This is a genomic window from Sphingobacterium sp. UBA5670 (assembly GCF_002420705.1).
In the GTDB taxonomy this organism is placed as follows: Bacteria; Bacteroidota; Bacteroidia; order Sphingobacteriales; family Sphingobacteriaceae; genus Sphingobacterium.
Window position 1 is genome coordinate 69013 of the sequence record NZ_DIIM01000021.1, and the last position, 98548, is coordinate 167560.

Annotated in this window: 84 protein-coding genes and 1 riboswitch; of the genes, 38 read left to right on the forward strand and 46 right to left on the reverse strand. The window is 39.2% G+C overall.

The annotated features are described in order from the left end of the window. Positions 1-52 precede the first annotated feature (52 nt). Positions 53-2503, reverse strand: a complete 2451-nt coding sequence (locus B3C94_RS18250; RefSeq protein ID WP_293906320.1) for a TonB-dependent receptor — start codon at positions 2501-2503, stop codon at positions 53-55. Positions 2504-2855: 352 nt separating this feature from the next. On the opposite strand from B3C94_RS18250, the gene B3C94_RS18255 reads away from it, so the two are divergent. From B3C94_RS18255 to B3C94_RS18270, 4 genes are all read left to right on the forward strand, one after another. Beyond that, a complete protein-coding gene (locus B3C94_RS18255) occupies positions 2856-4865 on the forward strand; it encodes an FUSC family protein (RefSeq protein ID WP_293906323.1) in 2010 nt (669 codons plus the stop codon). Positions 4866-5050: 185 nt separating this feature from the next. Next, positions 5051-5163: riboswitch (SAM riboswitch) on the forward strand. A gap of 255 nt (positions 5164-5418) precedes the next feature. Further along, positions 5419-6729 carry an O-acetylhomoserine aminocarboxypropyltransferase/cysteine synthase family protein gene (locus tag B3C94_RS18260; protein WP_293906325.1) on the forward strand — a complete coding sequence of 437 codons (1311 nt, stop codon included), beginning with the start codon at positions 5419-5421 and terminating at the stop codon, positions 6727-6729. Positions 6730-6761: 32 nt separating this feature from the next. Next, the gene (locus B3C94_RS18265; protein WP_293906327.1) at positions 6762-7805 is read left to right on the forward strand and encodes a homoserine O-acetyltransferase family protein; all 1044 of its coding nucleotides are present in this window, start codon (positions 6762-6764) and stop codon (positions 7803-7805) included. A 37-nt stretch (positions 7806-7842) separates the two neighbouring features. After that, complete coding sequence (locus tag B3C94_RS18270; protein WP_293906329.1) at positions 7843-9024, forward strand: homoserine dehydrogenase; 1182 nt, start codon at positions 7843-7845, stop codon at positions 9022-9024. A gap of 64 nt (positions 9025-9088) precedes the next feature. Here B3C94_RS18270 and B3C94_RS18275 read toward each other — a convergent pair whose 3' ends face one another. Next, positions 9089-11419, reverse strand: a complete 2331-nt coding sequence (locus B3C94_RS18275; protein ID WP_293906331.1) for a GH92 family glycosyl hydrolase — start codon at positions 11417-11419, stop codon at positions 9089-9091. A 354-nt stretch (positions 11420-11773) separates the two neighbouring features. On the opposite strand from B3C94_RS18275, the gene B3C94_RS18280 reads away from it, so the two are divergent. Next, complete coding sequence (locus tag B3C94_RS18280; RefSeq protein ID WP_293906333.1) at positions 11774-13105, forward strand: hypothetical protein; 1332 nt, start codon at positions 11774-11776, stop codon at positions 13103-13105. Between the two features lie 64 nt (positions 13106-13169). Here B3C94_RS18280 and B3C94_RS18285 read toward each other — a convergent pair whose 3' ends face one another. After that, positions 13170-13907: a GntR family transcriptional regulator gene (locus B3C94_RS18285; RefSeq protein WP_293906336.1), complete on the reverse strand. Its 738-nt coding sequence runs from the start codon at positions 13905-13907 to the stop codon at positions 13170-13172. 90 nt (positions 13908-13997) lie between these two features. Here B3C94_RS18285 and B3C94_RS18290 point away from each other — a divergent pair, with 90 nt between their 5' ends. The 3 genes from B3C94_RS18290 to B3C94_RS18300 are packed head-to-tail and all read left to right on the forward strand — an operon-like array spanning position 13998 to position 18472. Next, positions 13998-15335: a sugar porter family MFS transporter gene (locus B3C94_RS18290; RefSeq protein WP_293906338.1), complete on the forward strand. Its 1338-nt coding sequence runs from the start codon at positions 13998-14000 to the stop codon at positions 15333-15335. 54 nt (positions 15336-15389) lie between these two features. Beyond that, positions 15390-17144, forward strand: coding sequence for a class I mannose-6-phosphate isomerase (locus tag B3C94_RS18295; RefSeq protein WP_293906340.1), 1755 nt, complete (start codon positions 15390-15392; stop codon positions 17142-17144). A 29-nt stretch (positions 17145-17173) separates the two neighbouring features. Next, positions 17174-18472: an amylo-alpha-1,6-glucosidase gene (locus B3C94_RS18300; protein ID WP_293906343.1), complete on the forward strand. Its 1299-nt coding sequence runs from the start codon at positions 17174-17176 to the stop codon at positions 18470-18472. 264 nt (positions 18473-18736) lie between these two features. On the opposite strand, the gene B3C94_RS18305 is transcribed toward B3C94_RS18300, so the two are convergent. The 5 genes from B3C94_RS18305 to B3C94_RS18325 form a co-directional block, all read right to left on the reverse strand. Then, a complete protein-coding gene (locus tag B3C94_RS18305; RefSeq protein WP_293906345.1) occupies positions 18737-20149 on the reverse strand; it encodes a c-type cytochrome domain-containing protein in 1413 nt (470 codons plus the stop codon). Beyond that, entirely contained in the window at positions 20146-21018 is an 873-nt protein-coding gene (locus B3C94_RS18310) for a sugar phosphate isomerase/epimerase family protein (protein WP_293906348.1), read from the reverse strand. The genes B3C94_RS18305 and B3C94_RS18310 overlap by 4 nt, the downstream gene beginning before the upstream one ends. A gap of 3 nt (positions 21019-21021) precedes the next feature. Next, the gene (locus B3C94_RS18315) at positions 21022-22521 is read right to left on the reverse strand and encodes a DUF1501 domain-containing protein (RefSeq protein WP_120332768.1); all 1500 of its coding nucleotides are present in this window, start codon (positions 22519-22521) and stop codon (positions 21022-21024) included. Positions 22522-22696: 175 nt separating this feature from the next. Continuing rightward, positions 22697-25453 (reverse strand): DUF1553 domain-containing protein, encoded by a 2757-nt coding sequence (locus tag B3C94_RS18320; protein ID WP_293906352.1) that lies wholly within the window; start codon positions 25451-25453, stop codon positions 22697-22699. A 519-nt stretch (positions 25454-25972) separates the two neighbouring features. Beyond that, a complete protein-coding gene (locus B3C94_RS18325; RefSeq protein ID WP_293906354.1) occupies positions 25973-26608 on the reverse strand; it encodes an NAD(P)H-dependent oxidoreductase in 636 nt (211 codons plus the stop codon). A 339-nt stretch (positions 26609-26947) separates the two neighbouring features. On the opposite strand from B3C94_RS18325, the gene map reads away from it, so the two are divergent. Then, entirely contained in the window at positions 26948-27709 is a 762-nt protein-coding gene (gene map, locus B3C94_RS18330; RefSeq protein WP_293906356.1) for a type I methionyl aminopeptidase, read from the forward strand. A 697-nt stretch (positions 27710-28406) separates the two neighbouring features. After that, positions 28407-29186 carry an alpha/beta fold hydrolase gene (locus B3C94_RS18335; protein ID WP_293906358.1) on the forward strand — a complete coding sequence of 260 codons (780 nt, stop codon included), beginning with the start codon at positions 28407-28409 and terminating at the stop codon, positions 29184-29186. Positions 29187-29262: 76 nt separating this feature from the next. Here B3C94_RS18335 and B3C94_RS18340 read toward each other — a convergent pair whose 3' ends face one another. From B3C94_RS18340 to B3C94_RS18365, 6 genes are all read right to left on the reverse strand, one after another. Continuing rightward, entirely contained in the window at positions 29263-30561 is a 1299-nt protein-coding gene (locus B3C94_RS18340) for a cryptochrome/photolyase family protein (RefSeq protein ID WP_293906361.1), read from the reverse strand. 158 nt (positions 30562-30719) lie between these two features. Beyond that, positions 30720-31775 (reverse strand): NAD(P)-dependent alcohol dehydrogenase, encoded by a 1056-nt coding sequence (locus tag B3C94_RS18345; RefSeq protein WP_293906363.1) that lies wholly within the window; start codon positions 31773-31775, stop codon positions 30720-30722. A 488-nt stretch (positions 31776-32263) separates the two neighbouring features. Continuing rightward, a complete protein-coding gene (locus B3C94_RS18350) occupies positions 32264-32557 on the reverse strand; it encodes a hypothetical protein (protein WP_293906365.1) in 294 nt (97 codons plus the stop codon). A gap of 154 nt (positions 32558-32711) precedes the next feature. Beyond that, positions 32712-33299 (reverse strand): TetR/AcrR family transcriptional regulator, encoded by a 588-nt coding sequence (locus B3C94_RS18355; protein WP_293906367.1) that lies wholly within the window; start codon positions 33297-33299, stop codon positions 32712-32714. A gap of 32 nt (positions 33300-33331) precedes the next feature. Beyond that, positions 33332-33901 carry a DUF6624 domain-containing protein gene (locus B3C94_RS18360; protein WP_293906370.1) on the reverse strand — a complete coding sequence of 190 codons (570 nt, stop codon included), beginning with the start codon at positions 33899-33901 and terminating at the stop codon, positions 33332-33334. Positions 33902-34044: 143 nt separating this feature from the next. Then, positions 34045-34848 carry an AraC family ligand binding domain-containing protein gene (locus tag B3C94_RS18365; RefSeq protein WP_293906372.1) on the reverse strand — a complete coding sequence of 268 codons (804 nt, stop codon included), beginning with the start codon at positions 34846-34848 and terminating at the stop codon, positions 34045-34047. Positions 34849-34920: 72 nt separating this feature from the next. On the opposite strand from B3C94_RS18365, the gene B3C94_RS18370 reads away from it, so the two are divergent. Both B3C94_RS18370 and B3C94_RS18375 read left to right on the forward strand, forming a co-directional pair. Continuing rightward, positions 34921-35979, forward strand: a complete 1059-nt coding sequence (locus tag B3C94_RS18370; RefSeq protein WP_293906374.1) for an SDR family oxidoreductase — start codon at positions 34921-34923, stop codon at positions 35977-35979. A gap of 128 nt (positions 35980-36107) precedes the next feature. Further along, entirely contained in the window at positions 36108-36791 is a 684-nt protein-coding gene (locus B3C94_RS18375) for a dihydrodipicolinate reductase C-terminal domain-containing protein (RefSeq protein WP_293906376.1), read from the forward strand. Between the two features lie 75 nt (positions 36792-36866). Here the strand turns inward: B3C94_RS18375 and B3C94_RS18380 are convergent, their stop codons facing one another. Both B3C94_RS18380 and B3C94_RS18385 read right to left on the reverse strand, forming a co-directional pair. Beyond that, positions 36867-37994, reverse strand: coding sequence for an acyltransferase family protein (locus tag B3C94_RS18380; protein WP_293906378.1), 1128 nt, complete (start codon positions 37992-37994; stop codon positions 36867-36869). Between the two features lie 105 nt (positions 37995-38099). Beyond that, positions 38100-38777, reverse strand: a complete 678-nt coding sequence (locus tag B3C94_RS18385) for a hypothetical protein (RefSeq protein WP_293906380.1) — start codon at positions 38775-38777, stop codon at positions 38100-38102. A 303-nt stretch (positions 38778-39080) separates the two neighbouring features. On the opposite strand from B3C94_RS18385, the gene B3C94_RS18390 reads away from it, so the two are divergent. Further along, a complete protein-coding gene (locus tag B3C94_RS18390) occupies positions 39081-40280 on the forward strand; it encodes a transglutaminase-like domain-containing protein (protein ID WP_293906382.1) in 1200 nt (399 codons plus the stop codon). 48 nt (positions 40281-40328) lie between these two features. Continuing rightward, complete coding sequence (locus B3C94_RS18395) at positions 40329-40781, forward strand: DUF1569 domain-containing protein (protein ID WP_293906384.1); 453 nt, start codon at positions 40329-40331, stop codon at positions 40779-40781. Positions 40782-40846: 65 nt separating this feature from the next. Here B3C94_RS18395 and B3C94_RS18400 read toward each other — a convergent pair whose 3' ends face one another. Continuing rightward, the gene (locus tag B3C94_RS18400; RefSeq protein ID WP_293906386.1) at positions 40847-41293 is read right to left on the reverse strand and encodes a GNAT family N-acetyltransferase; all 447 of its coding nucleotides are present in this window, start codon (positions 41291-41293) and stop codon (positions 40847-40849) included. Positions 41294-41540: 247 nt separating this feature from the next. Between B3C94_RS18400 and B3C94_RS18405 the strand changes: the two genes are divergently transcribed. Further along, positions 41541-41903: a hypothetical protein gene (locus tag B3C94_RS18405; protein WP_293906389.1), complete on the forward strand. Its 363-nt coding sequence runs from the start codon at positions 41541-41543 to the stop codon at positions 41901-41903. A gap of 292 nt (positions 41904-42195) precedes the next feature. On the opposite strand, the gene B3C94_RS18410 is transcribed toward B3C94_RS18405, so the two are convergent. After that, entirely contained in the window at positions 42196-42414 is a 219-nt protein-coding gene (locus B3C94_RS18410; RefSeq protein ID WP_293906391.1) for a hypothetical protein, read from the reverse strand. A 272-nt stretch (positions 42415-42686) separates the two neighbouring features. On the opposite strand from B3C94_RS18410, the gene B3C94_RS18415 reads away from it, so the two are divergent. Beyond that, on the forward strand, positions 42687-42887 hold the full coding sequence (locus tag B3C94_RS18415; RefSeq protein ID WP_293906393.1) for a YqaE/Pmp3 family membrane protein: 201 nt from the start codon (positions 42687-42689) through the stop codon (positions 42885-42887). Between the two features lie 34 nt (positions 42888-42921). Here B3C94_RS18415 and B3C94_RS18420 read toward each other — a convergent pair whose 3' ends face one another. Both B3C94_RS18420 and B3C94_RS18425 read right to left on the reverse strand, forming a co-directional pair. Then, positions 42922-43707 carry an alpha/beta fold hydrolase gene (locus tag B3C94_RS18420; protein WP_293906395.1) on the reverse strand — a complete coding sequence of 262 codons (786 nt, stop codon included), beginning with the start codon at positions 43705-43707 and terminating at the stop codon, positions 42922-42924. A gap of 41 nt (positions 43708-43748) precedes the next feature. Further along, the gene (locus B3C94_RS18425) at positions 43749-44183 is read right to left on the reverse strand and encodes an SRPBCC domain-containing protein (protein WP_293906397.1); all 435 of its coding nucleotides are present in this window, start codon (positions 44181-44183) and stop codon (positions 43749-43751) included. A 304-nt stretch (positions 44184-44487) separates the two neighbouring features. On the opposite strand from B3C94_RS18425, the gene B3C94_RS18430 reads away from it, so the two are divergent. After that, positions 44488-44934 (forward strand): hypothetical protein, encoded by a 447-nt coding sequence (locus B3C94_RS18430; protein WP_293906399.1) that lies wholly within the window; start codon positions 44488-44490, stop codon positions 44932-44934. Positions 44935-45039: 105 nt separating this feature from the next. On the opposite strand, the gene B3C94_RS18435 is transcribed toward B3C94_RS18430, so the two are convergent. The 4 genes from B3C94_RS18435 to arsC all read right to left on the reverse strand — a co-directional run bounded on the left by B3C94_RS18435 (position 45040) and on the right by arsC (position 48143). Continuing rightward, positions 45040-45480: a hypothetical protein gene (locus B3C94_RS18435; protein ID WP_293906401.1), complete on the reverse strand. Its 441-nt coding sequence runs from the start codon at positions 45478-45480 to the stop codon at positions 45040-45042. A gap of 59 nt (positions 45481-45539) precedes the next feature. Beyond that, complete coding sequence (locus tag B3C94_RS18440; RefSeq protein ID WP_293906403.1) at positions 45540-46760, reverse strand: DUF1266 domain-containing protein; 1221 nt, start codon at positions 46758-46760, stop codon at positions 45540-45542. A 32-nt stretch (positions 46761-46792) separates the two neighbouring features. Beyond that, positions 46793-47440: a hypothetical protein gene (locus B3C94_RS18445; RefSeq protein ID WP_293906405.1), complete on the reverse strand. Its 648-nt coding sequence runs from the start codon at positions 47438-47440 to the stop codon at positions 46793-46795. A gap of 319 nt (positions 47441-47759) precedes the next feature. Continuing rightward, a complete protein-coding gene (arsC, locus tag B3C94_RS18450) occupies positions 47760-48143 on the reverse strand; it encodes an arsenate reductase (glutaredoxin) (protein ID WP_293906407.1) in 384 nt (127 codons plus the stop codon). Positions 48144-48291: 148 nt separating this feature from the next. On the opposite strand from arsC, the gene B3C94_RS18455 reads away from it, so the two are divergent. Beyond that, positions 48292-49200 (forward strand): helix-turn-helix domain-containing protein, encoded by a 909-nt coding sequence (locus tag B3C94_RS18455; protein ID WP_293906409.1) that lies wholly within the window; start codon positions 48292-48294, stop codon positions 49198-49200. Between the two features lie 82 nt (positions 49201-49282). Then, positions 49283-50284 carry an aldo/keto reductase gene (locus tag B3C94_RS18460; RefSeq protein ID WP_293906411.1) on the forward strand — a complete coding sequence of 334 codons (1002 nt, stop codon included), beginning with the start codon at positions 49283-49285 and terminating at the stop codon, positions 50282-50284. A gap of 94 nt (positions 50285-50378) precedes the next feature. Here B3C94_RS18460 and B3C94_RS18465 read toward each other — a convergent pair whose 3' ends face one another. From B3C94_RS18465 to B3C94_RS18505, 9 genes are all read right to left on the reverse strand, one after another. Further along, entirely contained in the window at positions 50379-52118 is a 1740-nt protein-coding gene (locus B3C94_RS18465) for a HAMP domain-containing sensor histidine kinase (RefSeq protein WP_293906413.1), read from the reverse strand. A 24-nt stretch (positions 52119-52142) separates the two neighbouring features. Continuing rightward, complete coding sequence (locus B3C94_RS18470; RefSeq protein WP_293906415.1) at positions 52143-53264, reverse strand: sensor protein KdpD; 1122 nt, start codon at positions 53262-53264, stop codon at positions 52143-52145. A 63-nt stretch (positions 53265-53327) separates the two neighbouring features. After that, on the reverse strand, positions 53328-54413 hold the full coding sequence (locus tag B3C94_RS18475; RefSeq protein ID WP_293906417.1) for a porin: 1086 nt from the start codon (positions 54411-54413) through the stop codon (positions 53328-53330). Between the two features lie 47 nt (positions 54414-54460). After that, the gene (locus tag B3C94_RS18480) at positions 54461-55027 is read right to left on the reverse strand and encodes a K(+)-transporting ATPase subunit C (RefSeq protein ID WP_293906419.1); all 567 of its coding nucleotides are present in this window, start codon (positions 55025-55027) and stop codon (positions 54461-54463) included. Between the two features lie 25 nt (positions 55028-55052). Then, positions 55053-57062: a potassium-transporting ATPase subunit KdpB gene (gene kdpB / locus B3C94_RS18485; RefSeq protein WP_293906421.1), complete on the reverse strand. Its 2010-nt coding sequence runs from the start codon at positions 57060-57062 to the stop codon at positions 55053-55055. Positions 57063-57087: 25 nt separating this feature from the next. Beyond that, complete coding sequence (kdpA, locus tag B3C94_RS18490; protein ID WP_293906423.1) at positions 57088-58773, reverse strand: potassium-transporting ATPase subunit KdpA; 1686 nt, start codon at positions 58771-58773, stop codon at positions 57088-57090. 131 nt (positions 58774-58904) lie between these two features. Next, positions 58905-58982 carry a potassium-transporting ATPase subunit F gene (locus B3C94_RS18495; protein WP_209575115.1) on the reverse strand — a complete coding sequence of 26 codons (78 nt, stop codon included), beginning with the start codon at positions 58980-58982 and terminating at the stop codon, positions 58905-58907. Further along, the gene (locus B3C94_RS18500) at positions 58983-59360 is read right to left on the reverse strand and encodes a DUF7674 family protein (protein WP_293906425.1); all 378 of its coding nucleotides are present in this window, start codon (positions 59358-59360) and stop codon (positions 58983-58985) included. It abuts the gene before it with no gap. 27 nt (positions 59361-59387) lie between these two features. Then, positions 59388-59510: a hypothetical protein gene (locus tag B3C94_RS18505; protein WP_293906427.1), complete on the reverse strand. Its 123-nt coding sequence runs from the start codon at positions 59508-59510 to the stop codon at positions 59388-59390. Between the two features lie 600 nt (positions 59511-60110). Here B3C94_RS18505 and B3C94_RS18510 point away from each other — a divergent pair. Next, a complete protein-coding gene (locus B3C94_RS18510; RefSeq protein ID WP_293906429.1) occupies positions 60111-60842 on the forward strand; it encodes a 3-keto-disaccharide hydrolase in 732 nt (243 codons plus the stop codon). Between the two features lie 74 nt (positions 60843-60916). On the opposite strand, the gene B3C94_RS18515 is transcribed toward B3C94_RS18510, so the two are convergent. The 4 genes from B3C94_RS18515 to B3C94_RS18530 all read right to left on the reverse strand — a co-directional run bounded on the left by B3C94_RS18515 (position 60917) and on the right by B3C94_RS18530 (position 63062). After that, entirely contained in the window at positions 60917-61387 is a 471-nt protein-coding gene (locus B3C94_RS18515; RefSeq protein ID WP_293906431.1) for a hypothetical protein, read from the reverse strand. A gap of 160 nt (positions 61388-61547) precedes the next feature. Beyond that, on the reverse strand, positions 61548-61865 hold the full coding sequence (locus B3C94_RS18520; RefSeq protein WP_293906433.1) for a DMT family transporter: 318 nt from the start codon (positions 61863-61865) through the stop codon (positions 61548-61550). 79 nt (positions 61866-61944) lie between these two features. After that, complete coding sequence (locus tag B3C94_RS18525) at positions 61945-62502, reverse strand: Crp/Fnr family transcriptional regulator (protein WP_293906436.1); 558 nt, start codon at positions 62500-62502, stop codon at positions 61945-61947. A gap of 17 nt (positions 62503-62519) precedes the next feature. Beyond that, entirely contained in the window at positions 62520-63062 is a 543-nt protein-coding gene (locus B3C94_RS18530) for a DUF4269 domain-containing protein (RefSeq protein WP_293906439.1), read from the reverse strand. A 69-nt stretch (positions 63063-63131) separates the two neighbouring features. Here B3C94_RS18530 and B3C94_RS18535 point away from each other — a divergent pair, with 69 nt between their 5' ends. The 3 genes from B3C94_RS18535 to B3C94_RS18545 all read left to right on the forward strand — a co-directional run bounded on the left by B3C94_RS18535 (position 63132) and on the right by B3C94_RS18545 (position 67835). Continuing rightward, complete coding sequence (locus B3C94_RS18535) at positions 63132-63386, forward strand: hypothetical protein (RefSeq protein ID WP_293906441.1); 255 nt, start codon at positions 63132-63134, stop codon at positions 63384-63386. Between the two features lie 166 nt (positions 63387-63552). Beyond that, entirely contained in the window at positions 63553-66819 is a 3267-nt protein-coding gene (locus B3C94_RS18540) for a TonB-dependent receptor (protein ID WP_293906444.1), read from the forward strand. 71 nt (positions 66820-66890) lie between these two features. After that, the gene (locus B3C94_RS18545; RefSeq protein WP_293906446.1) at positions 66891-67835 is read left to right on the forward strand and encodes an MBL fold metallo-hydrolase; all 945 of its coding nucleotides are present in this window, start codon (positions 66891-66893) and stop codon (positions 67833-67835) included. A gap of 48 nt (positions 67836-67883) precedes the next feature. On the opposite strand, the gene B3C94_RS18550 is transcribed toward B3C94_RS18545, so the two are convergent. Further along, complete coding sequence (locus tag B3C94_RS18550; protein WP_293906448.1) at positions 67884-68483, reverse strand: nitroreductase family protein; 600 nt, start codon at positions 68481-68483, stop codon at positions 67884-67886. Positions 68484-68577: 94 nt separating this feature from the next. Between B3C94_RS18550 and B3C94_RS18555 the strand changes: the two genes are divergently transcribed. Then, entirely contained in the window at positions 68578-68922 is a 345-nt protein-coding gene (locus B3C94_RS18555; protein WP_293906450.1) for a winged helix-turn-helix transcriptional regulator, read from the forward strand. Between the two features lie 206 nt (positions 68923-69128). On the opposite strand, the gene B3C94_RS18560 is transcribed toward B3C94_RS18555, so the two are convergent. Next, complete coding sequence (locus tag B3C94_RS18560) at positions 69129-70037, reverse strand: NAD(P)/FAD-dependent oxidoreductase (RefSeq protein ID WP_293906452.1); 909 nt, start codon at positions 70035-70037, stop codon at positions 69129-69131. Between the two features lie 10 nt (positions 70038-70047). Next, positions 70048-70656: a class I SAM-dependent methyltransferase gene (locus B3C94_RS18565; RefSeq protein ID WP_293906454.1), complete on the reverse strand. Its 609-nt coding sequence runs from the start codon at positions 70654-70656 to the stop codon at positions 70048-70050. Positions 70657-70924: 268 nt separating this feature from the next. Here B3C94_RS18565 and B3C94_RS18570 point away from each other — a divergent pair, with 268 nt between their 5' ends. Beyond that, complete coding sequence (locus B3C94_RS18570) at positions 70925-71587, forward strand: DUF1349 domain-containing protein (protein ID WP_293906457.1); 663 nt, start codon at positions 70925-70927, stop codon at positions 71585-71587. Between the two features lie 44 nt (positions 71588-71631). Here B3C94_RS18570 and B3C94_RS18575 read toward each other — a convergent pair whose 3' ends face one another. From B3C94_RS18575 to B3C94_RS18590, 4 genes are all read right to left on the reverse strand, one after another. Then, positions 71632-72417 carry a response regulator transcription factor gene (locus tag B3C94_RS18575; protein ID WP_293906459.1) on the reverse strand — a complete coding sequence of 262 codons (786 nt, stop codon included), beginning with the start codon at positions 72415-72417 and terminating at the stop codon, positions 71632-71634. A gap of 30 nt (positions 72418-72447) precedes the next feature. Continuing rightward, positions 72448-75003: a BamA/TamA family outer membrane protein gene (locus tag B3C94_RS18580; protein ID WP_293906461.1), complete on the reverse strand. Its 2556-nt coding sequence runs from the start codon at positions 75001-75003 to the stop codon at positions 72448-72450. Positions 75004-75196: 193 nt separating this feature from the next. Then, on the reverse strand, positions 75197-75580 hold the full coding sequence (locus tag B3C94_RS18585; RefSeq protein ID WP_293906463.1) for a GNAT family N-acetyltransferase: 384 nt from the start codon (positions 75578-75580) through the stop codon (positions 75197-75199). Positions 75581-75607: 27 nt separating this feature from the next. Then, entirely contained in the window at positions 75608-76057 is a 450-nt protein-coding gene (locus tag B3C94_RS18590; RefSeq protein WP_293906465.1) for a DUF1572 family protein, read from the reverse strand. Positions 76058-76582: 525 nt separating this feature from the next. On the opposite strand from B3C94_RS18590, the gene B3C94_RS18595 reads away from it, so the two are divergent. The 13 genes from B3C94_RS18595 (at position 76583) to B3C94_RS18655 (ending at position 95382) form a co-directional block, all read left to right on the forward strand. After that, the gene (locus B3C94_RS18595; protein ID WP_293906467.1) at positions 76583-77896 is read left to right on the forward strand and encodes an ATP-binding protein; all 1314 of its coding nucleotides are present in this window, start codon (positions 76583-76585) and stop codon (positions 77894-77896) included. Positions 77897-77988: 92 nt separating this feature from the next. After that, a complete protein-coding gene (locus tag B3C94_RS18600; RefSeq protein WP_293906469.1) occupies positions 77989-78588 on the forward strand; it encodes a TetR/AcrR family transcriptional regulator in 600 nt (199 codons plus the stop codon). A gap of 79 nt (positions 78589-78667) precedes the next feature. Next, on the forward strand, positions 78668-79870 hold the full coding sequence (locus tag B3C94_RS18605) for an efflux RND transporter periplasmic adaptor subunit (protein ID WP_293906471.1): 1203 nt from the start codon (positions 78668-78670) through the stop codon (positions 79868-79870). A gap of 13 nt (positions 79871-79883) precedes the next feature. Then, positions 79884-83072: an efflux RND transporter permease subunit gene (locus tag B3C94_RS18610; RefSeq protein ID WP_293906473.1), complete on the forward strand. Its 3189-nt coding sequence runs from the start codon at positions 79884-79886 to the stop codon at positions 83070-83072. A 6-nt stretch (positions 83073-83078) separates the two neighbouring features. Further along, positions 83079-84524 (forward strand): efflux transporter outer membrane subunit, encoded by a 1446-nt coding sequence (locus B3C94_RS18615; RefSeq protein WP_293906475.1) that lies wholly within the window; start codon positions 83079-83081, stop codon positions 84522-84524. Positions 84525-84811: 287 nt separating this feature from the next. Then, positions 84812-85294 carry a DUF4822 domain-containing protein gene (locus tag B3C94_RS18620; RefSeq protein WP_293906477.1) on the forward strand — a complete coding sequence of 161 codons (483 nt, stop codon included), beginning with the start codon at positions 84812-84814 and terminating at the stop codon, positions 85292-85294. Positions 85295-85678: 384 nt separating this feature from the next. After that, the gene (locus B3C94_RS18625; RefSeq protein WP_293906479.1) at positions 85679-86782 is read left to right on the forward strand and encodes a sensor histidine kinase; all 1104 of its coding nucleotides are present in this window, start codon (positions 85679-85681) and stop codon (positions 86780-86782) included. Further along, positions 86782-87543, forward strand: coding sequence for a LytR/AlgR family response regulator transcription factor (locus B3C94_RS18630; protein ID WP_120332713.1), 762 nt, complete (start codon positions 86782-86784; stop codon positions 87541-87543). The genes B3C94_RS18625 and B3C94_RS18630 overlap by 1 nt, the downstream gene beginning before the upstream one ends. A gap of 242 nt (positions 87544-87785) precedes the next feature. Continuing rightward, positions 87786-88904, forward strand: coding sequence for an efflux RND transporter periplasmic adaptor subunit (locus tag B3C94_RS18635; RefSeq protein WP_293906483.1), 1119 nt, complete (start codon positions 87786-87788; stop codon positions 88902-88904). A gap of 117 nt (positions 88905-89021) precedes the next feature. Next, positions 89022-92183, forward strand: a complete 3162-nt coding sequence (locus tag B3C94_RS18640; RefSeq protein ID WP_293906485.1) for an efflux RND transporter permease subunit — start codon at positions 89022-89024, stop codon at positions 92181-92183. 1 nt (position 92184) lies between these two features. Continuing rightward, positions 92185-93621 (forward strand): efflux transporter outer membrane subunit, encoded by a 1437-nt coding sequence (locus tag B3C94_RS18645; protein ID WP_293906487.1) that lies wholly within the window; start codon positions 92185-92187, stop codon positions 93619-93621. A gap of 291 nt (positions 93622-93912) precedes the next feature. Further along, positions 93913-94782, forward strand: coding sequence for a DMT family transporter (locus tag B3C94_RS18650; RefSeq protein WP_293906489.1), 870 nt, complete (start codon positions 93913-93915; stop codon positions 94780-94782). A 234-nt stretch (positions 94783-95016) separates the two neighbouring features. Continuing rightward, complete coding sequence (locus tag B3C94_RS18655; protein WP_293906492.1) at positions 95017-95382, forward strand: VOC family protein; 366 nt, start codon at positions 95017-95019, stop codon at positions 95380-95382. A gap of 72 nt (positions 95383-95454) precedes the next feature. Here the strand turns inward: B3C94_RS18655 and B3C94_RS18660 are convergent, their stop codons facing one another. Then, on the reverse strand, positions 95455-96681 hold the full coding sequence (locus B3C94_RS18660; RefSeq protein WP_293906495.1) for a DEAD/DEAH box helicase: 1227 nt from the start codon (positions 96679-96681) through the stop codon (positions 95455-95457). A 201-nt stretch (positions 96682-96882) separates the two neighbouring features. Next, positions 96883-98070, reverse strand: a complete 1188-nt coding sequence (gene nhaA / locus B3C94_RS18665) for a Na+/H+ antiporter NhaA (RefSeq protein ID WP_293906497.1) — start codon at positions 98068-98070, stop codon at positions 96883-96885. Between the last annotated feature and the right edge of the window lie 478 nt (positions 98071-98548).

A 98548-nucleotide genomic window follows, 5' to 3' on the forward strand; every position in this document is an offset into this window, starting at 1 on the left:
ATGCTCTTTCTGTTTTTTATACCATTTTATAGCGCTTTTCCAGTAATTTACCTTATTTTTTTAAGCGACTATCTTCGTCATTGTTACCTGCCTTCTTATTGACAGATTTAATATTCATATTGCCAAAACGATAAGAGATGGACAATCGCACAACCCGACTATCATAGCCATTCCGTATACGATAGTATCCATCTTCCTGATAACTTGACAACCTGCGCTGACCTCTCGTATTCAATATGTCATTCACAGCCAGCTTGACATTCATTTTTTTGTCGAGAAATGTTTTTCCTGCGCCGAGATCAATCCCATAGTAAGATTGGAAACTTAGCACACCATAAACCGCCGGAGAGAAATAGTTAGCCGCTAGCTCCACATTCGTTGTTTCTCCAATTCGGATATCATGAGTGGAACTCACTTGGAAGGACAGCTTTTCCAATTGGCGCTGTGCCCCTGAACGCTCATCAAAACTAAATTTATTGTAAAAAGCAGTAGCATTGTTCGAAATACTCCACCATTTAAACGGCTTGACCGGTATATTGACGTTCATGTTATAATAATCAAAATAAGTCAGGTTTCTATCTGTCTGTGCTATAGCTTTCGTTTCTGGATTACTTTCTATGACTTGGGTAATCGCATCGTTAGTTCTCTTATAGCCCAAACTCAATAAGTAATGCTCTTTGAACGTATAATTTAATTCATAGGAATTGGTATATTGTGGGTTTAAATAGGGATTACCATATTGATAAGTATATTGATCTAGATAGTATATAAAAGGATTCAATGATCCATAATCCGGACGATCTATGCGTCTGCTATAACTCAAACCAAGCTTGTGGTCATCACTAATCTGTTGCTGTATAAATACCGTCGGAAAAAAATCAGTATAATTACGTTTAGTTTGCTGCCCCAAGGTGACCGAATTTCCTAATGAACCGGTATTTTCAACACGAAGTCCGGTTTGCACAGAAAGCTTGCCAAAAGACTTATTTAAACTAAAATAGGCTGCAGCAATATTTTCGTTATACAAAAACTGGTTACTTTGTCCATTATTCCGCACAAACTCCCCATTCTGATTTTGATCCTCGTAAACCAGATTATTGTCCGTTTTTACACGACTATATTTTAAACCCGCCTCAAGCTTAGTGGTTTTATCAAAAGGATGTACAAAATCGGTTTTAAAAACCAGAATTTTTGTCTTAGACAGCATATCATTCCGGAAAATATTTGGTAATTTAAATTCTTGCCAGTTGGCATCCAAAAAGCGGTTACTAACGGTACTATTATCATTATTTTTAGAATCTGAAAAATCGCCGTTGAATGTCAGCTCTGTTCCTAAGGTATCAAATGTCTTTTTATAATTGAGATTATAGGTTAGATAATGATACTTAAAATCTGACAAATTACTTCCAAGCACAATCGAATCAAGCTTTCCTTTTTGGGACGTGATCAGATTACTCCCCTCCCTTGTTGAATGACCATTGCTCACGTTACCATTGACTACAAAACCAATTACATCCTGTTTACCCAAGTTAAAATCTGCCGCAAATTTAAAATTATGGCCTCGATATAGGAACTTCGAATAAGAATCCGAATTGAAAAAGGTCGTCCCTGCTTTGGTTTCTACAGCTCTATCGATATCCAAATCATTAAAACCTAATGTATTTGCATAATTGTAGGAGGCAAATAAATTCGCCCAGTTGTTGCGATTGTTTATCTGAAAACCGCCATCAGCCTTTGTATATTTCCCCTGTCCTAAATTTAAATTTAAACTCACATTACTACCGAATTGTGTATTTTTCTTCGTCTTAATATTGATAATTCCGGCATTCCCAGCCGCATCATATTTAGCCGGCGGGTTTGTCAGTACTTCGATCGAAGCAATGGCATTGGATGAGGTATTTTCTAATAATCTTGATACTTCATCAGCCGAAAGATAGGTCGGTTTGCCATCGATCATTATAATCACATTGCTTTTTCCCCGTAAATTGATCTTTTTATTATCTAAAGTGACACCAGGAACCTTTTGCAAAAGTTCTAATGCGTTATTTCCTGTTGCCAAAATACTATTCTCGACGTTAAGGACAACTTTATCCAGCTGACTTTCGATCAATGGCTTCCTTCCAATAACTTGTGCTTCACTCAATACTTTACTTTCCATTTGTAAACGTATGGTATCTAGTATCTTGAAATCGCCAGTATTCAGCGTCATTTCACTGGAACGATACACGGCGTAACCGATCGAAGATACTTGCAGCATATACTTTCCCTCAGGTATCGCCAATAACTCGATCTCACCATTTTCCTTGGATAACGTTCCTTTTAACAAGACATCGGCAGGCTTACGAAACAATGAAATACTGGCAGCTCCAACGGGTTGGCTATCTTGTCCAACAACTACGGCACGTAATTTTCCGCCGGCTGATTGGGCATAAACAGTCCCCAAAAAAGAGAATAGAGACAACATAACAAATAATAGCAACAATTTAATTTTTTGTGGTTTCATAATGTATTTTCTTTACGCTATCAATTGGATAGTCAACTTTCATAATAATGACAACAAACCTCGTATATTCATTACACCTTGACCAGCAGTAATAGATAGATAGCCCTAATCGCTCGGTAGACCACCCAATAAAATCGGTAAACCACATTCCGCTTAGCGTATTCAAGTCATAAGCATTTTTATAAATATTAATCCGCTCAAAATGGATTATATGAAAAACACATTGAATCAAAATAAAAGTTCAAAAACAAAACAACAATCAAAACAAATAAAAGGTATATAAAGAATATTAAGGATAATATTTGTATTTTTGCACTGAAAATTAGTAAACTGATTGATGAGCTCGCTATCGTTGAAGAAAAGATTCCACCGTATTTATACCAAGATAATCCGTTTTATGGGTGGCGAACATAGTGGCGACGCCCTGCGTAATGTTTCCATCAGCATTTTGCCGAGCTTAGCCATCTATCTTTTAGGGGCGCATGCAGGTACGGCTATCGGTATTGGTGTCGGATCGTTATTAACGACACTCACAGATCCTCCCGGTAACCGAAAAGATAAGCTTTCGTCGGCTCTCGTTTGTATCCCTACCTTTTTTATTGCATCACTTTTTACGGCTCTTGTTTTTCCGTATCATTGGCCCCTGGTCATCTTACTTGGTGCAGCTGGCTTTGTCTGTACGTTGTATGGTATTTTTGGACCTCGCTATGCCGCTATAGGAAACATGACATTGATATTGATGAGTTTTGTGATCGGCATGGCTCCGCAGCATCCATTTGCTGTTAGCTTACAGATTACAGCAGGTTCTATCATCTACTACTTTTTTAGCCTTTTACAAGCGCATATACAGCCCTATCGTTCTTTAAAACATGCAATGGCTAATGGATTTCATGGATTATCTCAATTCCTCCTGATACGGTCTCAATCTTACGATCCCGATATTCCTTTGGATATTACCTACAGCCGCGTGGGAAAAATTCATGGACAAATCAGTGAGCAGCAGGAACAAATCAGATCACTTCTTTTTAGAGAAAAGAAGATCATCAGCCAACAATGGCACAAAAGCAACTATTGGCTCAGTCAAGTCTATGGGCTAATTGACCTGCATGAGTTAATTATTGCGCTTGATCACGATTATGATGCGATCCGCAAGAATCTAGCAGACTCGGGTAGTCTTCCTTTAATTCGTCACAGCATAAAATTATTAGCGTTAGAAATTGACAGCTTTTCGCAACCTACTAAGCGGTTTCGTTATCCACATCAATTATATCATAACAACATTAAAATCAGTGCAATCTTACTAGACTTAAAAAGGATTCAAGAGCAACAGACTGGTGCCGCAAAAAGTATATTGTCCTCGATCATCATCAATATTGAAGCGATTATTGAAGTCCTCCACCGGATTCAGATCGCTTTTTACCAAAATCAAGAAATACAGGATAAGATTGACACCAATGAATATCAACAATTTATCAATCGTCCATTACGGAATCTAACGGATATTAAGAATAGACTGCATCTCAATAATCCTCTTTTTCGATTCGCATTACGCATGGCTCTTCTGTTTGGAAGCGGAGCCTTGATCGGTGTTCTGTTTTTAGATTTTAAATATACCTACTGGATCCTGCTCACTATCGCGATTGTCGCCAGACCAGCCTTTTCAATGACGAAAACACGGAATATTGAGCGTATTGTTGGTACATTCTCAGGGATAATTGTCGGTATATTGTGCTTAATTTCCATTCATTCTCTTCCAGCTCTACTTCTAATAGCGGCTATTGGCCTTTTCGGTTTCTTTTTGTTCAACAGATCAAATTATATGGTCAGTGTTATTTTTATTACCTGGGGCATCGTGATCGCACTGAACTTATTTGAAGGCAATATCAATCTTATTTTGGGCAGTAGAATACTTTTCACCCTTATTGGTGCACTCTTAGCTATCGTTGGTTATTTTTTGATTCCAGTACGCCAAAGTACGGGGGTGGTTCAGTTGGCAAAAGAGGTATCACTTTACAATCATCACTATTTCCAGATCATTCATAACCGGCTTTTAGACGAGCGACAAAGCTCTTTCGATATACGACTGGCTCGAAAAAAAGCGCAAACTGCCATGGCCCTGTTTTCAGACGCTATCAATCAGATGAAAAAGGAACCCGAACAAAAGTGGATAGATTGGCCTCATATACACTATTTTCAGGCGCTCTCCTATCGGATTAATTCGCATCTGGTAGGGCTTTCGATATCGCTTAGTAAAAAGACAAATCATGATACCGTCCATGAAATTCACAGTAGAATTGATGCACTTAAGCCTCTTTTAACAGACTTAAATCAGATAGCAGAAAGCATCCATTTGAAAAAATAGTAAGATCCGACAAACCTACCTATACCAAATTTAGACGAGTTATATGCTGTGTTAATCAACATAGTGTTCAAAATTCTTTTAACTAAAAAATAGCATTTCTTTTGCTTTAATAAAAAAAGAGTTTATATTTGTGTCGTCTTCAAAAGAAGATTTCTAATCAACACCTCCCTTAATCAGCAGGTCTTGATTTATAAAGAAGTGGCGAGAGACTGGCTCAATGACCCACTGGCAACCTTCAATTTGTTTGAAAAGGTGCCAATTCCTGTCCAAAACAATATCGTTTTGGAGCATATAAATGACATAAGACAATGATTATTACATTACTGAAATCCATTAAAAATTCAGGTTCAACACAAGTGAACCGCACGATAAGCGAAAGTGTAACCCATCGTACAACTGTACCGATGCGAATGCGTATGCATATGCACTTCCATGCTTGTTAAAAATCATTTCCGTTTTCTTGGATAAAGATTTAACAGACCCTTCGAGGTGGTGTGTATGCTTCTCTTTTTATTTAGCAAATTCTTTTTGAACCCTTAAAATCTGATATATTATGTCTTCAAACAAAAATTTAAAATTCGAAACGCTTCAGGTTCACGCTGGCCAAGTTGCTGACCCTACTACGGGATCTAGAGCAGTTCCTATATATCAAACAACATCTTTTGTATTTGAAAATGCTGAACACGGTGCCAATTTATTTGCATTAAAGCAGTTCGGCAATATTTATACACGGATTATGAATCCTACTACGGATGTTTTCGAACAACGTATTGCAGCACTGGAAGGTGGAGTTGCAGCTGTTGCTGTTGCATCTGGACAGGCAGCACAGTTTATAGCATTAAATAATATCTTGGAAAGTGGTGACAATTTTGTTGTAGGATCCAACTTATACGGTGGCACATTCAACCAATTTAAAGTTTCCTTTAAACGTCTGGGCATCGAAGCTCGTTTTGCGACTGACGCCGATGCAGATAAAATTGAAGCGCTCATTGATGATAAAACAAAGGCAATCTATGTAGAAACAATTGGAAACCCGAGCTTCAATATTCCAGACTTTGAGAAAATTGCAGCAGTAGCCAAAAAATACGATTTACCATTAATCGTCGACAATACGTTTGGCGCGGGAGGTTATCTTTTTAAACCGCTAGAATACGGTGCTAATGTCGTTGTTGAATCGGCAACTAAATGGATTGGTGGTCATGGTACAAGCATTGGCGGTGTGATCGTTGATGGAGGTAACTATAACTGGGGTAATGGAAAATATCCACAATTTTCTGAGCCATCTGAAGGCTATCATGGACTAGTTTTCTCCGAAATTTTCGGTGAAAATGGACCGTTTGGAAATATTCAATTTGCCATTCGGGCACGTGTGGAAGGGCTTCGGGATTTCGGACCAGCGCTCTCCCCTTTCAATTCATTCTTATTATTACAAGGACTTGAAACCCTGTCTTTGCGGGTGCAACGCCATGTAGACAACACTTTAGAGGTAGCTAAATGGCTTGAGGCGCATCCACAGGTAGAAAAAGTAAACTATCCAGGCTTAAAAAGCTCTCCGAGCTTCGCTAATGCACAAAAATACCTTAAAAATGGCTATGGTGCAGTGCTTTCATTCCAGTTAAAAGGCGACGCGGCGCAAAAAGCAAACGATTTTATTGACAGCCTAGAACTAATCAGTCACTTAGCCAATGTTGGTGACACCAAGTCATTGATTATCCATCCAGCAGCGACTACTCACCAACAATTGAGTGATGAAGATCAAGCCAATGCTGGCGTGTTCAAAGGTTTATTACGCCTTTCTGTAGGAATAGAACATATTGATGATATCAAAGCTGATTTACAACAAGCTTTTGATAAAATTAAATAATCAGATTTTTTCGGCTTAAACTTAAACGTAAAATGAGTAAGCATATTTATCTGCACCCGGAGCCTTTTGTATTTGAAAATGGAAGAGAGCTTACTGATTTACAGATCAGTTATGAAACATTTGGCAAACCCAACGCAGATCGCAGTAATGTGATCTGGGTTTGCCATGCACTAACGGCCAATGCGGATGTAATGGATTGGTGGTCCGGTCTTTTTGGAACAGGTGAATTATTTGATTCAAACGATTATTATATTATCTGCGCCAATGTCATAGGATCAGCGTATAATAGCAGTAATCCGCTATCTGTTAACCCAGCTACTGGACAGCCTTACTACCTATCTTTTCCTGAATTTACAGTAAGGGATTTGGTCAACGCACATCAATTTCTTGCAGACCACCTGGATATCAAACAAATAGAGATCCTTATTGGGGGCTCATTGGGAGGTCAACAAGCATTGGAATGGGCCGTATCGCACAGTATAGCCATCAACCATCTCATCGTCGTTGGAACAAATGCCGTCCATTCACCATGGGGTATTGCATTCAATGAAAGTCAACGTCTTGCCATTACAACTGATCGAACCTTTTACGCCAATCACCCCGATGGAGGAGCTAAGGGATTAAAGGTTGCCCGCTCTCTGGCATTGTTATCCTACCGTAACTATACCACATATACCAACACGCAAAAGGAAGAGGATAACGAAAAGCTGGATCATTATAAAGCAGCATCCTATCAAAATTATCAGGGTGACAAATTGGTGAAACGCTATAATGCCTACAGCTACTATTACCTGACCAAGGCAATGGATAGCCATAATCTAGGTCGGGGAAGGCTTTCTATCGAATCTGCTTTAGCAAGTATCAATTGTCCGACTTTGGTGCTAAGCATCAATACAGATTTGTTGTTTCCCCCACAAGAGCAACAGTTCATCGCTCAACATGTCCCTAATGCCCATTATCAGGAGATCGAATCTACATATGGCCACGATGGTTTTTTGATCGAAACAAAAAAACTGACGGCAACCATTAGCAGCTTTCTAAGAGAACAAAAAGAGTACATCAACGAATTAGTGTAAGAGAATAAACAATATATAAGAGAATTTAAGAAGAGATATGAGTAATAAATTAACAATAGGGATGTTTGGATTTGGAGTTGTAGGCCAAGGTCTTTACGACATTATCAAAACCAAAAATCTTAATCTGGAAATCAAGAAATTTGTTATTAAAAATGGGGATAAAAAACGCTCACTGCCAGCAGATCTATTTTCCACAGACCCAGAGGCAATTTTAGGAGATCCAGAAATTAACACTGTTGTCGAACTAATAGATGACGCCGAAGCAGCATACCAACTAACTGTTCGTGCCTTGAAATCGGGAAAAAATGTGGTATCTGCCAATAAAAAAATGATTGCCAGCCATTTGGAAGAGCTGGTTGATCTCCAACATGAGTATGGCACAAGCCTATTGTATGAAGGTGCCGTTTGTGGAAGTATCCCCATTATACGGAATTTAGAAGAATACTATGATAATGAATTACTTCATTCTGTCAGCGGTATTTTTAATGGATCTTCAAACTATATCCTATCTAAAGTTTTCAATGAAAATCAGCAATATACAGATGCTTTAAAAAAAGCGCAAGAACTCGGTTTTGCAGAAACTGACCCGACCTTGGACGTGGGCGGATTTGATCCTAAATTTAAAGTGTGTATAGTTGCTTCACATGCCTATGGTATCTATGTTAAACCAGACGATGTCTTTAATATTGGTATTGACAAATTGGGGCAGCAAGACATTCGTTTTGCTAAAGAAAAGAACCTCAAAATTAAATTGATACCAACAGCAAAAGAGATCGACGGCAATAAAGTTGTACTTTACGTATTACCACGCCTAGTAGGCAAAGACAGCATGCTTTATAATGTAGAAAATGAGAACAATGGCGTATTGGTGAAAGCAGCCTTTGCAGACGAACAATTTTTCTATGGTAAAGGAGCCGGTGGCCACCCAACAGGTTCTGCTGTACTATCGGATATCGCTGCCCTGCGCTATGGATACCGTTATGAATATAAAAAACATTTAGAATCCAGCACATTAAATTATAGCCAAGATTATTTGATTAAGGTCTATTTGAGATATACAGATGATACGCTGATTGAAAAGTTAAATTTCAGTGAAATCACAGAACGATATTACGCACCAGATTTCAAATATGTCATAGGACATATTAATCTTCAACAAATTGCCGCTCATAAAGCGGATTTGGATCAAAAGGGCAATTTCATTGCTGAAATCGCGTAGGCAATCAACAAACCAACCTACCTTGAAAATAGCCCCGAATGGGGCTATTTTTTATTGCTTAAATTTAGTTGCCTTTCAACTTGAGATCTAAAATCCCACCTTCTACCAGGCGTTCAAAAGGAAGCTGCCAACCTCTCCACAGGCGCTTATTCAACCGAACCTGATCAACAATATAACTATTTGGCTGCTCCTTCTTTACCTGAATGATAAATTTATTTTTTCTTAATTTCTCCGGTAATTGTATCGTTATCCGATCGAAAAGTGGCGAGCCAATCTGAAGCGCGGGCTTCTCGGTGGTGAGACTTCGTACATCGAATAGGCCGATACTCGACAAGACATACCATGCTCCAAGCTGTCCTTGGTCTTCGTCTTGCCCGTAGCCATAGCCATGTATTGCATCATTACCATAAAACTCATTGCAAATTGCCCGTACCCATTTCTGACTTAAATCAGGTCTACAAGAAAAATAGAACAGCCAAGAGATATGCAGGTTCGGTTGATTACCATGATTATAAAGACTTTCAATCCCTGCGAAAGCGTCAATTTGTGTACCACCGCCAAACACATTCTTCTGCGACACCGTAAAAATACTATCCAACCGCTGATTGAACAGGTCCTTTCCAACCAGTTTAACCAATTCCTGTGGGACATGCGGAACATAGAAGGTATACTGCCAAGCATTTCCTTCTTGAAATCCACGCCATGGTTCATAAGGGTTAAAGTTTGAAATGAATCGTCCAGTACTATCCTTTGGTCGCATAAACTTCGTCGTGGTATCGTACAGATTGCGCCATCCATCGGATAATTCCTGAAATTTAATGTAGTCTTTTTGATGCCCCAATGATTTTGCAAATTGTGCGGCTGCACCGGCAGAAAAAGCATATTCCAAGGTATGTGAAGCACCAAAAGGAGATCCGTTCGTCATTAATTCGGGACTACCATGATCATCTTTTATATACGGAGAATAGCCCTTGCGAACGAAAACTCCCACATCTAACTTTCCCGCTCCAGGCAGGCGGTCCTTCGCTTCCAGTTCATTTTTGCGCACCGCATCATAAGCTAGGTTCACATCATAGCCACGAATACCCACATTATAGGCCGCTGCAATTGCCAAACCTGTAAAATTAGTTCCTACACCCGAAACGTATTTACTGTTGGCAATACCGTCTCCTAACCAACCTGCATCGCGATAGACCAACAATTGACTCTGAATCCAGTCGTTGTAATAGTCCGGATAAGCTATGGACCACAACTGAGTCAAGTTCCAAAATGCCCCCCAGATGGCATCGGTATTATAATGATGATGAATAGGTTGCCCTTGTTTATTGACGGCAATCTGCCCTACCGAGCCATCATTTTTGGGATATGCACCATTTACATCGCTTGCAAGCCCCCGGCCAAGTAAAGCATGATACAATCCAGTATAAAATTTTATGCGGTCGTCCGCTTTGCCCCCCTCTACCAAAATTCTTCCCAGCTCGCTATTCCAGGTTTGCAAGGCATTTTTCTTTGCCGTATCAAACGACATATCCTTTGCTTCTTTAATCAAATTCAGTTGCGCATTTTCCACAGAAGTATAAGACAAACCGGTCTTGACTTCGATAGATTCTCCTACCTGGGTATCAAATTTCAGGAACAAGCCAGCTCCCTTTCCTTTTATACGGCTATGTTGATCGAAAGTCGTAGAATCTCTAAATGTTCCAAAAGATTTAGGCTGTTTGTTTATCTCCGCGAAGAAAAACATTTTGACCGTAGCCCCCTGCTGATATTTTTGTACGTATACAGGATTGGTAACCACATATCCCCAGACGTGCTGTTTGTCATAGTTTACTTCAGCATCAACGACTGGGCCACTTTCTCCTATCATATGGCCAATATCGAAAATAAGGTTGGCTTCTTCCGTTTTTGGAAAGGTATACCGATGAAAACCCACGCGTTTGGTTGCAGTGAGCTCCGCAAGTATATTATAATCTTTTAACTTGACGCGGTAATAACCAGAAGTAGCAAACTCATCTTTCTTATCGAAAGCAGAACGATAGCCGCTTTGTGGACGATCAAGTTGACCAGGAGTTGTCTTCAATTTGCCCACGGACGGTGCAAATACCACTCCGCCTACTTGGAATTCGTGAAAATTAGCGAATCCTTCTATTGACCCATGCCTATCATCATACCCCACAGCTTCCCAGCCTGACTTGTTCCCATAGCTTCCATTTGTGCTCGGAGCGAGCTTAGCCATTCCAAAAGGTACTGCTGCTGGCGTATAAAAGAAATATCGGCTATGAACAGATCCAATATTAGGTTTTACAAAAACGGTCAAATCTGTTTTCTGCTGTGCAAAAACAGCCGCCGTACTAACAAATAAACTACAAAAATAATAAATGATACGCTTTACCATTGTTCTCAATTAGGTTCTACAGCAAACTTACAAAAAAATAGAGTATGTATAAACATAAGCTCCATTTTCTTACTCAATTTAAATACAAAAAAGGCCGAATCACAACACCTAAATTTGTAAAATTTTAAATACTAATCAAATAAAGCGTTATAAAAGCTTAAATACTGACATTTTTCCATAACTTTGATTGTACATACATAATAAAATATAACCAGTAAATAAATTCAAAAAAAATACACATCAGACGGCTGATCTTCGATCAAAACCGTGAAGTAGATGAAAATTAACCCTGAAATAGATACAAATTATTGACTGATACACTTGTCAAGCCTAATTAATTACAATAAAACCATAATGAAAAAAAACACCCCATTTTTTAGTCTAATACTTCTGTTACTCGGAACCCAACTATCAGCACAACAAACAAAACCTGACCGTATAGCTCAACTTAAGTTGGCAAAAAGCATTCTAACGGATCAAAACCTAAAATATGTGGACAGCCTTGCCCGAGAGGTCATCAAAGAAGGTTTCAATGCCGGAAGTGGCTACTCACAAATTTGGGCCAGGGATCTCAATACATTTATTGAAACAGCCTTGGAAGAGCGGTCCCAAGCGGACATTAGAGGAGCCATTTTAGTATTCTTTCAGATGCAACAGCCCAATGGTGAAATGGTAGACGGCTATGTCCTCAAGAAGGATTTTACCTGGCACGATGACAAACCTTATTATTCAGAAAATGCGCCCGGCCATGTTGGATTTAAAAATACAGTAGAAACAGACCAGGAAACGTCACTCATCCAACTGCTTGGTAAATATATCCGGAAAACAAAGGATTACAGTATCCTGGAGGAGTCTATCGGTGGAATTTCTGTCAAAGATCGTATCCAACTTATGTTGGATTATTTGAAAAAAGAACGGTTCAACCAAAATTATCAATTGCTTTGGGGTGCGATGACAGCAGATTGGGGAGACGTACAACCCAACGATAGTTTTGGTTGTGACTGGAATGAGCTCTCCAATGAGGCGATCGATATTTATGATAATGCGATGTTTATTATTGCATTGCAGACATTGATTGATATTCAGCCCAACTCTCCGAAGGTGACAGAATGGAAGGGATTAAAAAAGAGTCTCGAAACAAACAGTAGACGTCATTTATGGGATAAGAAAAAACAAAAATTCATCCCTCATATCTACCCTAAGACATCTCCTATCCCAAAAGGATTTGATGAAAATACGATTCATTATCATGGAGGCACCGCCATCGCTATAGAAGCCGGGTTACTTTCCGCTTCAGAAATAAAAACAGTCAATACGCAAATGCTGGAAAACGTGCGGTTATCTGGCATGCCAAGTATTGGATTGACCTTATACCCGACCTATCCGGTTGGATTTTTCATCGGCGGAATGGCTCAACCTTACCAATACCAAAATGGTGGTGATTGGACCTGGTTTGGCGGGCGGATGATCCAACAACTCGTTTTAAACGGCTTTTATCAAGAAGCCTATGCAGAACTTCAACCGATGATCGATCGGGTTGTGAAAAACAAAGGATTTTACGAATGGTATGGTCAAAATAACGTCCCTAGTGGATCAGGGAAATTCAAAGGTTCAGCAGGAGTGCTGAGTAAAGCAATAGCTCTCCTTGAAAGCTGGGCTGAAACTACCGTAGAAAAGAATCATTAAAAGAATAAATAAATTAGCTGTTCACTCATCCAATTGATCAATTTAAAAAGGATGAGTGAATTACTTAATAATCTCTTCTGCTTTCAACGGTATAGGTAAAACTTTCCGCGCGGTAGAACCCTAAATTATATTCAATTGGCTTTCCAGATTGGTCAAATACAAAGCGCTTGCGGGACAGAATAGGATCACCGATATTAATCTCCAATTTATCAGCTATAAATTTATTTGCAGCCATTGCATCCAGCTCTTCCTGAGAAAGATCTGCAACGACGTGATAATCTGCTTCTAAGATCTCATATAAAGGTCTCTTAAAATCTTCATCTCCGTTTAAACCTATACGCGGATGGAAGTAAGAGATAAAATAAACAAATGGATCATCTTTCTTTCCTCTCAAACGTTCTAGTTTTAATAGCTTCTGATCCTCATCTACATTAAAAAACTTCGAAACAGCTTTGTCCGGAACAACCCAGCTGACGTGAAGCTCAAAATTCTTCACCTCAATCCCACGGTTTTTCATCTCTTGTGAGAAACTTAACCAGTTCTTGGATTTTGAACTGAATTTAGAACTAGCCACCTTCGTTCCTATCCCCTTCTTTCTAATTAGCAGCTCCTCATATACCAGTTTATTGATCGCTAAACGCAAAGTAGAACGGGAAATTGCCAATCTTTTTGCTAATTCAATTTCATTGGGTAATAATTTCCCCTCTATATATTCAGGCTGCTTAATTAAATCGCGTAACAAATTCTCTGCTTGTATATGCAGCGGAACAGGACTTTTATGATCTATTTTTAAATTCATCATTTGGATTGCTTGTGCTAAAATAAGATTTTTTGCATAATTAAAAAAATAGATATATGTTTGTATGTATATACATATTAATATAAACCGTAGATGTCAAAGAGATTTATCATCATTTTATGTATCGTTTCACTTGGAGGACTCCTTTTCGGTTTCGATATGGCTGTAATTGCAGGTGCTTTGCCATTGGTGAAGCAATTTTTCGGACTATCTCCTGCTCAAGAGGGCGTTTTTGTCAGTTCAGCCTTGCTAGGCTGTATTGTTGGTGTATTTTTCACAGGACCATTAACAGATAAATATGGCCGAAAACCCGCCTTTATTACTGCGGCCCTGCTTTTTTTATTCTCAGCAATTGGCTGCGGATTCAGTTCTTCTTATAGCATATTAATTGCAAGTAGAAGCATTGGAGGCTTGGGTGTTGGAATAGCCTCAATCGTTGTGCCCTTATATCTCGCGGAAATATCGCCAAGCAAATTTAGAGGAAGGTCAGTCACCTGTTACCAGCTCGCTATTACATTCGGTATCCTATTTGCCTATATCAGCAATTATTTGATTCTCGAATATAGTTCCGCACAGCAAAATGAACTGTGGCGAAATATGTTTTTAGTTGGCGCAATACCGGCTTTATTGTTATGCATTGGAGTTTACTTTATTCCTGAAAGTCTGCGTTGGCTTTCTAAAAATGGACGAAACACTGAAGTTGCAGCAATCAGTGCCACATTAGGACTATCGGATATACAAGAGGTCAGCCATGTTTCCTCGAAAGGAAATTTACGTGATCTGTTCTCTCCTATTTATCGCAAAGCCTTTCTATTGGGCTTATTCCTCCCTTTATTTTCACAGCTCAGTGGAATCAACGCAATTGTTTATTATGGTCCGAGCATATTGCTTGAATCAGGTATTTCATTAAACAATTCCTATCATGCCCAGTTATTCTTTGGAGCCGCCAATGTGCTATTTACTTTCTTTGCCATCTGGAAGGTTGATAATTGGGGTAGACGTCCCTTATATCTTTTGGGAACTGTAGGTGCTACCGTAAGTTTGCTGGTTACTGGCTATCTTTTTAATCAAGGTCAAGTCAATAATATCGCATTGATTATCGCGATACTTTCATTTTTATTTTTCTTTGCTTTTTCCATTGGCCCACTAAAATTTGTCGTCGCAGCCGAAATCTTCCCTAATGCCATCCGGGCTCGTGCCATGGGTATCAGTATTATGGTGATGTGGATTTCCGATGCGATCGTGGGGCAACTAACGCCTATTCTTCTCGCTTCCTGGGGAGCCCGCTATACGTTCTGGTTGTTTGCATTTTTCTGTGCCATCGCTTTCCTTGTTGTACTTGGATTTCTTCCAGAAACGAAGGGCAAACCTTTGGAGGAGATCGAAAAATTCTGGATTGAAAAACACAACAAAAAATCAACAAACAAGTAAGCAAAAAGCTATTTATTCCAACATCATTCATTTGCAATAAAAAATTACATCAATATGTATTCTAATACTCAAACAAAACCTTTTCAGTACGAAATCGCGCCGACGTTTCCAGTTCAAGGATCCTTATCAAATTCTTACCAAGATCTTGTTGCACATCTCATTACACATAATATACATAGCATTGATGGTTTTGTAGGTGTTAACTGGGACACAATCATCCCCAACCTGAAGCAAGAATTTGAAAAACAGGGCATAGCCGCACGATTTATTGCGATGGATTCTGCCTTAAAATCGGAATCAGCCATCCAGGATATTGTCTCCCCCTACCTAGGCGGCAATGATCCATTGTTCGGAAAAAAAACCGGGATTCAGCTCATTGAATACTTTGATAACCAAAAGCTTGCGAACCTTCAAACCATACGAACAAACGCCGAATCAACACAAGGCGAGTATACCATCTTTTATGGTCCTGGAGCATCATTAGTTGATACGTCTAGTCAACTGATGTTTATTGACCTGCCTAAAAACGTGCTTATTCAACGCATGCGTAAGGGAGAAGCTTTAAACTTAGGCTGTTCAACACAAACCAATCAAAAGGAAACCTATAAGCGTTATTATTTTGTCGACTGGGAAATATTGAACCGACATAAAAGATCCATCTTGTCCCGTGTCGAAATTCTTGCCGATCAACAATCGTCCCACAGCTTACCATGGATTACGGGGAAGGATCTACGCGATACATTGCAAACCATGTCCCAAAATTACTTCCGCGTACGACCAACCTTTGAACCCGGAGTATGGGGTGGACAGTGGATGAAAGAGCACCTTACAGGCATCGATCAGGATGTCAAAAACTATGCGTGGTCCTTCGAAATGATTGTCCCCGAAAATGGTATTTTGCTCGAAGCAGATGGACATACGCTCGAAATTTCATTCGATCAGTTGATGTTTCAAGAAAGTGCCAATGTACTCGGTCATGCACAGCAACGTTTCGATGTTGAATTTCCAATACGCTTCAATTTCCTGGACACCTTTGATGGCGACAACCTATCCATTCAATGTCACCCCAGTCCAGCTTATGCAAAAGCAGAATTTGGAGAAAACTTCACACAGGACGAATCATACTATATCGTTGATAGAAAAGAGGACGCAAAAGTGTATCTAGGCTTTCAGCAAACAATTGATGCAGACAAATTTCGCTCAGCTTTAGAAGAGAGCTTCCATAGCGGAATAGCTATGGATATCGAGCAATATGTTCAAAAATTCGAATCCAAGAAACACCAGTTATATTTGATTCCACATGGTACCGTACATTCTTCCGGAGAGAATAATCTCGTACTCGAAATCAGTGCAACACCTTATAATTATACCTTTAAAATGTACGACTGGGTGCGTCCCGATTTAGATGGGAAACCACGTCCATTAAATATTGATAGAGCATTCGCTAACCTCAATTTTAGCCGGAAAGGTGATGTCGTAAAAAACACACTGCTATCTCAGCCAAGTGAAAAAGTCCTTGATGCGCAAACAACAAGAATACATTTGCCAACACATGAAGATCATTTCTACGATGTTTTTAGATACGAATTCGATCAGGATGTTTCGATTGAAACGCAAGGACAGTGTCATATCATGATGCTTGTCGAGGGCGAGGCAATTGAGCTGACGACAGCTAATGGCATGAAAAGGGTCTTCCATTATGCCGAGACTTTTGCCGTTCCTGCTGCTGCTGGGTCCTATACATTGCGTAATTTAGGAAACGGTAAGGCAAAAGTTATCCAATCTTTTGTCAAAGAATCCAAATGTTAATCAAACCATTATTATAAACAAACAGCACAATGAGAACTATATTTTTTGCATTATCTTCATCGCTCCTATTACTGTCCTGCCAAAACGCGGGCAGTAAAGCATCTACGAACAATTTACAAGACAGCATCCAAAAAGATAGCAGCTTCCATATTGTCAAAGATATGGCTAAGAACATCATCAAAAGCGGATTCAATGCTGGGGATGGATACAGTGAGGTATGGATTAGAGACTACAATACATTTATCACCTTAGCAACAAAAGTACATCCCCATGAACAGATCAAAGATCAATTGGCTTTGTTCTTTAAACTACAAGGTTCTGATGGTAATATTGCCGATGGTTTTGTCAAAAAGTCCAGCTTAAAAAATGGCGTATCGGACTATTACACAATCACCAGCACCTTGGCTCCTGATTATGCTGCACACAAAAACACCGTTGAAACAGACCAGGAGTCCTCTTTAATCCAAGCGGTACATAAATACATCGTTGCAACTAAAGACAAAGCTTTTCTCAATGAAAAAATTGGTGATGCAACTGTAAAGGATCGCATGGAACATGCTTTGCAATTTTTATTGGACAAACGTTATAATGATACTTATGGTTTAATTTGGGGCGCAACTACGGTTGATTGGGGCGACGTTCAACCCGAGCATGACTGGGGTGTACATCTAGATGAAAATTCGCATATTGCTTTAGACATCTACGACAATGCGATGTTTTTGATCGCCCTTGACAACTACATGGATCTACTTCCTGAGAAAAAAGAAAAATGGGGAAAAATCAGAGCTTCCATAGCAAGTAATACCATGAAACACCTTTGGGATGAAAAGAACCAAAAGTTTATTCCCCATATTTATATCAAAGGCTCTCCATTTGCAGCTGATTTTGATGAAAATCAAATCTATTATCATGGTGGAACAGCAATCGCTATTGAGGCTAATTTACTCAGCAAAGAGCAAATAAAAGTTTCATTGGATAAAATGATTAAAAATGTAAAAGACGCTGGTGCAGCAACAATTGGACTTACCGTGTATCCAACTTATCCGGCAGGTTCATTTAAAAACAAAGGCATGTATCCGTATGGTTACCAAAATGGTGGAGACTGGACCTGGTTCGGTGGGCGTATGATTCAGCAGCTCGTTAAAAATGGTTTTCAACGGGAAGCTTACGAGCAAATACAGCCGATGCTTGCCCGTGTTATCAAAAATAAAGGTTTTTATGAATGGTACACAAAAGATAACAAACCAGAGGGTTCAGGAACTTTTAGAGGTGAAGCAGGTGTGCTTTACGATGCCATCGAATTATTAGAAGGTGCTGGCAAGAAATAAAAAACAGCTTATCGTAATGCAAAAAGAGCAGCAGTCCAAATTCCTGCTGCTCTTTTATTTGAAATCGTCACCTTAGCATTCCTATTTTATATTACTCTAAAGCCTTTTTACATTCTCCTTTGTATACTCGCTTCCTATCTGCTAAAATATCCTGTTTATTTTTCCTTAAATTACTTGTCCATGTCACCCAATCGTTAAATTGTACAAGAGCATTCCATTTGGATCGCGGATTTTCATCGTGTGGCCAACAGGTCCAATAACAGCTCAAAACCTGATTGTATCGGTTTCAATAAAAGGCAAACTATAATTACCGGTATCTGCCTTAATCTTAGCATTCAACTGCTTTATCGCAGCGACTTCCTGATTTACCGTCTTATAGAGATAGACGTTCTTTAAACTCGGAAGCTCGTTCAGTTTTGATAAACCTTTTGATGTAACTTTTGTGCCTGTCAGATTCAAATACGTTAATTTTGACAGGCCTTTCAGCTGGTTCAATCCAGCATCGGAAATTTTTGTATTTTCCAGATGCAGACGGGAAAGAATGGGCATCGCCGAAAATGTTGAAAAAGCAGGATCTGTAACAGCCGTATTTCCTAATTTCAGCTGTACAATATTATCCTTAATGGCTAACAATTCCTGTAGGTCCTTATCATTAAATTGAGGATAATTAATCGCATTAACCAACACGAAGTTATTATCTTTTGCAACTTGGATGATCTTAATACCCTTAGCCTGCCAAGCATCAACTTTATCTTTTGGCAAAGCTGGTGCTGCTGGTAGATCAGCATACAATACAGCAGACTCCTCTTTTTCCCCTGTTTCCAATTTTTTCAACAAATGAGCTATTTCCTCCGTTTGTGGTATTTCATGCACTTTTTTATCAAAATTGGCTCCTTGATCAATCCACCAGGCAATCAGTTTTATCTGATCAGCGGTTATCGGTGTACGACCTTTAGGGGGCATACGTTTCTTATGTCCCTCGGGCAACACCAACCGGGCATATAATTCACTCTTTTTCGAATCATTTGAATTTAGTACTGTGCCGTTCTCTCCTCCTTTTAACAAATTCTCTTTTGTATCCAATGCCAGTCCCCCTTCCTGCTTTCTTTGCCCATGGCAGCTTTGACAACGCTGTTTTAGAATAGGTTGAATAATTCCCTTATAGGCTTCTGCTTCTTGCGCATTTTGAACGATAAGAACCTCCTCTTTAGCTTCCTCCGTTTTAAACAGCTTTTTAAGTGCTACTGGCATAGCTTCCACAAAGTAACCCTTTCCATGTGTCAGTGTTCCACCGTAGTGTCCAGTCACCCCAATTAAGAGTACCAGGATGAAAAAAAGCCAAAAGCGAAATGCACCAGGAGATTCCCTACGATAAAGAAACCAAAGCAATAAACTACTGATAGCCACGGCAATTCCCAGCCACTTGTGATAGCTCAGGACATCCTCCTCATAACCTCCATTTCGTGAAAGCAGATAACCCGATAAAGCAGCTACTATAGCGGCGATAGTCCCTAGGAATAAGGAGAGCTTAATAGCAGGCAAATACATATCTCCACCTTTAAACTGAGTCCTAATTGCCATAACAAAAGCCAACAATAATATGCCTATCGGTAGATGGACCAAAAGCGGGTGAAATCGTCCCGAAAAGCCCAATAATTCATCAAAGAAAACTATCATTCTTTATATCTGTCTTTGAGTAAATGCAACATATAAACATTGATTGACCATTGATCGGCCACCGGTTGTTGTGTAAATGGCAATGTGGGTAAATAACCCGCTGGACCAAACTCGGTTGTTATGGTCAATAACTTCACGCCATTTTCCTTGTGCTTAGCAACAACTTTATCCCACCAGGTCAAATGTTGTGCAACGATACTCTTCCATTCAGGAGCCGCGGGGTCATTGACTTGTGGTCCTTCGGGATGCCCAATTCGTGCATGAATGTGCTCCGTTCTGGAAAGCGCTTTTGTTACAGCCTCGGTCTGATCAGAAAGCATAGATTCGTGCACATTGCACCAATGCGAGATATCCAATGCAAGTTGTAAGGTCGGAATCTTCTCTAAAAATTCTTTTGTAACATGAGCTGCAAAACTAAATCTTCCGCGATGAGTCTCATGATAAACGGGGATGTGGTACTTATTTTTAGCCGCATCGGCAAGCTCAATCAATGTTTTATTCTGCTCAAAAGAGTAATAATCTTTACCTGTATGGCAATTGATATAATCGGGTTTCAGCTGTGCTGCTTCATCCAAATTACGCTTAAAACTTTGTTTATATTCCTCATAAGTTCCGCCCGATCCGCCTGAAAGCAGTCCTAAATTCAATCCATATTTATGTAATGCATCGATCATCTCCTTGCGCTCATTTGGACTACCAGGTAACCAGGATTCAACACCATCGTAACCTGCATTTTTCACCCGGAGACAGAATGTATCCCAGGAATCGTTATTTCCCCAATTGGTGCAATAATATTTAATGTGTAACTGCTGGGCAGTCATGGATAGAAAACTGCTCATAAATAAAATTAATACTAGAAGTTGTTTCATATTTTAAATTATAGCTTGAATAAGTTCACCCTCTACATCTGTCAATCTGAATGGTCTTCCTTGAAAATCGTATGTAAATTTCTCATGATCAAAACCCAAAAGATGGAGCATGGTCGCATGGACATCGTGTACAGAACTACGCCCTTCTACCCCAGCGAACCCGATATCATCGGTTTGACCGTAACTTATGCCATTACGAACTCCCCCGCCTGCCATCCAGATGGTATAGGCGTCTGTATGATGATCGCGTCCCAGGAATGGCATATCGCTGTTGTCCCTATTTTCTTGCATCGGCGTGCGTCCAAATTCCCCTCCCCACACGACTAGTGTTTCTTCCAGCAAACCACGTTGTTTTAGATCCATAATCAATGCGGTCATTGGTCGATCTATCTCCCGGCATTTATTTTTAAAGCCAAGATCAATCGAATCTGCGGGATTAGTACCGTGACTGTCCCAACCCCAATCAAATAACTGAACGAATCGTACCCCTTGTTCTACGAGTTTCCGAGCCAAAAGGCAATTATTGGCAAACGATTCTTTACCCGGCTCAGTTCCATACAATTCGTGAATATAAGCAGGTTCATTATTGATGTCCATCACTTCAGGCACTGCAACCTGCATCTTATAAGCCATCTCATATTGTGCAATCCGCGACAAGGTTTCTGGGTCTTTAAAGGTATCGTATTCTGTTTTGTTGACGTTATTTATGGCATCAATCAAATCACGCTTCATATCCCTTCCCATTCCTTCAGGATCGGCAATATACAATACGGGGTCACCCTTTGAACGACATTGAACGCCTTGGTATACCGATGGTAAAAATCCACTTCCCCAGACACTTTTTCCTGCATCCGGCGTTTTACCTCCCGATGTTAACACAACAAATCCGGGCAAATTGCTATTTTCAGATCCCAGACCATAAGTTACCCATGAACCAATGCTTGGCCGGCCGAGACGGGCACTTCCCGTATGCATAAACAATTGCGCTGGACCGTGATTGAACTGATCGGTATGCACGGCCTTCAGAAAACTCACTTCATCAACAACTTTACTAAAGTGAGGCAAATGATCTGATACCCAAGCCCCACTTGCTCCATACTGTTTAAAAGTAGCCTGTGGCCCCAACATTTTTGGAATCCCACGAATAAAGGCAAATTTCTTTCCTGCGAGCAAGGATTCCGGGCAAGGTTGATTATGTAATTTCTGCAATGCGGGCTTGTAATCAAATAACTCCAATTGTGATGGAGCTCCCGCCATATGCAGGTAAATGACACTTTTAGCCTTACCTGGAAAATGAGGAGGCTTGGGTACCAGCGGATTGAGTGCATTCAGATCCAACTTTTCTGCTGATTTTGACTGCCCCCATCCATTACAACTCGTCAACAAACTACCCAAAGCAATACCTCCAATACCGGCCACACAATCCTTTAGAAAATGTCTTCTTGTGACAGCCTGCAATTCAAATTGTTGCGCTTCTTTTATTAGCTTATTTAGATCTTTCATCTGACTATCATTATGTATGAACGGGCTGTGTCGCTAAATTTTTAGTCTGCAGCTTTAGCTCATTTCGGTTTATATTCTTATTATTTCATAGGCCTTATCCTTCTTAACAAAAGACTTCGTTTTCATACTAAAGCCCTTATCCAGAAGTTTCAATTCCTATTTATTATTTCATTATTTATGATTTCGTTAAAAACTCGTCCAGATTCAACACTGCATTGGCAACAAGCATGTAGGCAGCTTTTGAAGGCAGGACCTTTACATTGCTTTTTGCTAAATCTTCATTCAAAAATTTGGCTGCCGAATCAGGCTTTTTGTTGAAATCAATCAACGCTTTTTGATAAAGATGTTCCAGCTCTTTGAGTTTCTTTTCATCGGCATCCTTCAACATTGCACGCTTATAACCGATACGGATACCATTTCTAAGGTTTCCATTTCCCTCCTTTTCCATAATAGCCCCCAGATGTTTAGCTGCTTCGAGGTAAACAGGATCGTTTAATGTGGCGAGCGCTTGCAGCGGTGTATTGGTACGGATACGGTCGACCAAACAAACCTCCCTACTCGAAGCATCAAAAGAAACAAAGGAAGGGTAAGGACTCGTACGCTTTAAAAACGTATAGATGCCCCTTCGGTATTGATCTTCTCCAGCACTTTTCACCCAGGACTCACCGCTATATACAGTCATCCATACCCCATCCGGCTGGTATGGCATTACACTTGGTCCGTACATTTTATTGCTGAGCAATCCACTTAGGGCTAAAGCCTGATCACGAATCTGTTCGGCAGATAATCTAAAGCGAGGTCCCCTTGCCAAATAATAATTCTGTGGATCCTTTTCAAAATTGGAATTGTTCAAGCTAGAGGACTGCTTATAAGTTCCGGATAATACCATCTCGCGGATCAATTTTTTAACGCTCCACTTTTTGGTGTTCATCAGATCTAGGGCAAGATAGTCTAGTAATTCTCGGTGAATTGGCGGAATGCTCTGTGTGCCCATATCTCCTAATGGTTCAACTAGCCCCCGACCAAATAGTTGAGCCCATACGCGATTAACTAAAGTCCGCGCTGTCAACGGGTTTTCCTTACTGACAATCCACTGCGCAAAACCCAAACGATTACGTTGAGCCCCCTTAGGGAAACTATTCAGTGATGCCGGAACTGTAGGCTGCACTTCCGCATCTAGCGACAAGCGGTTACCACGTATAAATACATTGGTTTTACGATGCATGTCTTTGGGATTTTCAATCATGATTGGTACTCCCTCAGGTTGCATGTTGACCAACTGGAGAAAAGTCTTTTGAAAATTCATATTATCCAGTGACTTTTCTTGTGGAAAGTTCTCGCGAAATGCAAACCATTCAATCATGCAGATCGGCTGTCCATGAGTGACAGATGGATTCTTGAAAACCAGATATAAGTCATGTACACCACGAGTCGCACTTATGGGAGACTGAATCACCTGTCTTCCATTCGTACTCGGCAAATCAATAACGGCAAGTATTAGTCCGCTAGGTTTATCCAAGTGAATTTCCAATTTTCCACCTACCGCACCTGTCCAGAAATTCATGAAGAATTGCTGTTTATTATCCAGGTTTATTGCCCTTAATCGGGCCGATCCTCCAGTTCTCACCCCCAACCATTTCGTATCATAAAGCGCACCATCTACTATTTGGTCACTGTAATGCGCATGTACTTTGGGCTCAAGGGTGTGAAGGAATAGATCTGTTGATTTTACCAAGCTTGCATTTCCTGTCGTCGACAACCACCTCTTTATACTGTCAATTCGCTTTTCATCCTGTGCAGTATAAAAACGCAGTTTAGGATGATCGCCTTGGGTATCTTCATCTCTGGTGTTGTTAAAAAAAGCTAACGATTTATAATACTCTTCAAATTTAAACGGATCATAAGTATGACTATGACATTGCACACATTCAAAGGTCGTACTCAACCATACTTGATAAGTTGTATTTAAACGATCCAAAACCGCAGCCATTCGAAATTCCTCGCTATCGGTCCCGCCTTCATCATTATTCATGGTATTGCGATGGAAGGCGGTTGCGATAAGTTGATCCTTGGTTGGTTCCGGGAGCAAATCCCCAGCGAGCTGTTCTATCGTAAATTCATCATAAGGCATATCCTGGTTTAAGGCCTTGATGACCCAATCCCGATAAGTCCATATCGTGCGCGAACCATCCTTCTCGTAACCCTTCGTATCCGCATATCGCGCCATATCCAACCACCAACTCGCCCACTTTTCGCCATATTTCTGAGAAGCCAACAAACTATCTACCCGTAAGGTATAAGCATCATCGCGCTGATCTGCTTCAAAGGCTTGAATTTCTGCCAACGTGGGTGGGATACCAATTAGATCCAAATACACTCTCCGAAGCAACATTGCTTTATCCGCTTCATCTGCAAAGGATAATTTCTTCTCCTTCATCTTATCCAAAACAAAAAAATCAATCGTATTGTTCACCCCTTTAGGCTTAACACCAAATATACTGAGCAACGAAAAAGGTTTAGGTATCTCCGTTTCCTGAGGTGTTGTATATGCCCAATGCTCTCCCCACTTGGCTCCCTCATCGATCCATCTTTTGAGTATATCAATTTCATCGTCATTCAGTTTAGGGGCATTGTAAGGCATACGCAATTCAGGGTCATCGGAAATTAGTCTCTTTATCAGTTCACTGTGTTCGCCATCGCCACGAATAATTGCTGATTTGCCTGACTCGGCTTTGGCGAATGCCTCATTTTCAAAAAGAAAACTTAAGCCACCATTTTTCTTAACCCCACCATGGCATGTGATACAATGTTTATTCAAAATCGGTTTAACATCAGCGCTAAAATCAACTGGCTCTTTTTTTCCAAAAGTCAAAATGCTTGTACCAATAAGGACAAGCGCCAGTAATATTAGCACCAAAATCTTTTTTTTCATAGCCTTGGGATATATCTATTCTGTATTATTTTAGGTTTATGCACTCCTTCCAAAGAAAACAGTATTCATTTTCTTCGTTAGGAACGACCGAAACTAAGGGATAAAATCACCTATTCCGAATAGCATAAATTTAGGGAACAGCACTCAATTATACTAAAACTAGATTAACAGAAACATAAACAATATTACCATCGTTAGGCTAGGAAGTCGAGAAAATAGCCTCCAATATCGTTCAAAAAACTGCATACATTCTCCTAGAGCATCTTTTTTATCCTCCTCCAACCATCTGTGTCATAAAGTATAACAATTTCGATACTCATCCTCCTTTTTAATATTTTGGAGGCAAATAATTCCACATCGGAACAAAGACATTGCAAACAAAGATGAAAATACAAGTGAGGTAAAAGAGAATTGCAAGAAATATACCGGGAGGTATTATCTAATTATAAATGACTATTTAGCAAAAAAGCGTTCCAACCGAGTGTTGAAACGCCTTTTTTATTTATATGAATCTACAATTTATGCAAACTCAATCAAAAACTCCTCTTTTGGAAGTCTAAACTTTTTCAGCTTCAACAGCCAGTCTTGTTCTTCCATCCGATAGCCTAATGGAAGCATAACGGCACTCTTCAAACCCAGTTTATCCAAACCAAGCAGTTCATCCAATTCCACATTTGAAAAACCCTCCATTGGTGTGGCATCAATGCCCAATTCTGCTGCCTGTGCAATTGCCAAACCAAAAGCAATATAAGCTTGCTTGGCCGCATGCGCCGCTTGCTGTTCTTCAGTAAAACTTGCAAACTGTCCTTTTAATCTATTTTTATATTCGTCAGTTGTGTCTAACGGCAAGCCCCTCAACGTATTCATTTGGTCAAATGTATTGTCAATACGTTCATCAGTATATCTATCCCATGCTGCGAAGACCAATAAATGCGAACTATCAGCGACAATTTGTTGCCCCCAAGCCACTGGTACAATTTTTTCTTTTAATTCCTGATTCGTAATCACAATTACACGAAACTGTTGAAGTCCAGAAGAGCTGGGCGCCATACGTGCGGCTTCCAAAATCTTATTTAAATCTTCCTGAGCGACCTTTTTCGTAGGATCGTATTTTTTTGTGGCATAGCGCCATTCCAATGTGTCTAATAATGCCATTATTTTTTTATTTTAAATGTTCAATAGCAACCTATAAAGTTAAGTAAAGATACACAAAAAGTTACATGTCTAAACATCAAAATACAGGACGATAACAATAAAAAACAGGACAAAAAACAGCCTATTTTCTATTACCTATATTGGATTTTTGTGAGGAAAACAGCACGTATTTGCCGCTAATCGGAAGGAAATCTTTATTTTATTCAATTTTATTAAGACCTTTGTATGTGTTTAGATCTCATTAGAACAATAAGGTCTTCAACGATTTATTCCACAAAAAATAGAACTTAACAAAATCAAGAAAACAGAGCTTATTAGCTTCACGATAAAAAATCAACAATGTCAATAACAAACGAAACAGAGCTAACAGGTATACAAAAAGCGAGCGATGCTGTTGCTCAAACCTTAAAATCCATGATAGTACATGCTCGAGTGGGCATGTCAACTAAAGAGCTCGACGAATATGGGGCCGAAATATTAACGAGAATGGGTGCAAATTCTGCACCTGCCCTCACTTATGGTTTCCCTGGATACACCTGTATTAGTGTAAACAATGAATTTTGCCACGGTATCCCCACAGCAGAACGGATATTAAAAGAAGGCGATTTGATCAATATCGATGTATCTGCCGAACTTGATGGGTATTGGGCTGATAATGGCTGCTCCTTTGTTATAGGAAAGGATATACATCAACATGAAAAACTGGTAAAAGCATCCAAAGAAATTCTTCAAAAAGCAATCAGTCATATTCGAGGCGGTGTAAAGATAGCCGACATTGGGCATCTCATTGAGACAGAAGCGAAAAAAAGAGGTTATAAAGTTATCAAAAACCTTGGTGGGCATGGTGTAGGAAAAAGCCTCCACGAAGAACCTGATGAATTGCTTAACTACAAAAATCGCTTCGACCAACGTAGATTTCGAAAAAATACGGTTGTTGCCATTGAAACCTTTATTTCGACCACTTCCACCTATGCAACTGAAATCGAGGATGGCTGGACAATGGTTGGAGACAAAGGCGGTTTCATGGCACAACATGAACACACGATTCTTATTACAGAAGGCTACCCTGTCATATTAACTGAACAAAACGCTATTTTTTAAGCACTGATAACACGTATCAACAGGTCTTTTCGAAAAGTTTATAGAAGACAATCGAAAAGACCTCGTTTTCTAGAGACGGACTCCTAAATCCGCAACATCGGTCCAATCTTCGCTATCTCAGAAATAAAATCTGCAAAAAAAATTAAGGGGCCTCCCATAACGGGAAAACCCCCAAATAATATATTTTTATGGCTAAATAGTGCCACTCTCAAACAAGTCAACTTTTCAGAAGGATCGCTACAGCAGTAAAAGTAGATTATTCTTTTCAAGAAAAAAGTGATAAAAATCACTTTTAACAAAATTTTTATTCTTATTGTCAAAATTTTGCTTCCATTTCATTCCGATAAGCTGCCAAATGCATTTATTGTATCCTTAGCAGTTCCGAAAACAGCAAATATTACAAAAGCTCTATTCATATTTCCAAAAATATTCTTTTTGAATATTAATGACAATTAGTGCGCTATTAATCATCTACTTTATAAATTAAGTTTAAAACAAAATTAAGATGATATAGGGAGATGTAATACCAAAAATCACCAAATCCTACCATTTTGATAAGAGCGATAAGATGGAATTAAGTAGGAAGTTATGTAAATGTTTTACATAATTTCGATCAAAAAATCACCAACAAAAGCTAACTTCGCTGGATATATACGTCACAGACAGGTGATAAATTGCAATGATAAATAGCATGACATTGAAAGAATTACAACACAGCAAAATATATGGTGCAGATAACGGTGGCACTCCATTAATTGTCCTCCATGGGCTTTTTGGTATGGCAGACAACTGGGGATCCTTTGGTCGTAGTTTCGGAGAGAAAAGACAGGTACATTTACTCGATCTTCGTAATCACGGACGAAGTTTCCACAGTGAAGATATGTCGGTGGAAGTTATGGTAGACGATCTGCTGGCCTATATAACATCCATTGGAGCAGATAAAGTACTATTATTGGGTCATTCTTTAGGCGGAAAGGTAGCGATGCAATTTGCTATTGACCATCCAGAAAAGATTGAAAAACTGATCATCGCTGATATAGCCCCGAAAGCTTATCCTCCACATCATGAGGATATCTTCAAAGCGCTATCTGCTGTAGATATTACAACACTAGAAAACAGGAAAGATGTACAAGTAAAGATTGAAAACTATTTGAGTGATCCGGGTGTTATCCAATTTTTATTAAAAAATGTATATATCAGAGAAGATCGGAAATTAGACTGGCGCTTTAATCTGGATGTTTTAAAAAATAAATATACGGAGTTCATCACCGTCGGGGTAAAATCAGGGATATTCAACGGCCCCACATTATTTCTGCCAGGAGAGAAATCAAGATATATATTACCTGAAGATAAAATTAAGATCAGGGAGCAATTTCCAAATGCCGTATTTAAAACAATTCCTAATGCCGGTCACTGGGTTCAAGCCGAAAATCCACAGGCATTTGACGCATTCGTTGCTGAGTTTTTAGATCAATAAAAATGAGATACATTGAATGTCCACTCCTCTTTGTTGGTCCTTAAAACCTCTCGTACGGAGTAGACATTCAATACCATTATTTCAATGCCTTTGCGTAGGTCTTTATCGCACGATCACGGGCAATCTGATGGTCGACAATAGGCTCACAATAGGCTGAAGTGTCTAATTCAGGAACCCATTTTTTTATATATTCCTGATTTTTATCGAACTTCTCAGCCTGAAGCGTCGGATTAAAAACCCTAAAATACGGGGCTGCGTCACAACCACTACCGGCGGCCCATTGCCAGTTACCATTGTTGGCCGATAGATCATAATCATTTAGTTTTTGTGCAAAGTAGGTTTCTCCCCATCTCCAGTCGATCAACAGATGCTTACAAAGAAAACTAGCTACGACCATTCGTACACGATTGTGCATATAACCCGAAGCATTCAATTGGCGCATACCCGCATCTACCATAGGATATCCAGTCTCTCCATTGCACCACTGCTGGAATTCTACCTCATTGTTGCGCCATTGTATGGCATCGTATTGCTTCCTAAAGGACTCCCTAACAACATGCGGATAGTGATAGAGTATCTGCATAAAAAATTCACGCCACATCAATTCAGACAACCAAGTCAAATTGTGTTTTAAAGCAAAAGTAACGCATTGACGTACACTAATTGTTCCAAAACGAAGTGCAATTCCCAATTTAGTAGTACCCATTAATGCCGGATAATCACGAGTTGTATCATAATGGTCAATAATTGCAGCATTCAGCTTTGGTTCTTCAAAAATAAGGTCGGTCTCTAGAAAACCTAAGTTCTCCAAAGAAATAATCTGCTCATGGTTTTGCTGAAAGAAAAATTCCGTTGTGTATGTATAGGAAAGATGGTCCTCGGGACGTAATTTCTCCCGCCATTTTTTTGCGTAAGGTGTATAAACCGTATAGGGCGTTCCATCATTTTTTAAAATATCTCCTTTATCGAAAATAACCTGATCTTTCACAGCTTTGAAGGGAATTCCGATCGATTGGCAAAAATCAAAAATTTCTTTGTCCCGATGAATTGCTTTCGGTTCATAATCCCGATTACAATAGATTCCCTGCACGTCAAATTTCTCAACAAGCTCTCTGTAAATAGTGATAGGTTTACCAAAGAAAGTATTCAAAGTTGCACCACTTTTTTCTAAGGTCGCATTGATACCTGTTAGTGCTTGATGAATATAATGAACACGTCTGTCTTTCCTATCCTCCAGCAGCTTCAAAATATCTTCGTCAAATATGAATACGGGTAATACCGGATACCCCGAAGCGAGCGCACGCGCAAGTCCGGCATTATCATCCAAGCGTAGATCCCTTCGAAACCAAAATATATTAACTTTATCTTTTTCCATAAAAATGACGAATTTTTGCCTTCCCCCCTAGTTAACAACTTCAAAGGACAAAAAGATTAACAAAATAATTAATCGCAAATTAAGTATATAAAAACGCTGAACCATCAAAGGTACTAGAAATTCCCTTTGATGGTTCAGCGTTTAAGAATTTTATTAGGTTAGTTTTTCAAACTCGCCATGTCAATAACAAACCTGTATTTCACATCGCTTTTCAATAGTCTATCATAGGCATGATTGATATCCTGCATGTTAATCAGTTCTATGTCCGAGATAATATTGTGTTTACCACAAAAATCAAGCATCTCCTGTGTTTCTGCAATCCCGCCGATCATAGATCCTGAAAAACTCTTACGTGTTGGAATCAAACTGAAAGGAGCTACAGGCAGTGGGTGTTCAGGCGCACCAACAAGCGTCAGAGAGCCGTCTCGTTTCAATAAACTTAAATAAGCGTTGATATCATGCTGTGCCGAAACGCAGTCCAAAATGAAATGTAATGTGCCTGCATGCTCTTTCATTTGCTCAGCATCAGTTGACAAGATCACCTCGTCAGCCCCTAAACGTTTGGCGTCATCAACTTTGGAAGCAGACGTTGTAATTACGACCACATGAGCTCCCATTGCTTTCGCTATTTTGACTCCCATGTGTCCCAATCCGCCGATACCAACGATACCGACTTTTTTTCCTGGCCCCACGTTCCAATGCCTCAAAGGTGAATAAGTGGTAATACCAGCACATAATAAAGGCGCTGTTGCTGCAAGATCCAAATTTTCAGGAATGTGAAGTACAAAATCCTGGTCTACCACGACGCGTTCAGAATAACCACCAAATGTCTGTTTATTTAGATGCTTATCGTGACCATTATATGTTTGGATATTTCCATTTTCACAATATTGTTCCAAACCTTCCTTACAACTCTCGCATTCGCGACAACTATCGACCATACATCCCACGCCAGCTAAATCGCCTACTTTAAACTTAGTTACAGCTGATCCAACTTTAGTAATTCGCCCTACAATTTCATGACCGGGTACATTCGGATAAACGGTCCCGCCCCATTCGTTTCGCGCTGTATGTAAATCTGAATGACAAACTCCACAAAATAAGATATCAATCTCGACATCTTTCTCTGTTACTTCACGACGTTCAATATCCATTTGTTTTAGATCATTCGCCGGTGCGCTTGTTCCAAAAGCTCTAATTGAAAATGTACTCATACTTGATAAAATTGTTGTTTTCTGTTTTAAATAAATACATAAAATTCCCATCATACGACACAGATTCCATCCATACGATAAAATTAACCAATGGATGCAAAAAATGTTTTGAAGGAACTACATCAAAAGTAAAAAGTAACTTTCAGAATTATTTTGCTGCAGAGCTCAAAATAATATTACTTTACGGCTCATCAAGTAATGGATTACACAGCTGCACATCCGATAGTTTAACTCTTTCAAACCGGGCTAACTAATCCGTATCTTCTACCTGGACAAATTGCATGGCCAATCCTTGTTTCTGACATATATTCAAAATAGAAAATTCCAACCGGCTGCTAATCCGAAGAACAAGTAAAAATTGCTGATCATCTAGCAATAGGTCAATATTTTTTATCTCAGGGAAACTCTGATAAAGAAAATGATAAATCTCGCTGGCTTTCCACTTGAGTTTACGAGATAAAGAGTAGACAACTTTATACATAATTAGATTATTTCAAAATTTTAACGGCAATTTGTTGTAGGTGATGGCTCAAAAAACGCATCTGTTTCAGTTCCTCAAAGTCCCTGGCTAATCGGACCGTTTTATTTTCATTTTCCAATGCGAGCGCTAGGCTATCTAGCTTCTCTACATCACGGTGTAGTAATAAATAACAATCAATATCCGGATCCAGCAATCCGTTTATTTCAGAGCGGGTCGTTCCGTCAGTCTCCACCATGACCAAAACGCATCTTTCTGACGCAAAACTGTCTACCGACTTGCCTATTTTCGCATTTAACCCCATAGTTTATATCCTGTCTAGTGTCCCTATTAAAAAGAAATAGCTGATTAATATGGACATATTTTGTATTTTTGTCGAATTCTTTTTCAAAAAAAAGAACAATAAATATATACTCTTACTGTCCAAAACAATTCTTCTTCGTTACGCTGTCAAATTACTAGCGCAGTCCCCTGACACATATACTTGTCAGCCAAGAAAGTCTAGCTTCAAAATCTGGAAAACGGTCAAAAAGTAAAACTTCCTGCTCAAAGCAGCGCGATGTTGTCACCAACATCTCCGATAAGAACAGAACATCCTTTTCCTCCAAGGCCTGAATTTCTTCTTTCTGAATGGCCAGTTCAATCATTTCACGAATCAACTTAATCTCGTCATCCAACATGTAACGTGTCTTCGAAACCATCAAAGCCGGATCAGATTTCATATCTTCAAACGCGAGATGAAAACGTTTGGTAATTAAATTAATCTGGCGCAGTTTGGCTTGTAAAAAACCAACTAAATTATCCTCCAGAGAAGCGTCCCTATTATAAGTTGTGCTCGCGACCTGAAACACTTGCTGACATAGGTACTCCGCAATCGCGTCAAAGACGTCCATTTTACTGGTAAAATAATAGTAAAGTGTACTTCGTCCCTTTCCACAAGCTTTTGAAATATCTTGCATAGAAACCCTTGCGAATCCATACGTTTCAAACACTTTCATGGATGATAGGATAATTTCCTCTTTAATATTTTCCTGTTGACCTGTCATTACTCGACAAATCTACAAAAAATGTCGAAAAATCAACTTATCCAGCCAACTTTTTTTCGCCAATCGTTATATGTGCCATTTTCCTTATCTAGTAATGGAATTTGCTCCACATGTTCAATTTCACCTATTTCTATGTGGTTAAACGGTGGAAGGTCCATACACTTTCTCAATGCATTCAATGCACTTGTATCCTCCACGGGATAAATCTTCCCGCAACGGGTTAACTGTGTCCCATAGCGTTGCGGTTTGCTCCTGAAAAACTGAATTCTATCGTGCAAATAAGCAAAATTTGCCAAGTTGATGTCTGCGATATTATCAAGAAGCAACTCATAACAATCCTCCATAAAATCGGGCTCCCCGATCGCATGCTGCACAATCAACCATGCTGAATTACTAGCGACCTCGCCCACTTTTGAAATCGTTGGATAACCTATTTCGGCAATTATTTCACGTAGTCTTTTTGCATTCTGCCGATGAATTGCTTCCATCTCCGGATGATAGCCACCATGGAGCTCTCCCGTCCGCAATAACTTCTCTCGTATCGAGTCATCATCCTGACTCATCCTAATAATCTCGTCCGCAATATTTTTATATAACATCATTGTTTTCTAAAAAACTTTACAAAGCATATTACTCCCCAAAAATCGCATTAGTCTCCTTCAAACCATTGTATTCAAAACCTTTTTACCTAAACTTTCCATTGATTAGATCGGTTGCGACTTGAGCACTTTTATATGGAAATAAATCAAGTTTTATGTCTAATTTTCGTCAGGTGACTTACATCGGTCAGCCCAAATTCCACAGCAATCTCCTTTAAAGTCACTCTTCCTGCTGTTATTCTTTGACTTATCAATGTACGGCGATAGTTCTGAATATAGTTCCGCAGGGTAATTCCTGTCTGGCGTTTAAAGTAAATACCGAGATAATCGTTAGCGATATTAAAATGCTTTGCCATCACGTTTGACCGCAGACGATTAGGATCGTAAATATTCTTATGGATATAACAGAACATGGCTTGCAGATCACGGCTCCTAAAATTACTACTGCGCAATTCAGGCATATTCCGTTGCAAAATATGTACAATGCTGAATAATTGCAGCCAAATAAGTTCCTGATTTCCGGTCTGGGCTTTTTTCCATAGCACAAGTAGATCAAAGATCAGCTCAACCGCCGACTTATCTTCCCCAGCTAATTGAAACCCGGTCTGATGGGTTTCTCTACTTTTTATTAGATATTCCAGCTGTTGTATCGCAGTTCCAGAACCTGGCAGATTGTGACCAAGGTATGCATCGGTAAATTTAAGATAAACAAAATGTGTGTATTGTTCAATTTCAAAATAATGCTGATCGTCGGGACCGAGGAGAAAGATCATCCCGCCCTCGTAAGAATATGGATGTCCGTTAATGATATGTCGTCCTAAGCCCTCCCGAATAAAAATAAACTCATAATGATTATGATTATGTTCCGGATGCTTCCATTCAAGCATCTTAATTGATGAAATAAGTATAGGCTCAAATTGACGATAGCGTTTCATATCAGAAATATACATAATTATATTAGATTTTTACCTAATACCCGCTAGACTTCCAGCTAACTTTGTTCTTATAAAGAATAGATAAAAATGAAAACTAGAAAAAAAACAGCTTTAGTCGTTGGCGCCAATGGCGTCATTGGTAACAATCTAATCGAATACCTCGAAAAATCGGAGGATTGGGAAATCATAGGTATATCACGACGACCAAATATTGACCGGAAAAAAGTGCGTTTTATAGCCGTAGATTTACTGGATTTAGCAGACTGCATCAAAAAACTAGGTAACTTGAATACCGTCACCCACATTTACTATGTTGCTTACCAAGATAGATCTACCTGGGCAGAGTTGGTTGAGCCCAACATGAAAATGTTGATTCATGTTTTGACCGCGGTCGAACCAATTGCCCCCAATATTCAACATATCAGCCTCATGCAAGGTTACAAAGTATATGGTGCACATTTAGGTCCCTTTAAAACACCTGCTAAAGAATCAGACGCTGGCCATATGCCACCGGAATTCAATACCAGCCAACAGCAATACCTCGAACAGCTACAAAAAGGCAAGAAATGGACCTGGTCTTCAATACGTCCATCTGTTGTTGGTGGAACAGCTCCCAATAATCCGATGAATCTAGCGATGCTCATCGCTGTGTATGCATCTATATCAAAAGAACTCGGTATCCCACTTCGGTTTCCGGGAAAAATTGGCGCTTTTCAGACACTGATGGAAATGACTGATGCCACACTATTAGCGAAAGCAATGGTATGGGCTGCCACGAATCCGCAAGCTGCCAATCAAGCTTTTAACATTAACAATGGCGATCTCTTTCGATGGAAGGAACTCTGGCCTAAATTGGCCTCTTACTTCAAGATGGAAACTGCCGCTCCAATCCCGCTATCTCTTGCAACTATGATGGCGGATAAAGAACCTATATGGCAGAAATTACAAAAAGAGCATCAGTTAAGCTATAGCTATCAGGAGGTTTCGGCCTGGCCTTTTGGCGATTTTGTTTTTTCTTGGGATTATGATTTTTTTGCCGATGGTACAAAAGCCCGACGCCTCGGATTTCATGAATTTATGGATACCGAACAAATGTTCTATCAGCTTTTTGACGAAATGCGTGAAAAAAGAATAATTCCATACTAACAAAAATAAAATTTTACCGTCTATTTTTGTAACTTACTCGACTCAAGCACAACCTTTACTTCGTTAAAAATTCATCTGGTATCCATTTATAGTCAAAAGGATATCGGATAGTTGATAAAATAAACTATATGAATACAAAAAAAGCATTTGTAGTTGGATCAGGAAAACTGGCAAACGCTATACTGAAATCTGATTTCTCCATTCCCACAGTCGAACTTCTTCCGTGGCAATCATCCGGTACAACGACGTCTCCATCTATCGTTATACATGCTGGCTCGGGCCGTGAACTGAAAGATTGTCTTGAGTTTTGTGCTCGCACGGGCTCAGTGTTAATCGAACTGTCGACGGGGTTGGAGACCGAAAAGCTCGAGACAACCTTTCCGCTCATTATTTGTCCGAATACGTCCATACTGTTGTTAAAAACACTTTTTATGCTCCAGCAATTTGGCCATAACTTCAGGGACTATGAAATATCCATTATGGAGTCTCATCAATCCTCCAAAACGACTGAGCCAGGTACAGCCTATCATATTGCCAATTCCTTGCATGTTCCTCACGAGCGAGTAATCTCTATCCGGGATGCAAAAACGCAAGCCTATAAGATCAATATCCCTGTTGCCCACTTAGAAAAGCACGCCTATCATCAGATTGTAATCAAAGATCAAAATGATGAGATTAAGATTGAAACCAAGGTCCTCGGACATGATTCCTATTCAAGTGGCGTCAAAAAAATAATTGAAGCATGTATAAAGAACAAATTAGCCAATAAAAGGCACACAGTACTAGATTTAGTAGATATGGGACTGCTTTAACGTATTCTTCGAAAAAGAGTGATTACGAACGGTCTGTTAGATATCCTATTGGGCATACCACCTTTACTTCCCTTTTTATCTTAAAAACCGTTTGTACAGATATTTTCGTACAGGCATATCATATAATCTCAGACAGCAATATGCAAGAACAATAATGCCGATCACAACAGCTGCGGCACCAGGTAAAGATTCTTCGAAACTCAGGTTTTCATTCTTGACCCAGGCATAATACAAATAAATAAATGGATAATGTACCATGTACAACGGATAAGATAGATCGCCTAAAAATTTACAAAGCCAATTTGTGAAGCCACTGCTCCCCTTTCCCGAAGCCCCTAAAACGACTAGTAACGGGAACACCAGCACGCAGCACAGGGTATCATATATACCGTTCATCCAAAGATGCTCGGCACCACCAATGCGAGGCATTGCCAAAACTGGAACAAGAATCAAACTACAAATCCAAAATGCGCCCTTGATTTGCAAAGATTTGAATATTCGCGATAGAAATAAACCGGCCGTGAATGAAAATAAAAGACGAAGGGAGCCTGCTGTAAATTCAGTTCCTGTGAACGAAAATCCAGCACATATATCTCCCAAAGGTCCTAATATAGCAAATACAGCCAATCCTAACCCAAATAAAATAACGAGTCCAGCCAATGCTTTAGTCGAGAATCTACGAATAATCAATGCATATAAGATATTGCCGATGTATTCAAAAAACAAAGACCAGCTAGGTCCATTTAGCGGAAACATCTCCCCAAGTCCTCTCACTTCATGCCCGGGAAGTGCAGGAATTAACAAGGCATTCAATAAGGTTGCAATTGCCAAGGAAGAAAATGTTACCTCAGTCACATCCCAAACAGAGCAACCCTGAAAATAGAACATGATTGCTCCTATAATAGCGCCCATAACAACCATCGGATGCAGACGTATTATCCTACGTTTAATAAACTCCTTTGTTGTCATTGTCTTCCAACGATCATCATAAGCATACCCCACAACAAAACCTGAAAGCATAAAGAAAAAGTCAACCGCCAAATACCCATGATTAATACGCTGGTCCAAATGGCTTGTTGCAAAGGCTTCAAAAATGTGAAAGCATACGACAGTAATAGCAGCTACGCCACGTAGCCCGTCAAGTACAGCATAATGTGGTTTGGTATCTGCATAAGTGGAAGTTGATATTTGAGTACCGGACATAAAAATTGGACGATTTGATTGATTTTTTTACAAGGAAGTAAATATAAACAAATTCGTCCATGCAGCTTTGTAACAAGTTTGAATGTCACCAGTTTTCTGGATCAATTAGTGGATAAGAGAAATATAATCCGGTAAATAAACCTGCTCTTTCCGCATATCTTCGATATATAACTTATTATAAATTTCTAAACGGATATCAGTAATGTCTGTGGCTGTCGGATTGTCGTTTTCCTCCTCTCCGAATGAAAATATCTGCTCTTCTCTTCTATTTTTTTTAATCAAAAAATAATAAAAATCTTTATTTTCCCAAGCTTTTATACTATTTCCCGCATCGTCTGGAAGTTTCAACGCTTTATAGTTTTTCTGTAGATAATTATAAAGATCTTGGAAATCAACTCTATTTTTTGAGGTCTTCATGGCATACAGGTAAGCAAATTCACCGTTTTTATCTTCCCCCATAGTCAATGCTGGGAAAGGCACATCATTTAGCATCGCTAGCGTATCCTTTTCTTCGTTATAGGAAACAGTTGAGTAACGATAACCAAAATCTTTGACCGGCTTCAGTTTTCTAGTTCCCCAACCTGCAGTAGATTCGATGTAAAATGGGGTGGGCAAGCTCCCTTCTGAATGAAAAATGGCCAGCGTATCCTTTTTAAACATAGCTGTTCCAAAGGCTTCTTTCAACTCCTTTTTATTCATTTTTTTTACATCTGCGTGCAATAATTCTTTGCTTCGTTGTATTTTGGGCTCATAAAACTTGGACACATTAAATGTTTTATCCATTTTTTCAAGTATAACGTTATCCGGATTTTGCGACTGACAAGAATACAGAAGAATAGATAAAAGGACCGCATAGAATGCCTTTTGATTTAGAAAATGAAATGGTCTCATCGGAATTGTCATTCAAACTATTTTTTGGGGTTACGATCTATACTTCGGTGTAAAGATCTTCAAACTAAATTAAATTTGTATTCATTTGCAAATGAAATTGTGTTGGCCCCTACTTTTGCATATAAAAATCAATTTATCTAAGTTTGAAACAAAATCTAATAATTTATATAAATCCAGAATAAGCAAGCTTATATTATGTTCAAAAAAGTATCATCTTTAGTTGCCTGCTGTTTATTTACAGCCATTTTCCTCAAAGCAATAGCGCAAGATTTCAAGCTTTCCTCTTTACCAAACCAGTATCAAATGCCGGTCGAAAAAGCACTAAATGCAGCTGGTACAAATCGTAGCGAATTGGAAAAAGTACTACGGGAAATCCCTAAAGAAATGCGTGAAGGCGCAGCTTTTCTCATTGCATATATGCCTAAGAACGATTTAACGACCATCAAAAGTGAGCTTCTTATCCGTAATATCAAAAAGGCTTACCAGGCAAGATCAACGTTTTCCTGGGCAAAGGAGATTCCAGATTCCATTTTTCTAAATGAAGTATTGCCCTACCGCGTGTTTTCTGAGGATCTTGATGACTGGCGCAGTGATTTCTACGATCGTTTTTCGAAATATGTAGCGGACAGTAAAACAATAAAAGGTGCAATAACAGCCATCAATAAGAATATCAGAGATGAAGTCAAAGTGGATTACAATACTCAGCGAAAAAAAGCAGATCAAAATCCAGCTGAATCAATGAGTCAAGGGATGGCCTCTTGTACTGGATTATCGATTTTACTCATTGACGCATTGCGATCAGTAGGTATTCCGGCAAGGATCGCAGGTACACCAAATTGGCATGACAATCGTGGTAACCACAGCTGGGTGGAAGTATGGATCAATGGAAAATGGTATTTTACAGAATATTATCCAGACAAAGATCTAAACTACAGCTGGTTTTTGGCAGATGCGGGAAAAGCAGATCCAAATAGCCGAGAACACGCTATTTATGCAGCTTCTTATAAACCAGCTGCTACTTCATTCCCTGCGTGGAGTGAAACTGAGGTTTATGCAGATAATGTCTCGCAACGCTACATAGATCTATTCAATCAGCAATATAACCAACAATTGAATGATAAATCATACACTCGTTTGAACGTTACCATGTATCTCAGCAAGGATCAATGCCAACCTGAAGGCAGAACAAAATGTAATGTAGATATCTTCCAGGGAAATGATCAAATCGGCGGTGGTTCTACGGCAACAAAACTCCAGGATGCGAATGATCATTTAACATTTATTGTGAAAAAAAATCAGTCTTATACATTGAGATACAGCAATAAAAACGGACCCACAGAAAAACAAGTAAGTGTAAAAGATGAGCCCACAAATGTGATATTATATTACAACTAGTCGACAATCTAGACCCAAAAAATTAAAAAACCAATTAACAGCTAAATAATGAAAAATATTTTCGACAAAACAGTGAGTGATGAAGTGATAACACGGATTCAAAATCTTAATCCAGACAGCAGGGCCCAATGGGGTAAAATGACTGTCGATCAAATGCTGGCTCACTGCAATGTGACCTATGAATTAATCTATGATGATAAGCATCCTAAACCAACTGGATTAAAGAAACTGCTGCTAAAATGGTTTGTAAAAAATCTGGTTGTGAGCGAAAAACCTTATAAGAGAAATAATCCTACTGCTACCGAGTTTCTGGTAACATCAAGACGGGATTTTGAACTCGAACAAGGCAGATTGATAGCTTATATTCAAAAAACCCTGGAATTGGGCGAAAACTATTTTGATGGAAAGGAGTCTCATTCATTTGGAAGGCTCAAAAGCTGGGAATGGAACAACATGTTTTATAAACACCTCGATCATCATTTGACGCAATTTGCTGTATAGTTAGTCAATCTAAGCTATCAAAATGGATCGCAAGGAACAGAAATACCCTTGCGATCCATTTAAAATTATCTCCACCAATGGTAATAATTATGCATGCCGTCGTATTCAAACCCACATCTTGGATAAAGGGCATTACCTATAGCATTTATTTTCTCCGTTTCAAGCATCAGACCGCAGGCCTCGGTCTCTTCGCACCATAGTTTGCTGCGATCGATAAGTCGGACCGATAGCCCTCTGCTTCGGTGATCGGTGTGAACAAAAAGATCACTCAATAACCATTGCCGCTGCAATTTAGTGTAATGAAATAATTTATAAAGCTGAACAAAGCCAACAGCCTGTTCCCCCAGAGTAGCTAAAAAAATTTCTGATTCGCCATGTAGAAACCGTTCCTTCAAAAATTCCTTCGCCTTTTCGAGATCCGATTCCTGTCTGTAAAAAATTCGATAAAGATTGAATAGCGCAGCTGTTTGATCCAGGTCCTCAAGACTTGCTTTTCTAATGTTGTAATTCATCTTATTAAATATTTTGATTTATATCGCAAATGTATCCCAACTTCTTCTCATCGGTCTCATCCAGATTAAAGATGCGGCGTAGTCCAGTCTCCTGCAATAGAGGTTTCTATGCGTTTCCATATAACAGACGCATAAAATTCGAAAACAACATTCATCTCGTTAAAACAATCGTTCTCGAATTATAAATCCTTTAATACGAATTGTAAGTCTGGTCTAGTATCAATTGTATCTTGCGCTATCTTTAGGAATGAAAAGAAGAAAATCTGTAGCCAAAGGCAGTCAAATCTGTATCAACTATTATTTACCAAATTGGCGATCCATTATCATTGGTATCATTCTGATTATAATGGGAGGCTCGACATTTTTCATTGGCTATGATCCACATGATTCATTTAATGAGAATTTCAGCGCCATGACACTTGACTTTAGGGATGTATTTCGCTTTTTAATCTCTTTATTTATGTTACTGCTTCGCTTAGCTTTTATTATCGGGGGCTTCCTTCTTGTAAGAAGCAGCAAAAAGATCATCCGGGCCAGAACAGATAAAAAAGGATTGTATTTTAAACGGATTGAAAAAAAAATTGGAGTACGTGGGCTATGGCAGAGTTAGATCCACTGATATTTGTGCCTTATATACAGATCGTCAATATCCGCATTATTGAAAGTAATTGATATGGTCCAAGACTTGAGCTTGAAACAATTCAGGGTAAAGGAATATTGACAATGTTAAATGTGCTGAGTCGAAAAGAAAAAGAGCACATCTGTCAAACCGTAAGAGAGTTTGGTATTTAATGAATTTTTACCATACGCTTTCCTAACCTATTTTTAAAGAAGAAAGTTTACTAAAACCAGAAAGAATTGATTTCAGTAAACCTTCAATTTGTCTGTTTATGCCTATATTTTTAATCAATTTTTTCACCTAGCAAATGATCGACATATTCTCTGATCTCTTGAGGCAACATAAGATAAACCGAAGTTTTCAGGTTTTCTCTGTTTGGTTCTCCATCGATGAAAATATTCTTAAATCCTTCATTGAGCCATTTCCCCTCATCATCGAGATAGCCACGATATTTACTATCTAAATTCTCAATAATATTATTGTTTCCCATGTTTTCCGTCATTTATTCTATGTAAACTGCATCTAAAATATTCGACAGGGAAACATCAACATTGATGCCACTCCTAATTTAAATTTTAAAATTCATCTGCCTAATCTCATATTTTAAGTTTTCTTAACATTTACTTATCCCAGCAACCACCAAGCCATTAAACATTAAATACCAGAGCGTTATAATAAATAGTTTATTTTTTCCTAGTTCAATTATATATAGTTTTTACCAGCGAATGCTTTAATTTTGTATTTTAGTACATAATTCTAATAAACCGATTACTTATGATATTAATAGCGGTCCTACTTCCTTGGCTATCATTTTTTTTACGCGGTAAGATTTTTAGTGGCTTTCTTTGTTTGATTCTCCAGATAACTATACTGGGTTGGATACCCGCAGCCATATGGGCCGTCGCATCCCGTGTTGATGGAAAAAATGAACAGCGTATACGTAAAATGGAACGTAATATGCGCAATTACCGATAAGCTTTTAAGTGCTTTTTCGTTCGATTGATGAGCATTATTTAGATTCCAAAAATTGCTGTATTTCTTGCATTGTAAAATCAATCAGTTTGGTATTGACTTCACCATTAAAATCAGCCATCATATAATTTCCATGATTAGCAGGTAAAATAAGCAGTCTTGCATGAGGAATCTGCCGCTGCATATCGGCTAAATGGGTCGCCTTTACAACATCTTGATCCCCTCCTATCAGAAATACGGGGCAGGTCAAACTCTTTAAAGATTCTATGTCAAAATCTTCAAAGTTTATCATCCGTTGGCTGTCTTTTTCATACATATTTCTAAATTTCTCTGGATCCGGATTCAGTTTCATAAAATTCTCTTTGAGAAACGGCGGCATGTCCTGAATAGTTGAAGCTTCCATGCTTTCAAAAAAGCCATCCAAAAGTCCCTCTCTTTTCGTATTTCCTGATGCCGCAACTAGTTTTTCAACCTTATTGGGGTACATCGTCGCAAATTTCAAAACTGTTGTCGCACCATTGCTAAAACCGAAAAATGAGGCTTTTCCAATAGAAAGAAAATCCAGAATGGCCAAAATATCCTTGGCATCTTGTTCAAAGCTTTCAGCCGAAGTCCTATGCTCGGATCTTCCATGATTTTGCAGATCTATTAAAATCAATTGGTATCGGTCGTACAACCTTTTTACAGTCTCCTCAAAATCGGAAAAACCAGAAGAGCCACCACCATGAATCAATACTAAAGGCCTTCCAGTCCCAAATATTTCGTAATAAAGTTTTATTCCATTAGCCGGTGCATAGCCGCTTTTTGATTCTAACTCGCGCATAATTTATCATCTAAAGTCTTTCTGTCTGTAGCAACACGCCACTAATACGTTTTGTTTTCCATAAATTTTTTAAAATTTAACAAGACTCCATCGGTAAAAGATTGCTGAAGTTCCACCGGAGTAAACGCATCAGGTTCGAAAGTTTCCCTGATAATCGTATTGTTATCAATCGCCTGAAACTCAACAATGCACTTTCTGCCGCCACTGGTGCTTTCAATATACTCCATTGGAATAATCTCATCGAATACACCCATATAATCAAACCCCTCCCGATTACCTATTTGTTCCATCCTAAAATTAAACATTCCACCTTCCCTAAAATCGATACTAACGGCTGGACAGTGCCAGTCGTCAAATGGGATATTCCATTGCATAATTGCATCGGAATCGTTCCAATATGTCCAGACATCGGTGAGCTGCTTTTCAACTAAAATAACCGAGACTAACTTTTCTACAGGCTGATCCTTGTGGTTCATATGATATTTAGATAAGGATATTTTTGTATATCAACATTGGTTTAAAATCATATCCTCCAATATACAGAGATAAAAAAACCGGATTGAATTACACGACAATATTAATAAACTATAAAATAACTCTACTTGTCCTATGACAATAATTAACGCCAGACCAACGATATTTTTCATTAGATAGAAAAACTTCTCCCACGACCCAAATTACAAGGATAAAAGTCGACCATAACCCGATTAGGAAAAACACCGCAAAAGACTATGGTATATTTATTGCATGCAAATCATGAACATATAAAAACCGATTCAAATGAAAAAATTAGCATTTATAGTGATGAGTCTTTTTACTTTGACAGCTTGTAACAATGCTCCCAAGCACAACGAATCTGAGAAAGTAGCTGATCAAAGCAAGAAAGAGGAAACACCATCCATTGGAGGTAGCAAAGATGAGCATGGCTGTCTAGTTGCTGCGGGGCAGACCTGGAGCGAGATCAAGCAAGGATGTATCCAAGTTTTTAATGTTGGCCTACGCCTAAATCCGACAGAGAAAAAAGAAGGCGAAGCCGTCATTAGTGCTTTTGTTATTGTTAGCAATGATCAATCAAAACTTGAATTATTCTTACCTGATAATAAAAATACAATTATCTTGGATAAGGTTGAAAATGATATTTACCGGAAGGATAGCTATAAATATGATGCTAAAAAATCAGCGCTTTACAAGAATAATACGATCAAATATAAGGGAGACGTTGAGTAATCAGAAGAGAAGATCTAGCATCAGTCATATTGAGTAACACAATCAATCGCTGAATGAAAAGATAGCTTTTCTAACTGAACAAAATTCGCTTAGAAGAGCTATCTTTTATTGCACTATTGGTACAATTTGCACTTCATATGGGCCCGAATAATGATTTCCTATCATGCGATTTTCGTTTACAGTAATATGATATTGGCCAATATCTTTAAATCTATAAGTGAGTTCCCGACCAAAGGGTCCATCGGCAGAACCATCGGGCAGAAAAAGCTGGCTAATCCTTACATTAGCAGTATCCTTGGGTGTTCTTAGTTTGATAAGTACCGAATCCGCCTGATGGACTGAAATAAAGATAGTGTCCGTTTTACCTGATACCATATTCATTTTTTTTAACCTACCACCACCAAAAAAGGTAATATTTGAAGGTATTTCCTGTACCTTCTGTTTAGATTCATTTGCATTTTGTTGAGATGGCCTCTGGGGCGATTGACATGCTCCAAAAATAAAAATTGCCAACAAATTCATTATCAATAACGGTAATTTATTCATAACGTTTTATTTAGGATAACAAAAGTAATTAGACTACAGTTTTAGCTACCTTTCAATTTCTATACTTTTCCACAACTCAAATAGAACATAGGAATTCCCTCCTCATCTTTCTCGATTACATCCAATCCTTCGAAAAAGATATGGTCACCCAACTCTTTCTCGGAGACCTGCTCTTCAAGCTGATAGAGCAAATCCAAAGCCGTAAAATGCCGACCATTAGGCGATTTCAATCTGGCACACAATTCAACCTGATAATATCCATTATCTGCGTTGTTCTCAGAAAAGGCGTCTGCTTCATCGTCCAACAGATATTCATTTTCTTTCAGATCTTCCATGGTTCTAATCCAAACGAGGTAGCAGACTTCAATTTCCGATTGTTCAACAACAATTTGATTTGGACTCCATCGATTCCGATTTTCGAAAGTATCTTTTTGATACATATTAACTTCTTTTTCAAATTCTTCAATACTACGATATCGCATCCGTTGGAACCGCCAAGCCACATGTAAAAGTATTCCTGACCGATTTCCAAGCCGCCACTCCACATTATTCCAGGGGCTGCCTATTTTTTCCTTTAAATATCCGATGTACCGTTTCAAATAAGATTTTCCAATTTTGCTATTTAGGCCAACCTGATTTTCTCCTTCTAGAAAATGGTCAGAAAATAGCAACCAATCGCTAAAATGCTTTTTTGCATATAAGGACAGATTCTTTAAAATGGTTAAAGCTATGGGTTTTGAGAGATATCCAACGTCAGTTGCGGATGTCACAATATGACTTGTCACAGCTACAGTAAATGCATTTACCCCCGGTTTTGAAATATCCCATATAGCCGTATCAATGTGGCTGGATTTCCCGTCCAATGCGGTTCCTATTCTGTCTATCCCAAGCAATGTAAAATAGCTGCCCAAAACCTCTAGACAACTTTCCATATCCGTTATCGCAAAGTCCCTTTTTAACAATTTAATAAAATCACTTCGGAATTGATCAATTTTGGGATAATTTCCAAATTGATATAAGTGAATCGGATAATTTCCGTCATCGCCCGCACTTCCGAAAACAGTAAACCAATCCCCAAAAACAATGACTCTAAATGGAGCTCCAAGTGCATTGCCGAACTGCTCTTCATAGGGAATATCCCGGAGTATATTTCCATCCGTTACTAAACTCCCTTCGCCTTCTTTTTTTTTCTGTTCAGCTTGCAGCATCAATTCCTCTTTTGCCTCAGTGACACCTTCTCTCGCCGCATTCAATAGTTCTCTAAAAAATTTAAACATCATGCTATTTATATTATTTACTTCACTATGAGATATTATTTGCTATATTTTGCTACTAAAGCATAATCATAGGGAATTCGCATAGACAATTCTCGCGCCTGCCAAATATCTCCTTCGGAAGTCTGATAAAAATCATAGGCATTCTTCATGAAATTTTCACCATTTGGAGCCTCAACCCAATTTTTCTTCTCACGATTATAAAGTAAAATCATACAACTTACACAGCGATAATGACCATCTGTTTTCGGATTTTCAAAACAGGTTCCAACTTTAATATTAATTTTCTGATTGATAATAACGTCTGTCAATTTTCGAGCTGTAAGATGAATTAATGCGATTTGCGCATCCTCATGATCTGGATGTAACTTCGCTACAGTTAATTTTCCAAAATCTGCTTTTTTAACCTTTTCGATTTCTGAAGCCCTGAATTCTGGAGCTACATAATTGGTATCAACTGGATATAGGTCATCTGCCACGGAAACCACTTCGGTCGTTGCGGCTTGGGCTGCTGCCGAACCAAGAGTTCGCTGGTTATTTTCATAATTGTCCCAATCAGCTTTGTCATAAGTAACCCATTGCTGTATTTTATACAACAAAGTTTCTCGTTTATTGACTTTGATAAAAAACGCTGCGATTAAAAACGAAACCGCCAAAAGAAGAAGGATAAATAGTGCTTTTTTCAAACTAAAATATTTTAATAAAGTATTTAAATCTGTAAAATCGTGACGACATAGGTCACATTCTCAATTATTAACATAAAGCTGCACATAATAATTCAATCTGAAAATCCGAAATCCATATTAGGTCAAAACTTGACGATATTTGTAGCTCAATAATCAATATTTGAAAAAAATAATACAATCGTTAATTTCGAAGGCCTTTAGTGATTTAATTAAATACAACTTGTATGTCTAAGTTCTTAGGCCTCATATCACCACACGTTTTTAAAAAGGAAATTTCCTTCTAGGAAAATGAATACATTAAAATGAATGGTTTAGCAGATTATAATTTAGCCCCAATAAGTTCTACAACCTTTTCGATTGGTCGGCCAATTACTGCAACGTCATCCTTTACAACGATAGGGCGTTCGATCAAAATAGGATATTCCAGCAGCACATCGATCCATTGCTCATCCGTTAGTTCGAGGTTTCGGAATTTCTCTTGAAATACCGGTTCTCCTTTTCTGATGAGTTCCTTAGGTGTTAGCCCGAGCTGTCCCAATAACTCGACTAATTGCCCCTTGGTCGGAACGTCATTTAGGTATTCCTGTATTTCAAATTCAGTACGTTGTTGTTTTAACAGTTCCAGTACATTGCAGCTCTTGCTGCAATTTATATTATGGTAAATTTTGATCATGGTCGCAAGCTGTAAAATTATATGCGTCAAAAAATCGATTTTGAATATCTCCAAAAATAGCAACTAAATCATAAACGATTTGAATAAGTTAGCATTGTGATACTAAATTACGACCTTCGTTTGGAGAAACTGATGTGTTCTTGACGCAGGATTGCTTGTATTTTTTTATTTTAGTGGTATGAAGTCAGCCGAAAGTGTAACAGATTTTTACAAAAGACAACCAGGACTATCTCTTCCAGATAGGCCACTAAATAACACAGGAATTGGTCATTTCAATGTTTTTAGCAGAGAAACCTGTACCGTTGTATCTCCTTATAATCGTCGTGATTTTTATAAAACTTCTCTTATTATAGGAAGGGGAAAACTATATTACGCCGATAAATGGATACAAATCGATCGGCCAGCTATGTTATTTGCTAATCCAGTCGTCCCCTATGCTTGGGAGCCTGAATCGACCGAGCAGGCAGGTTGGTATTGTGTATTTACTGAAGAATTTATCCAACATAGTGAACGGATTGAAAGTCTAAAGGATTCTCCGCTTTTCAAGATAGGCAGCAACCCGATTTATTTTCCAGACGAAGCGCAGTTAGCAGAAATTTCAATTATCTTCCAGAAAATGATAACTGAAATGAACTCAAGCTATATCCATAAAGATGATATGTTGCGCAGCTACTTGCATCTTTTGATTCATGAAACGATGAAATCAAGCCCTGCGGCAAGTTTTGGATCTTACACCAATGCCTCGACGCGGGTATCAGGACTATTTCTTGAGCTGCTGGAACGACAATTCCCTATCAATACTCTTCAGCTCAGCCTACAGTTAAAAAGCCCTGCCGATTACGCACATGCACTCTCGGTACATATCAATCACCTCAACAGATCGGTAAAAGAAACAACCGGCAAAACGACCAGTATGCATATTGCAAATCGTGTGGCCCAGGAGGCCAGAGCTTTATTATTGCACACAAATTGGAATATATCGGATATTGCCTATAGCCTGGGATTTGAATATCCATCCTATTTCACCAATTTCTTTAAAAAGCAAACTGGAATGTCTCCAAACCAAGCTCGAAACAGTACTGTTTGAATTGTATAATAATCTGTTTGATTGTCTTAACTGTCTTCGTTTGGTCCATGCCTACATTTGTATTGAACAAAATGGAATCATTATGAAATATAGAAATCTTGGAACAACAAATGAAAAACTCTCTGCTATCGGACTAGGTTGTATGGGTATGAGCTTTGCCTACGGCCCTACTGACGAACAAGAGAGCATTGCCACATTGGAAAAGGCATTGGAGCTCGGTATCAATTTTTGGGATACCGCAGATATGTACGGTAACGGAGCCAATGAAGAACTTATTTCAAAAGTACTCGTTCCCAATCGCGACAAAATCTTTATAGCAACCAAATTCGGATTTCGTTTTAAAGACGAAATAGCAGGACCAAGTGGTACTGCAAGTACCTATTTCGATGGCTCGCCTGAATGGATAAAAGTAGCGGTGGAAAAAAGTCTGAAACGTCTTGGTATCGATACAATAGATCTCTATTATGCGCATCGCGTAGATCCCAATATACCTATTGAAGAAACCGTAGGTGCAATGGCCGAATTGGTAAAAGAAGGAAAAGTAAGATATCTTGGTTTAAGTGAAGCTTCACCAGTGTCCATCAGAAAAGCTAATGCTGTACATCCCATTGCGGCATTGCAGAGTGAGTATTCGCTCCTCACACGTGATGTAGAAAAGGAAATTTTACAAACGACACGCGAACTGGGCATTAGTTTAATCCCCTATGCTCCCCTGGCACGTGGATTATTTTCAAATTTCCTGAATTTAGAAAGCCTTGCTGCAGACGATTTTAGGAGAACCTTGCCACGTAATCAAGGTGAACATGCACTGAACAATGCGCAATTGGTCGCCGACTTCTCCTTATTAGCAAAAGATAAAAACTGTAGTCCTGTTCAACTCGCTTTAGCTTGGGTATTAGCGCAAGGAAATGATATCATCCCTATTCCAGGAACTAAAAAAAGAAAGTACCTCGAAGAAAATGCAGGTGCTCTCGAAGTCCAGTTATCCGATTCTGATCTAAAAAATATTAATGAAATACTCAATAAGTACCCGAATATTGGAGCACGCTACAGCGAGGGAGCCATGGCTTTAGTCAACCATTAATCTTTAGGAAATTATGAGTGGTGTTGTTTAATACCGCTCATAATTTCAACCTAACCGCAGCTTATGCTTGAAAAATAAGTAACCATTGGAGCCACTATTTTTCATTGGAGGCCACACTACGCAATGAAAAATAAAAAGAACTTCCAGCACCATAATCACTTTCGACACCAATTTCTCCACCTTGTGCTTCTATAAACTCTTTACTGATGCTTAGACCAAGACCGGTTCCTCCTTTCTTGGAGCCCGGAACACGGAAGTAACGTGCAAAAATTTTCTCCAGATATTTAGCTTCTATTCCTTGTCCATTGTCTTTTACAATAAATCTGGTTTTAAGGCCTATATTTTCAACTGCTATATGGATGACAGAATCTTCGTAAGAATATCGCACCGCATTGGAAAGGAAATTTGTCAATACCCACGCAGTTTTTTCGTTGTCAGCAATTATGCTCTTCACAGTAGGTGCTATCTCAATAGCAAAATGAATATTTTTTTGGTTGGCGGCAAATTGATTAGCCATGACGGCATATTCAATAATAGGCTGTATCTCTGTAGCATGTAAATTAATCTGAATAGAACCGCTTTCAACCTGTGTCATATTTAACAGTTCGCCTGTTATCTGAAGTAAACGGCTGGAATCATCCTTTATTCCATTTAAAAGCGTGAGCTGCTCGGTATTCAGGGGGCCTATCTGTTCATTTTCCAACAATTGAACTCCCATCTGAATCGCTGCAATAGGCGTCTTGAACTCGTGGGATACGGTACCGATAAAGTTCGTTTTTGCTAGATCGAGTTCCTTGAATGGGGTGATATTTTTTAGAATAACCACTTGACCGATCAACTTCGGTTCAAGTTCACCTGTCTGCAGAACATTGATATCGATAACATCCTTTTCGAAATAGCTTTCCCTATCGTCTGCATATATTTTAATAGCATTCTTTTCCCGATTTGCCGCAGGAACAAAGAGATCTTTAAAAATATCCCTGGCAAGATCATTTTCTTCTGAAACCGCTAACGCAGATCTTCCAAGAAGTTGATCTTTGTGCAGGTTTGTGATGCGAAGAGCCTCTTCGTTGACGAAAATAACCCTCCGGTCTTCGTCGAAACCAATAACAGGATCACGCATATTGTCCACAAGAGATTCTATTCGTTTTTTTTCCTTTAAAATTTTTTCAAGTTTACTTTCAGCATATTCCTCAAGCTTCTCTGCCATGGAATTAAATGAGGCAGCGAGTTCTGTGAATTCGCCACTGCTCTGCAAATCAATCCGTTCCTTATAATTCAGTCCGGCAATTTGCCGGATACTAGCCGTCAATCTTGCAATAGGATCAGCTATATTGGATGGCAGATTGACCAACAAAATAAAAGCGATAATAAAACAGAGTGCGCCGGCAAATGAAATGACCAAAATTGCATGTTCAGCAGTGTGATCCGCAAGAATACTCTTCCGTGAAATTGCCGTCATATTTTGCTCCATTAACAATGCAATATCCTTTCTGATGGAGGAGACAACAGTAACATCTAAAGGTTTATCTTTCAGTTGTAAAAAATGCTTCGCTATAGCATTCGTCGTTTGCTGTTCTCCCACTTCGGTAACATTTTTCCGTTGTTTGTCCAGATTGACTTCGAAGCTGGTAAAAGCAGTTTTTTCAACGGGGATTTCCTCCAATGCCAATAGCATGTTCTTTGCATACAGCAGCGTATTGTAATTCGCTGTCAGTATATTTGCGGTATCTTTTTTTAACCGGTTCACATACCAGCCACTCAAAGCAGCAAGCAAGAAGATCATGAGAAAAAGTGATCCCACACCAAAAGTAAGTTTCGTTTTTATTTTCATCTTATTCACAATTCGTCTTTATCATTAAGACAATATTATCAGATCAACGTCTTCAGTAGACAGCTGTGCCAAAAGTTTGCTAAAAATGTCTTGAGCCAGTAAAATCCTCAAAAGGGATAGCCGCGGTTTTCCGATACAAACTGTAGTGATCTTGCGGGTTTCACACAGGGCGATGATCTCCTTGGCTACGCTTCGGCTTTCTACTTTGATAATTTCTCCACCAAGTTCTGTTGCCAATTTAAAATTATTGATCAGGTGCCGTTGCTTGTTCAACGCAATCCGATCTCCACGCTCTTTTGGCAACTGTACATATAGCAAAAACCAGCTGCTATTGTAATATCCGGCCAATCGTGCAGTCTTTCGGATGACGTTTTTTGCTTTTATTTCATTGGAACTTATACAGGCCAAGAAACGCTCCTTTCGCACCCATCGTTGGGGTTGAACTTCGGTCTCTACTTTCCGCTGGACCTGGGAAGCTACTTCCTTCAGTGCCATTTCCCGCAATTGCAGAATATGCTCGCTTTTAAAGAAATTTTGAAGTGCCGCCTGAATTTTTGAAGCATCGTAGATCTTGCCCGCTTTTAGACGAACAATAAGTTCCTCGGCAGTAAGGTCAATATTAACAACTTCGTCTGCAGAATCAATAACGCTGTCGGGAACTCTTTCTTGCACTTCGATCCCTGTAATCGCTTTGACTTCCTCGTTTAAACTCTCGATATGCTGGATATTAACAGCACTGATTACGTTAATGCCCGCTTCGAGAATTTCTATGACATCCTGCCATCGTTTGGCATTTTTGCTACCTTCAATATTTGTATGCGCTAGCTCATCGATAATGACAACCTCTGGATGTGAATTCAAAACAGCATAAAGATCCAGTTCCTCCAACTGTTTGCCTTTGTAAAAAAGATGACGCCGAGCAATAATGGGAATACCATCAAGCAATTGATGTGTTTCCTTTCGATTATGGGTCTCAATATAGCCGATACGCACATCGATTCCACCCTGTAAAAGTGTATGTGCATCCTGTAGCATGCGATATGTCTTTCCGACACCAGCACTCATTCCAATATAAAGTTTGAATCGGCCTCGTTTCGATTTCCGGATCAGATCCAGAAAATGCTCAGCGCTTTTCCTTTCTTCCATTTTTAATACCTTTCATATTCAAAAGGTTCCTGCCGATCCAACACACGGCAGGAACGATTGTTTTTAAAAACTAACCGTAAGTGCAGTGACAGCTGTCACACTATTTTTAAGCAGCTTATTTGACCGATCAAGGAAAATAGCATCTTTATTCGTGAGGTTTCGCAACTCTGTACGCCAAAGTACATTCGGAAGAATAGCATAATCTGCATTTAAAGAGTAGCCAAATGTTTGAAAGCCCTGAGCCGTTCCAGTAGAAACGATAACACCATGTTTATCGTTGTAATATTCTCCTCTTGCTGTTAAGCTGAATCTTTCGGTCGTTGCATATCGTGCAATTAACACGGGCGTGTACCATACGTTGTACGTTGAGCTCCCTTTTGCTTTTTGTTCGGCTCCAATATCAAATCCGAATGTAATGCCTAGCTTTTCGTTCACTTGATAGATTGCATACAGATTATGGAAATAACGCATCTGTCTTACACTATCCGCTTTATCGCTGCCGATAAAAGAACCACTATTAATGGTCCATTTATCTGTCGGTTTATAGACCAATTGATGTCCAAATGCAGGCAAACTGCTGCCATCCAAACGTTGAATCCGCTGCCAACCGTTTAAAACAAGCCCACTTAAAAACAGTTTTCCCGAAGCGGATGTATAAGATATTTTTGCGCCAGTTTCGAAATAGGGAGAATTATCCGCAAAAATACTTCTCGTTACAGTCCAATTGTCCTTTCCTATAGCGCTTTCGAAGCCCAAATGGGAAGAAAATATTCCGGCATCGATCCATAAATTATGTTTTTTCGAGAGGCGAACACCGGCATTTGCTTCATAAATATTTTTTAAGACACCGGGTTCCGCACTGTAGTTGGCATTCATATATGTACCGACACCTAATGCAAGATTTGCACGGGTATTTGTCGTTTGGTACGTAGCTTTTAAAAGTGCCAAGTTTATGTTTACTTCATTCGTCCTGTTGTGACTATATACAAAGCCTGGGCGTATATTTCCAATTGGATTGTTAAAGTCCCGAAGGTAATATGCTTCAAGGTAACCACTTATCGCCAATTTGGTAATTTGAGTCGTATCTTGCTGTGCAAATAATTGTGTTGCCCCTGCGAGTAAACAGGCCAACATCGCTAGTTTTTTCATGTATATCGTTCTTGTAAAGTGTATGTCGATGACCCACCAGGTCAATTTTATTTTTCAACTGTCTTCTCCAAAGCAATATTTAGTTCAAGGACATTGATTTTGCGAGGTCCAAATATATTCCATAAAGGCGCCTGAACGTGAGCATCAACAAGCGAGTGTAAGCTATTTACCGATATACCTCTGGCTTTCGCAACACGATCAATTTGTATTTTTGCTGCTTCAACGGAGATATCGGGGTCCAAACCACTGCCACTGGCTGTCACCATGTCGACGGGTACCTGTGCACGTTGTATGGTCGGATTATGGACTAAAAATGTATCAATACGCGATTTCACTTCCGAAAGATACTCTCCATTAGAGGGACCTTTATTGCTTCCACCCGATCCTGCGGCATTATAATCAACTGCTGAAGGACGCGACCAGAAATAATCATCTCTCGAAAAAGCCTGGCCAATGTTCCTATAATACATTTGCCCATTATATTGTAGCATTTCCCCTTTTCCATGATTGGGCGCTATTTGCGCTATCGCCCACACAAGAGCTGGATATACAACTGAGAGCAGCAGCAATAAAATAATTGTAATTTTTATTGCCGGATATATATGTGTTTTCATCTTTGCTTATATTATTAAAAATGTATTAGATAAATAGTGAAACCAGTAGGTCTATAACCTTTATACCAATAAATGGAACGAGCACTCCACCAAGTCCAAAGACGAGTAGATTTCGCCGTAACAATGCGCTTGCACCTATAGGTTTGTATGCCACTCCCTTTAATGCCAAAGGAATCAGTAATGGGATAATAATTGCGTTGAAGATGACCGCTGAAAGTATGGCGCTTTGTGGACTACTGAGCTGCATAATATTTAAACCTTGAAGTGCCGGTATTGCTGCAATAAACAAGGCCGGAATAATAGCAAAATATTTGGCGACATCGTTTGCAATGCTGAACGTGGTCAGCGTACCCCGAGTCATCAACAATTGCTTACCTATCTCCACAACTTCAATCAATTTGGTTGGATCGTTGTCAAGATCGACCATGTTACCTGCCTCCTTTGCAGCTTGTGTACCACTATTCATCGCAACACCAACATCGGCTTGAGCAAGTGCTGGAGCATCGTTGGTACCATCCCCCATCATCGCGACCAATCGTCCGTCAAGCTGTTCTTTTTTTATGTAGTTCATCTTGTCTTCAGGCTTGGCCTCAGCAATGAAATCATCCACTCCAGCTTTTTCGGCAATATATTTGGCCGTCAAAGGATTATCTCCCGTCACCATGACAGTCTTGATACCCATTTTTCGCAATCTTTCAAAGCGTTCATGAATCCCGGGTTTTATCACATCCTGCAATTCTATGACACCGAGCACCTGTTCATTCTCTGCAACGACCAATGGGGTTCCACCATTTTGAGAGATAAGCTTTACGCGTTCATCTATTTCCTGAGGAAACAGATTTCCAGCCTTTACAATGATATTTCGAATAGCATCTGTTGCACCTTTACGAATACGTGTCTGTGCAAAGTCTATTCCCGAGCTACGGGTTTCGGCGGTAAACTTAATGAATGTAGGGTTTTCGACCTTATAGCTCGATGGGTTGACACCAGCTAATTCAACAATTGATTTTCCTTCAGGTGTTTCATCCGCCATGGAGCTCAATGTTGCTGCACGTACCATAGCTTCTTTCATGACGCCATCTGCGGGGTAAAAATTTGTCGCCTTACGATTTCCGATCGTAATGGTTCCAGTTTTATCAAGCAACAAGACGTCAATATCACCTGCCGTTTCAACTGCCTTGCCACTTTTTGTAATAACATTTGCACGAAGTGCACGATCCATTCCCGCGATACCAATTGCCGATAAAAGACCACCTATTGTTGTTGGAATCAGACAGACAAAAAGTGAAATAAACGAAGCAATAGTGATACCGACATTAGCATAATCCGCAAATGGTTTTAAGGTCACGGTTACGATGATAAACACAAGTGTAAAACCTGCAAGAAGGATCGTTAAAGCAATCTCATTCGGTGTTTTTTGTCGGCTTGCCCCTTCGACCAAAGCAATCATCTTATCCAAGAAGCTTTCGCCCGGTTCTGTCGTCACTTGTACAACAATTCGGTCTGATAAGACCTTTGTACCACCGGTAACCGAACTTTTATCTCCCCCAGCCTCTCGGATTACTGGTGCCGATTCCCCGGTTATTGCACTTTCATCAATGGTTGCCAATCCTTCAATAATCTCGCCATCCAATGGAATTACATCCCCAGCCTGACAGACAAAGACATCATTTTTTTTCAATTGGGCGGAAGAAACTATTCGGCCATCACGCAGGGTTGCGGGGGTTTCCTCCCGTGTTTTACGCAAGCTGTCTGCTTGCGCTTTACCTCGGGCTTCTGCAATTGCCTCAGCAAAATTGCCAAAGAGCAAGGTCAAAAATAGAATAACAAATACCGTAAAATTATAACCCAGTGTACCTTGTGATTTTTCTCCAGTCATTATCCATAGACAGACCACAGCCATAATCATTGTTCCGATTTCTACTGTAAACATCACTGGGTTACGGAACATTATTTTAGGATTCAGCTTCACGAAAGATTGCTTTAATGCTTGTTGTACAAGTTCTTTCTGAAACAATGTTTGTTGATTGCTCATTTTTAGAATTCTTTAATTTTATGTATTACATGGAAAAATATTCCGCAAGTGGACCCAAAGCCAGAGTTGGGAAGAAAGAGAGTGCTGCGATAATCGCAATCACGGCAAATACCATCAAACCGAATGTACTGGTATCTGTTTTTAGCGTCCCCTCTCCCTCAGGTATGAATTTCTTCTCGGCCAACAATCCCGCAATAGCTATAGGACCGATAATCGGTATAAATCGGCCGAGCATCAAGACGATACCCGTCGAGATATTCCACCAAATTGTATTGTCTCCAAGCCCTTCAAAGCCACTGCCATTGTTCGCTGCAGATGAGGTATATTCATATAATATTTCGCTAAAACCATGGAATCCGGGATTGTTTAATGTAGCAGCACCCTGGGCTGGAAATGCCGTAGCCAGTGCCGTACCGACAAGAATTAGAAAAGGATGGGCAAGGGCAACAATCATGGCGATTTTCATCTCCCGTGCCTCGACTTTCTTACCCATAAACTCTGGCGTACGCCCTACCATCAAGCCACTGATGAAAACAGCCAGTATAATAAAGATGAAGAAATTGAGTATGCCAGCTCCCACACCGCCATAAAAGGCATTTACCATCATGGCTATCAGCTCGTTCATTCCAGATAAGGGCATATAACTATCATGCATCGAATTGACTGAACCTGTCGAAATCATCGTTGTAACAATACTCCAAAACCCCGATGCCGCTGCACCAATACGTATTTCTTTTCCCTCCATAGCGCCCATCGACGTGTCAATCCCCATCTGCGCAATAGCCGGATTTCCAGCCATTTCCATTTTTATATTTGGGATTGCCAGAATGAGAAAACCAATGGTCATCACAGCAAACATCATCCATGAAAATTTACGTTTGCGAATAAAAAAGCCAAAGGCAAATATCATTGCCATCGGGATAATAAACTGGGCGATCATTTCCACCATGTTGGTCAAATAATTAGGATTCTCGAGTGGATGCGCACTGTTCGCGCCAAAGAAACCACCCCCATTTGTGCCCAGATGTTTAATTGGGACAAAGGCTGCTACTGGTCCCCGGCTTACCTGTACAGTATCTCCGGTCATTGTCACCATGCTGTCCTTACCTTCGAATGTCATAGGCATCCCTTGGAATACGAAAATGGTAGCAACCAACACAGAAAGAGGCAGTAAAATCCGTGTACATGATTTCACAAAGAAATCATAAAAATTACCCAATTGGGTTGTTGTTTTATCCCTAAAAGCTTTGAAAATAACCACTGCCGCAGCCATTCCAATCGCCGCTGTCACGAACTGAAGAAACATGAGCCAAATTTGTCCGAGGTAGCTCACTCCAGATTCCCCAGAATAGTGCTGAAGGTTACAGTTGACCAAAAAGGATATGCTGGTATTAAAAGCCAGATCAGCAGTCATTCCTGGATTCCCATCTGGATTTAAAGGTAGATGTCCCATATTCATCAGAATAGCCATGCTCAACAAAAACCAGACTAAATTGATTGTCAAAAGAGCAACGAGATGCTGTTTCCAGGTCATCTGGAGACTAGGGTTAATTCCTGTCACACGATAAAAAAGTCGTTCCAAGGGTTGAAATAATGGATCTAACCAGGTCCTTTCATTGCCATATACCTTAGCTATATATTTCCCAAGGGGAAATCCGAGTAGCAATGTTACGATGAACATCACTATGATTCCAAGAATCTCTGTATTCATTTCTTTAATTGATTTGTATAAAAAGTGTATCATTACCAATCGTTAACTAACCTCAAGCCCCTTTTTCCCATTTCATTGCAGGCTGCAGTGGCATTAGTATGCGTGACGATGTAGTATGAGCAATCTCGTTATTAGAATTTTTCAGGCTTTAGAAGTACGTAACAGATATATCCAAAAACCAGTAGTGCTACAATAAATAAAGCTGTCATTTACTTTGATATTAATAGATTATGTATTTGTTGTCCTTTACGGATCTCTAAAAAAGGCACGGGCAACCGAGCTTCGATTACTGTCCAGGTATGAACGGTACTGATGCGCTGAAGACCGCCTAAGGATCTTACAAAGAGGTTTTCCAAAATATATTTGACATAGTGGTTTCCACGGCCATAAATCGTTCCGAGAAACTCGATATGCTGACAGATTTTGTCTATGTTCCGCTCTGTACTCAAGTGTCGAAGATGATTGATAACAGCCTGCAGGGCACCTGCAAAATTGTGCTTCCGAAGCAAGAAATTAATCTCTGTTCGGATTTCCCTATAATGAAGGGCCATATACAAACCTGCCCTGTATTGATTTAATTTTTTCATGTTATGAATAGAACTATACTTCAAAATCTAACCGACATAGAGCTGAAAAATCATCGCGATAATCAACACCACTAATATGACCTTCGCTATGCGGTCTCCCGATATATTGTGAGGGGAACCTGTGCCCTTATTTTCTTCCTTCTCTTTCATATTTTCTCTTTCATATTTTCTCTTTCATATTTTCTCTTTTATATTTTCTCAAAAAAATCCACCATTTTATAGAATAACCAGAAACAAAAAATTCCAGTTATGAAGAGTATGATTGTCATTACCATTGTTAAATTTTATTATTGATTCGCGATTTCTTTTTTTAAATTTCCAGTACATACTAGTAGCTGTGATAATCAGTCCTTTGGAGGGCTCTTGCCACATACTTTTCTTTTTCGTTCTGTTTCCATTTTTATTGTCATTTGTCCCATTAGGCCAAACCCTGTTCCATTATGTTAAAAAAAAACATAAAACACTGTTAATCAAGTTAAATGAAAATATAGACAATAAAACAAAATTGGTTGATCCTATCATTTTGATAAGGTTATTTTATCAAAATGAGAATGATTATCCAGAAAGCTGAAGCGAAAGTTTGTGGAAAGATTCGAGAATGAAGATGAAAATAGGTGAGCTTGAGAAGGGCGGTAATGAGGAGCTTTGTGTAACAAATTTGCAAAGGAGCTTAATATTGTTGCCAAAAGTTCACATTAAAAATTATTTTAGGGATACTTAATTTAAAGAGACACTTATACAAATTTAACAATGATAAACTTAAACCTTTTCAAAAAAATTATCTTCTCAGTCTGTATGGGCTGTGTTTTACTCTCCTGTCAAAATGAAAAAAGCAGCCCCAATACATTGACGGAAGAAGAGCAAAGTAACGGCTGGCAACTTTTATTCGATGGCTCAACGCTCAATAATTGGCATACCTACAACAATAGTAAAAATGCACCGGCAGCCTGGGTTGTTAAAAATGGAACTATTTATTGCGATCCAAACAACGAAAGCCAGAAATATGATTTAGTATCGGACAAAGATTACAAAAATTACGAGTTCAAATTTGAATGGAAGCTTGAAAAAGAGGGGAATAGCGGTGTTTTTGTCAATGTACAGGAAAAACCGACTATTGATGCTACCTACCATTCAGGACCTGAATACCAATTGTTAGCCGATTCCCATCCTGATTTCGATAAGCCCTTAAAGCGTTCGGGTTGTCTTTATACATTTCTACCGCAGCAAAACTTTGTCAATGTGAAGGCGCAAGACGATTGGAATGAATCAAGTATCATTCAGAAGGATGGAAAAGTTACGTTTTACCTCAATGGTAAAATCACCGCTGAAATGGATTTTAATTCAAATAAATGGAAAGATTTAGTAAAACATAGTAATTTCAAAGACTATCCGGAGTTTGGTCAGCATGTTAGCGGAAAACTAGCGCTGCAGGATTGGTCAAGAGGTGTTTCGTTTAGAAATCTAAAAATAAAACCATTATAGTTAAAAAAGTCCTTAGCGTGTGCTAAGGACTTTTTTAATACTGACCTTGTTCCCTCCTTCCGAGCAGTTTCTCTCTATCTCCTTTCAATCCGTGTGTCTATCCAAAAACAATCCCTATCCTGCCGAAATAAATCAACCGGCCTTTGGTGATTGTAGATAAGTTCTTCCAAGGCATTAAAATTATAACGAAACATATCTTCATCTTTTGATTGAATGGGACGGAGAATTGAATCTTCGTCATCAATAAAAATATCAGATTCAAAAATATTGATTTGATGCGTACTCACCCAAGCAATTGCTATCTCTTTGCTCATCCGCTCCAAAGCTTTTGTTGCTTCCTGGTATTGTTTCATTTCCCAAGGAAGATCTTCGGGATAATGCGAAGCAATATAGTCTTGGTAGGCTTTTATATTACCTTCGCGGAGACATTCGTTGCGAAGCAATAATCTTGTTGTATCACGAGCAAAGCTAATATACTCCGGCCGCATAAATAAGCCGTACCTTTTACTATACAATTCTATTTTTTCCGCTAGTTCTTGCCTCATAATTTAATTATCCAGCAAAAATCATCCCAACCTACTCTTTTATAGGGAGTTTTGGCTAAAAAAAGAGATTTTAGATTTTCACAAATAATTAACTTATGCAAATTGAACTTAGATTGTTGTTTTTCCGTCGATCATAATATAAATATCAAGTCCAATGATTTTAAAATAGTTTTAAGCCGACAATTCCTGCAACAATCAATGTTGCCGAAAGAAGTCTAAACACATTGGCTGAATCTCCGAAAAAAAAGATTCCAACCACTAATGTTCCGACGGCTCCCAAGCCTGTCCATACGGCATACGCTGTGCCGATAGGAATCGCTTTTTGTGCATAAAACAATAGTCCACCACTAATACTCATGGAGACGATAGCCAATATGATCCAACCAAATTTATTTGAGTCTGGCTGTTGAGCCATTTTCAAACCGAGTGGCCATCCAATTTCAAAAATGCCAGCGACAATCAATGCAATCCAATTCATTTTCAATAGTTTAAATTTCTAAAAACAAAGATAATCGCTATTCGAAAGGCTTTTTTTGACTTATATCAAAATCGTATGCTTATCGCCTTATACGGCTAAGTGTTTCTTGTGTAATACCTAAATAAGATGCAATGTGACCAAGATTAATTCGATTTATTAAATTGGGTTGCAGGCGTATGAGAGACTGATAACGCTCCGCCGCTGATTCAGTATGCAATGACATAATCCGTTCTTCGAGAATAATGCAAACCTCTTCAGCAATCTTTCGTCCTATCAGATTTAGCTCAGGATAAATTCTATACAATTCATTCAAATCGTCTACAGAAATTGCATAGATCTCCGAATCTTCCAGAAATTGGATATTTTCAAAGGACGGTTTTTCCGTATAAACAGGCAGGATTGATCCAAAAATTTGATTTTCCTCACCAAACCAACTATTCATTTCGCGTCCATTTTTTAAGAAATAGGCGCGGATCAATCCCGTACTCAAAACAAAATAGCTTGATAGATGCTGTCCTTCTCTCAAAAAATGCTCGCCCTTTTTCTTAAAAAAATAACGTGTTCTTTTTTCTACCTCCGCCGATATCACTTCATTGAGATAACCATATTTTTTCAATTGTTCGATTAGTGGATTCATCCTCTTATCGATTAAAATCAGTCATAGCTCATCAAATTATCTACGTGATTATACAGGAGAAGTTCCGTATACGGATCGCCCTTAATTTCCAATAACCTGCAAAATGCAGGTTCAGTTTTTATCCCGCTTCTCTTCAACTGTCTGACTTTCTCAGCAAATTCTTCACCTCTTAGTTGTATAATTTCATATTCTTTTAGCATATGTAAATATCCATTCTGATTTTCAGTCGCTTTGTCGGTCGCATAAATTTCAAAAAGCTGCTCTTCAATCGAGAAACTGCATACAATCACATTGCTTTCAGCCCGCTGCAGCTGAAAATGCGCATGCCGCGAAAAATTAAGACACAGCATTTTTTCAAGAACATCAAAATCTTGTACATATAGGATGATGTCAACATCACTTCCAGAAACATCGATATCGATCGGTATCGTACCAACTACGATGGGATCATAACCTTTAAGGCAATCAACAATTTGATAGTCATGCAGTAAACGATAAATATTTCTCTGAACTTCATTTCCAGTCTGCAAATAGTCTATATTTCTAAAATTAATAGTCATATACAAAGGTGTAATTCATTCCCTCTAAACAATTTGAATATACTAAACAACAGAAGAAACTGTAAGCTTATGATATCAAAATGCGATAAGTATTTATCTTTATTAACGCCGATGAGCTCCTTAGAAATAATTCCCACTTTTCCCTACCTGCTGATTGTTGAAGGAAAATATTTGGACCAGGTTCAGCTGGAAGCAGGGCAACGTCTTCGAATGAAAACATTATCTATTCATCCACATGAAGACCTCCCGATAAATACGATTGAAGATATCCTTCAAGCCGCCTTAAATCTCTATCGTGATGGCATAATTAAAATTAAAAAATAAACCTAAGCCACTAAGATCTAGTCGACAATATTACCCTAAAAAAGCGAACTACACAAGCAGATGTAAAAACTTTTAAATAATATTTGCTTAACACAAAATCAACAATACTCTCCTACCTTTATCGCGGTTTAAAAATCACCTAGTCATTTAAACAGCTACAAAACAAATGAGAAAACATTTGATTACCAGCATTTTGCTAAGCACAATTGGTACATCAGTTACCTATGCGCAAAATGAAACAACCTCTGCTCTGAATGGAACCATCAGGGAGGGAAATTCGCCAATCAATGGAGCTACTATCGAAGCCATTCATTTACCTTCTGGGACAAAGTATGTCACTTCATCACGTATTGACGGCCGCTATAATCTTCCCAATTTGAGAATTGGTGGACCTTATCAAATCACAGTAACTTATCTCGGGCATTCTCCAAACATGAAGCAGATCGAAAAACTCGCTTTGGGACAAAGCTCGACGCTCGACATTCAGATGCAGTCCAACGCACAGGTATTGGATGAAGCTGTCGTTGTAGGAACAAGACAGGGAAAAGTCTTCAATTCCGGCCGAACAGGTGCTGCACAAAACATTTCCCGAACAGCAATTCAAAATCTACCTACACTGAATCGAAGCTTTACTGATTTTGTCAAACTGAGCCCTCAATTTTCGATGCAGTATGGTAATCCTTCCTTTGCTGGAAGAAGCAACCTTGCGAATAACTTCACCATCGACGGGGCGCTATTTAATAATGCTTTTGGATTACAGGGGACTATTGGAAGTCAAACAAACTCGCAACCCATCAATATGGATGCCTTTGAAGAGATTTCTGTCAATATCGCTCCTTATGATGTCAGACAAAATGGTTTTACTGGTGCAGCAATCAACGCAGTTACGAGAAGCGGTACCAATGAAGTACAAGGATCCTTAAATTATTACTTCAGGAATCAGAGTTTAGTCAATAAATACAATTCAGCAGGGTTGAAAGCACCAGTAAACAACTTTAGCCTAAAAGGCTATGGTTTTACGGTCGGTGGCCCAATTATAAAAAACAAACTATTCTTCTTTGCAAGTGGTGAACTTGAACGACGAGTAGATCCAGGAACAAACTTTATTGCTTCCCGTGGAGGCAATACTGGCCCGAATATTTCAACCGTATCTGCTGAGAAACTCGATGATCTCGCTAAATACCTCAATTCAATTGGCTATAATCCAGGAAGCTATGAAGATTATCCCTTAGATACACGCAGTGACAAATTCTCTGTTAAATTAGATTACAATATCGATCAAAAAAATACATTAAGCGCTAAATATTTCTATTTCCGTTCCTACCGTGACATTCTACCATCCAATAGCGGTGCGCCCAAAAATAATAGACAACCGTCTAATGTTGGGCTACCATTCAGCTCCGCTGGATATGGCATAAACAACAACATGGACAATGTGAATTTAGAATTACGTACGCGTATCAGCAGTAAATATTCCAATTCCCTCACCGTAGGATACAATGTCATGAACGATTATCGGGAATCTAAAGGAGGGCAGCCATTTCCTTTGGTAGACATCATGAATCCTGACGGAAGTAGCATGACGGCATTTGGTTACGAGCCTTTTACAGCATTTAACAGTCTAAAAACGAAGGTATTTCAAGCAACCAACAACTTTAATATTTATGCCGGAAAACACGAAATTACAGTGGGGGCCAATTTTGAAAACTACAAAACCACCAACGGATTTGCACCGAACTATTATGGTGCCTATACATTTGCCAGTTTAGACGACTTCTATAACTCTGCAAAAAATAATGTTTCCAACGCTACCAAATACCAAGTCCAATATTCTGTTTTACCCGATGGATCGTTTCCTTATGCAGAGATCTCGGCGCGTATGTTTGGTCTATATGCGCAGGATGCCTTCGCTGTAAACAGCCATTTTAAATTGACTGCTGGATTGAGAGCTGACTTGACAAACATTTCTTCACCTAACGAACTAAAGAATGATAATGTCACAAAGCTGAACTTTGATCAGGGTGAAAAGATTGACGTTTCAAAATATCCAAAAAGTGCTATTCTTTGGTCGCCAAGAATCGGATTTAACTGGAATGTCAATGGGACAAATCAAACGCAGCTACGCGGTGGATCGGGGATTTTTACCGGTCGTCCGCCATTGGTATGGATTTCGAATCAGGCCGGCAATAATGGTGTAATGTTTGGTTCTGAGTCCATCAATAACCCTACAAATCGTCCGTTTACACCTGATGTAGATGCTTATCGTAATGTAAATCATCAAACGGCAGCCAACAACTCGAGTTACAACTTGGCAGTGACAGATAACAACTTCAAATTTATGCAGCTTTGGAGAACGAATCTTGCTGTTGACCAAAAATTACCAGGTGGTATTATCGGTACTTTTGAAGCCTTGTATTCAAAAGATATCAATTCGGTGTATTTCCGTAATGTCAACCTAAATACGACAGATGGCAAAGCTTTAGCTGGGGCCGATAACCGCATGCGCTACAGCACACCGCGTATTTATGGCGCTGCACAGCCTACACCTGAAAACCCTAATATTTCAGACGCCATCGTGATGTCCAACACATCAAAAGGCTATAGCTATACGTTGACAGGAACCTTATCGAAAGAATTCAAAGGTGGCTTTTTTGCCAATATAGGTTATACCTATACGGACTCTAGATCGGTCAATGACGGTGGATCCATTGCGCAGTCGATGTGGCGTGATCGTTATGTATCTGGTAATCCAAATAGTGCTGATCTCTCCTATTCTACTTATTTGGTTAAAAATAGATTCATTGCCAATTTCTCTTACCGTAAAGAATACCTAGATCATTTGGGAACAACATTCTCTCTATTTTATCAACTACAGGATGGTCCACGTTATTCCTACACCTACGGCGGTGACTTAAATAATGATGGCTTGTCAGGTAATGATTTGATCTATATTCCGAACAGTAAGGACGAGATTGCCTTGGTCGTTGACAATGCACAAGACACCAGGTCTTCAGATCAATTATGGTCTCAGTTAAACGGCTATATTAATCAAGACAATTATCTCAATGCGCACAGAGGTCAGTACGCAAAACGTAATGCATTGGTAGGTAAAATGATTGGAACCCTAGATATTCGTATTGCTCAAGATGTATTCTTAAATACCGGCAGCAAGAAACATCAATTGCAGATTACCTTCGATATATTTAACTTCGGGAACATGATCAACAAAAGCTGGGGTGTAGCTCAATTTGCCAACAAAGCAAATGGTATCTTAAATTACAAAGGATTAAATGCACAGGGACAACCAACATTCTCCTTCCCTTATTTAGATGCTACCAATCAGATTCCGCTCACCAACACATTCTCAAATAGTGTGGATGAAACCTCACGCTGGAGAATTCAATTGGGTGTACGCTATCGATTCAACCAATAAAACAAAAAATAACGTAAATTTGAACCCATCCTCAAACAAAGGATGGGTTTTTAGTTAAAGAGTATAAATAGATGAAAAAACTAGCACTTTCCCTATTCGCCATTTTTACTTACATCGCCTGTCAGGCCCAACATTTTGACCTCATTCCTTTGGGAATATATGGCGGTGAACAAGAAGACAATCTGTCTGCCTACTTAGTAGGAATTCCAAGTGATACGACCTTCCTATCCCTCGATGCAGGGACCATAAATACTGGAATAAGAAAAGCCATTCAACTAAAAAGCCTAAATGGGTCCGTCGAAACGGTTTTACGTAATCAAATAAAAGGATATTTTATCTCCCACGGTCATCTCGACCATCTATCCGGCCTTATTATCAACTCACCCGCTGACAGTAAAAAGAATATCTTCGCCATAGCTCCAGTACTTCAGATTCTACAAAACCATTACTTTATCACAGATACCTGGATAAATTTTGGCGATCAAGGGCAAAAACCCATACTTGGAAAATATCACTACACAACCCTACAAGAGGGTATCACGACATCGGTTCAAAATACGCCATTGTCTTTGACGGCATATGAACTTAGCCACGTAAATCCTTATAAAAGCAGTGCTGCACTCGTTCAGCATGATAATCACTATTTACTTTATCTCGGCGATACGGGAGCCGATCGGGTCGAAAAATCTAATCAGCTGGACAAGCTTTGGAGAAGTATTGCCCCTCTAATTAAGCAGAAACAATTAAACAGTATATTGATTGAAGTATCCTTTCCTAACAGTCAACCGGAAAATCTACTTTTTGGACATCTTACCCCTAATCTGTTGCTAGAGGAACTTCAAAATCTCAAAGAAAAAACAGGGCTGAAAAACCTCGAAGGGCTCACTATCGTTGTCACCCATCGAAAACCAACAGGTGATAATCCGAAGATTATCAAAAATGAATTATTAAAGAATAATCCGCTAAAAGTGAATTATATCTTCCCTGAGCAGGGGAAAAAAATAAGCTTGAACTAGTAGTTTATCATAAAGATGAAACCTTAATCGGTTTCATCTTTTTAAGAACTATAACGCTTCGATGATATTTTCTATACTTAAACGCGATTTCGCTGTCATAGAAGGTTGATTGGTGTCATCAGCATCCCGATAACCAATGGCCACCGCAAATAGTGTCTGATAACCTTCAAGGTCCAGTATCTCATCATAAACCTCATTTTCAATTCCTTCCATAGGGGTCGCATCAATTCCATTCGCAGCACACGCTGCAAGGAAAAATCCCAAAGAAAGGTAGACTTGCTGCTTCATCCAGGATTTAACGTGCAACTCCCCTTTCGATCGTAAAAATTGCTTATAATAATTAATTGACCCCTCAGGAAGTGTATTTTCAATTTGAGTTTCAAACCGTTCGACATCGGTAAGGGCGCTAAAAACGACCAAATGACTAGCCTCATTTATTTTCTGTGCATTCCAGTAAGATGCTGCAGCAAGCCTCTGCTTCACCTCCCCTGAAGAAACAAAGAAAAATTTCCAAGGCTGACTATTGATAGAAGATGGACTCAGTCGGATTATTTCCTTTAATTCAGTAATCTTATCGTCAGAAATGATCTCCACTGAATTATACTTTTTCGTTGTGTAACGTTGCTTTGCTGTTTCTAAAAAAGCCATAACATACAATATTTAATTAACTATATTTTTTATAGTTGCAAACTTAAATATAGTGTTATATATTTGCAATAACGGTCAAAATTGATAGTAACAGATGTATTTGATAGACAACAAACAATACCCCTGCAGTACAAGCCTGACAATGAAATACATAGGCGGAAAATGGAAAGCAGTTATCCTAATTCATTTAATTGAAAAAAAACGTTATAATGAATTAAGAAAAGAATGCGCATTAATTACCGAACGGACCTTGAGCTTACAATTAAAGGAACTTGAAGCAGATGGTTTAGTAAAACGGACAGTACATACGGACAAAGCGCCATTAAAAGTAGATTATGAGCTTACCGCTTTCGGTAAAACACTTATTCCACTATTAGAATCTATTGCTGAATGGGGAAGAGAAACAGCTAGCCGGACGGAACGGATTCAGCACATGTAAAACAGAATCACTAAATTCTTGATGATGAAAGGGCATCTGAAAAAATTAATGCTTTAATCGAAAACTTTGATGTGGGAACATAGCTAGCCTCAAATTAAGATAAAGTCAAATGCGGGAGTTTTCCGATCAGGAAGTTGTTGCAAAATCCAACTTCCTGATGCACTACACTCCGTTAAACACCTTTGGCCCAACATACAATAAAGCCACTAAAAACGATCGTCTACAAGTTCTTTATTAACCATCGCTCCGGCCAAATTTCCTGTAGCAACCGAATTAGCAACAGAACGCATCATACTGGAATTATCTCCACAGGCAAAAACACCAGCAACTGTTGTTTTCTGAAAATTGTCTATTTTAATATGTCCCTGCTCTGTCAATTCACACCCTAAAGCCGCGGGAATTGCGGAATGTTGTCTAAACGGAATAGCGGCATAGATTGCATCAAATGCAAGCGCACGGCCATCTTTCAATTGCAGCTGCTGAACCCAGCCATTCTTATGCTGGATCTTATCAATTTCACCTTCAATAAGGGCAATACCGTGTTGTTGAAGCTTAGCCCTTTGCTTATAGTCAAAATCAGCTTTACCAGATGTCAATAGCGTTAAGTCTGTCGAGAGATTGTTGACTAATCCCGCTAAATGGAGGGCTCTTTCCCCGTTAGCCATAATCGCTGTTTTTCCCTTTCTAAATTCATAGCCATGACAGTAAGGACAATGTATAACTGAAATACCCCAACAGGCTGAAAACCCCTGTATACTTGGCATAATATCTTCCACTCCAGTTGCAAAAATAAGTTTCTCTGCTTTAAAAATTTCCCCATTTTCAGTTGTTATCTCAAAACCGTCCGCTATTTTCTCACCGCTGACAGCCATGCCCTTCTGAAACTTGACACTTGGATAATTCAATACCTCCTCTTTCGCCTTTTTTGCAATAAACTGTGGCTTTTCCCCATCATGCGTAATAAAGTTATGTGAATATGGAGTCTGTCTATTACAGGGAAGCCCACTGTCAATAATTAGGACATTCCGCAATGAACGTCCCAATGCCATTGCCGCAGATAATCCTGCATAACTCCCCCCAATAATGATTACTTCATAGCTTCTATTGTCTTTCATATATGCTTTTTTAGTTATTACTTCTCTTTTGACAAATGATTATATAAAATGGAAAATTCTCCTCGACTTCCCGGATCTCCAGCAGTCCATATTGATCAAATTCGGCGTGAATAGAATCAAAATCATAAAAGAACATATTTATTCCACCAAACATGGCAAACTGCTCGGCACCTATCTTCTCGCCCTTTCCGTAAATACTCGCTTGTTTAGAAACACTTGTAAAAATCATGTAACCTCCTTCAGCGAGTTGATCAAAACAACGCCGGACTAATGCTGCACGTTCATCAGCATCCAATAAATGAATTAATGCGTAACAAAAAATTCCGCCATAGCAGCCGGTGTCGAAAGGCATATCGTTGACTGATCCATGATAGATAATTGTCTCTGTTCCGAAATATTTTCTAGCAAGTTCAATTGCAGTTTTTGAGATCTCAATCCCTGTGATTTTAAAACCATTGTCTAAAAAGATTCGACCATTTCGGCCATAGCCAAAGCCTGGAATCAAAATATCTCTTATATTCCTTTCCAAAAAGAAATCCTTTGCAAAAATAGCTGATTGGGCAGCTTCAGTACCCCACATTTCTTGCTTCTCAACAAAACTACGTTCCCAAAATTCCATACTATAGATTCTTATTTTTTCGAAACCTGATTGTACTGTAGAAATAACAAGCGATTCTGTTATTCAAAGTTTATATAGCGAAGATAATACTTTTACACTATTGCAACTATGTAGCAAAATCGATAAATGCAATTAAATTGCAAATAAATTACAATCGGATGAATTATTGAAATCATGGTTATTTATCAGTATTGAAAACCAGTTAGGTTCTTGGATATCTTTGCTCGGAACAAAAGATGCTTACTCCAACAATAAGAACATGAAGAACATGAAAATCATAAAGACAATACTAACAGCCTCACTTCTTCCCTGGCTAACCATGCAGGCCAGTGCCCAAAAATTAGATAAAATGACTTGGTTCAATGAACCTGCCGAATGGACTATCAAAGACAATTCTTTAACGATGTCTGTGACAGCAAAAAGTGATTACTGGCGTATATCCCACTATGGTTTTACCGTAGATGACGCTCCCTTTTTCTATACGCTGAGGGGCGGAGAATTTGAAGTTAAGGCTAAGATTTCAGCTAAATATAAAAACCGGTTTGATCAGGCAGGTCTCATGTTGCGTATCGATCATGAAAATTATATAAAAGCAGGAATAGAATTTGTAGATGGAAAATACAATTTGAGTACTGTTGTTACACATAAAACGAGTGATTGGAGCATCATCCCCATCGAGAAAGAAATCCCATTCATCTGGATCAAAGCAACACGTAGACTAGATGCAGTCGAATTCTTTTACTCATTTGATGACAAAGAATATATCATGATGAGAAATGCCTGGTTGGCGGATAATCATCCGGTCATGGTTGGTCTAATGGCTGCTTCACCTGATGGCGACGGTTTCCAGGCTAAATTTGATTATTTTAATATCAAACATCTTGCGGATCAACGGCGAACCAGATGGCTAAAAGAAAATAACTCGAACTAAAAAACGTTTCAGTCCGTCTAAGATTTTTTTAGACGGACATATATTTAAATCGCTTCATTTTCTTCCTGAAAAAGCCTATTAAAAACACTGACAGCCTCATGTGAATTCCGAACACGAAGCTTTTGCAAAATATTTTGACGATGACGATTGACTGTATTTATACTCAATCCCAATTTTACAGCAATACTTTTACTGATCATTCCGGCTTTGATACAGTTCAAAATCTCTTTCTCACGTCTACTAAGCGAGGTTTTGAGTCCTCCTTCATACAGCGGATATACGGTGCCCGATATCTGATTAAAAATGTAATTTCTAATATTGACTGAACGTTCGGTTTCGGGCATGATGGAATAGCAGCATAAGGCTAACTGTGGAAATTCTCTGCAGCCGGTATCTAGGTAAAAAATCTGATGTGACATAAGGATAGTCTGCCCGTCCTTTCCTTCTACCCGTAGGATACTGTTCGCTTGATAATGGAATCGGTCTTCAACATCCACATTTTTTACCAAATCGAGAAATTGAAGTTCCAATGCGTGCTTAACAACCAAATCATCGGGATAAACTCGTTCAAGAAGAAAATCTTCCCAAATACTATTTATTTCCAATTTCTTCTCATTGGAAGGAACATGAAGCTTTTCCGCAATCGCTCCAAAATAGGTATAACTCCAGTTGGCCGTTAGATCACTCAATACAGCTATTCCATTATGAATTTCTGCGAAGACCTTCGCATAGCTTTTATATTTTTTTAATACAGATAAATCTACGTTGCTATTTCGTAATACCCGTTCTGAAAAACTTTTACTCAAATTTTTCTTGAGATCCTTCTCCATAATGATTCATTTCTAAAAATCACTAAACATCTAAAAAGAAAGTCCTACCCGAAGATAGGGCAATGTTGCTTCTTTACTGAAACCTATTACTCCCTGAATGGTCAAAAGATCTCCAGGCATAAAATAAATCCCACCACCATATCCCATATGCCAATCATTGGAGTTTTCACGGCTCATCCATACACGCCCAACATCGTAAAAACCAATTGCCCCCACTGTACCGGGAACTAAATAAGATGAATAGCTAAATAATTTCAAACGCATATCAAAATTATTATAAAGTGCCGTTTTTCCAGTAAATCGCCTTGAGTTATATCCTCTTAAACTCATCTCACCACCAATTTGAGCATGTTGATAGAAATATGGATCTCCCCATACCGCATCCAATCCTACACGATTCGCAAAAGTGATATAATTGTCCGCAATTGTTTTGTAAAAACTCATCGCATGCTGTAGTTTTGTATAATTCCGCCCCTCGCCGCCAACTTCAGCATTCCAGCCCAATCTTGTGTGAAAATGAACTCCTGATTTGGGATTCGTGATATTATCACGCGTATCGTAATCTATTCCGGCAGCAAGCCCAGTAAAAAAATTACTACCATAGATAGGCTCCGCAGGATATTTTTCATGGAACTCTTCAAAATATCGTCCAATATTATTTAACTCTTTACTATTATAATACTCGGACGAAGAACCATAGAAAAGTTTTAATTTAGGATCCAAATACTTCTCCAAAAAAATATCGCCGGAGACAAGGTCAAATCGATTACGATAATAAGAGATACTTTTTGAATCCGACTTATCGAAAACAGTGCTGTTTCCATATCCGAAAAAGTTGCTCAGATTTTTGGGACCGAGGGAAGAAAAATGAATATAAAGATCATGCCCTGCAATAAGTTCCTTATAGTTTCCTTTATAATCAAACATAAATGACTCACGACCTGTTAGATAACTTGCCATAATCTGGTGTCGATAAGCATAAGGTTTTTTCCGGAAACCTTGATTTTCGATGAGGTAACCCAGTCCAAAAATAAGTCCACGATCGACGCCATAGTCCAGATTAAAAACAACTCCTTTACGGTCATACACGAAATTATCGTATTCGAATTTATGGATTGCAGTATCGCTGCTCAGTTTTAAATGAATATTATCAGCAATTTGCATACTACTTGTTGATTGATCTTTGGAATCATAGATATAGACTTTGCTTCCGTTCGTAAACTTTTCAGTTGTACGATACAGATCCTCACCGTCTCCGCCAATGATACGAATCTTAATGGGCGACTTACCTGAACCATGGAACTTATACTCATCTCGGCCAGAGAGTCCATAGATCCTGACCTCTTTGGTCTGGCTTGGCAAAAAGGTACGTTCAAGCAATTTCCGTCCTTGAGTTCCATCCTTCTTTTTGTTGTGTATAGTGACAGATACTGATCCTTCCTTATTGTAATCGATGTCCACAAATTCAGATTTTGCAGATAGAGGCAACTCGACAAGTCGCGCAAGAAAACGATAATATGTCAGTCCGGTTTCCATAAGCTCATCTCTTCTCGATCGAATATTTGTTTCCAGCTCTTTAGCACTCATTTTCACGATGGTATCTGGCATCGTTAACATCGCCTGATGAATCAGGGAATCGGTGAGTGTCTTCTGAACAAATTTTATTTCATCAATCCATTCGTCCTCGGTAAGATGAGTAAGAAAAAAATGGTCAAAATTGCTGGCATTAAAATTCCAGTGCGGCACATTACGTATATGCGGACTAAAGGGCTGTAAATGGGCCTTTAACCACTGGTAAGAAAGTAATGTCGGAAATATACCAGATGTTTTATAATAGACCTTATCCCTGTCCCGGGGCACGGGCGTATAAATCTTTTTGCCCTTTTCTTTTTCAGGATCCCAACGCCAGTTATCCTGGTGGCGGTCCCAGTCCCCTAAGGTAAAATCAAGCATCCGTGCGCGCAGTGTCAATTTCTGGTCAATCTGGGTATCATTATCTTCCAGCACCTTGCGTATCACCTTTGCACTGTTATCTGTTTTTTGATCTTCGAAAGGCGTACGGGCTTCAAACATATAAGCTCTATTTTTGAAGACCTCTCGATATTCACCGAATCTGGCATCGTCCCCGACAAAAACTAATTCTGGGGATGCAGAAGGAATACCCAGAGCCTTGTTAAAAGGCGGAACGGTCAATGCCCCAAATGGATGATGTATTGAAATCTGATCTTGTACAATATCTTTCGCAAAGGTCTTTCGGAGACTTTCCGGAAGACTGCGCTCCGGATATTTTTGAATAGACCGCAGCACCCATTCCCTACCTGAAGAATCTACCAATCGAAGTGACTGTGTTTGCATTCCCCCACCTAGCTTGACGATCTGAAGTCCGCCACGTTCAGTCGCGAGGTCCATTACACGCATTTTAACCGGGGTATTATATAACTTACGGTAACTATCTCCAAGCCAAAACCGATGCGCCAGGCTCACCCGATCGTATTCAGGTGCGATAAGCGTGGTAATACTATCGAGACGCTGTGCATGTGAATTAACAACAAAGCAACAGGCGATTAAAGTAAAGATTCTTCTCATTCTATTTAAGTCGGTCATCCAGAACAGCGACAGTAGATACTCACGCAACTGTTAATGCTCCTTCTATTCGTACAATAGTCAACACTCCTCAAATCATCGCATACTATTAAGCAACGATAAGATCGATTGTTGATCAAGGCTAAAGTTCCCCTTTTAAAGCAAGGAATCAAAGACTTTCTGTTCCTTTTTTAGTTTAAAGCCTAGACTTTCGTAAAATTTGTGGCTCTCGGTTCGAATAACATTGCACCGAACACGCAAGCGCCCCCCCTTTTGACCTTGCCCAATCTGTGGCTTCCTTCACTAATAATCGACCTAGCCCCTGACCACGGTATTGATCGTCGACAACCAGGCCCATGATTTCCACATAGCCACCGGTCTCCAAACTGATGACCCGATGTAGCTGAATCCAGCCAATAACCTTTTCATCAGTGGTTCCAACGAATACACCATAGTCTTGTTGAGACAATACACCAGTCAAAATAGTCTTTGCCTTTTCAGCATCTCCAGAATACCCGAGCTGTTCGGTCAAACCTGCGATTTCCGAACAATCCGACAAGACTGCCTTTCTTATGTCCATGACATAAATATTTTAATAATCAACCATTTAATATTGATCCAATAATCGTCGATGATAGTTTATTTGCCCCAAATGATAAGTCAAATGTGTGGTCAAATGGACAAGAAAATAGGCTGTTGTCGTTTTCTCTTCGAACACCAAAATTGGATAAATTTCTTCCAGTTGATCTTCTGACAAAAGGTCTAATGCCTTGGTTACGACTGCAATCGTATCATCGATTTTATCCAATAATATGGAGCGAGGGATATCCTTCAAAGAAAACTCTGCCGCTCGATCCCTGATATACCCCGTTTTCCCTATTTCAGCACCGATATAAGTCTGTAGATTTCCAATCAAGTGCAAACACAGGTTTCCGGCCGAATTTGAAATACAATTTTCAATAATCCACATATTCTCTTCCTGTCTGTACAAAGAGATTTCATCTCGAAGCTTTTTTAAATCCCGGTGGAAAAGACTTTTTAAAGTTTGTATAAGCATGCGTTAAATGTAATCATAATTTCTACTTACCGACAACAAACTACCTTAAATGAAACAATCACTTACAATTACAAGTCATAGTATATCGAAAATATCCGCTTTAAACTTCCAACAGCCTGGGATAATATGTAACTTCAATCAGATATAATCAAAATTTTATGCCATACAATCAAAATAACAATGAAGATATTTCAGAAATTCCCAAGGAAAACCTGGCTAATTTTTAGCATTATAGCGCTATCCATCACCCTATTTTCCATCAAATGCGGCAGTGCTTCTGACGGGAATGATCGTATAGGCTTCCCATTCCCCTTTTATGAATACTTTGGCGGAAAGCGCTCGATCCCCATGGAAAATCGACGTTCATTTCAAGCTATTTACCTTCTTTTCAATCTGCTTATCTATTTTGGTCTAGCATATTTTTTTAGCATTTTGATAAAGAAAAACAAAAAATAACGTATTTTAATATTGAATAAAATTTTCCCAATTTCACTACAAACAAATTTCAAATCAAAAAACTGGACAATGAAGAAAAGTGCTAAGATAACCAATCAAAGTATAGAATCGGCAGGGCTACCCAAAGACCCTAAACATGTTATCGCTGAATATATATGGAATGGATTTGATGCAAAAGCAACCGAAATTGATCTCTTCATCGACAGCAATGAATTGGGATATATTAATCAGATAAGCATAAATGATAATGGAGAAGGAATAAACTTGGATACACTCTCCTACTCATTTGGAAATTTTTTGGATTCGATAAAAAAGAACAGCCTAAAACGTAGTTCCTATACCAGAGGAAAAAAAGGAAAAGGACGCTTTTCTTTCTCTCTTTTTGCTACACGTGCTAGTTGGGATACCACTTTTAAAGAAGGTGAAAACTTGAAGACCTACCGCATTCAAATCGATAGGGAAAGTAAAGAACAGTATGATATGAGCGAAAGCAGACTGTCCGAAAGTAAAAATACCGGAACACAAGTTAGCCTTGAAGGCGTTTTTGGACTAAATGCTATTTTTTTCGAAAGTGATGAATTTACAAATTTCTTAGCACAGGAATTTGGCTGGTTTCTGTATCTAAATAAAGTGCTAAACTACAGCATACGTATTAATGGCAAACAATTGACTTATGATCACTTAATTCAAGAAACCGACCGTCTTTCCTGGACGACCTATGCCCCAGACGGAAACTCTTCTTATAATTTTACGATCAATTACATTCGCTGGAACCAGCAAATCGGTGATCGATATTACTATTATTTCCTGAATAGCGAAAAGAAAGAAATTGCAAAAGTACTCAGCAGCTTTAATAACAATGCGATCAATTTCCACCACTCTGTATATATAGATTCCAGTTTCTTTGACCATTTCGAACAGGAAGATATCGCCGTCTCCACAGATGATAATCTTTTTTCAGGAAAAACCAAACAAGTTGTCTACCGTAATCTGCTCGCTGAATTACGCGATTTCCTGGATAGGAAACAGAAAAAATATGTATTAGAACATGCAGTTGCCGTCAAACTTGTGGATCTGGAAAAAAAAGGGCTTCTACCCATCTATACACAATCTGAAAAGGATGAAAAAAGAAAACGTACCCTCTTGGCGCTGATTCAAGAAATATATATTGTAGATCCACGCATTTTCTTTGGCATAAAAACAGATCTCATTCAAACCTATTTAGGTTTTATTGATCTTTTATTGCAATCGGAAAAAAGCAAAGACATTCTTCCGATTATCGAGCAGGCCCTTCCGTTAACCGATAAAGAAAAGAATCGTATAAAGCAGGTTTTAGCGCATGCTAGCATTGATGAAAATAACATCTCTGATCAAGAAAAATAGCGTGTTTTTATTTAATGACTTTTAGATGTCAATAAATAAAATAAAAAGTTAGACTTTTGCTTAACACTGTTAAATTATTTACGCATTGACACATGGGCAGTAAAGAACGTATACAAAGGCTCAAAGATGAGAATAGAACCAACATTCTAGATGCTGCGCTCCAAATTGTAAAAGAAGAGGGCTGGCAAGCTTTGAGTATGCGTAAAATTGCAGATATCATTGAATATACTGCTCCCATGATTTATGAGTATTTTGCCAATAAAGATGCTATTTTAACAGAACTCGCCAACCAAGGTTATCTCCTGCTTGCCAAGAAAGTAAGACAAGCAAAATCAACAGAAACCGATCTGGAGAAACAATTGGAAGCAATGTGGTTTAGTTATTGGGATTTTGCTTTTGAGGAACGCGAATTATACCAGTTAATGTTCGGCATCGGTACAGCATGCTGTGGGTTTGAAAAAACTTATAAATGTGCTGAATCCCATGGTAAGCTGATTAGTGATGTCATCCGTGAAATCATGAAAGAGAAAAATCCATCCGAAGAACTGATCTGCAGAAAGTATTTCACCTATTGGTCTATTATACATGGACTGATTTCGATCAATCTTGTCAATCAGGGTAATGGCGATAATACCAATCAGGAAGTACTGAAGGATGCTATTTATGGCATTACACGCTCTCTGACTGACTAAATTTTTTTATACTAAAAAATACAACGTTAAAAAATCTAACACCGTTAAATACACCAAAACTTCAATTTTTTAATATCACATGAAAACAAATTTATCACCAAGTCTTAAGAGGATTTACGTTCCAGCACTTAACAGTGTTAAACGAATTAATATCGTAAAGACTGCATATGTGCTGAGTGCAATCTTTCTATATAGCTGCTCAACAGGAACAAGCAAACCTATTGATCCACCGCCAGTTAACCTTCCCGTCGTTACAATCGAGAATGGCAATGAAACCGTTTATCAAGAATATCCGGCTACAATCGAAGCTTCTGCCAATATTGAGATTAGACCTCAGGTAGAGGGAATCTTGGAACACATTTATGTCGATGAAGGAGCGAAAGTAACGCAAGGCCAGGCGCTTTTTAAAATCAACGATCGCCCCTATCAGGAACAGCTAAACCAAGCGAAAGCAAATTTGCTCGCTGCAAAGGCTACCTTGGAAAACACCGAGTTAGAAGTCGAAAAGAAAACGCGTTTGGTCAATAACAAGGTATTAACAGACTTCCAATTAAAAACCGCAATCAGTGCGCGTAATGCTGCCAAAGCAAATGTACAATTAGCTTTATCTGCTGTGGAGGCTGCAAAAATCAATGTTGGCTATACGCTGATCCGAGCTTCTGCCGAAGGATATATTGGTAGACTACAACGAAAACAGGGAAGCTTGGTAGGTCCAACAGACCCACAGCCACTTACAGCGCTATCGAATGTCAGAGACCTTCATGTTTACTTCTCCTTGGGAGAAAATGATTTTATCGCATTCAAAAACAACACCGAAGGCAATAATCTGCAACAAAAACTAAACAATCTTCCTCCGATTAGTTTGGTTCTTTCCGACCAGACAATTTATGATCAGAAAGGAAAAATAGATATGGTAGATGGACAGTTTGATAAAAATACAGGCGCTATTACCCTTCGGGCCACCTTCAACAACCCAGAGGGGGTCTTGCGCAACGGTAATACTGGTCGCGTAAGGTTACCAAAAAAATATGCGCAAACATTATTGGTACCGCAGCTTGCAACACTTGAGATGCAGGACAAAATCTTCGTTTATACAGTTGGAAAAGAAAATAAAGTCGTTCAACAGCCAATTACTGTCATTGGAAAAAGCGGCGCTAACTACCTCGTTAGTAAAGGGGTAAAAGCGGGAGACCGTATCGTTTATAAAGGCATTGACCTTCTTCAGGACGGGCAAAAGATTACTCCACAAGCTTTATCAAAAGACAGCATCAATTCATTATAATTAGAAAAATCACATGCTTAAGAAATTTATAGAACGACCGGTACTCGCCACCGTTATCTCCATATTACTGGTCATATTAGGTGTGATCGGTATCTTAAAACTGCCATTGCAGCAGTTCCCTGATATAGCACCGCCAGCGGTGCAAGTAACGGCACTATACCCCGGGGCAAATGCCGAAACTGTTCTTCGTGCTGTAGCTCCCTCACTAGAAGAGTCCATCAACGGTGTAGAAAATATGAGCTATATGAGCTCCACCGCCAGTAACGACGGCTCCCTGATGATTACCGTATATTTTAAACTTGGTACAGACCCAGACCAAGCTGCTGTAAATGTTCAAAATCGTGTGGCACAGGCAACAAGCCAATTACCGGCGGAAGTTGTGCAAGCCGGAATCACGACTGCAAAACAACAAAACAGCTTAATTATGGTATTGGATCTCTATACGGAAGATCAGAGTAAATACGATCAAACCTTCATTACCAATTACGCACAGATCAATATTATCCCTGAGCTTAAACGTATTCCGGGAGTTGGACAAGCACTCGCTTTCGGTGGTAGCAAAGACTATTCAATGCGCGTATGGCTTAATCCAAATCAAATGGCGGCTTATAAATTGACGCCTGAGGAAGTAATGGCTGCAATTCAAGATAAAAACGTTGAAGCAGCGCCAGGTAAATTCGGAGAAAGCAGTCGCGAAGCATTCGAATTTGTTATCAAATATAAAGGTAAACTCAATCAACCTAGTGACTACGAAAATATTATTATCCGCTCCAATACAGATGGTTCTGTGCTAAAACTTAAAGATGTAGCCCGGGTAGAATTAGGATCTTATACCTATGCCAGCCACACCCGTATCAATGGAAAAGCAGGATTGAACATTGGTGTCATGCAGTTAGCTGGCTCAAACGCCAATGAGATCCAGATAGCGATCCAAGAATTTATGGAAAAAGCATCCTTAAGTTTTCCTAAAGGGGTCAAATATCTTGTTTTATACAATACCAAAGATGCCCTTGATCAGTCTATTGATCAAGTAAAACACACATTGGTTGAAGCATTTGTACTTGTATTTTTAGTTGTTTTTCTATTCCTGCAGGATTTTAGATCGACTTTGATACCTGCAATAGCTGTACCGGTAGCCATTGTAGGAACATTTTTCTTTATGCAGCTCTTTGGCTTTTCCATCAACTTACTGACTTTGTTTGCGCTCGTGCTTGCCATCGGTATTGTCGTCGATGATGCAATCGTGGTGGTGGAAGCTGTTCATGCTAAAATGGAGCATGAGAACTTACCGCCTAAATTGGCGACAACCTCTGCCATGAGTGAAATCACCGGAGCGATTATATCCATCACGTTGGTCATGTCTGCGGTGTTCCTTCCCATCGGTTTTATGGAAGGTTCCACAGGTGTCTTTTATAGGCAGTTTGCGTTCACACTAGCAATTGCGATCGTTATTTCTGCAATTAATGCCTTGACACTGAGCCCTGCCCTTTGTGCGTTATTTTTAAAACCGACGCATCATGCACATGCTGACGCTAAGAAGCTCAATTTTAAAGAACGTTTCTTCGCTGGATTCAATGTTGGCTTTGACCGACTTACGAAAAACTATTTAGGTAGCTTACGGTTTTTAATTCGTTATAAGTGGGTTGCATTTGCAGGATTGGGAATTACCCTGCTTTTGACCGTATTTATGATCCTTAAAACACCTACTGGATTTATCCCATCAGAAGATCAAGGATTCATTGCTGTATCCTTATCTATGCCAGCAGGGGCTTCTTTGGATCGTACCTCTGGAGCATTAGCCGAAGCGGAGAAACAACTTCAACATGCTGATTTTACCAAAACTTTAAATGTACTTGCTGGTTTCAATATTTTGACACAATCCACAAGTCCTTCAGCCGGTGTTGCATTTATCCTGCTCAAACCACACGAAGAGCGTGGTAAAATCAAAGATATCAATGCAATTATGGCCGATGTCAATCAACGTTTGGCAAATATCAAAGGGGCAAATTTCTTTGTCTTTACCTTCCCTACTGTCCCTGGTTTTAGTAACGTGGACGGTCTGGATATGGTGCTACAGGACAGAACTGGTGGACAACTCGGAAAATTCAGTGGCATAGGTCAGAAGTTCATTGGTGAATTGATGAAACGTCCCGAAATCATGATGGCTTTCACGACCTTTAAAGCAGACTATCCACAATATGAGCTCCAGGTAGATGATATCAAGGCAGAGCAACTTGGCGTAAGCACAAAAAGTATATTACAGACCATGCAGGCCTATTTCGGTAGTGCGCAAGCCTCAGATTTTAATCGTTTTGGAAAGTATTACCGTGTGATGGTCCAAGCTGATGCCAAGGATCGAAGTGAACCAACTTCAATGGACGGTATTTTTGTAAAAAACAGATTAGGAGACATGGTTCCCATCAATACATTAGTCAAATTAGAACGTGTATATGGCCCAGAAACAGCATCTCGCTACAACCTATTTAATTCAATCGGAATAAACGCGATACCAAAACCAGGATATAGTTCTGGAGATGCTATCCGTGCAGTTGAAGAAGTTGCAAAACAACAATTGCCGACTGGATTTACTTATGAGTTCTCAGGTATGACCAAGGAAGAAATTGTCTCCGGAGGCCAATCCACATTGATTTTTATTCTCTGTCTGATATTCGTTTATTTTCTGCTTGCGGCACAATATGAAAGCTACATCATTCCGTTAGCGGTTATTCTCTCTATTCCTACAGGTATATTTGGGGTCTTCGCAGCAATTAGCTTCACTGATATTGCCAACAACATCTATGTACAAGTCGCACTCGTTATGTTGATTGGATTATTAGCAAAAAATGCCATCCTGATCGTAGAATTTGCCATCCAAGGGCGCAAACAGGGGCTCTCTATTCCAAGCGCTGCACTTAAAGCGGCAAGATTGCGCTTGAGACCTATTATCATGACTTCGCTGGCATTTATTGTTGGTATGATACCAATGATGACAGCAGTAGGCCCCTCAGCTCAAGGAAATCATTCAATCAGTATCGCCGCTGCGGGTGGGATGCTTACAGGAGTCGTTTTGGGGCTTTTTATTATCCCTATTCTCTTTATCGTCTTCCAATTTATTCAAGAGAAGATAGGACGTGCTCCGCAACAACAACAGTCTGAAAATAATGCTGTTTCGTTGGAAATACCCGTGCATACAAACAATTAGTAAATCATGGCAACATTTAAATACATAAATAGCAAAGCAAAATTACTGACCGTTTTCATCCTGTCTTTTGTCGCATGGTCTTGTAAAACAGATAAGTTGGTCAGCAATAAAAACCTTGCCCCTAGCCTCCCTGATCAATACCGTGATCAGGGAAAAGCACTGCAAGAAAATAGTATAGGTTCAATTCCTTGGCGCGATTTTTTTAAGGATCAGGTCCTACAAACTTTAATTGACAGCGCGATTCAGCACAACTTGGATATGCAGCTGGCATTAAAGAATATCGAAGCGTCTCAACTGAGCCTGAAACAAGCAAAAGCTAACTATCTTCCTACGGCCCAACTACAGATCCGCGGAAATAGCACCAATCCATCCAATAATAGTATGAATGGATTGAGCCTCGGACAGTTTTTGGGCCAACATCATGTCGAAGATTATACGGCATCTCTGGGCTTGTCTTGGGAAGCTGACCTATGGGGTAAAATCAAAAACCAAAATATTGCTGCTTTGGCTTCTTATCTGCAGACAGAAGAAGCGAAAAAAGTAATTCAGACCCAATTAATTGCACAAGTTGCACAAGGTTATTATCAACTTCTGATGCTTTATCAATTGCGGGACATCGCTAAACAAAACTTACAGTTAAGCGATACAACTTTGCGAATCGTCCAACAGCAATATGAAGTCGGTGACATTACCCTACTGGCATTGGAGCAGGTTGATGCACAACGATTGTCCGCAGCAGCCCTCATTCCGGACTTTGAACAGCAGATTAGAATGCAGGAAAATGCGATTCAGATCCTTAGTGGAAAACTCCCCCAGGAGATCAAAACGGAAGAGAAATTGGCGAACATACGCTTTCCCGAAGAATTGGCAACAGGCATACCGGCAGATTTGCTAAGCCATCGTCCCGATGTTAAACAAGCGGAACTCGCTATCACGGCTTCACAGGCCTATCAGCAATACGCAAAAGCAAAAATGTATCCTTCTTTAGTCATCAGTGCCGAAGCCGGAGTAAATGCATTCAAAGCGAGCAACTGGTTTAACTTACCTGCGTCTCTATTCGGTGCGATTACAGGAAGTATTACACAACCTATTTTCCAACGTAAGGAGCTGAAAACGCAATATGAATTAGCTCGTGTCGAACAAGAAAAAAATGTGTTGATTTTCAAACAAAAGGTGATTTCTGCTGCCGGCGAGGTCTCAGATGCTTTAGTTTCCATTCAGAAATTGAAAGAAAAACAAAAGATTACATTGGATAGAACCAACCGTTTGAAGGAAGCTACAAAACACGCGAATCTTCTATTTGAAACAGGAATGGCTACCTATTTGGAAGTAATTACGGCCCAGAGCAATATATTACAGAGTGAGCTTGAACTCGCTCAGGTAAAAAAAGCAGAGCTTTCTGCTGTTGTTGATCTATATCGATCCTTAGGAGGTGGATGGAGCAACAACTAAAGCCTAAAAAGCAATTTTCTAATTTTATTATACATATCTGGTAGATGGGGGGCCTTTCAAGGTCCCCTGTTTTTTTTTTTGCGTACATCGTCACGTTTATACCGCCATGTAAAGTAAATCCTTTGATAAAAAACTCTAATCGCCTACTTGACACTTTTCTTATTTTAGCGATTCTTCAGCAAAAGGATTTCGTACACCGTTATAAATCCTTCAAACCTTGGAATAAAAGAGACAAATATAGCTGAAACAATGCGATTACTTTTGTGACATCATATAAATTTTATAAAATGAGAGATTTAAAAAAGATTGCATTAGCGGTATGTATCGCCTTAAGCACATTAGTAGCGGTGAGCTGCAGTAAAGATGACGAAACTGTTGTTGAGCCACAGCTTACACCAAGCGAAATATTGGCCAGTACACCCTGGGAAACAACAAACGCAAAAAATAATAAAGGAGAAAGTGTCGTGTTAACAGATGCCAATGTGTCAAATTTTGTAGGCTTTGCTTATTTCAAATCTGACGGTACATTTACCATGTTCAATCTTGACAATTCTCCCAAAATGCACGGCGAACGGACCGTATCTGCAGATGGTAAAACGAGAACAATTGTTGCTAAAAATGCATCTGGAGAAACATTGTTTACTCGTGTGGTTGATATTACTGTATTAACGAAGAAAGAATTCACGTATAGAGTTTATCCAAGCGCTAATGACAAAACGATCTATTTCGATATTATCCATACACCAACAACGCATCAAGAGCCAAAATAATTTACAGGATAACACATCGAAAAAATAGTTACCTCAATAAAACAGAAAGGCTTGACGAAATGATGTCAAGCCTTTCTGTTTATAGCTAAAAACGAACCCCATTTCCAAAGTCATTCTTTGACACTGTTATACCAACCGACCACAAAAAACAAATAACAACAAGATTTACAACCAATTAAAAAACAGAACACACAAATTTCATAAAGAATTATATTCTGATATGTCAAAACTAGATAATCTACCAGCCTTCGTCAATATACGCCTGAGTCTATCAAATTGATATTTCAGTCGGGGCTTTATACGCTTCAGCAGAAATTTGTCGCCCAATACTAAAAGGAATTACGAAATTTGCATAGATTTCACCGATACATATAAGTTAAAAGAATGCAGGATATAGCGATCTATAAAAACGATAAGACTCTAATTAGTACAAATAAAAAAAGGCTGATATTTACCTTTCTGTCCTTTCTGCTTATTTATCTCGTCGCCTATATTATTGATCCTTTCTCGAGTTGCTGGGATGGCTATTTTAAACGGAATATGTTCGAAATACTTGGTGAATGGACATTTACGATCATTTACAGCTTTATCATTTCCGAATTTAATATCATTGTCCATGACAAGCTTAATAAGTTCTTAACCTGGAAAGATAGTCCGACAGAGCGACTTTTACTTGAAACCGTCATCAACCTTTTTGCAGTACTCTTTATCAATTTACTTCTGGAGTACCTGATTTCAAAATATTATTTTGGACCTCAAAATGTTACTATAGCCCCATCTTTGGAGGAAAAAAGGGGGATGATTCAAAACATTACAATCAGTGTATTGATTGCGTTGATGATAATGGGGATCAATATTGGTAGTCATTTGATTACCAACTGGAAGAATGAATCCATGCGCGCAGCAAAGCTTGATCAGGTCATTCTTGAAACAGAACTTCAATCGTTAAAATTACAGATCGACCCCCATTTTGTCTTTAATAACCTGAGCGTGCTCTCAGAAATCATTCTCGAAGACCAACAATTAGGCTATGAATATGCAGAAAACTTCTCCAAAATATATCGCTACCTTCTTGTCAATTCCAAAAAGGACATTATCTCACTCGAAGAAGAACTCAACTTTCTAAATTCATACATATTTCTCATCAAAAACCGATTTGGCGATGGGGTAAACTTCGAAATAAACGTCAATCCCGCCAAACGCAATTGCCAATTACCTCCTCTTACCTTACAATTATTGGTAGAAAATGCATTAAAGCATAATCAGACAAATAAGAGAAAACCGCTGAAAATAAAGGTATACACCAACTCCCAGAATCAACTTGTTGTTGAAAATATATTAATCCCTATTGAGAATGTCTCCGAATCATCGGGAATCGGGATTTCAAACATCATTAAAAGATACGATTTGCTATCCAACTTAAAACTGCAAATAAAGAATGATGGCAAATCATTTAACGTTATCCTCCCACTTTTAGCGCAAGCATAATGAATATAACCAAAGTATTAATCATCGAGGACGAAAAACTCAATGCCGATCGTTTAAAACGACTTTTGAAGGAAATAAAGCCATCCATCGTTATTTTAGATGTGCTAGATAATATCGCTGATAGCATCAACTGGTTCAATAGCAATGAACTTCCCGACCTGGTGATGATGGATATTCGTCTATCGGATGGTTTAAGCTTTGAAATATTAGAGACTATAAAAATAGACTGCCCAATCATATTTACAACAGCATTTGACGAATACGCTGTGAGGGCCTTTAAATTCAATAGCATAGATTATTTGCTTAAACCTGTAGAAAAAACAGAGCTGGAAAATGCTATCCAAAAACTTGACTATCAAAAAGATCTCCAGATCAACCAACAACCGCTTCAAGGTTTATTGGATTTTATCTATCCGAAAGATTTTCGCTCACGCTTTCTAATTCCATTCAAAGACGGCTATAAAACCGTTCTCGTTGAAGAGATATTATACTTCTACTCCGAATTTAAACTTACTCATGCGCAACTCAAATGTGGTACTGTCGAAATTGTCCCTCAAACAATGGAAGAACTCGAACAGCAATTAAATCCAAAAGTATTTTTTCGCGCCAACAGGCAATTCATTGTACATATAGATGCGATCAAAAGATTACATAACCACTTCAACGGAAAACTAAAAATAGAGATTAAAAATAACGATCAAGTGGAAATCCTTGTGAGCAGAGAAAAGGCTCAACTGCTAAAAAATTGGTTAGACTATTAATGTTAAAACTGATCCACTTGCTCCTTTTTTCGTCAGAAAGGTAAAGTAAGTTTTTCGCGATGAAGAAGGGAATGTCAATCGATAAGACCGATATCTTCAACACAATTGGATCGTACCATTTAATATCGTAAAATTCAGATCATCACTGATACGTTTCAGTAAGCAATTGTAACGTCTCGGTAGATTTCTTTGCCTTATGGCTTAAAAGAATTCTTTTCTTTGTTTCATAATAAAATGATAAAATGGCACAAAGAACGATGACTTTAAAACCTTTCCTTACACTTATTACAGCAGCAGCATTATTATCGTCCTGTGGAGGCAACCAAGAACAACCGCAAGAGCAGGCAGTTACTGTTGACTTTATCGAATTATCTCCTACCCACGCGGAGACCGAAAAAAAATATCCTGGTACATTAGAGGGGACCGTCAACGTCGATGTCAAAGCGCAGGTAACGGGTTATCTTGATCAGATTTATGTCAAAGAAGGAGACTATGTTTACCAGGGTCAACCCCTTTTCAAAATAAAAGCTGATGTCTACAACGAACAAGTAAACAACAGCAAGGCAGCTTACCAAGCTGCTTTATCGGCAGAACAAAATGCGAAATTGGAGATTGAGAAAATCAAACCACTTGTTGAGGGTAAAGTGTATACCGAATTACAGTTAAAAACTGCAGAGGCCAATTACGCCGCAGCTAAAGCACAGGTAGCGCAAGCACAAGCTGCACTCGGTTCATCTCAAATAAATGCCAAATTTACGTTGATCAATGCACCAGTGAGTGGTTATATCGGCCGTATTCCTAATCGGATCGGAAATTTAATTACCGCAGCAGATGCGACACCTTTAACAACGCTATCTGAAATCAATACCGTAAATGTGTATTTTTCATTAAGTGAGGCCGATTTTATAGCCTTTATTAAAGATCAGAATAACAAATCATCCAATCAACAAGCAACGCTATTACTGGCTGATGGAACGGCATACAACCATTCGGGGAAAGTAGAGTTAGCTAGTGGTAACATCGACAGAACAACCGGAAGCATGGCACTTAAAGCAAGTTTCATCAATCCTGAAAAAATTCTCCGTTCAGGTGGCTCAGCAAAAGTAATCTTGAAAAAAACGCATGAAAACGTATTGTTGGTACCTATGGCCGCTGTCAAGGATATTCAAGACCGCTATTTCGTGTATGTTATTGGTGAGAAAAATAAAATTTCCATGAAACAGATTGAAATTGCAGGAAATACAGCTAACGCCTATTTACTAAAATCAGGACTCACAGCTGGTGAAAAAATCGTTATGAATAGAATTGATATGCTTAATGACGGAATGCAAGTTCAACCGACTAAGAAATCCACCATGTAACAAGAATAGCAGGTATAGCAAAAGCTGAACTACTCAAAGAAGGGCAACAAGCCTATACATTCCGTATTCACTTTTGGAAAAAAATGGTACTAAAAGCTTTATAAAATTTAAACTAAAATGTTAAAGAAATTTATTGACAGGCCAGTTTTGGCAACTGTTATATCTATCATATTTGTCATACTGGGGGTCATCGGTCTTTTTAGGCTACCTCAAACGCGATTCCCGGATATCGCCCCGCCCACGGTCCAAGTTACCGGAAGCTATCCCGGAGGAAATAGCGAAACAGTATTGAGATCGGTTGTGACACCCCTTGAAGAGCAAATCAATGGTGTGGAGGATATGGAATACATTACATCTACTGCAAGTAATGATGGTACATTCTCTGTACGTATTGTCTTTAAAGCAGGTGTAAATCCAGATCAGGCAGCCGTAAATGTGCAAAATAGGGTACAACAGGCTACTCCTATACTGCCACAGGAAGTTGTCCGAATGGGATTAACCACCTCCAAGCAACAAAATAGTATGATCATGATATTTAATATCTATACAGAAGATAATAAAAAATATGATGAACTATTTTTACAGAATTATGTGAACATCAACTTGATCCCACAGATCAAGCGTGTACCTGGGGTCGGTCAGGCCATGGTATTCGGTTCCAAAGACTATTCGATGCGTGTATGGTTGAATCCGCAAAAAATGGCGAGTTATGGACTTGTGCCACAAGAAGTCATTGCTGCAATTTCCAAACAAAGTTTAGAGTCAGCTCCCGGAAAATTAGGTGAAGAGTCTAAAGCACCCTTGGAATATGTCATCAGATATAAAGGGAAAAAGAATCTTCCAGAGCAGTATGAAAACATTATCGTCAAAAACAATGACGTTCAGATCGTTCGTTTAAAGGATGTCGCACGTATTGAGTTTGGCTCGATCAGTTATAGTGGTAATTCGCAAAATAACGGCCTCAATACCGTTACCATTGGTATATTCCAAACATCAGGCTCCAACGCCAATGAAATTGAAATCGGAATCGATAAACAGATTGAAATAGCGCAACGCTCTTTCCCTCCTGGGATCAAGATTTTTAAATTGATCAGTACCAAAGAGCGCTTGGATGAAAGTACGGCACAAGTACGTTCGACATTGATTGAAGCCTTCATTTTGGTTTTCCTCGTTGTATTTTTGTTCCTACAGGATATACGGTCGACTATTATTCCAGCAATCGCAGTTCCGGTAGCCATCGTAGGTACTTTTTTCTTCCTGCTGGTGTTTGGCTTTACCATCAATATATTGACGCTATTTGCCTTAGTACTCGCCATTGGTATTGTTGTCGATGATGCAATTGTCGTTGTCGAAGCAGTACATGGAAAGATGGAGACTTCCAATTTAACAGGTAAACAGGCTACCCATAGTGCCATGAGTGAAATTACAGGGGCTGTAATCTCCATTACCTTGGTTATGTGTGCAGTTTTTATTCCCATTGGATTTATGACAGGTTCATCGGGCATGTTTTATAAACAGTTTGCCTATACCCTTGTTATCGCCATTGTGATCTCTGCAATCAATGCCTTGACACTGACACCAGCACTCTGCGCATTATTGCTTAAAAATACGCACGCCGAAAATCACGATGGGCAGCCCCCAAAAACAGGATTTTCTCAACGTTTTTTCAAAGCGTTTAACGCTGGCTTCGAAAACATGACCAACCGATACGTTGGTTCATTAAAATTTCTGGCAAAGAAAAAATGGATTTCGGCACTTTTGATCCTGGCTACAATTGGCGTTGCGGGGTACCTCATGACAAGCACTTCCAAAAGTTTCGTACCAATGGAAGATGATAACTTTGTCGTCTACAGTCTGGAAATGCCCCCAGGAACGGGACTTGATCGAACCACAAAAGCGGTAGAAAAAATCGAAAAACTACTTGCCGATATCCCTTCTATTGAAAGCCATACAAGTATTACTGGATTCAATATGATCGGTAACAACTCCAGCGCAGCCTATGCAACAGGATTTATACGCCTGAAAGACAAAAAGAAGCGTGGCGAGATGAACGATATCGATCAGATTCACCAAGTGATCTCGCAAAAATTATCCAGTGTTAAGGAAGGTAATGCAATGGCTTTTCGCTCTCCTCCAGTGGATGGTTATGGTATGATGAATGGCGCAGAACTCGTCTTACAGGACAGAGCTGGTAAATCGCCGGTAGAACTCAAAGCAATGTCCGATTCCGTTATTGCACAAATTATGAAACAACCAGGGGTGCAGTTTGCCTATACCATGTTCAGAGCAGATTATCCGCAGATGGAACTGGAAGTCGATGAAGACAAAGCCGCTCAACTCGGTGTAGACGTCAGTGAAATGCTTTCGTCCGTTCAAACTTACTTTGCGGGTGACCAATCATTGAATTTCAATCGTTTTGGTAAATTCTATCGGATAGCAGTTAAAGCGGATGGCATTTATAGAACCGATAAAGAAGCCTTCAACGAAATATTTGTCAAGAATAATCTTGGCCAAATGGTTCCGGTGAACACTTTGGTTACACTTCGTAAAGTTTATGGTCCTGAGTCGGTAACTCGTTATAATTTATACAATTCACTCACGATAAACGTGGTTAGTACGCCTGGTATCAGTAATGGTGCGATCATGGAAACATTGGAGAAAAATGTATTGACTAAGTTACCGGGAGACTATAGCTACGAATGGACGGGACTTAGCTTGGAAGAGAAGTCATCAGGCAATCAAACCGTACTTATCCTAGCATTAAGCTTACTATTTGTATATTTCTTACTATCAGCACAGTATGAAAGTTATTTATTGCCCCTTGCCGTTCTGTTATCAATTCCAACAGGTATGATCGGCTCTTTCCTAGGAACACGTGCTATTGGATTGGACAACAATATCTACGTCCAGGTCGGCTTGATCATGCTCATCGGTCTTTTGGCAAAAAATGCCATTTTGATTGTTGAATTTGCTTTACAGCGGAGAAGAGCAGGCTCCTCACTCATTGATTCGGCTTTGGAAGGCGCAAGAGCGCGTCTACGCCCAATCTTGATGACTTCATTGGCTTTCATTGCGGGTATGGTACCCTTGATGTTTGCTACCGGCGGAACGGCTACAGGTAACCATTCCATCAGTACAGGAGCAGCAATGGGTATGTTAAGCGGCGTTATCCTTGGGGTAATTATTATACCATTACTGTACCTGGTGTTCCAATATTTGCAAGAAAAAGTTTCGGGTAAAAAGCTTACGGACAATACAGTACACAATACAAACGATTAAAATGAAAAAATTTCATCACTATATAACAATTTTCGCAAGCACTACCCTGTTGTTGTCCGCATGCAGCGTGGGGAAAAAATACACACGTCAGGAGATAGCAATGCCCGAAAATTTCAAAAACAGCGAGGTTGTTCTCACGTCCGATACGCTACAGCTATCCTGGCGTAAATTTGTACAGGACCCCTTATTGACCTCACTCATTGAGAAGGCTTTGTCCAATAATACGGACGTCAATGTAGCACTCCTCAACATGCAACAATTAGAACTCGCCTACAAGCAGTCTAAGAAAGGGTTACTGCCAACAGCTGATTTAAGCATTGGAGCGAACAGAACCTGGTTATCGAGCAACTCCTTGAATGGTTCACTGAGTGACCAATTTATTGGAACACCCTATATGGACGATTATAGTGCCACGCTTAGATTATCTTGGGAAGCCGATATCTGGGGAAAGGTAAAAATGCAAAAAGAGGAATCTATGGCCAATTTTTTTGGCCAGAAGGAAAATCTTTCCGCATTAAAAACACGCCTTATTGTACAGGTCATCCAGTCCTATTATAATCTGATTGCTTTGGATGAGCAGCTTAAGATTGCACAAAAAAATGTTCTATTGAGCGACAGCACACTTAGCATGATACGTTTGCAATACAACTCATCACTGGTCAGCTCGCTTGCTGTGGAGCAAGCCGAAGCTCAGAAGAAAACTGCTGAATTGTTGATTCCCCTAGCCCATCAAAATATGGAGGTCGAAGAAAATGCACTGAGCATTCTTTGCGGAGGTTTCCCAGAGGGCATTCAACGTACAGCAAGTTTAGATGATACGATCGTTGGCAACGGGCTAGCTACGGGAGTGCCGGCCGAACTCTTGAGCCGCAGATCAGATGTCAGAGCAGCTGAATACGCTGTAGTTGCTGCCACAAGCAGAATGGGACTTGCTAAAGCAGCGATGTACCCTTCCATAAGCTTGACACCATCCATCGGTACAAACTCCATTCAATTTAACAAATGGTTCGATTTACCGGGTTCTATTGTGAAAACAATAGCGGGGAATATCGCACAGCCAATTTTCCAGAAAGGAGCTTTAAAAACAAACTATGAGATATCGGTCATCGAACGCGAAAAAATAGCTTTGCAGTTTAAACAATCGGTTATGGTCGCAGTTTCAGAAGTTTCTGATGCCTTGGCAAAAATCAAACATACGGAACAGCGCCTGCAACTTATCCATGCCAAATCAAATGCCCTCGCCAAAGCCACCGCCGATGCAGCCCTACTTTACAAAAGTGGGATGGCAAACTATTTGGAGGTGATAACTGCCCAAAACAATGCACTTCAAAATGATTTGGAACGTATTACAGTAAAACGGGAAAAGCTCAACGCAGCCATAGATCTTTACCGTGCACTGGGTGGCGGAACAGATACTTTACCACCAAATACGCCATAGAATCACAAAATAAAGGCAACTGACTAAATATATGCCCCTAGAAGCAAAAACTTTCTAGGGGCTTTTTCATTACTTTTTTGCAGCTGCGCCCAAAATTCCTTATCTTCGGGTAAATACAAATATGATGAATAGAACGAGTTGTCTTCCTCCTCCAATAGCGTAATATTTTTTCTCTATATTACTGAAGCACAATACCAGAAATGGACCGAATTGCTGTGCTTCTTATTTTCTATCAATTTTATTATTTAACACCTTTCGTCCTTAATGGACGGAACTGGAAGACAATTTCTTATGAAACATTCATATTTCATGCTGCACCTTGCTGTGCTGTGCCTGGGACTATCTGGCGTATTTGGAAAAGTGATTTCACTCAACGAGGGGATACTCACATGGTACCGTGTATTTTTAGCTGCCGTTATCCTATTTTTTATTCTAAAATGGTATAAAATACCTACAGATTTTACTTTCAAAGAGAAACTTCATATTGCAAAAAATGGGCTACTATTGACAGCATCCTGGCTATTATTCTATGCTAGCATCAAATATTCAAACATTTCCATCGGCGTGATCTGCTACTGTATGGCAAGTTTTTTCACCGCTATTTTTGCACCGATAATCAATAAAACCAAAATCAGATTGTCTGAACTTCTGTTGAGTGGACTTACGTTGTGCGGTATTGCACTGATATTTCACTTCGATACCTCACACCAGCTGGGCATAGTCTTAGGGATAATTTCTCCGGCTTTTGCCTCACTCTATGCGGTTCACAATGAAAAATTGACCAAAAAGTACAACGCAATATGCATTAACTATTATCAAATGATCGGTGGAACAATAGGGTTGGTATGTCTACTTCCTTTTTACATTCAACACTATCCAATCAGCACTTTCATTCCCAATGCCCTGGATATTTTCTATCTGATCATCCTATCTTTATGTTGCACTGTGGGAGTCTATCTCGCATTTACAGAAATCTTAAAGAAGATATCAGCATTTACATTGAACTTAAGCTTAAATCTTGAGCCAGTATATGCTATTTTGATTGCATTTTTACTTCTTAATGAAGCAAGAGAATTAAACCTATCCTTCTATGTTGGACTGCTTTTGGTTGTTTCATCTGTGTTATTACAATATTGGATCAGCAGTAAAAAGAGCGCTTAACAACCTCCATTCATTTCCCAGTCCAACTAAGATTGGGAAATGAACATTGTTTCCTCCTTGTGCCAAGCAGGTAGCCCCGATAAACAGGTAGCCCCAAAAAAACATGTTGAAAAGAAAAATGTGTATCATTTTCAACAAAGCCTTATATTTATGAAACGATTCGGGTTTTAATTCCAAAACCAGCACAACCGGTCAAGCAATTTATTATATATACATTAAATAGATAGTTCCGTTATGAGCAATAGCAGTACAGAAAACAAATTTGTTAACCAGCAGATCCAATACCTTGAGTTTGTATCAAGCGACCTTGAACGTGCCAAAGCATTCTACTCAACGAGTTTCGGTTGGGAGTTTACGGATTACGGGCCAGCATATACGGCTTTTGGCGGAAAATATGTTGATGGTGGTTTTACACTTGGTGCCCCCATAAATGGCAGTATTCTCGTCGTTATCTATGCCGACGATCTGCAAGCTACGCGTGATCAGGTTATCCGTGCTGGCGGGACTATATTAAAAGATATTTTTAGCTTTCCGGGTGGAAAAAGATTTCAGTTCCAGGATCCTGACGGATATGAATTGGCCGTATGGACTGTTGAATAAAAGTTGAATACAATATATACTGAAATACAAAGCCCCCATATTTTTCTCATATGGGGGCTTTGTATTTTAAAATCAGGCTCTTTTAGCTTTCTGATAGTTTTTATTTTTATTCCTATTGAAACGCTTCTTTTTATGCTGTGGATTCTTTTTGGCAGGATTGTAAGTAGGTCCCGCTTCAAACCCCTCTGGCAATGGAAGTTGTTCAATCGGATAACCTATTAAATTCTCAATCTGAGCGAAACGATTTTGGTCTTTCTCATTGACAAAGGTAATGGCTGTTCCTGTAGTCGCTGCCCGCGCAGTACGTCCAATACGGTGTACGTAGTCTTCCGGATCCGGTGGAACATCGTAATTAACGACCAAACTGATCCCCACCACATCGATACCGCGAGATATCACATCTGTCCCTACCAGTACCCGTACCTGACGAGACCGGAATCTGGCCATGATATCCTCCCGTTTCGACTGCTCGAGATCCGAATGGAAACCCTCCGCATCAATCCCCTGCTTCTGTAATTCCTGAGCGAGAAGTTTGACTGTAGTTTTTTGGGATGCAAAAATAATAACTGATACATAGTTGGGATCCTTCAGTATATTCTTCAGAAGCTCCATTTTCTGTTGATCATAGGCAAGATATACTCGTTGATCTATCCCTTCCGAAGGTTTAGAAATGGCAATATTGACTTCCACAGGCTCTTGTAGAATTTTTCGGGCAAAAGACCTGATCTTCATCGGCATCGTAGCCGAAAACAAAAGCATCTGCTTTTTCTTCGGTAGATAACTTACAATACGTAAAATATCGTCTTGAAATCCCATATCCAGCATACTATCGGCTTCATCCAAAACAAAGTGCTTTAAATGAGAGAGATCAATCTTCATGGAGGTAAGATGACTTATCAACCTTCCCGGCGTAGCAACAATAATATTTACCCCCTCTCGTATGGCCCGTTTTTGCTGTTCATACCCCATACCATCACCACCACCATAAATGGCTATGGATGTTGCACCCGTATAATAAGACATGCCCATAATCTGCTGGTCAATTTGCATAGCAAGTTCACGGGTCGGAACAAGGATAATAGCGAGGATAGATTCCCTTGAATTCCGTGCTATTGCATCGAGGATCGGCAACATATAAGCTGCTGTTTTACCTGTACCTGTCTGTGCACAGGCAATCATATCTTTTCCCTCTTTAATAATCGGGATGGTCTGTTCTTGGATCGGCGTAGCCTCCTCAAACATCATACTTTCTAAACCTTCTTCCAAAGTTGGAACAAAGCCAAATTCATCAAATCTCAACGTATTGTTTTTATTGTTGTGCCCTAAATTACTAAATCTAATTCATAAAAGTCTAAAATTAATACCTATAGCTCGTTATCCGCTGTCAAATAGATGTCCAAATAGAATTAATCCATGAGGAAATCAGAAATAAATTTGACCGAAAACAACTGTCCTACACATTCCTGTAAGTCAAGCATACGACTGCTATCTATTCAACATCTAATCAATAACCTCTGTTTTCTTTGCGTCTGACACTGCGCTCAAAACGACATAGCCTAGCAAGCCAGCGCATAAAGATGCGATCAGAACCGCGAACTTTGCTTCTTCAATCAGCATGTTATCATCAAAAGATAGTATCGAGATGAAAATCGACATCGTGAAACCGATTCCCCCCAACAAGCCTACACCAAAAATCTGTTTCCAGCCAGCCCCTTCCGGTAATTGCGCAATCTTCAATTTTTTAGCAATAAAACAGATCAAAAATATGCCAATTGATTTACCAGCGATTAGGCCAAGGATAATACCGATCCCCAATTTTGAAGTCAAACCACCTATCATTTCCCCATGGATTGGAATAAGCGTATTCGCAAATGCAAACAAAGGAATGATAATGAAATTGACAGGTTTGGTCAATAGATGCTCAAGTTTTTCCAAGGGAGATTCTTCCGCATCCGGTGTTGTCGGCAGCGTCATGGCCACCAGCACGCCAGCAATTGTTGCATGAATACCCGAGTGGTGAACAAAGTACCAAATAAATAGTCCCGGAATCAGGTAAGCCCATATCGCTTTAACGCCCAATTTATTTAACACGATCAAAAACAGAAATATACCTAAAGCAATAAATAAATAGGTCGCATGAATACCATTGCTATAAAAGATCGCAATAACCAATATGGCGAGTAGGTCGTCAACAATCGCTAGCGCAGCCAAAAAGATCTTAAGACTGGCAGGCACCTTATTTCCCAGAAGCGTGATAACCGCTAAAGCAAATGCAATATCCGTTGCCATAGGGATTCCCCAGCCGTTTGCAGTATCGGTTCCCTGATTTAATACAAAATAAATGATGGCAGGCAAAAGCGCCCCACCAACCGCAGCCAAAATGGGCAGAATTGCTTTACTTGGCGATGAGAGTTCACCCTCTACAATTTCACGTTTTATCTCGAGCCCCACCAGTAAAAAGAAAATCGCCATCAAACCATCGTTGAGCCACAACAACCACGAATATTTTAAATGAATATGACCGCTCTCAAAGCCTACTTCCCGGTTAAGAAATTCCATTACACTGGCATACAATGATGTATTTGCTACGATCAATGCCAGAATAACACAGGAAAAAAGTATAATTCCGCCTGCAAAGCTGGATTTTAAGAACTCTCTAAAGACAGTTAAATTGATAAGTTTTGACATGATTTGAATATCTAAAAACGCTTACAAAGGTTCACAAGATACGATTTTTAGGACCATTTACCGAATTCCCTAAACAATATCGGGAGCTATATCCAATGTAAAAAAGGTGAATTAGCTGTGTTTTATCAGTGGTAAAGCTCTTCTTCTATCATTTTATTTTTCGAACCTAACGAATCAAATGTGAGAAACAAACATTATACATTAAAATTTCATAAAAATCTTAGTTATTTTTTACCGAATTAATTTGACTTTGTTGCAAAAAATACTTAGCTTGCTACTATAGTTAATAAACCGTTTATTATGTGCAAGAAGTGGATTTTCATGGTGCTTCTTTTCGTAGCAAATTTTACATATGCGCAGACGACAGAGGATAAAACCCAACATTCAGGTTCCCATTACATTATTTTAGCAATCATCGCTATCATTGTCATTGTTTATATATTATACAGGAGGCAAAAGAGGAAATTTAATGAATAAG

Bases quoted from the DNA above. Each gene is read 5' to 3' on its own strand.
- map (WP_293906356.1), top strand. From the start codon at position 26,948: ATGTCAATAACAAACGAAACAGAGCTAACAGGTATACAAAAAGCGAGC.
- B3C94_RS18655 (WP_293906492.1), top strand. From the start codon at position 95,017: ATGAGCAATAGCAGTACAGAAAACAAATTTGTTAACCAGCAGATCCAA.
- B3C94_RS18530 (WP_293906439.1), bottom strand. From the start codon at position 63,062: ATGACTATTAATTTTAGAAATATAGACTATTTGCAGACTGGAAATGAA.
- B3C94_RS18410 (WP_293906391.1), bottom strand. From the start codon at position 42,414: ATGACGGAAAACATGGGAAACAATAATATTATTGAGAATTTAGATAGT.
- B3C94_RS18370 (WP_293906374.1), top strand. From the start codon at position 34,921: ATGAAAACTAGAAAAAAAACAGCTTTAGTCGTTGGCGCCAATGGCGTC.
- B3C94_RS18340 (WP_293906361.1), bottom strand. From the start codon at position 30,561: ATGGAAAAAGATAAAGTTAATATATTTTGGTTTCGAAGGGATCTACGC.
- B3C94_RS18645 (WP_293906487.1), top strand. From the start codon at position 92,185: ATGAAAAAATTTCATCACTATATAACAATTTTCGCAAGCACTACCCTG.
- B3C94_RS18515 (WP_293906431.1), bottom strand. From the start codon at position 61,387: ATGAGGCAAGAACTAGCGGAAAAAATAGAATTGTATAGTAAAAGGTAC.
- B3C94_RS18360 (WP_293906370.1), bottom strand. From the start codon at position 33,901: ATGATGTTATATAAAAATATTGCGGACGAGATTATTAGGATGAGTCAG.
- B3C94_RS18630 (WP_120332713.1), top strand. From the start codon at position 86,782: ATGAATATAACCAAAGTATTAATCATCGAGGACGAAAAACTCAATGCC.
- B3C94_RS18420 (WP_293906395.1), bottom strand. From the start codon at position 43,707: ATGCGCGAGTTAGAATCAAAAAGCGGCTATGCACCGGCTAATGGAATA.
- B3C94_RS18650 (WP_293906489.1), top strand. From the start codon at position 93,913: ATGAAACATTCATATTTCATGCTGCACCTTGCTGTGCTGTGCCTGGGA.
- B3C94_RS18415 (WP_293906393.1), top strand. From the start codon at position 42,687: ATGATATTAATAGCGGTCCTACTTCCTTGGCTATCATTTTTTTTACGC.
- B3C94_RS18375 (WP_293906376.1), top strand. From the start codon at position 36,108: ATGAATACAAAAAAAGCATTTGTAGTTGGATCAGGAAAACTGGCAAAC.
- B3C94_RS18290 (WP_293906338.1), top strand. From the start codon at position 13,998: ATGTCAAAGAGATTTATCATCATTTTATGTATCGTTTCACTTGGAGGA.
- B3C94_RS18615 (WP_293906475.1), top strand. From the start codon at position 83,079: ATGGCAACATTTAAATACATAAATAGCAAAGCAAAATTACTGACCGTT.
- B3C94_RS18280 (WP_293906333.1), top strand. From the start codon at position 11,774: ATGAAAAAAAACACCCCATTTTTTAGTCTAATACTTCTGTTACTCGGA.
- B3C94_RS18475 (WP_293906417.1), bottom strand. From the start codon at position 54,413: ATGAAAAAACTAGCGATGTTGGCCTGTTTACTCGCAGGGGCAACACAA.
- B3C94_RS18345 (WP_293906363.1), bottom strand. From the start codon at position 31,775: ATGAGTACATTTTCAATTAGAGCTTTTGGAACAAGCGCACCGGCGAAT.
- B3C94_RS18535 (WP_293906441.1), top strand. From the start codon at position 63,132: ATGATATCAAAATGCGATAAGTATTTATCTTTATTAACGCCGATGAGC.
- B3C94_RS18295 (WP_293906340.1), top strand. From the start codon at position 15,390: ATGTATTCTAATACTCAAACAAAACCTTTTCAGTACGAAATCGCGCCG.
- B3C94_RS18355 (WP_293906367.1), bottom strand. From the start codon at position 33,299: ATGACAGGTCAACAGGAAAATATTAAAGAGGAAATTATCCTATCATCC.
- kdpA (WP_293906423.1), bottom strand. From the start codon at position 58,773: ATGAATACAGAGATTCTTGGAATCATAGTGATGTTCATCGTAACATTG.
- B3C94_RS18430 (WP_293906399.1), top strand. From the start codon at position 44,488: ATGAAAAAATTAGCATTTATAGTGATGAGTCTTTTTACTTTGACAGCT.
- B3C94_RS18620 (WP_293906477.1), top strand. From the start codon at position 84,812: ATGAGAGATTTAAAAAAGATTGCATTAGCGGTATGTATCGCCTTAAGC.
- B3C94_RS18270 (WP_293906329.1), top strand. From the start codon at position 7,843: ATGAGTAATAAATTAACAATAGGGATGTTTGGATTTGGAGTTGTAGGC.
- B3C94_RS18440 (WP_293906403.1), bottom strand. From the start codon at position 46,760: ATGATGTTTAAATTTTTTAGAGAACTATTGAATGCGGCGAGAGAAGGT.
- B3C94_RS18310 (WP_293906348.1), bottom strand. From the start codon at position 21,018: ATGAAACAACTTCTAGTATTAATTTTATTTATGAGCAGTTTTCTATCC.
- B3C94_RS18520 (WP_293906433.1), bottom strand. From the start codon at position 61,865: ATGAATTGGATTGCATTGATTGTCGCTGGCATTTTTGAAATTGGATGG.
- B3C94_RS18610 (WP_293906473.1), top strand. From the start codon at position 79,884: ATGCTTAAGAAATTTATAGAACGACCGGTACTCGCCACCGTTATCTCC.
- B3C94_RS18425 (WP_293906397.1), bottom strand. From the start codon at position 44,183: ATGAACCACAAGGATCAGCCTGTAGAAAAGTTAGTCTCGGTTATTTTA.
- B3C94_RS18560 (WP_293906452.1), bottom strand. From the start codon at position 70,037: ATGAAAGACAATAGAAGCTATGAAGTAATCATTATTGGGGGGAGTTAT.
- B3C94_RS18595 (WP_293906467.1), top strand. From the start codon at position 76,583: ATGAAGAAAAGTGCTAAGATAACCAATCAAAGTATAGAATCGGCAGGG.
- B3C94_RS18495 (WP_209575115.1), bottom strand. From the start codon at position 58,982: ATGACAGCTTTATTTATTGTAGCACTACTGGTTTTTGGATATATCTGT.
- B3C94_RS18460 (WP_293906411.1), top strand. From the start codon at position 49,283: ATGAAATATAGAAATCTTGGAACAACAAATGAAAAACTCTCTGCTATC.
- B3C94_RS18575 (WP_293906459.1), bottom strand. From the start codon at position 72,417: ATGGAGAAGGATCTCAAGAAAAATTTGAGTAAAAGTTTTTCAGAACGG.
- B3C94_RS18455 (WP_293906409.1), top strand. From the start codon at position 48,292: ATGAAGTCAGCCGAAAGTGTAACAGATTTTTACAAAAGACAACCAGGA.
- B3C94_RS18590 (WP_293906465.1), bottom strand. From the start codon at position 76,057: ATGCTTATACAAACTTTAAAAAGTCTTTTCCACCGGGATTTAAAAAAG.
- B3C94_RS18525 (WP_293906436.1), bottom strand. From the start codon at position 62,502: ATGAATCCACTAATCGAACAATTGAAAAAATATGGTTATCTCAATGAA.
- B3C94_RS18350 (WP_293906365.1), bottom strand. From the start codon at position 32,557: ATGGGGTTAAATGCGAAAATAGGCAAGTCGGTAGACAGTTTTGCGTCA.
- B3C94_RS18540 (WP_293906444.1), top strand. From the start codon at position 63,553: ATGAGAAAACATTTGATTACCAGCATTTTGCTAAGCACAATTGGTACA.
- B3C94_RS18365 (WP_293906372.1), bottom strand. From the start codon at position 34,848: ATGTATATTTCTGATATGAAACGCTATCGTCAATTTGAGCCTATACTT.
- B3C94_RS18390 (WP_293906382.1), top strand. From the start codon at position 39,081: ATGTTCAAAAAAGTATCATCTTTAGTTGCCTGCTGTTTATTTACAGCC.
- B3C94_RS18400 (WP_293906386.1), bottom strand. From the start codon at position 41,293: ATGAATTACAACATTAGAAAAGCAAGTCTTGAGGACCTGGATCAAACA.
- B3C94_RS18320 (WP_293906352.1), bottom strand. From the start codon at position 25,453: ATGAAAAAAAAGATTTTGGTGCTAATATTACTGGCGCTTGTCCTTATT.
- B3C94_RS18465 (WP_293906413.1), bottom strand. From the start codon at position 52,118: ATGAAAATAAAAACGAAACTTACTTTTGGTGTGGGATCACTTTTTCTC.
- B3C94_RS18505 (WP_293906427.1), bottom strand. From the start codon at position 59,510: ATGAAAGAGAAGGAAGAAAATAAGGGCACAGGTTCCCCTCACAATATA.
- B3C94_RS18565 (WP_293906454.1), bottom strand. From the start codon at position 70,656: ATGGAATTTTGGGAACGTAGTTTTGTTGAGAAGCAAGAAATGTGGGGT.
- B3C94_RS18285 (WP_293906336.1), bottom strand. From the start codon at position 13,907: ATGATGAATTTAAAAATAGATCATAAAAGTCCTGTTCCGCTGCATATA.
- B3C94_RS18385 (WP_293906380.1), bottom strand. From the start codon at position 38,777: ATGGATAAAACATTTAATGTGTCCAAGTTTTATGAGCCCAAAATACAA.
- B3C94_RS18545 (WP_293906446.1), top strand. From the start codon at position 66,891: ATGAAAAAACTAGCACTTTCCCTATTCGCCATTTTTACTTACATCGCC.
- B3C94_RS18580 (WP_293906461.1), bottom strand. From the start codon at position 75,003: ATGAGAAGAATCTTTACTTTAATCGCCTGTTGCTTTGTTGTTAATTCA.
- B3C94_RS18550 (WP_293906448.1), bottom strand. From the start codon at position 68,483: ATGGCTTTTTTAGAAACAGCAAAGCAACGTTACACAACGAAAAAGTAT.
- kdpB (WP_293906421.1), bottom strand. From the start codon at position 57,062: ATGAGCAATCAACAAACATTGTTTCAGAAAGAACTTGTACAACAAGCA.
- B3C94_RS18380 (WP_293906378.1), bottom strand. From the start codon at position 37,994: ATGTCCGGTACTCAAATATCAACTTCCACTTATGCAGATACCAAACCA.
- B3C94_RS18395 (WP_293906384.1), top strand. From the start codon at position 40,329: ATGAAAAATATTTTCGACAAAACAGTGAGTGATGAAGTGATAACACGG.
- B3C94_RS18260 (WP_293906325.1), top strand. From the start codon at position 5,419: ATGTCTTCAAACAAAAATTTAAAATTCGAAACGCTTCAGGTTCACGCT.
- B3C94_RS18625 (WP_293906479.1), top strand. From the start codon at position 85,679: ATGCAGGATATAGCGATCTATAAAAACGATAAGACTCTAATTAGTACA.
- B3C94_RS18300 (WP_293906343.1), top strand. From the start codon at position 17,174: ATGAGAACTATATTTTTTGCATTATCTTCATCGCTCCTATTACTGTCC.
- B3C94_RS18480 (WP_293906419.1), bottom strand. From the start codon at position 55,027: ATGAAAACACATATATATCCGGCAATAAAAATTACAATTATTTTATTG.
- B3C94_RS18635 (WP_293906483.1), top strand. From the start codon at position 87,786: ATGGCACAAAGAACGATGACTTTAAAACCTTTCCTTACACTTATTACA.
- B3C94_RS18305 (WP_293906345.1), bottom strand. From the start codon at position 20,149: ATGATAGTTTTCTTTGATGAATTATTGGGCTTTTCGGGACGATTTCAC.
- B3C94_RS18605 (WP_293906471.1), top strand. From the start codon at position 78,668: ATGAAAACAAATTTATCACCAAGTCTTAAGAGGATTTACGTTCCAGCA.
- B3C94_RS18435 (WP_293906401.1), bottom strand. From the start codon at position 45,480: ATGAATAAATTACCGTTATTGATAATGAATTTGTTGGCAATTTTTATT.
- B3C94_RS18470 (WP_293906415.1), bottom strand. From the start codon at position 53,264: ATGGAAGAAAGGAAAAGCGCTGAGCATTTTCTGGATCTGATCCGGAAA.
- B3C94_RS18275 (WP_293906331.1), bottom strand. From the start codon at position 11,419: ATGGTAAAGCGTATCATTTATTATTTTTGTAGTTTATTTGTTAGTACG.
- B3C94_RS18585 (WP_293906463.1), bottom strand. From the start codon at position 75,580: ATGGACATAAGAAAGGCAGTCTTGTCGGATTGTTCGGAAATCGCAGGT.
- B3C94_RS18250 (WP_293906320.1), bottom strand. From the start codon at position 2,503: ATGAAACCACAAAAAATTAAATTGTTGCTATTATTTGTTATGTTGTCT.
- B3C94_RS18555 (WP_293906450.1), top strand. From the start codon at position 68,578: ATGTATTTGATAGACAACAAACAATACCCCTGCAGTACAAGCCTGACA.
- B3C94_RS18500 (WP_293906425.1), bottom strand. From the start codon at position 59,360: ATGAAAAAATTAAATCAATACAGGGCAGGTTTGTATATGGCCCTTCAT.
- B3C94_RS18510 (WP_293906429.1), top strand. From the start codon at position 60,111: ATGATAAACTTAAACCTTTTCAAAAAAATTATCTTCTCAGTCTGTATG.
- B3C94_RS18405 (WP_293906389.1), top strand. From the start codon at position 41,541: ATGAAAAGAAGAAAATCTGTAGCCAAAGGCAGTCAAATCTGTATCAAC.
- B3C94_RS18600 (WP_293906469.1), top strand. From the start codon at position 77,989: ATGGGCAGTAAAGAACGTATACAAAGGCTCAAAGATGAGAATAGAACC.
- B3C94_RS18640 (WP_293906485.1), top strand. From the start codon at position 89,022: ATGTTAAAGAAATTTATTGACAGGCCAGTTTTGGCAACTGTTATATCT.
- B3C94_RS18315 (WP_120332768.1), bottom strand. From the start codon at position 22,521: ATGAAAGATCTAAATAAGCTAATAAAAGAAGCGCAACAATTTGAATTG.
- B3C94_RS18570 (WP_293906457.1), top strand. From the start codon at position 70,925: ATGAAAATCATAAAGACAATACTAACAGCCTCACTTCTTCCCTGGCTA.
- nhaA (WP_293906497.1), bottom strand. From the start codon at position 98,070: ATGTCAAAACTTATCAATTTAACTGTCTTTAGAGAGTTCTTAAAATCC.
- B3C94_RS18325 (WP_293906354.1), bottom strand. From the start codon at position 26,608: ATGGCATTATTAGACACATTGGAATGGCGCTATGCCACAAAAAAATAC.
- B3C94_RS18265 (WP_293906327.1), top strand. From the start codon at position 6,762: ATGAGTAAGCATATTTATCTGCACCCGGAGCCTTTTGTATTTGAAAAT.